At 71.0% G+C, this 113,956-nt stretch carries 102 protein-coding genes and 1 pseudogene (1 of these 103 running past the window's edge); 60 read left to right on the top strand and 43 right to left on the bottom strand.

The features are described 5' to 3' along the window. Positions 1–80: 80 nt before the first annotated feature. The 6 genes from ACN26Z_RS11765 to ACN26Z_RS11740 all read right to left on the bottom strand — a co-directional run bounded on the left by ACN26Z_RS11765 (position 81) and on the right by ACN26Z_RS11740 (position 3,872). Entirely contained in the window at positions 81–353 is a 273-nt protein-coding gene (locus tag ACN26Z_RS11765) for a DUF4235 domain-containing protein (protein WP_093404563.1), read from the bottom strand. After that, the gene (locus ACN26Z_RS11760; RefSeq protein ID WP_093404565.1) at positions 350–661 is read right to left on the bottom strand and encodes a DUF3618 domain-containing protein; all 312 of its coding nucleotides are present in this window, start codon (positions 659–661) and stop codon (positions 350–352) included. The genes ACN26Z_RS11765 and ACN26Z_RS11760 overlap by 4 nt, the downstream gene beginning before the upstream one ends. Next, entirely contained in the window at positions 658–1,110 is a 453-nt protein-coding gene (locus tag ACN26Z_RS11755) for a phage holin family protein (RefSeq protein WP_210935192.1), read from the bottom strand. The genes ACN26Z_RS11760 and ACN26Z_RS11755 overlap by 4 nt, the downstream gene beginning before the upstream one ends. A gap of 147 nt (positions 1,111–1,257) precedes the next feature. Further along, positions 1,258–2,472 carry a mechanosensitive ion channel family protein gene (locus ACN26Z_RS11750; RefSeq protein WP_093404570.1) on the bottom strand — a complete coding sequence of 405 codons (1,215 nt, stop codon included), beginning with the start codon at positions 2,470–2,472 and terminating at the stop codon, positions 1,258–1,260. Positions 2,473–2,610: 138 nt separating this feature from the next. Continuing rightward, on the bottom strand, positions 2,611–3,432 hold the full coding sequence (locus ACN26Z_RS11745; protein WP_093404573.1) for a DUF1206 domain-containing protein: 822 nt from the start codon (positions 3,430–3,432) through the stop codon (positions 2,611–2,613). Positions 3,433–3,491: 59 nt separating this feature from the next. Next, positions 3,492–3,872, bottom strand: a complete 381-nt coding sequence (locus ACN26Z_RS11740; protein ID WP_093404575.1) for a hypothetical protein — start codon at positions 3,870–3,872, stop codon at positions 3,492–3,494. Between the two features lie 72 nt (positions 3,873–3,944). Here ACN26Z_RS11740 and ACN26Z_RS11735 point away from each other — a divergent pair, with 72 nt between their 5' ends. Continuing rightward, positions 3,945–4,226, top strand: a complete 282-nt coding sequence (locus ACN26Z_RS11735) for a GNAT family N-acetyltransferase (RefSeq protein WP_282240554.1) — start codon at positions 3,945–3,947, stop codon at positions 4,224–4,226. On the opposite strand, the gene ACN26Z_RS11730 is transcribed toward ACN26Z_RS11735, so the two are convergent. Then, positions 4,210–5,730 (bottom strand): glycoside hydrolase family 3 protein, encoded by a 1,521-nt coding sequence (locus tag ACN26Z_RS11730; protein WP_421461163.1) that lies wholly within the window; start codon positions 5,728–5,730, stop codon positions 4,210–4,212. The genes ACN26Z_RS11735 and ACN26Z_RS11730 overlap by 17 nt on opposite strands. Before the next feature lie 213 nt (positions 5,731–5,943). On the opposite strand from ACN26Z_RS11730, the gene ACN26Z_RS11725 reads away from it, so the two are divergent. The 4 genes from ACN26Z_RS11725 to ACN26Z_RS11710 all read left to right on the top strand — a co-directional run bounded on the left by ACN26Z_RS11725 (position 5,944) and on the right by ACN26Z_RS11710 (position 9,400). Beyond that, on the top strand, positions 5,944–6,066 hold the full coding sequence (locus tag ACN26Z_RS11725) for a hypothetical protein (RefSeq protein WP_275415498.1): 123 nt from the start codon (positions 5,944–5,946) through the stop codon (positions 6,064–6,066). 76 nt (positions 6,067–6,142) lie between these two features. Continuing rightward, positions 6,143–7,093 (top strand): TIGR03557 family F420-dependent LLM class oxidoreductase, encoded by a 951-nt coding sequence (locus tag ACN26Z_RS11720; RefSeq protein WP_421461160.1) that lies wholly within the window; start codon positions 6,143–6,145, stop codon positions 7,091–7,093. A gap of 47 nt (positions 7,094–7,140) precedes the next feature. Next, positions 7,141–8,772, top strand: a complete 1,632-nt coding sequence (locus ACN26Z_RS11715) for a RecQ family ATP-dependent DNA helicase (protein ID WP_421461158.1) — start codon at positions 7,141–7,143, stop codon at positions 8,770–8,772. A 124-nt stretch (positions 8,773–8,896) separates the two neighbouring features. After that, entirely contained in the window at positions 8,897–9,400 is a 504-nt protein-coding gene (locus ACN26Z_RS11710; protein WP_093404837.1) for a hypothetical protein, read from the top strand. 93 nt (positions 9,401–9,493) lie between these two features. Here ACN26Z_RS11710 and ACN26Z_RS11705 read toward each other — a convergent pair whose 3' ends face one another. Next, entirely contained in the window at positions 9,494–10,258 is a 765-nt protein-coding gene (locus tag ACN26Z_RS11705) for an ABC transporter permease (protein ID WP_232511244.1), read from the bottom strand. Continuing rightward, complete coding sequence (locus ACN26Z_RS11700; protein ID WP_093404842.1) at positions 10,251–11,216, bottom strand: ATP-binding cassette domain-containing protein; 966 nt, start codon at positions 11,214–11,216, stop codon at positions 10,251–10,253. Before ACN26Z_RS11700 ends, ACN26Z_RS11705 begins: the two co-directional genes overlap by 8 nt. Positions 11,217–11,309: 93 nt before the next feature. Between ACN26Z_RS11700 and ACN26Z_RS11695 the strand changes: the two genes are divergently transcribed. After that, on the top strand, positions 11,310–12,065 hold the full coding sequence (locus ACN26Z_RS11695) for a TetR/AcrR family transcriptional regulator (protein ID WP_093404588.1): 756 nt from the start codon (positions 11,310–11,312) through the stop codon (positions 12,063–12,065). Positions 12,066–12,071: 6 nt separating this feature from the next. On the opposite strand, the gene ACN26Z_RS11690 is transcribed toward ACN26Z_RS11695, so the two are convergent. Genes ACN26Z_RS11690 through ACN26Z_RS11655 form a run of 8 tightly spaced genes read right to left on the bottom strand, consistent with a single transcriptional unit; the run spans position 12,072 to position 20,734 of the window. Then, entirely contained in the window at positions 12,072–13,055 is a 984-nt protein-coding gene (locus tag ACN26Z_RS11690; RefSeq protein ID WP_093404591.1) for a DNA topoisomerase IB, read from the bottom strand. Then, the gene (locus tag ACN26Z_RS11685) at positions 13,039–13,992 is read right to left on the bottom strand and encodes a glycosyltransferase family 9 protein (RefSeq protein ID WP_421461155.1); all 954 of its coding nucleotides are present in this window, start codon (positions 13,990–13,992) and stop codon (positions 13,039–13,041) included. Before ACN26Z_RS11685 ends, ACN26Z_RS11690 begins: the two co-directional genes overlap by 17 nt. Then, a complete protein-coding gene (locus ACN26Z_RS11680) occupies positions 13,989–14,684 on the bottom strand; it encodes an SDR family oxidoreductase (RefSeq protein ID WP_421461152.1) in 696 nt (231 codons plus the stop codon). The genes ACN26Z_RS11685 and ACN26Z_RS11680 overlap by 4 nt, the downstream gene beginning before the upstream one ends. 55 nt (positions 14,685–14,739) lie before the next feature. After that, on the bottom strand, positions 14,740–16,170 hold the full coding sequence (locus ACN26Z_RS11675; RefSeq protein ID WP_396886617.1) for a PfkB family carbohydrate kinase: 1,431 nt from the start codon (positions 16,168–16,170) through the stop codon (positions 14,740–14,742). A gap of 10 nt (positions 16,171–16,180) precedes the next feature. After that, positions 16,181–16,834 (bottom strand): D-sedoheptulose-7-phosphate isomerase, encoded by a 654-nt coding sequence (locus tag ACN26Z_RS11670; protein WP_093404602.1) that lies wholly within the window; start codon positions 16,832–16,834, stop codon positions 16,181–16,183. After that, a complete protein-coding gene (locus ACN26Z_RS11665; protein ID WP_093404604.1) occupies positions 16,834–18,051 on the bottom strand; it encodes a glycosyltransferase in 1,218 nt (405 codons plus the stop codon). Before ACN26Z_RS11665 ends, ACN26Z_RS11670 begins: the two co-directional genes overlap by 1 nt. Beyond that, positions 18,042–19,013, bottom strand: coding sequence for a glycosyltransferase (locus ACN26Z_RS11660; RefSeq protein ID WP_396886616.1), 972 nt, complete (start codon positions 19,011–19,013; stop codon positions 18,042–18,044). Before ACN26Z_RS11660 ends, ACN26Z_RS11665 begins: the two co-directional genes overlap by 10 nt. After that, positions 19,010–20,734: an HAD-IIIA family hydrolase gene (locus tag ACN26Z_RS11655; protein ID WP_396886683.1), complete on the bottom strand. Its 1,725-nt coding sequence runs from the start codon at positions 20,732–20,734 to the stop codon at positions 19,010–19,012. Before ACN26Z_RS11655 ends, ACN26Z_RS11660 begins: the two co-directional genes overlap by 4 nt. A gap of 378 nt (positions 20,735–21,112) precedes the next feature. Here ACN26Z_RS11655 and ACN26Z_RS11650 point away from each other — a divergent pair, with 378 nt between their 5' ends. Continuing rightward, a complete protein-coding gene (locus ACN26Z_RS11650; protein ID WP_093404612.1) occupies positions 21,113–21,880 on the top strand; it encodes a polyprenol monophosphomannose synthase in 768 nt (255 codons plus the stop codon). Between the two features lie 16 nt (positions 21,881–21,896). Here ACN26Z_RS11650 and ACN26Z_RS11645 read toward each other — a convergent pair whose 3' ends face one another. Then, complete coding sequence (locus tag ACN26Z_RS11645) at positions 21,897–23,510, bottom strand: phytoene desaturase family protein (protein ID WP_396886615.1); 1,614 nt, start codon at positions 23,508–23,510, stop codon at positions 21,897–21,899. Between the two features lie 69 nt (positions 23,511–23,579). Here ACN26Z_RS11645 and ACN26Z_RS11640 point away from each other — a divergent pair, with 69 nt between their 5' ends. Next, a complete protein-coding gene (locus ACN26Z_RS11640) occupies positions 23,580–25,013 on the top strand; it encodes an aldehyde dehydrogenase family protein (protein ID WP_093404845.1) in 1,434 nt (477 codons plus the stop codon). A 117-nt stretch (positions 25,014–25,130) separates the two neighbouring features. Here ACN26Z_RS11640 and ACN26Z_RS11635 read toward each other — a convergent pair whose 3' ends face one another. Further along, entirely contained in the window at positions 25,131–25,532 is a 402-nt protein-coding gene (locus ACN26Z_RS11635; RefSeq protein ID WP_093404617.1) for a ChaB family protein, read from the bottom strand. A gap of 140 nt (positions 25,533–25,672) precedes the next feature. On the opposite strand from ACN26Z_RS11635, the gene ACN26Z_RS11630 reads away from it, so the two are divergent. The 5 genes from ACN26Z_RS11630 (at position 25,673) to ACN26Z_RS11610 (ending at position 28,403) form a co-directional block, all read left to right on the top strand. Then, positions 25,673–26,650, top strand: a complete 978-nt coding sequence (locus ACN26Z_RS11630; protein WP_093404620.1) for a YihY/virulence factor BrkB family protein — start codon at positions 25,673–25,675, stop codon at positions 26,648–26,650. A 45-nt stretch (positions 26,651–26,695) separates the two neighbouring features. Next, on the top strand, positions 26,696–27,112 hold the full coding sequence (locus tag ACN26Z_RS11625; RefSeq protein WP_093404622.1) for a DUF2795 domain-containing protein: 417 nt from the start codon (positions 26,696–26,698) through the stop codon (positions 27,110–27,112). A 48-nt stretch (positions 27,113–27,160) separates the two neighbouring features. Next, positions 27,161–27,622 carry an SRPBCC family protein gene (locus tag ACN26Z_RS11620; protein WP_093404847.1) on the top strand — a complete coding sequence of 154 codons (462 nt, stop codon included), beginning with the start codon at positions 27,161–27,163 and terminating at the stop codon, positions 27,620–27,622. A gap of 140 nt (positions 27,623–27,762) precedes the next feature. Beyond that, entirely contained in the window at positions 27,763–28,020 is a 258-nt protein-coding gene (locus ACN26Z_RS11615; protein WP_093404850.1) for a hypothetical protein, read from the top strand. A 170-nt stretch (positions 28,021–28,190) separates the two neighbouring features. Further along, the gene (locus tag ACN26Z_RS11610; RefSeq protein WP_093404625.1) at positions 28,191–28,403 is read left to right on the top strand and encodes a hypothetical protein; all 213 of its coding nucleotides are present in this window, start codon (positions 28,191–28,193) and stop codon (positions 28,401–28,403) included. 50 nt (positions 28,404–28,453) lie between these two features. On the opposite strand, the gene ACN26Z_RS11605 is transcribed toward ACN26Z_RS11610, so the two are convergent. Next, the gene (locus tag ACN26Z_RS11605) at positions 28,454–28,900 is read right to left on the bottom strand and encodes a hypothetical protein (protein WP_093404852.1); all 447 of its coding nucleotides are present in this window, start codon (positions 28,898–28,900) and stop codon (positions 28,454–28,456) included. A gap of 159 nt (positions 28,901–29,059) precedes the next feature. On the opposite strand from ACN26Z_RS11605, the gene ACN26Z_RS11600 reads away from it, so the two are divergent. Continuing rightward, positions 29,060–29,434 (top strand): DUF6401 family natural product biosynthesis protein, encoded by a 375-nt coding sequence (locus ACN26Z_RS11600; protein ID WP_093404627.1) that lies wholly within the window; start codon positions 29,060–29,062, stop codon positions 29,432–29,434. A gap of 69 nt (positions 29,435–29,503) precedes the next feature. On the opposite strand, the gene ACN26Z_RS11595 is transcribed toward ACN26Z_RS11600, so the two are convergent. After that, positions 29,504–30,364 (bottom strand): mechanosensitive ion channel family protein, encoded by an 861-nt coding sequence (locus ACN26Z_RS11595; protein ID WP_093404629.1) that lies wholly within the window; start codon positions 30,362–30,364, stop codon positions 29,504–29,506. 188 nt (positions 30,365–30,552) lie between these two features. Here ACN26Z_RS11595 and ACN26Z_RS11590 point away from each other — a divergent pair, with 188 nt between their 5' ends. Together ACN26Z_RS11590 and ACN26Z_RS11585 are read left to right on the top strand one after the other, a co-directional pair. Continuing rightward, positions 30,553–32,679, top strand: coding sequence for an ATP-binding SpoIIE family protein phosphatase (locus ACN26Z_RS11590; RefSeq protein WP_093404632.1), 2,127 nt, complete (start codon positions 30,553–30,555; stop codon positions 32,677–32,679). Between the two features lie 129 nt (positions 32,680–32,808). Beyond that, positions 32,809–34,089 carry a cation:proton antiporter gene (locus ACN26Z_RS11585; RefSeq protein ID WP_093404634.1) on the top strand — a complete coding sequence of 427 codons (1,281 nt, stop codon included), beginning with the start codon at positions 32,809–32,811 and terminating at the stop codon, positions 34,087–34,089. 35 nt (positions 34,090–34,124) lie between these two features. Here the strand turns inward: ACN26Z_RS11585 and ACN26Z_RS11580 are convergent, their stop codons facing one another. Beyond that, positions 34,125–35,087 carry an NAD(P)/FAD-dependent oxidoreductase gene (locus tag ACN26Z_RS11580; protein ID WP_282239226.1) on the bottom strand — a complete coding sequence of 321 codons (963 nt, stop codon included), beginning with the start codon at positions 35,085–35,087 and terminating at the stop codon, positions 34,125–34,127. 162 nt (positions 35,088–35,249) lie between these two features. Between ACN26Z_RS11580 and ACN26Z_RS11575 the strand changes: the two genes are divergently transcribed. Together ACN26Z_RS11575 and ACN26Z_RS11570 are read left to right on the top strand one after the other, a co-directional pair. Then, positions 35,250–36,632 (top strand): glycoside hydrolase family 6 protein, encoded by a 1,383-nt coding sequence (locus ACN26Z_RS11575; RefSeq protein WP_093404640.1) that lies wholly within the window; start codon positions 35,250–35,252, stop codon positions 36,630–36,632. A 180-nt stretch (positions 36,633–36,812) separates the two neighbouring features. Then, a complete protein-coding gene (locus tag ACN26Z_RS11570) occupies positions 36,813–37,400 on the top strand; it encodes a general stress protein (protein WP_093404642.1) in 588 nt (195 codons plus the stop codon). A gap of 52 nt (positions 37,401–37,452) precedes the next feature. Here the strand turns inward: ACN26Z_RS11570 and ACN26Z_RS11565 are convergent, their stop codons facing one another. Beyond that, positions 37,453–37,974 carry a GNAT family N-acetyltransferase gene (locus ACN26Z_RS11565; protein WP_282239229.1) on the bottom strand — a complete coding sequence of 174 codons (522 nt, stop codon included), beginning with the start codon at positions 37,972–37,974 and terminating at the stop codon, positions 37,453–37,455. A gap of 173 nt (positions 37,975–38,147) precedes the next feature. Here ACN26Z_RS11565 and ACN26Z_RS11560 point away from each other — a divergent pair, with 173 nt between their 5' ends. Both ACN26Z_RS11560 and ACN26Z_RS11555 read left to right on the top strand, forming a co-directional pair. Next, entirely contained in the window at positions 38,148–38,642 is a 495-nt protein-coding gene (locus tag ACN26Z_RS11560; RefSeq protein WP_282239230.1) for a MarR family winged helix-turn-helix transcriptional regulator, read from the top strand. A gap of 10 nt (positions 38,643–38,652) precedes the next feature. After that, positions 38,653–39,639: a pirin family protein gene (locus tag ACN26Z_RS11555; protein ID WP_093404650.1), complete on the top strand. Its 987-nt coding sequence runs from the start codon at positions 38,653–38,655 to the stop codon at positions 39,637–39,639. 50 nt (positions 39,640–39,689) lie between these two features. On the opposite strand, the gene ACN26Z_RS11550 is transcribed toward ACN26Z_RS11555, so the two are convergent. Further along, entirely contained in the window at positions 39,690–39,818 is a 129-nt protein-coding gene (locus tag ACN26Z_RS11550) for a hypothetical protein (RefSeq protein ID WP_275415497.1), read from the bottom strand. 122 nt (positions 39,819–39,940) lie between these two features. Between ACN26Z_RS11550 and ACN26Z_RS11545 the strand changes: the two genes are divergently transcribed. Beyond that, positions 39,941–41,530 carry a phospholipase D family protein gene (locus ACN26Z_RS11545; protein WP_421464625.1) on the top strand — a complete coding sequence of 530 codons (1,590 nt, stop codon included), beginning with the start codon at positions 39,941–39,943 and terminating at the stop codon, positions 41,528–41,530. Here ACN26Z_RS11545 and ACN26Z_RS11540 read toward each other — a convergent pair. Further along, positions 41,479–42,213: an acetoacetate decarboxylase family protein gene (locus ACN26Z_RS11540; RefSeq protein WP_093404655.1), complete on the bottom strand. Its 735-nt coding sequence runs from the start codon at positions 42,211–42,213 to the stop codon at positions 41,479–41,481. The genes ACN26Z_RS11545 and ACN26Z_RS11540 overlap by 52 nt on opposite strands. Positions 42,214–42,605: 392 nt before the next feature. Between ACN26Z_RS11540 and ACN26Z_RS11535 the strand changes: the two genes are divergently transcribed. Then, positions 42,606–43,466 carry a SigB/SigF/SigG family RNA polymerase sigma factor gene (locus tag ACN26Z_RS11535; RefSeq protein ID WP_421461140.1) on the top strand — a complete coding sequence of 287 codons (861 nt, stop codon included), beginning with the start codon at positions 42,606–42,608 and terminating at the stop codon, positions 43,464–43,466. 56 nt (positions 43,467–43,522) lie between these two features. Here ACN26Z_RS11535 and ACN26Z_RS11530 read toward each other — a convergent pair whose 3' ends face one another. From ACN26Z_RS11530 to ACN26Z_RS11520, 3 genes are read right to left on the bottom strand one after another with little or no spacing between them, the layout of a single operon-like run. After that, complete coding sequence (locus ACN26Z_RS11530) at positions 43,523–44,116, bottom strand: GNAT family N-acetyltransferase (RefSeq protein ID WP_396886604.1); 594 nt, start codon at positions 44,114–44,116, stop codon at positions 43,523–43,525. Then, positions 44,113–45,636, bottom strand: a complete 1,524-nt coding sequence (locus ACN26Z_RS11525) for an APC family permease (RefSeq protein ID WP_421461138.1) — start codon at positions 45,634–45,636, stop codon at positions 44,113–44,115. The genes ACN26Z_RS11530 and ACN26Z_RS11525 overlap by 4 nt, the downstream gene beginning before the upstream one ends. A gap of 36 nt (positions 45,637–45,672) precedes the next feature. Continuing rightward, entirely contained in the window at positions 45,673–46,299 is a 627-nt protein-coding gene (locus ACN26Z_RS11520; protein ID WP_093404662.1) for a GOLPH3/VPS74 family protein, read from the bottom strand. Between the two features lie 141 nt (positions 46,300–46,440). Here ACN26Z_RS11520 and ACN26Z_RS11515 point away from each other — a divergent pair, with 141 nt between their 5' ends. The 3 genes from ACN26Z_RS11515 (at position 46,441) to hrpB (ending at position 50,524) form a co-directional block, all read left to right on the top strand. Further along, positions 46,441–47,283 carry a helix-turn-helix domain-containing protein gene (locus tag ACN26Z_RS11515; RefSeq protein WP_421461136.1) on the top strand — a complete coding sequence of 281 codons (843 nt, stop codon included), beginning with the start codon at positions 46,441–46,443 and terminating at the stop codon, positions 47,281–47,283. 43 nt (positions 47,284–47,326) lie between these two features. Then, a complete protein-coding gene (locus ACN26Z_RS11510) occupies positions 47,327–47,518 on the top strand; it encodes a DUF397 domain-containing protein (protein WP_396886601.1) in 192 nt (63 codons plus the stop codon). 480 nt (positions 47,519–47,998) lie between these two features. Beyond that, positions 47,999–50,524: an ATP-dependent helicase HrpB gene (hrpB, locus tag ACN26Z_RS11505; protein WP_421464623.1), complete on the top strand. Its 2,526-nt coding sequence runs from the start codon at positions 47,999–48,001 to the stop codon at positions 50,522–50,524. A 4-nt stretch (positions 50,525–50,528) separates the two neighbouring features. On the opposite strand, the gene ACN26Z_RS11500 is transcribed toward hrpB, so the two are convergent. Continuing rightward, positions 50,529–51,257 carry a PP2C family protein-serine/threonine phosphatase gene (locus ACN26Z_RS11500; RefSeq protein ID WP_093404671.1) on the bottom strand — a complete coding sequence of 243 codons (729 nt, stop codon included), beginning with the start codon at positions 51,255–51,257 and terminating at the stop codon, positions 50,529–50,531. 219 nt (positions 51,258–51,476) lie between these two features. Between ACN26Z_RS11500 and ACN26Z_RS11495 the strand changes: the two genes are divergently transcribed. Further along, positions 51,477–54,086, top strand: a complete 2,610-nt coding sequence (locus tag ACN26Z_RS11495; protein ID WP_282239236.1) for a glycoside hydrolase family 9 protein — start codon at positions 51,477–51,479, stop codon at positions 54,084–54,086. A gap of 150 nt (positions 54,087–54,236) precedes the next feature. On the opposite strand, the gene ACN26Z_RS11490 is transcribed toward ACN26Z_RS11495, so the two are convergent. From ACN26Z_RS11490 to ACN26Z_RS11480, 3 genes are read right to left on the bottom strand one after another with little or no spacing between them, the layout of a single operon-like run. Next, positions 54,237–55,196 (bottom strand): TIGR03885 family FMN-dependent LLM class oxidoreductase, encoded by a 960-nt coding sequence (locus ACN26Z_RS11490; protein WP_282239237.1) that lies wholly within the window; start codon positions 55,194–55,196, stop codon positions 54,237–54,239. Between the two features lie 42 nt (positions 55,197–55,238). Then, entirely contained in the window at positions 55,239–56,651 is a 1,413-nt protein-coding gene (locus ACN26Z_RS11485) for an NADP-dependent succinic semialdehyde dehydrogenase (RefSeq protein WP_421461133.1), read from the bottom strand. A 14-nt stretch (positions 56,652–56,665) separates the two neighbouring features. After that, entirely contained in the window at positions 56,666–56,929 is a 264-nt protein-coding gene (locus ACN26Z_RS11480; RefSeq protein ID WP_210935265.1) for a DUF6343 family protein, read from the bottom strand. Between the two features lie 124 nt (positions 56,930–57,053). Here ACN26Z_RS11480 and ACN26Z_RS11475 point away from each other — a divergent pair, with 124 nt between their 5' ends. Beyond that, the gene (locus ACN26Z_RS11475; protein WP_093404678.1) at positions 57,054–57,650 is read left to right on the top strand and encodes an antibiotic biosynthesis monooxygenase; all 597 of its coding nucleotides are present in this window, start codon (positions 57,054–57,056) and stop codon (positions 57,648–57,650) included. Between the two features lie 138 nt (positions 57,651–57,788). After that, positions 57,789–58,640, top strand: a complete 852-nt coding sequence (locus tag ACN26Z_RS11470; protein ID WP_282239239.1) for a GDSL-type esterase/lipase family protein — start codon at positions 57,789–57,791, stop codon at positions 58,638–58,640. Here ACN26Z_RS11470 and ACN26Z_RS11465 read toward each other — a convergent pair. Then, positions 58,628–59,392, bottom strand: coding sequence for a hypothetical protein (locus ACN26Z_RS11465; RefSeq protein WP_421461130.1), 765 nt, complete (start codon positions 59,390–59,392; stop codon positions 58,628–58,630). The two genes, ACN26Z_RS11470 and ACN26Z_RS11465, sit on opposite strands and share 13 nt — an antisense overlap. Before the next feature lie 193 nt (positions 59,393–59,585). Here ACN26Z_RS11465 and ACN26Z_RS11460 point away from each other — a divergent pair, with 193 nt between their 5' ends. The 3 genes from ACN26Z_RS11460 to ACN26Z_RS11450 all read left to right on the top strand — a co-directional run bounded on the left by ACN26Z_RS11460 (position 59,586) and on the right by ACN26Z_RS11450 (position 61,890). Further along, positions 59,586–60,509, top strand: a complete 924-nt coding sequence (locus tag ACN26Z_RS11460; protein ID WP_093404686.1) for a proteasome assembly chaperone family protein — start codon at positions 59,586–59,588, stop codon at positions 60,507–60,509. Between the two features lie 102 nt (positions 60,510–60,611). Then, the gene (locus ACN26Z_RS11455) at positions 60,612–61,409 is read left to right on the top strand and encodes an exodeoxyribonuclease III (RefSeq protein ID WP_421461127.1); all 798 of its coding nucleotides are present in this window, start codon (positions 60,612–60,614) and stop codon (positions 61,407–61,409) included. A gap of 169 nt (positions 61,410–61,578) precedes the next feature. After that, positions 61,579–61,890, top strand: coding sequence for an antibiotic biosynthesis monooxygenase family protein (locus tag ACN26Z_RS11450; RefSeq protein ID WP_204012123.1), 312 nt, complete (start codon positions 61,579–61,581; stop codon positions 61,888–61,890). 43 nt (positions 61,891–61,933) lie between these two features. Here ACN26Z_RS11450 and ACN26Z_RS11445 read toward each other — a convergent pair whose 3' ends face one another. After that, positions 61,934–62,542, bottom strand: a complete 609-nt coding sequence (locus tag ACN26Z_RS11445; protein ID WP_421464621.1) for a class F sortase — start codon at positions 62,540–62,542, stop codon at positions 61,934–61,936. 393 nt (positions 62,543–62,935) lie between these two features. Continuing rightward, positions 62,936–63,553, bottom strand: a complete 618-nt coding sequence (locus ACN26Z_RS11440; protein ID WP_421464619.1) for a hypothetical protein — start codon at positions 63,551–63,553, stop codon at positions 62,936–62,938. Positions 63,554–63,771: 218 nt separating this feature from the next. Between ACN26Z_RS11440 and trmB the strand changes: the two genes are divergently transcribed. The 4 genes from trmB to ACN26Z_RS11420 all read left to right on the top strand — a co-directional run bounded on the left by trmB (position 63,772) and on the right by ACN26Z_RS11420 (position 69,047). After that, the gene (trmB, locus tag ACN26Z_RS11435; protein ID WP_282240560.1) at positions 63,772–64,398 is read left to right on the top strand and encodes a tRNA (guanosine(46)-N7)-methyltransferase TrmB; all 627 of its coding nucleotides are present in this window, start codon (positions 63,772–63,774) and stop codon (positions 64,396–64,398) included. Between the two features lie 72 nt (positions 64,399–64,470). After that, entirely contained in the window at positions 64,471–66,975 is a 2,505-nt protein-coding gene (locus tag ACN26Z_RS11430) for a DEAD/DEAH box helicase (protein ID WP_282239248.1), read from the top strand. A gap of 113 nt (positions 66,976–67,088) precedes the next feature. Further along, a complete protein-coding gene (locus ACN26Z_RS11425) occupies positions 67,089–67,739 on the top strand; it encodes a hypothetical protein (protein WP_421461124.1) in 651 nt (216 codons plus the stop codon). Between the two features lie 414 nt (positions 67,740–68,153). Then, on the top strand, positions 68,154–69,047 hold the full coding sequence (locus tag ACN26Z_RS11420) for an endonuclease domain-containing protein (RefSeq protein WP_421461122.1): 894 nt from the start codon (positions 68,154–68,156) through the stop codon (positions 69,045–69,047). A gap of 220 nt (positions 69,048–69,267) precedes the next feature. Here the strand turns inward: ACN26Z_RS11420 and ACN26Z_RS11415 are convergent, their stop codons facing one another. Then, a complete protein-coding gene (locus tag ACN26Z_RS11415; RefSeq protein WP_421461121.1) occupies positions 69,268–69,648 on the bottom strand; it encodes a cytidine deaminase in 381 nt (126 codons plus the stop codon). A 136-nt stretch (positions 69,649–69,784) separates the two neighbouring features. Here ACN26Z_RS11415 and hrpA point away from each other — a divergent pair, with 136 nt between their 5' ends. Further along, positions 69,785–73,843 carry an ATP-dependent RNA helicase HrpA gene (gene hrpA / locus ACN26Z_RS11410; RefSeq protein ID WP_421461120.1) on the top strand — a complete coding sequence of 1,353 codons (4,059 nt, stop codon included), beginning with the start codon at positions 69,785–69,787 and terminating at the stop codon, positions 73,841–73,843. A gap of 157 nt (positions 73,844–74,000) precedes the next feature. On the opposite strand, the gene ACN26Z_RS11405 is transcribed toward hrpA, so the two are convergent. After that, a complete protein-coding gene (locus tag ACN26Z_RS11405; RefSeq protein ID WP_421461117.1) occupies positions 74,001–74,933 on the bottom strand; it encodes a LysR family transcriptional regulator in 933 nt (310 codons plus the stop codon). Positions 74,934–75,010: 77 nt separating this feature from the next. Between ACN26Z_RS11405 and ACN26Z_RS11400 the strand changes: the two genes are divergently transcribed. From ACN26Z_RS11400 to ACN26Z_RS11375, 6 genes are all read left to right on the top strand, one after another. Then, positions 75,011–75,703 carry a succinate dehydrogenase cytochrome b subunit gene (locus ACN26Z_RS11400; protein ID WP_275415496.1) on the top strand — a complete coding sequence of 231 codons (693 nt, stop codon included), beginning with the start codon at positions 75,011–75,013 and terminating at the stop codon, positions 75,701–75,703. A gap of 2 nt (positions 75,704–75,705) precedes the next feature. Next, on the top strand, positions 75,706–77,643 hold the full coding sequence (locus tag ACN26Z_RS11395; protein WP_421461114.1) for a fumarate reductase/succinate dehydrogenase flavoprotein subunit: 1,938 nt from the start codon (positions 75,706–75,708) through the stop codon (positions 77,641–77,643). Beyond that, positions 77,640–78,401 (top strand): succinate dehydrogenase/fumarate reductase iron-sulfur subunit, encoded by a 762-nt coding sequence (locus ACN26Z_RS11390; RefSeq protein WP_421461112.1) that lies wholly within the window; start codon positions 77,640–77,642, stop codon positions 78,399–78,401. The genes ACN26Z_RS11395 and ACN26Z_RS11390 overlap by 4 nt, the downstream gene beginning before the upstream one ends. A gap of 167 nt (positions 78,402–78,568) precedes the next feature. Continuing rightward, on the top strand, positions 78,569–79,750 hold the full coding sequence (locus tag ACN26Z_RS11385; RefSeq protein ID WP_421461110.1) for a zinc-dependent alcohol dehydrogenase: 1,182 nt from the start codon (positions 78,569–78,571) through the stop codon (positions 79,748–79,750). 93 nt (positions 79,751–79,843) lie between these two features. Continuing rightward, positions 79,844–80,851 carry a serine hydrolase gene (locus tag ACN26Z_RS11380; RefSeq protein ID WP_421461107.1) on the top strand — a complete coding sequence of 336 codons (1,008 nt, stop codon included), beginning with the start codon at positions 79,844–79,846 and terminating at the stop codon, positions 80,849–80,851. Between the two features lie 51 nt (positions 80,852–80,902). Next, positions 80,903–82,054: an MBL fold metallo-hydrolase gene (locus ACN26Z_RS11375; protein ID WP_421461105.1), complete on the top strand. Its 1,152-nt coding sequence runs from the start codon at positions 80,903–80,905 to the stop codon at positions 82,052–82,054. 35 nt (positions 82,055–82,089) lie between these two features. On the opposite strand, the gene ACN26Z_RS11370 is transcribed toward ACN26Z_RS11375, so the two are convergent. Then, positions 82,090–83,601, bottom strand: coding sequence for a deoxyguanosinetriphosphate triphosphohydrolase family protein (locus ACN26Z_RS11370; RefSeq protein WP_421461102.1), 1,512 nt, complete (start codon positions 83,599–83,601; stop codon positions 82,090–82,092). Between ACN26Z_RS11370 and ACN26Z_RS11365 the strand changes: the two are divergent. The 14 genes and pseudogenes from ACN26Z_RS11365 (at position 83,600) to ACN26Z_RS11300 (ending at position 102,947) form a co-directional block, all read left to right on the top strand. Then, positions 83,600–86,063 (top strand): annotated as a pseudogene (locus tag ACN26Z_RS11365) (Tex family protein). The gene ACN26Z_RS11370 and the pseudogene ACN26Z_RS11365 sit on opposite strands and share 2 nt — an antisense overlap. A gap of 101 nt (positions 86,064–86,164) precedes the next feature. Further along, complete coding sequence (locus tag ACN26Z_RS11360) at positions 86,165–86,596, top strand: hypothetical protein (RefSeq protein ID WP_282239261.1); 432 nt, start codon at positions 86,165–86,167, stop codon at positions 86,594–86,596. Between the two features lie 241 nt (positions 86,597–86,837). Continuing rightward, on the top strand, positions 86,838–87,926 hold the full coding sequence (locus ACN26Z_RS11355; protein ID WP_348774978.1) for a DegT/DnrJ/EryC1/StrS family aminotransferase: 1,089 nt from the start codon (positions 86,838–86,840) through the stop codon (positions 87,924–87,926). Between the two features lie 31 nt (positions 87,927–87,957). Further along, positions 87,958–89,037 carry a lipid II:glycine glycyltransferase FemX gene (locus ACN26Z_RS11350; RefSeq protein ID WP_282239263.1) on the top strand — a complete coding sequence of 360 codons (1,080 nt, stop codon included), beginning with the start codon at positions 87,958–87,960 and terminating at the stop codon, positions 89,035–89,037. A gap of 74 nt (positions 89,038–89,111) precedes the next feature. Further along, positions 89,112–89,747, top strand: a complete 636-nt coding sequence (locus ACN26Z_RS11345) for a sugar transferase (protein ID WP_421461098.1) — start codon at positions 89,112–89,114, stop codon at positions 89,745–89,747. Beyond that, entirely contained in the window at positions 89,732–90,511 is a 780-nt protein-coding gene (locus ACN26Z_RS11340) for a GNAT family N-acetyltransferase (protein ID WP_282239265.1), read from the top strand. The genes ACN26Z_RS11345 and ACN26Z_RS11340 overlap by 16 nt, the downstream gene beginning before the upstream one ends. Before the next feature lie 137 nt (positions 90,512–90,648). Continuing rightward, positions 90,649–91,851, top strand: coding sequence for a lipopolysaccharide biosynthesis protein (locus tag ACN26Z_RS11335; protein WP_282239266.1), 1,203 nt, complete (start codon positions 90,649–90,651; stop codon positions 91,849–91,851). A gap of 98 nt (positions 91,852–91,949) precedes the next feature. Further along, entirely contained in the window at positions 91,950–93,152 is a 1,203-nt protein-coding gene (locus tag ACN26Z_RS11330) for an O-antigen ligase family protein (protein WP_282239267.1), read from the top strand. Between the two features lie 226 nt (positions 93,153–93,378). Next, positions 93,379–94,620, top strand: a complete 1,242-nt coding sequence (locus ACN26Z_RS11325) for a glycosyltransferase family 4 protein (protein ID WP_421461095.1) — start codon at positions 93,379–93,381, stop codon at positions 94,618–94,620. A gap of 4 nt (positions 94,621–94,624) precedes the next feature. Beyond that, positions 94,625–95,767 (top strand): non-hydrolyzing UDP-N-acetylglucosamine 2-epimerase, encoded by a 1,143-nt coding sequence (gene wecB / locus ACN26Z_RS11320; protein ID WP_421461093.1) that lies wholly within the window; start codon positions 94,625–94,627, stop codon positions 95,765–95,767. Between the two features lie 223 nt (positions 95,768–95,990). After that, a complete protein-coding gene (locus ACN26Z_RS11315; RefSeq protein WP_282240561.1) occupies positions 95,991–97,856 on the top strand; it encodes a nucleoside-diphosphate sugar epimerase/dehydratase in 1,866 nt (621 codons plus the stop codon). Between the two features lie 299 nt (positions 97,857–98,155). Beyond that, positions 98,156–101,269 (top strand): M14 family zinc carboxypeptidase, encoded by a 3,114-nt coding sequence (locus ACN26Z_RS11310; RefSeq protein WP_421461091.1) that lies wholly within the window; start codon positions 98,156–98,158, stop codon positions 101,267–101,269. 94 nt (positions 101,270–101,363) lie between these two features. Next, entirely contained in the window at positions 101,364–102,293 is a 930-nt protein-coding gene (locus ACN26Z_RS11305) for an NAD(+)/NADH kinase (RefSeq protein ID WP_421461089.1), read from the top strand. A 150-nt stretch (positions 102,294–102,443) separates the two neighbouring features. Next, entirely contained in the window at positions 102,444–102,947 is a 504-nt protein-coding gene (locus ACN26Z_RS11300) for a hypothetical protein (RefSeq protein ID WP_282239272.1), read from the top strand. 131 nt (positions 102,948–103,078) lie between these two features. On the opposite strand, the gene pgm is transcribed toward ACN26Z_RS11300, so the two are convergent. Both pgm and glgC read right to left on the bottom strand, forming a co-directional pair. Next, a complete protein-coding gene (pgm, locus tag ACN26Z_RS11295) occupies positions 103,079–104,725 on the bottom strand; it encodes a phosphoglucomutase (alpha-D-glucose-1,6-bisphosphate-dependent) (protein WP_421461087.1) in 1,647 nt (548 codons plus the stop codon). Next, positions 104,722–105,954 (bottom strand): glucose-1-phosphate adenylyltransferase, encoded by a 1,233-nt coding sequence (glgC, locus tag ACN26Z_RS11290; protein ID WP_421461084.1) that lies wholly within the window; start codon positions 105,952–105,954, stop codon positions 104,722–104,724. The genes pgm and glgC overlap by 4 nt, the downstream gene beginning before the upstream one ends. A gap of 95 nt (positions 105,955–106,049) precedes the next feature. Between glgC and glgA the strand changes: the two genes are divergently transcribed. After that, entirely contained in the window at positions 106,050–107,249 is a 1,200-nt protein-coding gene (gene glgA, locus ACN26Z_RS11285; protein WP_421461081.1) for a glycogen synthase, read from the top strand. 5 nt (positions 107,250–107,254) lie between these two features. Here the strand turns inward: glgA and ACN26Z_RS11280 are convergent, their stop codons facing one another. Further along, positions 107,255–107,710 carry a type II toxin-antitoxin system VapC family toxin gene (locus ACN26Z_RS11280; protein WP_421461078.1) on the bottom strand — a complete coding sequence of 152 codons (456 nt, stop codon included), beginning with the start codon at positions 107,708–107,710 and terminating at the stop codon, positions 107,255–107,257. Then, on the bottom strand, positions 107,700–107,939 hold the full coding sequence (locus ACN26Z_RS11275) for an AbrB/MazE/SpoVT family DNA-binding domain-containing protein (protein ID WP_281561905.1): 240 nt from the start codon (positions 107,937–107,939) through the stop codon (positions 107,700–107,702). The genes ACN26Z_RS11280 and ACN26Z_RS11275 overlap by 11 nt, the downstream gene beginning before the upstream one ends. A gap of 240 nt (positions 107,940–108,179) precedes the next feature. Here ACN26Z_RS11275 and ACN26Z_RS11270 point away from each other — a divergent pair, with 240 nt between their 5' ends. The 3 genes from ACN26Z_RS11270 (at position 108,180) to ACN26Z_RS11260 (ending at position 113,406) form a co-directional block, all read left to right on the top strand. Continuing rightward, positions 108,180–110,318, top strand: a complete 2,139-nt coding sequence (locus ACN26Z_RS11270) for an alpha-1,4-glucan--maltose-1-phosphate maltosyltransferase (protein WP_421461075.1) — start codon at positions 108,180–108,182, stop codon at positions 110,316–110,318. Continuing rightward, positions 110,306–112,408: a 1,4-alpha-glucan branching protein GlgB gene (gene glgB / locus ACN26Z_RS11265; protein WP_421461073.1), complete on the top strand. Its 2,103-nt coding sequence runs from the start codon at positions 110,306–110,308 to the stop codon at positions 112,406–112,408. Before ACN26Z_RS11270 ends, glgB begins: the two co-directional genes overlap by 13 nt. A gap of 461 nt (positions 112,409–112,869) precedes the next feature. Then, positions 112,870–113,406, top strand: coding sequence for a hypothetical protein (locus ACN26Z_RS11260; protein WP_421461070.1), 537 nt, complete (start codon positions 112,870–112,872; stop codon positions 113,404–113,406). Positions 113,407–113,460: 54 nt separating this feature from the next. Here the strand turns inward: ACN26Z_RS11260 and ACN26Z_RS11255 are convergent, their stop codons facing one another. Then, positions 113,461–113,956, bottom strand: the 3' portion of a protein-coding gene (locus tag ACN26Z_RS11255; RefSeq protein ID WP_282239278.1) for an App1 family protein. It continues 545 nt past the right edge of the window; the window shows 496 of its 1,041 coding nt (coding positions 546–1,041); its start codon lies beyond the right edge, outside the window — the gene reads right to left on this strand; it ends in the stop codon at positions 113,461–113,463.

The following is a 113,956-nucleotide window of genomic DNA, read 5'->3' as shown; positions in this document are numbered from 1 at the left end:
ATCCGTCGTGGGCGGAGGCGGTGGGATAAGGCGAAAGGCCCCCTCACCGGCAACTGGTGAGAGGGCCTTGGCATGGACGTTCAGTCCGGCCAGCTACCGGTGATCCGGCGGACGCCGACCGCACCACCTCGGTCGACGGCCGCCCGGACGACCGAGAAAATGGCTCCCTGCAAGGCAGCCGCCGCCAGGATCTCCCCCCAGCGGCGGTCCTCGTCGGTCGGGTTGGGCGCCTCACCGTCACCGGCGGTCATCTTCCACACCTGGCGGAAGACCGCGCCCGCGATCGCACCGGCGGCGAAGCCCATCAGCACGCCCACCGGCTTGTAGGCGGCCCTGCCGATTCCCTTGCTCACGCACGCCTCCCTCTAATGATCATCAACACCACGGCGGTGGCGACCGCACCGGCCGCGAGCGCGATGAACGGAGCGGGCCCCTGCCGACCCGGTCCCTGCTGGTGGAGACCGGCCTGGGCGCGTACCCGGGCGACGGTCACCGCAGCCTGCTCACGTACCCGCTCGCGTGCCTGGTCCGCCGAGGACTTCAGTCGCTTCTTGACGTCGGCCTTGGCGGCCAGCGCCTCCATCGTCTCGCCCAACTCGACGCGGGTGCGCCGGATCTCCTCCCGCAGCGCCTCCGTGTCACCCGTACCGTTGCCTGTCATGCCCGTCCCCTGTCCTTCACCGCAGCGCTGACCACGTCGACGTCGGCTCGCAGGCTGCGCACGGTCGCCTCGGGCACCGGCGGGACCGCGCGACTGACCCGGCGCTTGCCGATCAGCGCGAGCACTCCGGCGACCAGGAACAGGGCCACCGCCACGATCAGGGCGGCTGCCCACGCCGGCAGCACCAGGGCCAGCAGGAGGATCGCGGCGGTCACCAGTGCCCCCAGACCGAAGAAGGCGAGGGCGCCACCGCCTGCGAACAGCCCGGCACCGATGCCGGCCTGCTTACCCTTCTCGGTCAGCTCGGCGCGGGCCAGTGCGAGTTCGTCCCGAACCAGGCGCGAGACCTGCTCGGTCGCCCGCTGGACCAGTTCGGCGGTGGACGGCTCCGTCCCGTTGTGGGACATGCGCCCGTTGTGGGACGTACGGGCATTCGCCACGTCAGCCATGCTGTCCCCCTCTCGTCATCACCGCGCTGTATGCCCGGAGTCGCCGCTCGTCAATCCTGTTCCCGAAAAAGGGGGCAGAAGCGTCGGGCAGCACGTCCCCGCCGAACGCCGCGCCAAACCTCCACATCCGAGTGGATAACGAGGTGGTCAGCGGCGAGGTTCGGCGGGCTCCCGAGGTTCGGCGGGCTCGTCCGGGCCGACGAAGGCCTCGTTGCGGGCGTGGCCGTCGTCGCTGCCACCGAAGAGCCGGGCGTCGTCGGGCATCTCGGCCTCGGCCTGTCGCCGCGTCGCGTGGCGCGGCTGGATCCACTGCCACGCCAGGTCGCTCGCGCCGTCGCCGACCTCCGTACGCAGTCGGGGCATCGCGGTGGGACGGTGATCGCGTACCCACGCCACCAGCTGCTCCCGCACGAGGCAGCGCAGGTCCCACAGCGCGCCCGCGTTGGCGGCACTCACCAGCGCGCGAACCTTGATCGTCCCGCCGGTCGCGTCGGTGACCTGGAGGACACAGACCCGGCCGTCCCACAGTTCGGTGCTCTCGACCAGCCGGCGTAGCTCCTCGCGCATGGCCTGCACCGGGATCGACCAGTCGACCTCGAACTCGGCGGTGCCAAGGACCTTCGCCTCGGTACGGGTCCAGTTCTGGAACGGCTTGCTGGTGAAGTAGGAGGTGGGCAGGATCAACCGCCGGTCGTCCCAGATCTGCACCACCACGTAGCTGAGGGTCAACTCCTCGATCCGACCCCACTCCCCCTCGATCACCACCACGTCGTCGAGGCGTACCGCGTCGCTGAAGGCGAGTTGCAGGCCGGCGAAGACGTTGCCCAGCAGGCTCTGCGCGGCCAGGGCGGCGACGACACCGACCACACCGGCGCTGGTCAACACACCGGCACCGATCCCCCGCACGGCGGGGAAGGTCATCAGCATCACGCCGAGGGTGATGACGACGATCACCACGATGGTCACCCGACGCAGCATCACCACCTGGGTGCGTACCCGCCGGGCGTGCCGGTTGTCCGGCACGTCCACCCGGAACCGGGCGAGCGCGGTGTCCTCTACCACCACCAGCAGCGAGGCGACCAGCCAGGCCGCGGTGGCGATGACGGCGAGCACCAGCAGGTGCAGCAGTGCCTGACGCCAGCCGGTGCCGATCGCGTACCCGGTGCTGAACCGGACGGCGAACTGCACGGCGAGCACCGTGGCGGCGACCTGGAACGAGCGGTGCGCGTGCTGGGTCAACTCGGTCAGCAGCAGTGACTTGCGGCCCCAGCGACGGGTGAGGCGGTGCACCACCTCGACCACGGCAAGAGCGATCGCCGCCGCGGCGAGCGCGGCGACGACCGTCACGAGGTAGCTGTGCACGTGTTGCTTCTCCTTCCGGCCCGACGACGATCCCCGGTGGTGGTGTCCGGCGTGCGGGCAATCAAGATCCGGCAAAGGGGCAATGGTGCCCTGGATTGCCGGCCCCGGCCACCGCGGGGGTGGCCGGGGAGGAGAAGGTCATACCTTGCGGTAGCGGGACTGGAGGAAGCAGTAGACGCCGAAGGCGGCGATACCCAGCGCGATGAGGATGAGCAGGATGGTGCCGAACGACTGGTCACGCAGGGTCCGAAGCGCGGCGTCCAGACCGCGGGCCTTCTCCGGGTCGTAGTTCACCGCGGCCAGTATGACCAGCAGGCCGGTGACGGCGAAGGCGACACCCCGGGAGGCATAGCCGGCCATGCCGAGCCGACGGGCGAGCTGCCGGGTCTTGGCGTTCATCTCGCCGGTCTTCAACCGCTTCATGAACTTCTTCTTGAGGCCGTAGATCGTCATGCCGACACCAATGCCCGCGAGGACGAGGCCGGCGAGGCCGACCAACCACCGACCGCCGGTGGACTCCATCATCCGGGCGGTCAGGTCCTCCTGCTGGGAGGCGCTGTCGGAGTTGGCGTTGGAGAAGACCCGCCAGGCGGTCCAGGCCAGCCAGAGGTAGATGACGGTGCGGGCGGCGGAGATGATCCGCTCCTTGAGCCGGTCGTTACCCCGCTCGGTGTGGTGCCCGACGGCCGCCTCCAGGGCCTGCCAGATCGCCATGGCGAGCATGCCCACGGCGATGGCGATGACCAGGAACTGACCCATGGGTTGCGCGGCGAGGGTACGCAGCGCGCCGGACTGGTCGCCGTCGTCGGACGAATTGCCGAACGCGATCTGCAGCGCCAGCCAGCCGAACAGCAGGTGCACGATCCCGTAGCCGATGAAACCGGCCCGGGCGAGGAGTTCCAGCCACCGGCTGTCGGCCGTACGGGCGGCGGTGGCTTCGGCGTTCCGGGTAAGAGGCATGGCGCCTCAATCTCCGAACGCGAAGATTTCCAAACGTGCTGGCCGCCGCCCGGACGCCATCAGCCGCCGTTACGGGCGATGCGGACCTTCACCTCGCTGTCGGTGACGCTGTCCAGGGTGACCGCGAGACCACCGACGTCGGCCGCCTGCTGGCCGACCGTCAGGGAGAGCTGCTCGCCGCCCACCTCGATGGTGACCACGTCGTCCTGTGCCTCGACCAGACGGGCCTCGACGCCGAGGATGTTGGCCCGGGCGTCCACGCCCCGGTCGAAGGTCACCGTGCAGGCGTCCAGCCCGCAGTCGGTGCTGGCGCCCTCGGAGCTGCACCCGGCCAGCAGGGCCGCGCCGAGCGCGAGACCGGCCAGCAGGCCGGCGAGTCGGGTGGGGGTGCCACGGCGGGGGGTGAGCGGGGGCTTGCCGGCGGGGGATCGGTTCGTCACGCCGTCAAGCGTACGAGACCCCGGCGAACCGACCAGCCGGTCCGACCGGCGATGGACAATGCAGGGGTGAGCATGCTGGTCGAGGACAATCCCGCCAAACACCGCTACGAGATCCTGGTCGACGACGCGCTCGCCGGCTTCACCGCGTACCTGCCCCGCGAACAGGTGCTGATCTTCACGCACACCGAGGTCGACTCGGCCTTTCAGAACATGGGCGTCGGTTCGGCGTTGATGCGGGGCACCCTGGACCAGGTCCGCGCGCAGGGGCAGCGGGTGGTGCCCCGCTGCCCGTTCATGGCCGCCTTCATCGAACGCCACCCGGAGTACGCCGACCTGGTCACCAGCCCGGACTGACGGCGCCGCCGGCGAGCAACTCGGCCGCGGCCCGACCGGCCGCCCGGGTGGCGCCGTGGGTGGCGACGTGCACCGCGCCGGTGACCAGCGCGGGCACCCCGAGTTCGACGACCACCGCGTCGGGGCGGACGGCCAACGCCCGGTCGACCGCGTCCCGCATCCAGGCGTGCCGGTGCAGGTCGCGCACCACCAGCACCAGCGGCCGGCCGGTGGCGTCGGCGGCCAGGTCGGCCGGCACCGAGTTCTCGACGTACCGGACGCTCGTGGTGCCCGGCACGAGAGCGGCCAGCGGCGCCGCCACCCCCCAGGGGGTCTCCGACCCGATCGCGATGTTGTGCGGCGGCTGAAACTCGACCACGTGCGACGGGCCGGTCAGCGGCAACGAGGTGGCCGAGGCCCCGCACCTGGTGATCCGGACGGCCAGCCGGGCCGCCGCCAGCCCGACCGTCGAGCCGGCCGTGGCGACCGGCGTCCCGGAACGGCCGGCACGCGCCGCCACCGTCCAGGCAGCGAGTTGGCCGACCCGCTTGGCCGCCTCGGCCAGCCGCTCCTCGGGCAGCTCACCGGCGACCACCGCGTCGACGATCGCGTCGCGCAGGTGCCGGGCCGTCTCCTCGTCGGCGTGCTCGCCGCCCACACAGATCGCGTCCGCCCCGGCGGCCAGGGCACGCACCGCCGCACCGGCGAAACCGTAGCGGTCGGCCACCGCGCCCATCTCCACCGCGTCGGTCACCACGACTCCGTCGAAGCCCATCTCCTCGCGCAGCAGGCCACCCAGGATGCGGTCGCTCAGCGTCGCCGGCAGGTCGGCATCCAGGGCGGGCACCAGCAGGTGCCCGGTCATCACGGCCTGGACGCCCGCCGCCACGGCAGCCCGGAACGGGGCCAGTTCCACCGCGTGCAGCCGGGCCCGGTCGGCGTCGATGCGAGGCAGGTCGTGATGGGAGTCGACGCGGGTGTCACCGTGGCCGGGAAAGTGCTTCGCGCAGGCGGCGACGCCACCGGACTGCAGGCCGCGTACCCAGGCGGTGGTGTGCCGGGCGACAAGCGACGGATCCGCGCCGAACGAGCGGACACCGATCACCGGGTTGTCCGGGTTGGAGTTGACGTCGACGTCCGGCGCGTAGTTCAGGGTGATCCCGGCGGCGGCCAGTTCCACGCCGAGGTCGCGGGCCACCTGCTCGGTCAGCGCCGGGTCGTCCACCGCGCCGAGCGCCAGGTTGCCCGGGCGGGAGCTGCCCCGGCCGGACTCGATCCGGGTCACGTCACCCGCTTCCTCGTCGATGGCGACGATCACGTCCGGCCGTTCCGCGCGCAGCGCCGCGGTCAGCTCGGCGACCTGCCCGGGATCGACGACGTTACGGCTGAACAGCACCACCGAGCCGAGCCCGTCGCCGAGCCAGCGGCAGATCCAGGTAGGTGGGACGGTGCCGACGAAACCGGGTTGCAGGACCGCGGCCGCCAGGGCCGCCAGGTTTGCGTTGCGCTCAACTCGATCGCTCATGACGGCACTCCGCTTCGCTGCGTGCCGCCATGAGGCACCACCGCGCTGAATTGATGATTCGCTCGCTGCCGCTCGCTCATTCGGCGCTGTACCCCCGCGTGTTCCGCCGTGGACTCCCGCCGGCCGGCGGTGCAGACATGGTCACACCGCGCCACTCAATAGTCAATAAACCTTACAGTTGCCTTGGGAGCGCTACACCGCGACAGTGCGGGTATGGACCCCGTGCTACTGGCCGACGCGACGAGCCCGGCCGACGTCCCCGGCGTACGCCTGCTCGGCCTGGTGGTCGGCGGCCTGCTGCTGCTCCTCGCCATCCGCGCGATGTTCCGCCGCTGACCGCCCGTCAGGTGTGACCGGCGGCGGCCCGGGTACCGCCTGCCCCACAGGCATCAGCGGGGCCGAAGGGGCGAAAATGAAGATCGGATACTTCCTGTCCACCGAGGAGTACGCGCCGGCCGAACTGCTCGACCAGGCCCGGGCCGCCGAGCGGGCCGGCTTCGAGGCGCTGTGGATCTCCGATCACTACCACCCCTGGATCGACGCCCAGGGGCAGAGCCCCTTCGTCTGGTCGATGCTCGGCGCGCTGAGCCAGGTCTGCCGGCTGCCGGTCACCACCGCCGTCACCTGCCCGACCGTACGCATCCACCCGGCGGTGCTCGCCCAGGCCGCGGCGACCAGCGCGGTGCTGCACTCCGGCCGGTTCGTCCTCGGGGTGGGCTCCGGGGAGGCACTCAACGAGCACATCCTCGGCGACCACTGGCCGCAGGCCGGCGTCCGGCTGGAGATGCTGGAGGAGGCGGTCGAGGTGATGCGCAAGCTGTGGCGCGGCGGCTTCGTCAACCACCACGGCCGGCACTACCAGGTGGAGCACGCCCGGATCTACACGCTGCCCGAGACTCCCCCGCCGATCTACGTGTCCGCGTTCGGTCCGAAGGCGGTGGACCTGGCCGCGCGGATCGGCGACGGGTTCGTCAACACCATGCCCGACGCCGACCTGGTGCGCCGGTTCCGGGACAACGGCGGCGGCGACAAGCCCTGCCAGGCAGGTTTCAAGGCCGCGTACGCGTCGACGGTCGAGGAGGGTATGCGGCTGGCGTACGAGCGCTGGCCGACCGAGGCGATCCCCGGTGAGCTGCTTCAGGTCCTGCCCTCGCCCCGGCACTTCGAGCAGGCCGCCACGCTCGTGGATCCGGAGGCGATGCGCGACGCGTTCGTCTGCGGCAACGACGCCGACGCCCACCTGGCGAAGATCGACGCGTACGCGAAGGCGGGTTTCGACGAGCTCTACGTCGCCAACACCGGGCCGAACTGGCCGGGGCTGCTCGACCTGTACCAGCGCGAGGTACTTCCCCGGGCACGCTGATCAACTCGGGTTTCGGCGCGGAGGCTCCCGGGTACCTGCGGCCTTCGATGAAGCTGACCACGCACTCGATGTCGTTGCGCCGCGCCGCGCGCAGTCTGTTCGGTTGGACCGCCCTGCGGCCCAACCAGTTGGCCGCGATGCGGGCCGTGATGCGCCGCCGCGACGCCCTGGTGGTGCTGCCCACCGGCGCCGGCAAGTCGGCGATCTACCAGATCCCGGCCAGCCTGATCCCCGGCCCGACCGTGGTGATCTCACCACTGCTGGCACTCCAGCAGGACCAGATCGCCGCGCTCAACGAGCGGCAGCGCTCGGAACTGCGAGCGGTCCGGATCAGCTCGGACGAGACCGCGGCCCAGCAGGCCGAGGCGATCGCCGAGATCCGCGACGGGCGGGCCGAGTTTCTCTTCATCACTCCGGAGCAGTTGGCCAACCCCGATCGGCTGGCCGAGGTCCGGGACCTCAAGCCGGCGCTGGTAGCGATCGACGAGGCGCACTGCATCTCCGCCTGGGGCCACGACTTCCGCCCGGACTACCTGGCCCTCGGGCAGCTCATCGAGGGCATCGGCCGGCCACCGGTGGTCGCGCTGACCGCCACCGCCTCCCCACCGGTACGCGACGACATCGTCGACCGGCTGCGGCTGCGCAAGCCCGAGATCGTGGTGTCCGGGCTGGACCGTCCCAACCTCTTCTTCGAGGTGGCGCACTGCCCCACCGAGGACTACCGGTGGCGGCGGCTGATCGCCCTGCTGCGCGACGACAAGCGGCCCGGCATCATCTATGTGCCCACCCGTCGCGCCGCCGAGGAACTGTCCGCCCGGCTGACCGACGCGGGCTATCCCGCGCAGTACTACCACGGCGGGATGCCGGCCAACGCCCGTGCCCGGCTGCACGAGGCGTTCCTCGCCGACCAGGTGCCGATCATGGTGGCTACCTCGGCGTTCGGCATGGGCATCGACAAGCCGAACATCGCCTGGGTGGTGCACATGGCGCTGCCCGACTCGCCGGACAGCTACTTCCAGGAGATCGGTCGGGCCGGTCGCGACGGCGAGCCGGCCCGGGTCCTGTTGCTCTGGCAGGCCGAGGACGTCGGGCTGCAGCGTTTCTTCAGCGGTGGCCTGCCGGACGCCACCGAGCTGCGCGATCTGGCCGCGTTGCTGCGCAAGGAACCGACCACCCGCAAGGAGCTGCGCGAGGTGACGGGGCTCGGTCCGCGCAAGCTCGGGCAGTACCTCGCCCTGCTCGAACAGGTCGGTGCCGCCCAGCAGGCGGCGGGACAGCGCATCGGCGCACCCCGTTACGCCCCCACTCCGGTCGACGCGGCGGCGGCCGCGGTGGCCGAGGCGGAACGGCAGCAGAGCCTGACCCGTTCGCGTACCGACATGATGCGCGCCTTCGCCGAGACCAGCGCCTGCCGGGGACAGACGTTGCTTGCCTACTTCGGCGAGCAGATGACCGAGATCTGCGGGCACTGCGACAACTGCCACGCCGGCACCAGCGTGCCCGACGACGGCTCGGTGGGCCCGTTCCCGGTACACAGCCAGGTGCGGCACGCCGAGTGGGGCTCCGGCCTGGTGCTCAGCTACGAGGAGGATCGGATGACGGTCCTGTTCGACGAGGTCGGGTACAAGACGTTGTCGGTGAGCGTGGTGTCCGAACAGGGTCTGCTCACCCTGGACTAACCTGATCCGGCCGCTGCCGGTGGCCGGGGCTGTCGGGCCCGGCCGGGTCGGGCGGAAAGACCAGACCGGCCGCCACCGGCGGTACGGCTGACGAGACGTGAACGACGAGCGGGAGGGGCGGGTCGTGATCGAAGAGCCGGCGTACACCGGTTTCGGTTTCTCCGACGAGGAGTGGGGGCTGCTGGTCGGCCTGCCACAGTCGGTGCTCACCGCGGCGAGCGCCGCCGAGTCCGACGGCACCAAGGCGACGATGGCCGAGGGGGCCGCCGGTCTGGAGACCATCTCCGGCGGGCGGGAGTCGGCCAGTCCGCTGGTGGCCGCCGTGGCCGGCGAGATCGTCACCCGGGTCGGCGACCCGGAGGCCGGCGAGGAACTGCCGGTCATCGAGCCACCGGACCCGCGCGGCTACGCCGAGGACGTGCTGGGCCGGGCCAAGGAGGCGTCGGCGCTGCTGGCGGCCAAGGTGGACGAGGGCGAGGCGGGCGCGTACCGGCACTGGCTGGTGGAGATCGCCGAGCAGGTCGTCGGCGCGGCCAGCACCGGCGGCGTGCTCGGCCTCGGCGGCACCGAGGTCAGCCCCTCCGAGCGCCGCTTCCGCGACCGCCTGGCCCAGGTCCTCAACGACTGAACCCGGGGCAGCTCAACGGGATGCGGCATCTCGGGCCTTCCCCGGTTCGGGTAACCCCGAGATGCCGCATCCCGCGACCGCCGGCAGTGCGGGTCAGGCCACCCGGCGGGGGAACAGTAGGGCGGAGAGGAGCATGGCGAGGGCTAGCAGGCCGAGGCACCAGGCCGCCGCCTGGGTCGGTGCCGTACCGACCGGGGTGTCCAGCAGGAGGCCGCGCAGCGACTCGATGACCGGGGTGACCGGTTGGTGCTCGGCGAAGCCACGCAGCCAACTGGGCATGGTCTCGACCGGTACGAAGGCGCTGCTCGGATAGGGCAGGAACATCACCAGGAAGGTGTAGCCGTTGGCCGCCTCCGGGGTCCGGGCCAACAGGCCGAACGCCGCCGAGAGCCACGACACCGCCAGCAGGAACAGCAGCAGCACCCCGGCGGCGGCCAGCCAGCGCAGCGGCGCGACGGCCGGCCGGAACCCGATGGCCACAGCCACCCCCAGCACCAGCACCGTGGAGACCGCGTTGCGGGCCACGCTCGCCACCACGTGCCCGGCGAGGATGGAGGTGGCGCCCACGTCCATCGTGCGGAGCCGCTCGATCATGCCGTTGGTCAGGTCGGTGGTGACACTGACCGCCGTGCCGGCCGCCCCGAAGCCGGCACAGAGCAGCAGCACCCCGGGCACCACATAGGTCACGTACGCCGAACCGGTCTCGATCGCCCCGCCGAAGAGGTAGACGAAGAGCAGCATCAGGATCACCGGCAGCAGCAGCGAGGTGAGCAGCGCGTCGATGTTGCGCCGGGACAGCCGGACGCAGCGGCCGATCATCACGGCGGCGTGCATCGGCCGGACGGTCAGCTCAGACACGGGCCACCTCCCGCTCGGGGCTCGCCGGACGGCCGGTGAGCGTGAAGAAGACGTCATCGAGGGTCGCCTCCCGGACGGTGAACCGGACCACCCCGTGCCGGTCCGGATCGACCTCGTCGAGCAGGCCACGTACCTGGGGTGCGGTGCCGTCGGTGGCCACGGACAACGCCAGCCGGGCCGGATCGCGGTGGGTCACCCGGTCACCCAACCGCCGCGCCGCGGCGGCAAGGCCGGCGGCGTCACGCCAGGTCAGCTCCAAGCGTTGGGCACCGAACCGGCGTTTGAGGTCGAGCGCCGTCCCCTCGGCGACGAGCCCACCGTCGTGCAGCACCATGATCCGGTCAGCGAGCCGGTCGGCCTCCTCCAGGTACTGCGTGGTGAGCAACACCGTCACCCCGGCACCGGCCAGCTCGCCGATCACCTCCCACAGCCCCTGCCGGCTACGCGGGTCGAGGCCGGTGGTGGGCTCGTCCAGGAAGATCACCGACGGGGCGCCGACCAGACTGGCCGCCAGGTCGAGGCGGCGCCGCATCCCGCCGGAGTAGGTCACCACCCGCCGCCCGGCGGCGTCGGCCAGGTCGAAGCGGTCCAGCAGCGCCGCGGCGCGGGCGCGGGCCGCCGGTGCCCGCAGCCCGGCGAGCCGGGCCAGCATGGTCAGGTTCTCCACGCCGGTCTGCCCGTCGTCGAGTGCCGCGTGCTGGCCGGCGAGGCTGATCGCCCGGCGCACCCGGCGCCGCTGACGCACCACGTCGTGGCCGGCCACCCGGGCGGTACCCGAATCCGGCCGGGTCAGCGTCGCCAGGATCCGCACCGTGGTGGTCTTGCCGGCCCCGTTCTGCCCCAGCAGGGCGTGCACTCCGCCGGTGGGCACCCGCAGGGTCAGCCCGTCGAGCACGACGTGGTCCCCGAAGGACTTGCGCAGATCGACCAGCTCGACCGCCGGCGGTCCATTCGCCATGATCACCCTCCCTAATCTGCGTATGGCATACGCTTATCTGCGTGGACCATACGCAAAAGATATGCTGGCGGTCAACGCCGGCCTGGAGGTGGAGTGAACGGAGACGTTGAGCTGCCCGAGAACGTCGCGCTCGCCTGGGGGCTGCGCGACCGCCCGAGCCGTGGTCCGAAACGCAGCCTCAGCCTCGACCAGGTGGTTGCCGCCGGGATCCAGATCGCCCAGGCCGAAGGGCTGACGGCGGTGTCGATGAGCCGGGTGGCAAGCGAACTCGGCGTGGCGACGATGTCGCTGTACCGGTACGTGCCGACCAAACACGATCTGCTCGACCTCATGGTGGACACCGCGTTCGGCCCGCCGCCGCACCCCCGTGGCGCTGATGAAGGCTGGCGGCCGGCCCTGGCCCGATGGGGTGAGGGCAACGTCGCCGCACTGCGCCGCCAGCCCTGGATGCGGCACGTGCCGATCAGCGGTCCACCGATCAACCCCAACCAGGTGCGCTGGTTGGAGTACGGGCTCGTCGCACTGCGCGGCACCGGGCTACGCGCCAGTGAGCGGATCTCCACGATCATGCTGGTCAGCGGGTACGCCCGCAGCTGGGCCACGCTCACCGCCGACATCGTCGAGGCCGCCGCCCGGACCGGGCAGACGCCGGAGCAGGTGGGCCTGCGCTACTGGCAGCACCTCGCCGTGCTCACCGCGCCCGGCCCGTACCCGGCGATCCACGAGCTGCTGGGCGAGGGCGAAGAGTACGACGACGACGTCGACCTCGAATGGCGGTTCGGACTGGACCGGATCCTCGACGGGGTGGCGGCGATGATCGATGCCCGCGCTGCCGCCTCGTCGCAATGACGGCGGTCAGCACCGCGCCAGCAGGGTCAGCACCGCCCGCTCGGCCTGCTCCGGCGAGGTCCCCTCGGTCACCGGAGCGACCACACCGTCGTGGAACAGATCCACCACCCTCGGGTCCACGTACGAGGCGCGGGCCACCGTCGGAGTGTTGCCGAGCAGCTCCGCCACCTGTCGCATCACCGCCGCCACCGCCCGACGTCGAGCGGTGACCGACCGGGCGGAGGTCACCGCGGCCAGCTCCGTCGCCGCCCGTACCGTCGCGTGCCAGGTGCGGAAATCCTTCGCGGTCATCTCGCCGCCGCTGGCCTCGCGGAGGTAGTCGTTGACCTCGTCGGCCCGTACGTCCCGCCACTGCCGGCCGTCCCAGTAACCGAACAGCCGGTCGGCCGCCCGTCTGCGCCGGCGCAGATCGGTGAGCACCCGGCACAACTGCGGGTCGGAGATCAGCCGTACCTGCTCGATGCCCCCCTTGGCCGGGAACTCGAACAGCACACAACCCCGGCGCAGCCGGGCGTGTTCGGGGCGCAGGGTCGCCACCCCGAACGTCGGATCTTCGCCCGCCGCGTACTGGTCGCTGCCGACCCGGAAAGTGCCCATGTCGAGCAGCCGGGTCACCGTCGCCAGCACCCGCTCGCGGCGCAGCCCCCGTACCGCCAGATCGTGGCCGACCCGCTCGCGCAGCAGCGGCAGCCGGCCGGCCACCTCCAACACGTGGTCGAACTTCGCCTCGTCCTGCCGCTGTCGCCACAGCGGGTGGTAGAGGTACTGCCTACGTCCGGCCGCGTCGATACCGATGGCCTGGATGTGCCCGTTCGGGTACGGCGAGATCCACACGTCCCGCCAGGCCGGTGGAATGACCAGGGCACGCAGCCGGGTCAACTCGTCGGGATCGCGTACCGGCTCGCCGCGCGGGTCCAGGAACGACCAGCCGCTGCCCCGTCGGCGTCGCCGGTACCCCGGCCGACCCGGATCGCTACGCCGCAACCGCACGGTCCACCCGCACCGCCCGCTCCACCTCGTCGACGGCGGCCAGCACCTCGTCCACACCGAGGGCGACCATCGTGGGATGGTCACCTACCCCGTCCCACGCCGGCCATGCCCGCGCGCCGGCCCAGAGCGCCAGGTGCCGTCGGCGCTCCGGCGGTGGCCCCCAACGGGTCGGCGAAACCGGGCCGAACAGCACCACCGACGGGGTGCGGTAGCCGGTGGCCAGGTGCGCCACCCCGGTGTCCCCGCTGACCACCAGGCGCGCCCCGGCGACCAGAGCGGCGAGTTGGGCCAGGTCCGTGCGGCCGGCCAGCACCGCAGCGGCAGGCAACCCGGCCCGGTACGCGATGTCAGCCACCACGGCCCGCTCCGCGGCGCTGCCGGTCAACACCACCCGGTGCCCCCGTCCGGTCAGCTCCCGGGCCAGGGTCGCGTACCGGCCGGCCGGCCAACGCTTGGCCGGCTCCTTCGAACCGGGGTGCAGCACCGTGACCTCGCCGGTCGCTCCGCTCGACGGCGGGCGGCGCAGGTCCAGGTCGGCCGGGTCGGCCGGAATCCCGTACCCCCACAGCAGCCGGCACCAGCGCGACACCTCGTGCTCGTCGTCGTCCCACTCCGGCCCGTCGGCGTGAGACGCCTCGGCGTTGGCGAAGGCGAACATCCGGTCAGGTCGGACGGCGGCCAGCAGCCGGTGCGACCGTGGGCCCCGGCCGTGCAGGTTGACCGCCACCTCCACCCGCCCGGCGGGCTGGCCCAGCCGGTCCAGGCCGGCGGTGGGCAGCAGCCGGTCCACCCCGCCGACCAGCTCGACAAGCGGCCCCAGCCAGGCCGGCGCGGCGAGCACCAACTGCTGGTCCGGGTAGGCCACGCGCAACGCCCGCAACGCCGGGACCGCCGTGGCGAGATCACCGACGCCGAGGGCGCGCAGCGCCAGGATCACGGGTACGACGTCTCCTGGTCGGCGCAGACGACCATCTCGCGGATCGCGCAGCCGGCCGGCTGGGACAGGGCGAACATGATCGCGGCGGCGGTGTCGGCCGGATCGTTGAGGATCGCGTCCGCTCCCGGCCGGTACTGCGGGTCGCGCTCGTCGAAGAAGGCCGTCCGCATCCCACCCGGGATGAGCAGCGTGACACCGACCGTGCCGGCCAGTTCGGCGGCGAGCGCCCGGGTGAAGCCGACCACCCCGAACTTCGCCGCGCAGTACGCCGTCGCGTCGCTTACCGCCTTGATGCCGAGGGTGGAGGCCACCGTCACGACGGTGCCCCGGGACTCGGTAAGGAACGGCAGCGCGGCCCGGATCACCGCGGCGGTCGCCAGCAGGTCGACGGCGACGATCCGGTCCCAGGTCTCGCCGGGCACGTCGGCGAGCCGACCGGGTACGTCGATGCCGGCGGCGGTGACCACCGCATCCAGCCCGCCCACGCGTTCGGCCAACTCGCGGGTGGCCGCCTCGGCGCGGCGGGTGTCGGCCAGGTCGCACTCCGCCCAGGGCACCCCGTCGGCCGGCGCCTGCCGGTCCAGCACCAGCGGCCGACCACCGGAGGCAGCCACCGCCGCCACCACGGCCGCGCCCAGTCCGCTGGAGCCGCCGGTGACCAGCACCGTCCGCCCGGTGGCCGGCGCGCTCACCGGACAAACCTCGTTCGCGACTGCGGGGCTCGCAACACCGGCTCACTCCTCACGCTCACCGGACGACCTCCGTCCGGGTGACCGTCGCGGCGATCATCTCGGTGGTGGAGCGCCCGTCCAGGTAGGGCACCACCACCGTGTGACCGCCCCACCGGCGCAGGATCTCCGCCTCCGGCAGGCCGTCGCCGTCTCCGCCGCCGGTGGCGTAGTCCCCGCCCTTGACCCAGATGTCCGGGCGCAGCCAGGACAGCGCCGCTTCCGGTGTCGGCTCGTCGAAGATCATGACCGCGTCGACACAGCTCAGCGCGGCCAGCAGGCGACTTCGGTCGTCCTGGCGCATCACCGGCCGGTCCGGCCCCTTGAGCCCGGCGACGCTGGCATCGGAGTTGAGGCACACGATCAGGCAGTCGCCGAGCTGCCGGGCGGCCTGCAACGTCGCCACGTGGCCGGCGTGCAGCAGGTCGAAACAGCCACCGGTGGCGACGACCGTGCCGCCGGCGGCGCGGACCCGGGCGACCGCGGCGGCGGAGGCGGCCACCCCGACCCGGTCGCCGGCCACCGCGGCGTGCACCGCCTGCGGGGCGCGCCGCACCGGCGCCGGCAACGCCGTGGCCACCCCACCGTCCGCCACGTACGCCGATGCCTCCGCCACCGCCTCCTGCACCGCCTCGGAGACCAGCGCGCCACGGGCCAGGGCGAGACAGGCGGCGACGGCGAACCGGTCGCCCGCGCCGCAGGTGTCCCCCTCGGCGGCGACCGGGGCGGGCACCATCAGCGGGGTCGACCCGGCGTGGCTGAGCAGCGCGCCGTCGGCACCGAGGGTCACCGCGACCGCCCCCGCCCGCCACCGCTGCCGCAGCCGCTGCGCACCCTCGGCGGCGGTGGCCAGCCGGGTGGCGCCGACCGGCGCCTCCATCAGCTCCCGCACCTCCGCCTCGTTCGGGGTGACCAGGTTCGCCCCGGGTACCGCGGCGGGCCCGCGAGGGTGCGGATCCCACACCAGCGGGGCGCGGATCGAGGCCAGGGCCGCGCGCAGCGCCGGCTGCCGTGCCACCGCGCGGCCGTAGTCGCTGACCAGCACCACCGATGCCCGGTCCAGAACGCGCAGCACCGCCTCGCCCGGCTCGCCCAACTCCCCCACCCCGCCGCCCCGGTCATGGCGCAGCAGCACCCGGCCCCCGGACCGCAACCGGATCTTCTCCGGGGTCGCGCCGGCCAGTCGCAGCGGATACACCTGCACCCCGGCGGCGGCGAGCAGCACGCTCAGCCGGGCCCCACCGGCGTCGTCGGCCAACGCGGTCACCAGCACCACCTCGGCACCCTGTGCGGCGGCGAAGACGGCGGAGAGCCCGGCGCCGCCGGGCCGGTCCACGTGCGCGATCTCGTCGAGCACGGGCACCGGCGAGTCCGGACAGAGCCGGTTGACCACACCCTCGACGTCCCGGTCGAGCAGGGTGTCGCCGACCACCACCACGGGTCCCGTCACGCTTGCCTCCTCACGCCTGCACCGGCCGGACGGCGCCGCCGTCCAGCACCACCTCGACACCGGCCCGCACCGCGCCGGCCGCTGGCGCCGTCGGTGCCAGCTGATCCGCCATCGCCTGCTCGACGTACTCGCAGAGCAGGTGGCTGGAGACCAGATGCAGTTCCTGGACCACCTGGGTGTCCGGCGAGTCCACGGCGAGCACCTCGTGACACGCCTCGGCGAGCGGGTTCGGCGCCGGCCCGGTGAACGCCCAGCAGCGCAGCCCCGCCTCCCGACCGGCCCGGGCAGCGGCGAGCAGGTTGCCGCTGCCGCCGCTGGTGGACAGCAACAGCAGCACGTCGTCAGGTCGGCCGTGTGCGCGGACCTGACGGGCGAACACCTCCTCGTAGCCGTAGTCGTTGCCGATCGCGGTCAACGCCGACGTCTCGGCGTGCAGCGCGATGGCGGACAGCGGCTGACGGTCGTCGCGGAGCTTGCCGACCAGCTCGGCGGTCAGGTGTTGCGCCTCGGCGGCGCTGCCACCGTTGCCGGCGACGAGCAGCCGACCGCCGTCGGTGAGCCGCCGGGCCAGCGTCGCGCCCCACCTGTCGAGCAGCGGCTCGCAGCGCCGGAACGGCGGCAGCGCCGCGGTCAGGTGGGCCAGGTGCGCGTCGAGCAGACTCATCAGGCCACCACCCGGGTCGGTCGATGCACCGCTGCCACCTCGTCGTAGACCTCGGCGAGGCGCTGTGCGGTGACCGCCCACGAGTAGTGCCGGCGGGCTCGGGCCCGGGCCGCGCCCGCGTACGCGAACCGGCGGATCCGGTCGTCGAGCAGCGCCCGCAGCGTCTCTCCCAGCGCCCGCGGATCCCGCGCCGGCACCAGATCGCCGGTGACGCCGTCGACCACCGTGTCCCGCAGGCCGCCGACGGCGGTGGCCACCACCGGCACGCCGCACGCCATCGCCTCCAGCGGGGTCAGCCCGAACGGCTCGTACCAGGGCGCGGCGACCAGGATGTCCGCCGATCGGTACCAGCGGCCCATCTCCTCCCGGGGCACCGCACCCACCAGCCGGACCCGGTCGGCGACGCCGCAACTGCCGGCGAGGGCCCGCAGCCGCCGGGCGTACGGGTCGGTCTCCAGCAGGCCGGCGGGTGGCCCACCGACCACCACGCACTCGGCCTCGGGCACGTGCGCCATCGCCCGTACCACCGTCTGGAAGCCCTTGCGTTCCACCAACCGACCCACGGTGAGGATCCGGGCCCGCCCGGGCTCTCGCTCGGCGGCCGGCCCCAGCGGGGCGAAGGTGGCGAGGTTGACACCGGACGGGACGACGGTCATCGCCGACCGGGGCACCCCCATCCGGACCAGCTCACCGACCTCGTCGCGGCACTGCGCGATCACCCGGTCGACCGAACGGCCCAGTTGGCGCTCGTAGCCGATCCGCCGGGCCGGGCTGGTGTCCTGCACCCCCTGGTAGCGACGCTTCACCGTGCCGAGCGCGTGGTACGTCTGCACCACCGGCACCCCGGTCTGCCGGCCGGCCTCCAGCGCGGCGAGCCCACTCATCCAGAAGTGCGCGTGGATCACCTCGGGGGCCCAGTCCCCGCCCCGCCACCTGTCGATCAGCCAGGCGCCGAACGGGCGCATGTGCGGCAGCAGGGCGTCCTTCGCCACCGGCTCGGCCGGTCCGGCCGGCACGTGCACCACGTCGTAGCCGTCCGGACTGCGTACGGTCACCGGTAGGTCCACCGCGTCGCGGCGGGTGTAGACCCGCACGTCGTGCCCGGCGGCGGCGAGCGCGGCGGAGAGTTCCGCGACGTGCGTGTTCTGGCCACCGGCGTCCTCGCCGCCCAGGATGGCGAGCGGGCTGGCGTGCTCCGAGATCATCGCTATCCGCATACTTCCTCCTCCAGCAGCCGGTCCCAGTCGGTGAGGAAACGGTCGAGGCCGTAACGTTCACGAGCGGCGGCACGGGCCTCGGCGCCGGCCTCGCGCGCCCGCTGTGGTTCGGCGACGAAGCGGCCGGCGGCCGCCAGCAGGGTGTCGACCCGGGTGGAGAGGGCGTTGGCACCCGTTGGCACCGCCATCGCCGCCTCGGTGGTGGCCAGCGCCACCACCGGCATGCCCATCGTCATCGCCTCGATCAGGCTCAGCCCCAGCGACGTCCACCGGCACAGGTGCAGGTACGCCCGGCGGCGCGCCAACTCGGCGTGCATCCGGTGCTGCGGCACGTCGTCGTGGCTGGTCAACCGGTCGGCCGGCAGACCGAGGTGCTCGGCCAGCCCGGCGACCTTCATGCCGAAGACGTCCAGCGGGGCGATCTCGGCGAACCGGGGCAGCAGGTCGGTGCCGGTCACCCGCCAGCGGCGTACCGGCTCATTGATCACGACGGCCAGCCGGTCCAGTTCGCCGGTCCAGGCCGCCGTCGGCGCCACGATGCCGTGGTCGACGACCGTGGTGCGGGTGGTGCCGGTGTCCCAGAACAGCTCGTTGAACGCGGTCACGTGGGCGACGAGCAGGTCGTCCCGGTCGGCCATCGGGTGGCGGCTGTTGGGGACCTGGCCGTCCTTCGGAGTGTTGTGCTCCACGTAGACGGCCGGCAGGTCCCGGCCGGGCCGGCGACCGAGCCACTGCTCGGCCAGGTCGATCTCCTCGGGGCGTTGCAGGATCACCACGTCGACGTCCGCGGTGCGCAGTTGCTCCGGGCTCACCTCGGCGGCGCTCTCCGGCCAGGTGTACGTCCGGGCGCGGCCCAGCCCGTACGGTCCCCGGTCCGGGGTGGCCGGGATCAGGTAGCGGTGCTTGCCGTGCACGAACGAGGTGGTCCAGGAACCGTGCACGTGCCAGAGCAGGATGTTCATCGGCCGCCCCCACCGCCGACGGTGGCTACCTCGGGCGCCGCCCGGGGCCCGGCCGGTCCGGCGGACACCCGGTCCGGCGCCACACCGAGCAGGCGCAGCGCGTCGAGCACGGCACCCGGTTCGATGTCGCTGAGGCAGGGATGCCCGGGTACCGGACACCGTGCGGCCCGGGTGTCGCGGCAGGCGGCGGTGGCGTCACCGAGGCGTACCGTCGGCACCCGCCACGGCCCCCACTGTCCGAAGGGGACGGTGGGGGCGAAGAGGCTGACCACCGGCACGCCGTACGCGGCCGCCAGGTGCGCCGGTCCGGTGTTGCCGACCACCACCGCGCCGGCCCCGGCCACGATCCCGGCCAACTCGGCCAGGCCGGTGCGGCCACCGAGGTCCCGACCGTGCCGTCCGGCAACCCGCGCGGTGAGGTCCCGCTCGGGTGGACCGCCGGTGACCACCACCCGGTACCCGGCGGCGCTCAGCGCGTCGGCGATCCGTTCGGCCAACTCGGGCGGGCAGCCCCGGGCCGGCGCCGCCGACCCGGGATGCAGCACCACGTAACCCGGTTCGCCGGCCTCTGGTCGCGGCGGGACCGGTCGCAGTCGCAGGTGCGGTTCGTCGCCCTCGCCGAGCAGGTAACCGGCGGCGGCGGCCAGGGAGAGGGCCCGCTCGGCCTCCGGCACGCCGACCGGCACCCGATGCCGCACGTCCAGCAGGCTGCCCGGGTAGTCGTCGCTGATCGCCGCGATCCGGGCGACCCCGGCCATCCGCAACAGCAGCGCCAAGGGCAACGGCGACTGATGGAACGAGGTGAAGATGACCGCCTCGTCGGCGGCGACCGCCGCCATCCGGCTGACCAGGGTGGCCATCTCCTGCGGATCCACCGGCGCGGGAGCCGGGTCGATCCAGGGCAACCGGTGCTCGATCACCTCGTCGACGCCGGGCAGCAGGTCGGCGGCGGCCCGCCCCCGGGGCCCGCAGAGCAGCACCACCCGCTCGGCTCCGGCGGCGACCGCCCGGATGCCCGGTCCGGTCACCAGCACGTCCCCCGCCGAGTCCGACCGCACCACCAGCACGGTGCGACCGCCACCGGGGCGTCCCGCGCCGGCTCGCCGGACACCTGTGGCACCGGACCGGTGCTGCGGGCCCGACGTCGGCTCCGCCGGGCTCAGTGCCGCCTGGCGTCGAAGGATCTCGGTAACGGCCGTGGCCAGGTCGGCGGCCACCCACGGGGCCGCCGCCACTTCCTCGGTGCGGGTCACCGGCGTCGGGACCAGGATGCCGGCCGCACCGGCGGCCAGGGCCGCCGTCACGTCGCGGCCGATGTCACCGATCAGGGCGCAGCGGGCAGGTACGGTGCCCAACGCTCGGGCCGCGGCGTGCACCAGGCCCGGTCTCGGCTTGCGACACGCGCAGCCGTCCCCGTCGTCATGGGGACACACGTGCCAGGAGTCGAACGGGCCGAGCAGGGCCTCGATCCGGCGGTGCACCCGGTGCAACTCGCCCTCGGTGAACAGCCCCCGAGCCAACCCGGACTGGTTCGTCACCACGGCGAGCTTCAGTCCGGCCGCCCGCAGCCGGTCCAACGCCGCGCGGGCGCCCGGCATCGGGCGCACCTTGTCCGGATCCGAGTTGTACGGCACGTCCTCGACCAGGGTGCCGTCGCGGTCCAGCAGGACCGCGTCGAACAGGACCGGGCGGGACACGGTCCGGCCGGCTTCGGCCAGCAACCCTGCTGACCTGCGCTGATCCGGCTCCCCATGGTCCTTTCGCACGGGCGGCGGGTTCCCTGCGCCCCGATGAGTAAACGTCACCCGCGACGCGGCCGAGGACACCGCGCACCGGCGGCACCCGCACGGCCGCCCGCGGTTGGCCTTACCCGCGGTCCCCGAGAAGCTAACCCGGCCGCCTCGTTAGCCGAGGCCACGGGCGGGATACCGGGGGGCGGTGGCGGTGGTGGAGAGCCCTGGACCGGCTCTCCGACATCGCCCGCCGGCAGAAGGAACCGGACTGATCGCGGGGCACGGCGTCGGGGAGCCATTTCACCCCGGAAGGGACAAGTGGCTACGCTCACGGGTGACCCTGTCCGCAGACCGAGGATGTCCCCCATGATCGAACCCGTCCAGTTGCCCTCGCCGTGGCGGGACGTGCGCCTGACCGTCGTGGTCCCGACCTACAACGAGGCCGGCAACCTGCCGGTGCTGGTCGAGCGTCTCCTCACGCTGCCACTGCCCGGCCTGAAGGTGCTGGTCGCCGACGACAACTCCCCCGACGGCACCGGTGAGGTCGCGGACAAGCTCGCCATAGAGCATCCGGAACGCGTGCAGGTCGTGCACCGGCCGGGCAAGGAGGGTCTGGGCCGGGCGTACGTGGACGGGATCGGCCGGGCCCTCGACGGCGGCGCCGAGTACGTGGCCCAGATGGACGCCGACCTGTCCCACCCGCCGGAGGCGTTGCCGGGGATGCTCGGCGCGCTGCTGTCCACTCAGGCCGGTGTGGTCATCGGGTCACGTTACGTGCCCGGCGGCGAGCTGGACGAGAACTGGCCGCTGTACCGGCGGGCACTCAGTGGCTGGGCGAACCTGTACGTGCACACGCTGCTGCGGGTACGGATCCGCGACCTCACCGCCGGTTTCAAGATCTGGCGGGCCGACGCGCTGCGCGACATCGGGCTGGAGCGGGTGCAGTCCAACGGCTACAGCTTCCAGGTCGAGATGCACTACCTGGCCACCAAGCTGGGGCACACCATCCTGGAGGTGCCGATCCGGTTCGAGGAGCGACGCGACGGCGCCTCGAAGATGACCACCGCCACCAAGATCGAAAGCGCGCTGATGCCGTTCAAGCTCCGTACCCGGCACCGCAACATCGAGCCCTGACCTGTCGGTTCGGCGGTCACGCGTAGACGGCCCGGTGCGCGGTGGCGATCGCCCGTTGGTACCACCCACCGGTGAGCGCCCGGTCGCGAGCCAGGGCGGCCCGGGCGGCGTTCGCGCCGGGCGCGCCGTGCACCCCGCCGCCGGGGTGTGCCGACGAACTGGCCAGGAATAGCCGGTCCACCGGAGTGTCGGCGCGGCCGAGTCCGGGTACCGGCCGCAGGAACAGTTGCTGGTACGGGGCGGCGGTGCCGCCGCCCAGCGCGCCGCCGACCAGGCTCGGGTTGGCCTCCTCCAGCTCGGCCGGGCCGGCCACGTGCCGGCCCACCACCAGGCTGCGGAAGCCGGGGGCGGCGGCTTCCAGCACCGTCTCCATCCGCTCGACGTGCGCGACGATGTCGTCGGCCCGCCAGTGCCGACGGAACGGCAGGTGGGTGTACGACCAGAGCGACTCGGTGCCCGGCGGCGAGTGACTCGGATCCGCCACCGACATCTGCCCCACCAGCAGGAACGGATCCGGTGGCAGCTCGCCCCGGGCCAGCGTCGCGGCATAGCCGGTCAGCCCGTTGAGATCCGCACCCAGGTGCACGGTGCCGACGGTGGACAGGCGGCGGTTCGTCCAGGGCATCGAGGCGGACAGCGCCCAGTCCACCTTCAGCGTGGACCCGTCCCAGCGGAAGTGTTCCAGGTCGGCCACCAGCCGCGGGGGCAGCACGGCTGGGCCGACCAGATCCAGGTACAGCGCGGGCGCGGGCACGTCGGCGAGCACCGCCCGACGGGCCCGCCAGTTGGTGCCGCCGACGGTGCGTACGCCCATCGCCCGACCCCGGGCGACCAGGATCCGGTCCACCCGGGCACCGTAGAGGATCCGGCCACCTCGCTCGGTCAACCGGGCCACAAGCGCGTCGGTGATCTTCTGCGCGCCGCCTTCCGGGACCGGCCAGCCGACCTGCTGGCCGAGCATGGCGAGCAGCCAGCCGTAGACGCCGGAGCCGGCCTCCTCGGTGGACAGGTCGGTGTGCAGGGCGCAACCGGCCAGCAGTGCCGGCCCGCCGGCACCGCTGAAGAGTTCCGCACCGAGCCGGCTCGCCGGCAGCACCAGGCGCCGGGCCAGCCGCAGCGAGCCGCTGATCCGCAGCCGGCGCAGCAGGTCGAGGCCGCCGCGTACCGGCGGGAACGGAGTGGTGATCAGCTCGATCATCGGGTCGGCGACCTGCTGCCACTGCTCGTACGCGCTCAGCCAACGCTCGCCGTCACCGGGAGCGAAGGTCTCCAGTGACGCCGCCGTGACGCCGGGGTCGCGGTTGAGCACGGCGGCCCGGTCGTCGGGAAACAGGTGGGCCAGCACGTCGGGGGCGTGCCGCCAGGCGAGCCCGTACCGGGTCAGGTCGAGCCCGCGCAGCACCGGCGAGGCGTAACCGAGCGGGTAGAAAGAGCTGAAAAGGTCGCTCAGGTAGCCGGGCGCGGTCACCTCGGCGGAGCGGACCGCTCCACCGGGCACCCCGGTGGCCTCCAGCACCAGCACGTCCCAACCCGCGTCAGCCAACAGGTTGGCGGCGACCAGGCCGTTGTGTCCGGCACCGACGACGACAGCGTCGGCCCGCTCGGCACCGAGGGAACCCGACGACATCATCCGAGGACGCTACCCCGAGTCGTTGCGGCGAAACGTTTGCCGGGGCCGGGCCCGGGCATGCAGCGCGCCATGTACACGGTCACGCAGCTCATCGGTGGGGTCTGGGGTGCCGGCGGGGAGGCCGGCGAGTTGACGGTGCACGATCCGGCCGACGGCCGGCCGGTGACCAGCGCCCCGGTCGCCACGACCGACGAGGTCGACAAAGCGGTGGCGGCGGCGCGCGGAGTGGCGTCCGAGTGGGCGGCGACGGCCCCGTCGGAGCGGGCCGCGGCACTGCACCGGATCGCCGACGCGGTCGCCGACGTCGCCGACGAGCTGGCGCAGGCGACCACCGCGGAGATGGGCAAGCCGCTCGCCGACGCCCGGGGCGGCGTCGACGCGGGCATCGCCACCCTGCGGCAGTACGCGGAACTCGCGCCCGCCCGGGGCGGCCGTACCCTGCACGGCGATCCCGCCGCGATCGATTTCATGACGCCGCAGCCGCGTGGCGTGGTGGCTGCCATCACGCCGTGGAACGACCCGGTCGCCGTGTCGTGCGGGCTGCTCGGCGCGGCTCTGGTCACCGGAAACGTGGTGCTGCACAAGCCCAGCGAGCGCACCCCGGCGACCGGGTGGCTGCTGGCCCGCGCCTTCGACACCGCCCTGCCGGCGGGGGTGCTGTCGCTGCTCAGCGGGGGTCCGACGACCGGCGCGGCGTTGGCCGCCGCCGAGGTGGACATGGTGGCCCACGTGGGGTCCAGCGCCACCGGCCGGGCGATCGCCGAAGCCGCGGCCAGCACCGGTGCCAAGGTGCTGCTGGAGAACGGGGGCAGCGACCCACTGATCGTCGACGCCGACGTCGACCCGAACTGGGCCGCCGGGGAGGCCGCCCTGGGCGCCTTCGCCAACGCGGGCCAGATCTGCGTCGCGGTGGAACGGATCTACGCCCACCGCGACGTGGCCGAGGACTTCGTGGCCGCGCTGGTCGAGCGGGCCGCCGCACTGCGCGTCGGACCGGGGCGGGATCCGGACACCCAGCTCGGTCCACTGGTCGACCGCCGCCATCGCGATCAGGTCCACGGGCAGGTGATCGCGGCGGTGGCCGACGGCGCCCGGCTGCGTATCGGCGGCACCCTGCCGGAGGGGCCGGGCGCCTTCTATCCGGCCACCGTGGTCGACCGCTGCCGGCACGACCTGGCGTTGATCCGGGAGGAGACGTTCGGCCCGGTCGCCGCCGTGGTGGTGGTCGACTCGTTCTCCGAGGCGCTGCGGTGCGCGGCCGACTCACCGTACGGGCTGGCGGCGACCGTGCTGACCGGGTCGATGAGCCACGCCCAGCGGGCCTGGCGGGAGCTTCCGGTGGGCACCGTGAAGGTGAACGCGGTCTTCGGCGGCGCGCCGGCCGGTGCCGCGCACCCGCGCCGGGGCAGCGGTCAGGGCTTCGGCTACGGGCCGGAACTGCTCGACGAGTTCACCGCCACCAAGGCGGTACACATCCAGGCCCCCGGCGGCGGCCACTGGTGAACCGGCGCACCGGACGGGCGTGCCGCAGGGCCCGGTCCGACGCGTACGCCGGCCGGGCCCTGCCGACGAACGGCGGGCTCAGCCCGCCGCGGCCGTCGCGGGTCGGCGAACGTCGGTTCAGCCGCCGCGGGCCTTGCGGGTCTGGCGATCGTTGGCCTTCTGAATGGCCTTGACCAGTTCCGGCTTGGTCATGCTCGACCGTCCCGGCACGTCCAGTTCGCGAGCCACCCCCATGAGGTGTTCCTTGGAGGCGTTCGCGTCCACCCCACCGGCGGTCGGCGCCCGCCGGGTCGGGCCACCGCCGGCGGCCTGCTGGTCGCTGGGGCCCTTGCGGCCCTTCGGCTCCCAGTGGTCGCCGACCTTCTCGAACTCGTGCTTGACGGCGGCGAACGCGGTGCGGTGCGCCCGCTCGCCCTCGCCGTAGGTCTCGACCGCGGAATCGTGTGTCTTCTCCCAGGTACGCTGGGCCTTCTCCGGGGAGCGCCGCAGCGTGCTGGGCAGTACCTCGCGCCCGGGCATCTCGAACCTCCTCCGTGTGCGAGCGATTCGGATTGGCGTACCCCGGCGACGTCGCGGCAAACGTCGGCGGCGTTTGCCGCCGGAGCGGGCCGGGTACCGGCCGGACCAGCCACGGTGCCCACAGTGCCCAGGGAGCGGTCATGACGACGACGAACCCCGACGCCCCGTCGACCGATCCGCCGGTGCCACGGCTACCGGGGATCCGCCAGCTCCGCTGGCAGACCTGGCGTGGCGTGCTGGTCCGGGCCGGACGCAACTACCTACGGGACAACTGCACGGACTGGGCCGCCGCGCTCACCTACTACGGGGTGCTGGCGCTGTTCCCCTCCACCGTCGTGGTGGTGGCCCTGGTCGGTCTGGTCTCCGACGGGGAGCGCACCGTCGACACCGTGCTCGACCTGGCCCGCGACGTGGGCGCCGGCTCGGTGGTGGCGAACGAGAGCTTCGTCGGCGTGGTCCGCGAGGTGGTGGACCAGAACAGCTCCGCCGGGGTGTTGCTCAGCTTCGGTCTGCTCGGTGCGCTCTGGTCGGCCTCGAACTTCATCGCCTCGTTCACCCGGGCCTCGAACGCCATCTACGGCGTCGTCGAGGGGCGGCCGGTGTGGAAGTTGCGCCCGTTGCAGATCGGACTGGCTGCCCTGTCGCTGGTGCTGCTCGCCATCGTGGCCGCCGGTCTGATCGTCAGCGGCCCGGTCGCCGACGCGATCGGTGACCTGGTGGGGGCCGGCGGCGCGGCCCGCACCGCGTGGGCGGTGGCCAAGTGGCCGGCGCTCGCGTTGATCGCGATGCTGTTGATGTCCCTGCTGTTCTGGGTCGCGCCGAACGTGCGTCAGCCACGTTTCCGCTGGCTCACCCTGGGCGGAACGGTGGCCCTGAGCACCTGGGCGCTCGGCTCCTTCGGCTTCGGGTTGTACGTGGCGAACTTCAACTCGTACGACACGACGTACGGCAGCCTCGGGGCGGTGATCGCGTTCCTGGTCTGGCTCTACCTGTCCAATTCCGCGCTGATGCTCGGCGTACAGATCAACGCCGAACTCCAGCGGGGACGGCGGCTCCAGTCGGGCCGGGAGGACGCGGAGGAGTCGGCGTTGCCACCACGGTCGCCGGCCGGTGCGTGACCGCTTACCGGTTTACCACCCGTCCCCTCGGGTAGCGCAGAAGACATGGATCGCGGCAGCAGCAAGCACTCACCGAGGGTCGACGAGCAGATGAGCCAGGAGGTCAGCGGCCTCGTGCAGGGGCCGGGGACCGGCGGCTCGCGGGTCGACGAGTTCCGCGTCCCGGAGCCCGCGGGAGAGGACCAGCCGGAGCCGACCACGGCACCGGCCGGCGACCTGCGCAGCGGCGCTCCCCAGGGCATGACCTCCGAGGACGTCGAGGCCCGCAGCCGGTTGGGGCGGTTCATCACGATGACCGCGCTGCCCGGGGACCGGGCCGCACTGCTCGCCAACGCACGGGCGAACGAGGCCCCCGACGACGTACTGGCCGCGTTGGAACGCCTGCCCGAGAGCACCCGGTACCAGACGGTGTCCGAGGTGTGGGCGGCGCTCGGCCACACCAACGAGACGACGCGCTGGTAGGTGGACCGACCGGTCCGCAAGCCTCACCAAGTGCAGGGAAGGATGCTGATGAGTGGCGTAACGGAGCATGTCGATGTGGCCGTCCCGGTTCGGACGGCGTACGACCAGTGGACCCAGTTCGAGGAGTTTCCGCAGTTCATGGAGGGCGTGCAGGAGATCCGCCAGCTCTCCGACACGATGACCCACTGGACCGTCGAGATCGCCGGAGTGAAGCGGGAGTTCGACGCTGAAATCACCGAGCAGCTGCCCGACGAGCGGGTGGCGTGGCGGTCGACCGGCGGCACCCAGCATGCCGGGGTGGTCACCTTCCACCGGCTGGACGAGAACAGCAGCCGGGTCAGCCTCCAGTTGGAGTTCGATCCGCACGGTGTCATCGAACAGGCCGGCGACAAGCTCGGCGTGGTCGACCGCCGGGCAAAGGGTGACCTGCAACGGTTCAAGACGTTCATCGAGCGGCGCGGTCAGGAGACCGGTGCGTGGCGTGGGCAGGTCGAACGTCCGCAGCCCTGATTCCGCCATTAGACCTTCGACGGCCGCCGGGTACCTCCGGCGGCCGTCGACGTGTGCACCGGATGCTTCCCTGGCTGCCGGACGACCACGCCGCGTCGGACGCGCCGTTTGCGACGACGGGGCGGGGGTACCGCGATGGCATGACCGACGACAGGGCATGGCGCGACGAGGAACGACTGCCGCTGGAGGAACTGGACCGGGCCGTCGCCCGGTCCACGCTCGACGGGCAGGCCGACGACGTGACCGGCAACGACGCCGGGGAGGAAGCCGCCTTCGGGCACGGCCCCGAGGCGGCCGACCGGGGCGGCGAGGCGCCCGGCACGGGCCGTGAGCCCACCGACCCGGACCGCGCCTACCGCCCCTCCACCACCGGGCGTACCGGCCCGGACACCCTCTGACACCGAATCCGGGTACGTTCCGGATCCGCGGCGACGATCCGCGACGTACCCGGAGCGTCGCGACCGGCAGCGGAGACGCCTCGGCCGAACGGCCGGAGAATTCGGACAGCTCAGGCAGAATCGGCCGTTCGGCTGACGGCAATGGCCGCGTCGCGCGCAAGACTTTCGGAATGCATCAGGGCTCCGGCTTCCTCTCCACGCGTCAGCGCCGCCTGGCATGGCTCGGCTTTCTCCTCGCCGCAGTGCAGGCACCCGTCTCCGCCAGGCTGGTCGACGACAGCTCGTGGCTGTTCAGCCTCTGCGTCGCGCTGATGGTGGCGACCGTGATCATCGCCGACGATGCCGCGCGGCGCCGTCCGGCGGACGCGCCTTCCTCCGAGTAGGGCTCCCCGACGTCACCGGCCGGGCGGGGGCGCCTCGGCCGGGCCGAGGTTCATGGTTCGCCGGCCGGGCGCGCCTCGTGGCCCGGACGCCCGGGCGTGCGGCGGCGCTCCTTCATCTCCGCCTCGTAGAGGTGCCGTCGGCCACCGACCAGTTGGTCGCGGGCCGACCGGTCCAGGTCGCGGAACACCGCGTGGTAGCCGTCGTCGAAGTCCTCGACGATCTGGAACGTCCACCTACCGGCGATGACGTTGCGGCCCACCAGTTCGTCGGCGATCCGGTCGGCGATGCCGGGGTGCCCGGCATCGCGGAACATCCGTACCGCGTCGTCGAGCATCAGATCGGCGTGCCCGACGAGCTGGTGCAGCGAGTAGAGATGCCCCCGGGCGCGTTCCACGCACTCCAGCGCCTCGCTGAGCTTGCCGAGGGCAGCCACCGTGTCGTCGCTCACTCCGGCCGGACGCCGGTGTTGCTCGTCGGGACCGTCGGTGGTGTCCATCCGTACCTCCTGGTGCCGGTCGTGCCGCGGGGTCCGCTTCCCCACCGTCCGCCGCGCCCGACTCGATCCCCTCGGGCACCTGCCGGCCACCGCCGTGGACACCGGGACCGTCCGAGCGGCCGAGGTCGCGGCGCTGCGGGTTGGCTACATTCGTTCCCCATGCGCGTGCCGTCGAACCGGGTCGTCTCCCCCACCGCCGTCGACTGGGCCCGGTCCAGCCTGGTCACGCTCGCCAACGCCGTGGGGCTGGACGGGCTCGCCGCCGCCTCAGCCCTGCCCGGGCTGCTCGCCGCCGTCGACCAGCACGCCGCCGCGGTGCGTGACAGCCTGCGCGGGGACCGACGACCGTTGACCGCAGCGGCCCTCGCCGGTTACGCCGACGGTGTGCGGGTCGCCGCCGAGGAGTACGGCTGGCATCCGGCCGATGCCCCGGTCGACTGGGCGGAGGCGGACTGGGTGATGCTGCGCCTGCTCGCGGTCTGTGCGCTGACGGCCGCGCTGGACACGCCGGCCCCGCAGCCGCCACCGCTGTGAGGTGAGCCGGGCGCCCGCCGTGCGGCGGACACCCGGCTCAGCGCGACCGGCAGTGCGACCGAGCCACCGTCACGGACGGAACTGCTGGGTCTCGTCGCCGGCGTTGCCGGACTGGTAGGTACCCCGTCCCCCGGCCATCGAGGACTCCGATCCCCGTGCCGCCGGCTGGCCGGCGCCAGTCCGGTCGGCCATCTGCCGCTGCATGTCACCACGACCGGCCTCGGCACCCTGCCGCTGCTCCCGGATCGCCCGTGACTCCTCGGCCGCTCGGGTGAGCCAGCCTTCCCAGCGGTTCTGCATCGGTCGCACCAGACCACCACCGACGCCGATGATCAGGATGCCGGCCACCGTGGCGAGCACCGCGATCAGCACGGGCTGGGTGACGGTGGTGGCGATGCCCACCTGGTTGAGCGCCGCGATGACACCCAGGGCGATGATGAAGATCGCCGTCACGTCCGCCAGGAAGCGGCCGTACGACAGCCCGCCGAGCGCCCCGGTGACGATGTCCCGGACCGCGTTGGCGATCGCGGCGGCCACCACCACGATGACGATCGCGACGAACGCCCGGGGCAGCCACGCCACCACGCCCGCGATCAGGTCGCTGATCGCGTTCGGCCCCCAGACGCCGAAGGCGAACTGAAGGGTGAACAGCAGCACCGCGTAGTACGCGAGCCTCGCCAGGATGTCACTGGCGTCGTACCGCGTCCGCTCCAGCGCACGCTTGATACCGCCCCGTTCGACCGCCCGGTCGAACCCCACCCGTTCCAGGGCCGCGTCCACGATCTTGAGCACGGCTCTGGCGATGAGCCATCCGACCACGAGAATCGCGATGAACGCGATGGCCCGGGGCACGAACAGCAGCACCGACCTCCACATGTCGGCCACGGCGTCACCGATGTCGACCTGCCTGGCCGCGAGGGTTTCCGGCATGATGTCCCTCCTGTCGCATGGATTGCCCGGCGCGCTTACCCCTTCCCCCGGCCAGCACGCCGCTACGGTCGCCCCCTTTTTCTGGACAGACCGCACCGGAACGGCTCTGACCTGCTCTGATGTCCCAGGCCGGCGCGCCCGACCGATGATCGGGAACGCGGGTCGAGCGGGCGGACTAGGCTGCGTTCATGCCAGGAACGGTCGGGCGAGTACCCACGCCATCAGGCCCGCTGCCGGGCACGGCGGTGCCGGGCACGGCGACCGTCGTCGGCCACCCCCGATGGGGTGCCACGGCGCTCGGCCCGTACGAGTCGTGGGATCCCGCCGTCCGGGCGACCGTCGAGGTGGTGCTCGCCTCTCCGGCGCCGATGGCCCTGCACCTCGGCGCGGAGTTGCTGCTGCTGTACAACGACGCGTACGCCGATCTGATCGGCGACCGGCACCCGGACGCCATGGGCCGTCCCCCCACCGAGGTCTTCGCCGAGGTCTGGCAGCGCCCCGGTGTCGGTGACGTCGTCGAGCAGACCTACCGCACCGGAGTAGCCGTCCTGGACCGGGAGATCCCGCTCCCGCTGCACGCCGCAGTCGCCCTCGACCAGCCCGTCTACACCCGCGCCTGTTCGCCGGTGCGGGACAGCCACGGCCGGGTCGTCGGCGTGCTGTCCGTGGTGGCCGAGACCAGCCCGGCCACCCGCCAGTTGCAGGGCCTCAGCGATTTCGCCGCGGCGCTCGCCGGCACGCTCACCCTGGACGACGTGGCCCGGGTCGCGTTGCGCTACGCGATCACCTCGTTCGACGCCGACCGGGTCTCCTTCGCGGTGGACGACGGGGGCGGCGGCGCCGGGTGGCGGATGGTCCGGCGGGTCCGTGGCGAGTTGGTCGACGAGGCGGACGAACGCCTTCCCCCGCTGTGGCGGCGCGGCCCGGCCGGCTGGTCGGCGCCGGCGGTGGTCAGTGCCCGCACGGGTCAGGCCAGCTTCATCGACGACGGCCAGCCGCTGTACGAGATCGCGGCGGACCGGCACGACCAGAAGATCCGGGCCCTGGCGGCGGTACCGCTGCGGGCGTCCGTGGTGCGGGGAGCGCTGACGGTCGGCTACCGCTCGGCGCATCCGTGGTCGGCGGCGGAGCGGGCACTGCTGGCAGCCTCGGCCGAGCTGATCGGGCAGGCCACCGAGCGGGCACGCCGCTTCGAGACCCAGCACGGCACCGCCCAACTGCTGCAACGCAGCATGCTGCCGGAGAACCTGCCGGTCCTGCCCCGCCTGCGGATCGCCGCGCGGTACGACCCGGGAGTCGACGGCAACGCCGCGGGCGGGGACTTCTACGACGCGTTCGTGCTGCCCACCGGCGACCTGGGTGTGGTCCTCGGCGACGTGGCCGGCCACGACGTGCAGGCCGCCGCCCGGATGGGCCAGGTACGCGCCGCACTCCGCGCGCTGGCGCTCAACGACCCCCGCCCGGATCAGGTGCTCGCCGGGCTCGATCGGCTGGTAGGCAGCCTCGGCACCGAGGCCGGCACGTACGAGTTGTTCGTCACCGTGGCGTTCGGCGTCATCGACGTCGGCCGGGAGGAACTGACCCTGGCCAGCGCCGGTCATCCGGCGCCGCTGGTGCGTCGCTGTGGGCCGACGGGTGAGCCGACGGCCGAGTACGTCGACGTGCCCTCCGGTGCCCCGTTGGGGATCGGCTACCGGGCGGCGACGCGTACCGTCGCGTTCTCGCCCGGCGACACGCTGCTGCTGTTCAGCGACGGCGTGGTGGAACGACGCCGGCACGGGTTGTCGGACGGCCTGGAGCGACTGGCGGAGTCGGTGGCCGGGGCGCCGAGCGGCGACCCGAGATCGTTGTGCGCGGTGGCCTCCGCGGCCGTGCCCGGCGCGACCGAGGACGACGTGGCGGTGCTCGCCGTCGAGTACGCGGTGCGGCCGAGCCGGTCGGCGCGGATGGAGGTACCCGCCGAGCCGACCGCGCCGAGCCGGGTACGGCACTGGATGACCGCCCAGCTCACCGAGTGGGAGGTCGCGGAGTCGGTGATCGGCGCGGCGGTGCTGTGCACCAGCGAGCTGACCACCAACGCGTTGCTGCACGCGGGCACGGCGGCCCGGGTGGAGGTCGATCTCAGCCCGGAGCGCCTGCTCGTGTCGGTGGCCGACTCGGGCTCCCGGGGCACGGTGACCCGGGCCCGCACGGAGACGCTGAGCAGCCGGGGACGCGGGTTGGGCCTGATCGAGGAGTTGAGCGACGCCTGGGGCACCGACCCCACCGTGCGTGGCTCGACGGTCTGGTTCGAGATCCTGCTCCCATCCGCCTGAGCAGCCGGCCGACGATCCGGGGTACGGCTGGCACCGGTACCGGAAATTCTCCCGGATTACCGCAACCTCCGCCGGGGCACGTAGTGCGCCACCTGTCCGCCTGCTGCGGACGTGGTGAGAGGCGGTCCGGTGGAGACGGTAGACGTTGCGTTCGCGGTGCTCGGTGTGGCGGCCCTGCTCGCCGGCATCCTGCCTCGGCTGGTGGAGCGGCGACCGCTGTCGATGCCGCTGGCCTTCCTAGGTCTCGGGATGCTTGTCTACTCGCTGCCCACCAACCTGCCCGTGCCGGACCCCCTGACCCATCGGGATCTGGCCACCCACCTGACCGAGATCTGCGTGATCGTCGCCTTGATGGGCGCCGGCCTGAAGATCGATCGACCGTTGAGTTGGAGACGCTGGTCGTCGACGTGGCGGCTGCTGGCCGTGGCCATGCCGTTGTGCATCGCCGCCGTCGCCCTGCTGGGGTGGTGGTGGGCGGGCCTGGTGCCGGCCAGCGCGCTGCTGCTCGCCGCGTCGCTCGCGCCGACCGACCCGGTCCTCGCCTCCGACGTCCAGGTCGGCGAGCCCACCGACGAGTCGGACTCGGAGGACGAGGTTCGTTTCGCGCTCACCTCAGAGGCAGGGCTGAACGACGGCCTGGCGTTCCCGTTCGTCTACGCGGCGGTCGCGATCGCGGGCGCCGGCCTCGCGCCCGGTGACTGGCTGGCCCGCTGGCTCACCGTCGACCTGCTCTACAAGGTCGGCGCCGGGCTGGCCGGCGGACTACTGATCGGTTGGCTGCTCGGCAAGCTCTTCTTCCGGGCGCCCAGCGAGCTGCGGTTGGCCCGGCACGCGGAGGGATTCCTGGCGCTGGCCGCCACCTTCCTGGCGTACGGGCTGGTCGAGGTGGCCGGCGGCTACGGCTTCCTGGCGGTCTTCGTGGCCGCCCGCGCGATCCGGGCGGCGGAGCGCAACCACAAGTACCACGCGGTGCTGCACGACTTCGCCGAGCAGGTGGAACGGCTGCTCACGGTGCTGATGTTGCTGCTGCTGGGCGGCGCGGTGATCAGCGGGCTGCTGGCCGCGCTGACCTGGCCCGCCGCATTTGTCGGTCTGGCCCTGGTGTTCGTGGTCCGGCCGCTGGCCGGTTGGCTGGCGCTGCGCGGCGCACCGGGGCGGCCGGCGGAGCACTGGGTGATCGCCGCCTTCGGCATCCGGGGCATCGGCTCGTTCTACTACCTGGCCTACGCCACCACGAAGGCGGACTTCCCGCAGGCGGAACTCGTCTGGGCCACCGTCGCCCTGGTGGTGATCGTCTCCGTGGTGGTGCATGGGGTCGCGGCGACACCTGTCATGCGGTTGCTTGACGCATCCGGTGGGCGCACCCGGACGGAGACCTCAGCGGCCCCCTCCGCACCTGTCGCCGCCTGAGCGCCCCATCGGCCGGCGCGTCGGCCGCTGGCCGATCAGGCCAGCCGGCGGGCCAGGGCCCGGCCGAGGTCGCGGCCGGAGCGCCAGGCGGTCTGCACCCGGGGTGCGCCGAACGCGTCCCCGGCCAGCCCGATGCCGTCGTCGTCGAGGTGGAAACCGGTGTCCGGGCCGCCACCGCCGGTCGGCTTGGCGTACGTCCACCGGTGCACGTGCACGTGTTCCGCCCGGTCGGGCAGGGCGAGCAGGTCGCGTACGGCCGCCTCGATCTCCGGCGCGGCTGCGGTCGGCTGGGCCAGGTGCCCGGCCGCGAACTCCTCGGTGGTGTGCGCGACCAGGACCGCCGCACCGTCGCCGCGCCGGTCGCCGTCGTCGCAGACCAGGTTGAGCAGTGGATGGTCGTTGACGAACGCGCCCCGGAAGTCGCTCCACCGCCGCGTCGGAAACCGCAGCATCGCCGCCAGGGCCGGCGACCAACGCTGCCGTGCCACGGCCTCGGTGGCCGCCGCGAGTCCCGGGTCGAGCAGCCACGCGGCCTGTGGCCCGGGCATCGCCAGCACCACCGCCGCACACTCTTCGCCGTTCACTGTCGGTCCCGGCCCGACACCGAGCACCAGCCGGTTGACCGTCACGGGCAGGTCCCGAGCGAGGTGTTCCACAAGCGAGCGCAGCCCGCGCGATGCCGCCCAGCGCATCGGCCCGGGCACCTCACGGCGGCCGTCGCCGTCGTACGCGACGAAGGTGTCGGTCCACTCCCGGGCCAGCCCGGCCGCCTGCCAGCCCTGCACCACCTCGGCGAACTCGGGATCACTGACGGTGAAGTAGGCCGCACCGAGGTCGGCGGGGCGGCCGTCGAAACGCCGGCTGGCCATCCGGCCGCCGGCCACCCGTCCCCGCTCCCGGATCTGGACCGGCACGCCCGCGTCGCGCAGTTCCCGGGCGCAGGCCACGCCGGCGATCCCGGCACCGATCACCACCACGCCCGATCGCTCACCGTCCATCCCATGATCGTAGGGCGGCCGGCCGCTGCGGCCCGACGCCACGGGTCGGTGGTCCGCCGAATTGTTCCGGAAACTCTTCACAAGCCTGCAATCGGCCCGTACCTTGACGGACATGTGGGAGCGCTTCCACGCACTTTCTTCGATGGGTACGAGGAGCAGACCATGAGAACCCGAAGCACATTCGCTCTGGTCGGCGTCGTGGCGACGGCACTGACCGTGGCCGGCAGCGTCGGCGTGGGCGCGCTGCGCCCCGCGCCCGCCGCGGCCGCCGAATCCGCCTTCTACGTCGACCCGCAGACCAGCGCCGCCCGCTGGGTGGCGGCCAACCCGAACGACTCGAAGGCCGCCGTGATCCGGGACCGGATCGCCAGCGTCCCGCAACCCCGCTGGTACACCACCACCAACACCTCGACCGTACGCGGCGAGGTGGACTCCTTCGTCGGCGCCGCAGCCGCCGCCGGCAAGATCCCGATCCTGGTGGTCTACAACATCCCCAACCGTGACTGCAGCAACCACAGCGCGGGCGGCGCCCCGAGCCACTCCGCCTACCGGCAGTGGGTGGACCAGGTCGCCGCGGGTCTCGGTGGGCGTCCGGCCACCATCATCCTGGAGCCCGACGTGCTCCCGATCATGACCAGCTGCATGAACGAGAGCCAGCAGGCCGAGGTGCGGGCCTCGATGGCGTACGCCGGCAAGGCGCTCAAGCGGGGTTCGTCGGCGGCGAAGGTCTACTACGACATCGGCCACGGCGGCTGGCTCGCCGCCGGTGAGGCCGCTGCCCGGCTGAACGCCGCCGACATCGCCAACAGCGCCGACGGCATCTCGGTGAACGTGTCGAACTACCGCCGTACCGCCGACGAGGTCTCGTATGCCAAGCAGATCATCGCGGCCACCGGCAACTCCCGGCTGAAGGCGGTCATCGACACCAGTCGCAACGGCAACGGCCCGGCCGGCTCCGAGTGGTGCGACCCGCCGGGGCGGGCGATCGGGACTCCGAGCACCACCAACACCGGCGACTCCGCCATCGACGCGTTCCTCTGGGTGAAGCTGCCCGGCGAGGCGGACGGCTGCATCGCGGCGGCGGGTCAGTTCGTGCCGCAGCGGGCGTACGACCTGGCTATCGCGGCCGGCCCGGTGCCGACCACCGCCCCGCCGACCACCGCCCCGCCCACCACCGCCCCGCCCACCACGGCCCCGCCCACCACGGCCCCGCCGACCACCAACCCGCCCGGCGGTGGCTGCTCGGTGACGTTCACCCCGAACACGTGGACCGGTGGCTTCACCGCCGAGATCCGGGTGACCAACCGCGGCGCGGCGCTGAACGGCTGGAACCTCACCTTCAACGTCGCCTCCGGAGTGCGGCTGAGCAACGGCTGGAACGGTGACTGGAGCCAGTCCGGCAACCAGATCACGGTCCGCAACGCCGCCTGGAACGGCAGCCTGCCCAGCGGCGGCACGCTCAGCGTCGGTTTCCAGGGCACCTACACCGGCAGCAGCCTGTCCACGCCGAGCGGTTACAGCCTGAACGGCACCGCCTGCGCCTGATCCCCTGACCCGTCCCGGGGCCCCCGACCACCGCCCTACCGGTGGTGGCCGGGGGCCCGCCCTTTTCCGGAGCATGTCCCGATGCTGCCCGCGTCGGCGCAGGCCAACGAGCCGGAGGCCACCCGGGCGTTACCGCCCCGCCGACGCGGGAAGGCGACCCGTTGACGAAGGAGGAGACCCATGACCACACAGTCGAACCCCTCGGCCTGGCAGCCGGGTGTGACCGGCGGCGGCACCCTCCCGTCGGGCCCCGGCGGTCGTCCCGCCGCACCCAGTGGCGACGGCCACGGACCACCAACCGGGCCGCCGACCGTGACGATCGGCGCCTTTCCGGACTATCCGGCCGCCCAGCGGGTGGTGGACCATCTCGCCGACAACCGGTTCCCGGTGGAACGAACCGCCATCGTCGGCACCGACCTAGCCCTGGTGGAGACCGTGCTGGGCCGGCTGACCACCGCCCGCGCGGCACTGGTCGGAGCCGGTACGGGGGCCTGGTTCGGTCTGTTCATCGGCCTGCTGTTCGGCATCTTCACCGTCGGGAACTGGGTGGCGGTGATCCTCGCCGGCCTCGTCATCGGTGCGATCTGGGGTGCCGTCTTCGGTGCCGTGGCACATGCGATGACGGGCGGGCAGCGTGACTTCACCTCCGCCAGTTCCCTGCGGGCCAACCAGTACGCGGTCACCGTGGAGGCCGATGTGGCCGACCAGGCCCGTCAGCTGCTCGGCCGGCTGAACCTGGGTGGACGCGCGGCGCAGCCGGCGGGCTGACCCCGTCCGAAACCGCCGCCCGGGCGGCCCCGCCGTGGGTGGGGCCGCCCGGTCAGTCGGTGGACAGGCGGGCGTGCAGGTGCTCGTCGTAGCGGCGGCCGTCGCCGTAGCGGTGCGACTGCCGCAGCGTGCCCTCGGCCAGAAAACCGGCCCGTTCGGCGACCCGGCAGGACGCGACATTGGCCACCGCGTGACACAGCTCGATGCGCTCCAGCCCGAGGTCGGCGAAGGCCCACCCGCTGAGCCGCACGACCGCCGCGGTGGCGACCCCGCGACCGCGAGCAGCGGCGACGGTCCAGTAACCGATCGAGGCGTCGCCGGCATGAATGCGGTGCAGCGACACCGATCCGAGCAGAATCTCCGGGTCGACCGGGTCGGCCGCCGCCAACGACACGTGGCCACCGCCGGACCAGTCGGCCCGCCACCGTAGCCAGCGCAGCGCGGCGTCGAGGTCGAGCTGGTCGCCCTGCGGGTTCCACTGCGCGATCGCCGGATCACGCCAGGCATCCAGAACGGCGGGTGCGTCCGCGTCCCGCCAGGGACGCAGCAGCAGGCCGGGAGCGGTCAGTTCCACGGCCGCAGAGTCTCACACCACCCGTGCCGAGTACGCACCGGACATCTCTCGGCGATCTGTCGGCCACACTTCTTCAAAGCTTCACCACCACCGGCGAACAGTGCCGGCCGCGCCCCTAACCACCATGACATCCAACTCTTGTTCAAATTTTGACTAAGTGCTAACGTGGCGGCGTGACCGAGAGTCTGGACCGCGATCGCCTGGCCGCCTGGCGGACCTACATCGAGGCCAGCCAGCGGTTGTTCACCCGGCTGGAGGACGACCTGCGCGCCGCCAGCGGGCTCAGCTTCGCCGACTACCACGTGCTGGTGCTGCTCTCCGAGGTGCCCGGGCAACGACTGCGGATGGGTGAGCTGGCCGACCGTCTGGTCTTCTCACCCAGCCGGCTGACCTATCAGGTTTCCTCCATGCAACGGCGGGGCCTGGTCGCCCGACAGCCCTGCCCGCAGGACGGGCGGGGCAGCGAGGCGGTGCTGACCGCCGCCGGGCTGCTGGCGCTGCGGGAGGCCGCACCGCACCACCTGAAGTCCGTGCGTACCCATCTGATTGACGACCTCGACGACGCCGAGGTCGCCGCCCTGACCAGGATTTTCAGCCGGCTCGGCCGGCGGCTGCGAGGCGCCGACGACAGTGACGCCACCCTCGCCACCGCCCCCGGCGACAACTGAAGGAGCCCCGATGCCCGCCATCACCGTCGACAACGTTCTCGTCCTGCCCCGGCTGCCCCGGCTCGACGAATCCACCGAGTTCCGGCCGGTCCGCCGGCTCACCACCGCGCCCAGCGGCTTCGAGGGCGAAGGGTTCCCGGTGCGCAAGGCGTTCGCCGGGGTGCCGATGAGCGAACTGGACCCGTTCATCATGCTCGACCAGATGGGCGAGGTGGACTACGCACCGGGCGAGCCGAAGGGCACCTCCTGGCATCCGCACCGGGGCTTCGAGACCGTCACCTACATCATCGACGGGATCTTCGACCACCAGGACAGCCACGGCGGCGGCGGCACGATCACCAACGGCGACACCCAGTGGATGACCGCCGGCAGCGGCCTGCTGCACATCGAGGCCCCACCGGAGCACCTGGTGGTCAGCGGCGGGCTGTTCCACGGCACCCAGCTGTGGGTCAACCTGCCCAGTGCGGCCAAGATGAGCCCACCGAAGTACCAGGACATCCGGGGCAACCAGGCCGCGCTGCTCACCACCCCGGACGGCGGGGCGCTGATCCGGGTGATCGCCGGTGAGATCGCCGGCCACCGGGGGCCCGGCTCCACGTACACCCCGATCACCGTCACCCACGTGACGGTCGAGCCCGGGGCGCAGGTGGACCTGCCCTGGCGGCCGGACTTCAACGCGCTGGTGTACGTGCTCGGCGGGCGCGGCACGGTGGGCGCCAACGGCCGCGGCGTACGCACCGGACAGCTGGCCGTGCACGGGCCGGGCGACGCGTTGCGGTTCAAGGCGAACGCCCGCCAGGACAGCCGCAACCAGACCCTGGACCTCTACATCATGGGCGGCCAGCCTATCCGGGAGCCGGTGGCGCACTACGGGCCGTTCGTGATGAACACCCGCGATGAGCTGATCCAGGCGTTCGAGGACTTCCAGGCCGGGCGGCTCGGAGTGGTCCCGGCGGAGCGGCTGCCGCACACCGAGGGGCAGGGCGAGCGTCCCTGATCGACCGCTGGACGTAGGGCGGCTCCGGTCACCGGGGCCGCCCGCCCGGCTCAGGAGACGGCGAAGATGCCGGCCACACCGAGCAGGACCATCACCAGTACGGTCAACAGCGCCCCCCGCTCACTCTCCACCGCCTGCTCGCGGTGCTCGGTCGCGGAGTTCGTCGGCTCGCCGGACATGCTTCGGCTCCTCGCTGCTCGGGGTGCGGGTCGGTCGCCTACCGCCAGCAGCCCACCAGCGTGCGAGCCCGACCACGGGTTCGTATGGTGAGGACGTGAACGACCTCTCTGAGGGCGGGAGCGTGCCGCTACAGGACTGGTTCCTCACCGCACCGGAACGCGCCAACCCGGTCTCTGAGTTACCCGTCTGGACCAGTGGAAACCTCGCCGAGCCGCTGATTCACGGTGCCGCGTACTTCGACCGGCTGGTCACCGAGGTCGAGGGGCTGGGCGCCGGCGACCACCTCTTCTTCGCCGACTGGCGGGGCGACCCGGACGAGCGTCTCCGTCCGGACGGGCCGACCATCGCCCAGCTGTTCGCCCGCGCCGCTCAGCGCGGTGTGGTGGTCAAGGGTCTGATCTGGCGGTCGCACCTCGACGTGCTGTCCTACAGCCACCAGGAGAACCGCAACCTCAGCGAGGCGATTTCGGCCGCCGGCGGCGAGGTGCTGCTCGACCAGCGGGTCCGGCGAGGTGGATCACACCATCAGAAGCTTGTGGTGCTGCGCCGTCCGGCCGCCCCCGAGCAGGACATCGCCTTTGTCGGCGGCATCGACCTGTGCCACAGCCGCCGCGACGACGACGCGCACCACGGTGACCCGCAGGCGGTACGGATGGCCGCCGCCTACGGTGACCATCCGCCCTGGCACGACGTGCAGCTCGCGCTGCGCGGGCCGGTGGTGGGCGCGCTGGACACCACGTTCCGCGAACGCTGGACCGACCCGATGCCGCTGGACTCGGAGAACCCCCTGGCCTATCTGCGCGACCGGCTCCGCGGCGCGGACCTCACCGCCGGGCCGCTGCCGGAGCAGCCGGCCGACCCGCCGGCCTGCGGGCCGCACCACGTCCAGGTGTTGCGCACCTACCCCGCGGTCCGACCCCGGTACGCGTTCGCCCCGGACGGCGAACGCACGGTGGCCCGGGGCTACACCAAGGCGGTACGCCGCGCCCGTCGGCTGATCTACCTGGAGGACCAGTACCTCTGGTCCACCGAGGTCGCCGAACTCTTCGCCGGAGCGCTGCGCGACAATCCGGAGTTGCATCTGGTCGCCGTGGTGCCACGCCATCCCGACGTGGACGGGCGGCTGGCCCTGCCGCCGAACACGGTCGGTCGCGAGCAGGCGTTGGCCCTCTGCGAGCAGACCGCGGCGGGGCGGGTGCACGTCTTCGACGTGGAGAACCACGCCGGCACCCCGGTCTACGTACACGCCAAGGTGTGCGTGGTCGACGACGTGTGGGCCTGCGTCGGCAGCGACAACTTCAACCGGCGGTCCTGGACCCACGACAGCGAACTCTCCTGCGCGGTGCTGGACGACACCGCGGACGCACGCCACCCGCACGATCCGGCCGGTCAGGGTGACGGAGCCCGGCATTTCGCCCGGGACCTCCGGCTACGCCTGCTCCGCGAGCATCTGGACCGCGATCCGGCCGGCGGCGACGACGCGGACCTGATCGACCCGGACGACGCGGTCACCGCGATCACCGCCGCCGCCGAGGCGTTGCAACGCTGGTACGACGGCGGCCAGGTGGGCCCTCGCCCACCTGGCCGGCTGCGACCGCACCGTGCCCGACGCCTGCCCTGGTGGACCCGGGCCTGGGCGCTGCCCGCGTACCGTCTGGTCTACGACCCCGACGGCAGACCGCTGCGGGCCCGCCGGTCCGGCACCTGGTAGCTCGGCTCCAGCTCGCCGAGCACCGTCAGCCCACCGGGGTACGCGAACGAGGAGCGCGGCGAGTAGTAGCCCCAGGCGATGGTGAGCGGGTTCTCCGGGCGCAACGCGTACACCGGGTGGTCCGGATCGAGGAACTCGACCGATTCGATCTCGAACGCGGTGGACGGTTCGGCGACCACCGGATAGATGCTGCTGACCAGTTGACCGTGCAACTCGGTCAGGTAGCGGTGGTGTCCGTTGTGCATGGCGTGGCCGGTGTCGCCGACGCGTACCTGGGCCCGGATCACCGGCACGCCCTCGATGTCCGTCCCGGTGACGATCGTGCCGCCCCGCTCGGTGATGCTGGTGCGGCCGGGTACGGCCGGGGCACCCCGGGCCAGGGCGTACCCGCGTACCCGCTCGCTGGAGGTGACGTAGTGGGTCCACCAACCGCCCGGGGTCACCCCGTCCGGGGCGTCCATCCCGACGAGCGTGACGCCGAGGTAGGTCAGGGAGTAGGGACCGAAGCCGGAGGTCTGGCTCTCGTCGTCCACCACGTACTGGTTCATGAAGACCTCGCGGTCCGGGTGGGGCCGCAGCCCCTCGGGGACCAGCGCCGCCACCGCGTCCGGGTCCGCCGGCAACCAGCTGAAGTACAGCGTCCGGCTGTTCACGACGAGGTGGGGAACGGCAGGATCGAGCACGGCACCTCCGGATCAGGGATGTACCCCGCGACGCTAAGCCCGGTCCCGTTCACGGGACAACGACGGATTGGTGACACTCCGCTTGCCAGCTGCGGCGACCGTCGTCCGTTCGACGCCCCGGAGGCCCCATCCGGACGGGCGGTGATGTACGGACGGTCATCTACCACTAGCCCGATCGGCCGTTCATGCAGGGTCTCCGCGACGATCTGACCGCGCCCGACAGGTTGACCTTGACCCTTTCGCGGCCTTCATGCCTAGAAATAACTTAAGTACATCGTCCTTTCGGCTAGATTTCCAGGAGACGATCGGGCTAAGGTGACTCCCGAACGTACTAACAGAACTAACCAAAGCGTCACGTCTATATCCGCGGACGAGGTGCAGGGAGGACCACCATGACCGCGTCAACGATCACTGAATCGGCGACCACCCCGGCAACCCCGACCACCCCGGCAACCCCGACCACCCCGGCAACCCCGGCCCCGAAGCTCGACCCGCGGGCGCTCACCGACAGCGCCGCCGAGCTGCTGAACGCCATGGCGGCGCTGCCGGCCGGACATCCCTCCCGGGCCGCGCTGCGTGACCGGGCGATCGAGGCCTGGCTGCCGCTCGCCAACCACCTCGCCCACCGCTACAGCGGTCGCGGCGAGCCCACCGACGACCTGGCGCAGACCGCCGCCGTCGGCCTCATCAAGGCCATCGACAAGTTCGACCCGTCCCGTGGGGTCGACTTCGCCGGGTACGCGATCCCCACCATCATCGGCGAGCTGAAGCGGCACTTCCGCGACCGGACGTGGGACATCCGCGTGCCTCGCCGCTTGCAGGAGCTGCGGCTGGCCATCTCCGACGCCAACAGCTCCCTGCTGCAGTCCCTGGGCCGCTCCCCGACCGTGGCCGACATCGCCGCTCACCTCAAGCTCACCGAGGAAGAGGTGCTGGAGGGCCTGGAGGGCGCCCGCGCGTACAACGCGGTGTCGCTGTCCACCCCGACCGGTGACGGCGATCGCGCGACCGAGCTGGGCGACATGCTCGGCGGTGAGGACAGCGAGTTCGAGCTGGCCGAGCTGCGGGTGGCACTGGGCCCGGCGCTGGCCACGCTGGACGAGCGCGAGCAGAAGATCCTCACGCTGCGGTTCTACGGCAACCTGACGCAGTCGCAGATCGCGGAGCAGATCGGCGTGTCCCAGATGCACGTTTCGCGGCTGCTGGCCCGGGCCCTGACGAAGCTGCGGGGTCAGCTCGACGGCACGTACTAAGAGGGGTGGCGGTGGTGGCCGGGTCCGATGGACCCGGCCACCACCGTCTTCGCACCTCAGCCGGCGACCGGCTCCCGCCACATCGGCCAGAACGGCGTGCCGTCGGGCAGCCGGAACGGCTCGGCGACCCGGTAGCCGTGCCGCGCGTACAGGTCGCGGCTGGTCTCGCTACTCGCCTCCAGGTACGCCGGCATGCCGTTGGCGTCCAGCCAGGCGTGGTGGTGGCGCAGCAGCGCACTGCCGACGCCCTGGCCCTGGCGGTCCGGACGTACGGCCAGCAGTGCCAGGTGGTGATGATCGTCGTGCGGATGGTTGGCGGCGAACAGCTCGTCCAGGTGCACGAAGTTAGGGGTCCACTCCCCGCACGCCGAGGCCAGCCGGGTGTCGTAGTCCTCCGGCGGCGGCAGCGGTTCACCGACGGACGGCAGCCAGACCGCCACGCCGGCCCGGTCCTCGGTGCCGAACACCAGTCCGTGCCGAGTGGCGTGGTCGACGATGATCTCGAAGTTTCCGGCCAGCACCGACTCCCGCTTGGCCTCGTCCGGCACCAGCCAGCGAGGCTGGTCCAGCACCATGAATGCCTCGGCGATCCGCGCGGCGACCCAACGGGCGTCGTCCTCGCCGAGCCGGCCGATCTCCGGCGGGTTCACCGCCGCACCTCCGCCGTGGGCGTCGGCTCGGCCACCGGCGCGGCGGTCACGACGGCCGCCGCGCTCTCCGCGCCCAGGCCGATCCGGGCGTACGTGTCGGGACGCCGCCGCCGTAGCGACAGGCCCCACAGTCCGCCCAGCAGCGCCGCCACCGGGTAGGCCAGCGGGATCGCCCAGCGCAGCGGCGAATCCGGCTCGACCCCGAGCAGGTTGGCGAAGTTCTGCACCGCCAGCACGATGATCGCGATCAGCGCGATCACGGCGATGCCCGGCGCGACCAACCGCCGCCACAGCGTCTCCTGCACCTCGCCGCGGGCGAAGTACGCGATGATCGCGACCGCGGTGGTAGCGATCAGCAGCAGCACGCCGAACCCGCCGCTGGTGCCCAGCCAGAAGAACAGTTGCAGGACCGGGTCCCAGCCGTTGACCGCGTACAGGATGATCACCAGCAGACCGAACGCGCTCTGCGCGAGCGAGGCGGCGCGGGGTGCGCCGGTGGTCGGTGAGGTACGGCCGAACACCGCGGGCAGCACCCGCTCCCGGCCCAGCGCGAAGGTGTAGCGCGCGGTGGTGTTGTGGAACGAGATCATGGCGGCCAGTACCGAGGTCAGGAAGAGTGCCTGCCCGATGGTCAGGACGGTGTCACCCAGGTGCGCCCCGGCCAGGTTGAAGATCAGCTCGACGCTCTGGGTGCCCGCCTCCTCGACGATCCGGTCCGGTCCGACCGCCACCGTCATGCTCCATGAGGAGAGCGCGTAGACCACCGCGATGATCGCCACGGACAGGTAGGTGGCCATCGGCACCGTACGCTTCGGGTCCTTGCTCTCCTCGCTGAAGACCACAGCTGCCTCGAAGCCGACGAAACCGAGGATCGCCAGTACGAGCACCGCGCCGAGTCCCGGCACGAAGAAGTTCTCCGGCGAAAACGCGGCGAAGCTCACGTCGCCGCCGGCCGGGTTGCCCAGCTGGCCGAGATCGAACACCACGATGATGGCGATCTCGGCGCAGAGCAGCGCCGCCAGCACCATGCCGTTGATGTCCACTCGGAGCAGGCCGAGCATCGCCACCAGCGCCCACGCCACCAGCGCCACGATCCACCACTGCGGGGTGATCCCGAACAGCCGGTCCAGCACCGGTGCCGCCGCCGCGCCGATGGTCCCGTAGAGCCCGACCTGGAGGGCGTTGTAGGCGATCAGCGCCACCCAGGCCGTACCCACTCCGGCCGGGCGTCCCAGCCCACGTGCCACGTATGCGTAGAAGGCCCCGGCGTTGGCCATCCGACGGGCCATCGCCACGTAGCCGACGGAGAACACGGCGAGCACCACGGCCACCGCCAGGAAGGCCAGCGGAATGCCGAGCACGCCGATGACGCCGTAGCCGGTGGTGACCACGCCGGCGACCACGGTCAGCGGTGCCGCCGCGGAGAGAACGAAGAAAATCACTGAGGGGACGCCGAGCCGGCCACGGGCCAGCGCCTCGGAGACGTTGCTAGGTCGTTCGGTTGTCGCTGTCGAGGACATGAACTGCTCCGGTCTGAGGGGAAGGGGTGTTCCGGGTCAGGGAGCGCCGCGCAGCACCGCCGCACCGACGGCGGCTTCGGTGTGCGCCACGAGTTCCTTCAGCGGGTCGGGCAGTGCCGGGATGATCAGGTTGAGTCGGTGGTGGGCCCGCGGACCGGCGCTCCACAGCACCTCCCGGGTCAGCCCTGCGGCGGCGACCAATCCGAGCAGCGTCGCGTCGGGCACGCTTGGCGGCTCGGCACGCTCCAGCAGCGCACGCAGCCGGGTCGCGGGCCAGGCCACCACGTTGAGGTCGATCGGCTGGTAGGTGACGGTGGTCCGCAACAGCCGCCGGCTCTCCTGCCGGCGCAGGACGCCGGCCCGGGACAGCCGCTCGCCCACCGAGGTCACCGACGTCTGCGCGAGAAAACTGAGCCAGGTACGCACCGACTGGTGCTGAGCCTCGCCGATCAACTGGTCCAGCACGGTGTGCGCCAACGCGTCGGCTGGCGGCCGGCGGTCGATCACGCTGACCTGACCGGCGACGACCGTGATGTGTCCATAGAGGATCAGCTCGCCGAGGAGACCCCCGGCCAGCCCGAGGCCGGTCGCCGCCGGGTGCAGCTTCGCCTTGCCCCGGGTGTCGTTGTGCGCGATCAGAAAGAACTCGTCGGCGGTGAGCACACGTCCTCCCGAGCCGGCCGTCCACAGTGATCGCTAACCGGAAAAGGATGCACCGAGCGCAACTGCAACGCAACTCCCGTTTTAGCCAGTTGCACTCCGTGGTGAAGCGACCTGCGCCTTTTCCCGTGACAGACTCGGAGGGTGACCGCAAGCCCCACCGTTCGACGCCGCCGCATCGCCCGGGAACTACGCCAGCTACGTGAGCGCGCCGGGATGACCCTGGATGTCGCCGCCCGACAGTTGGACATGTCCAAGAGCAACCTGTCCCGCATCGAGAACGCCCAGATCGGCATCAAGCCGCGCGACGTCCGGGCCGCGCTCGCGCTGTACCAGGTCACCGGCAACGACGCCGAGGCGCTCATCGATATCGCCCGGGGCGCACAGCAACGCGGCTGGTGGCAGCACTACAGCGACGTCCTCCCGGAATGGTTCGAGTTCTACGTGGGGCTGGAGGCTGAGGCCGCCACCCTGCGCACCTACGAGGCCGAGGCGGTGCCCGGCCTGTTGCAGACCGAGGCGTACGCCCGCGAGGTGTACCGGCTGACCGCCGGCGAGGACGATCTGGACCGCAAGGTGGCCGCCCGGTTGCGCCGGCAGGACGTGCTGCGCGGCGACGCGCCGGTGGAGTTGTCGGTGGTGCTGAACGAGGCAGTACTGCTACGCCCTGTCAGCGATCGCACCGTCATGGCGGGCCAGATGAGCCACCTGGAAACCCTCGCCCAACTACCTAACGTAACGGTCCAGGTACTTCCGTTCGAGGCCGGTGGACATCCGGCCATGAACTCGCCGTACGTGATCCTCACGTTCGCCGACGCGGCCGACGCGGCCGTTGTCTACCTGGAAAATCTCTCCACGGGGCTGGCACTGGAGGAGGGGGCACAGGTGCGCTCGTATAGCCTTGTGCACGAGAGGCTGTGCAGTCTGGCACTCGATCCAGCGGCGTCCCTGATCCGCCTGAAGGAAGCTTCTCGTTACTTTACGTGACCGCTGCACCGCGGTCACCCTCGGTATCGACGAAGGGATCGCGATGACCGCGCTCGACCTGTCCCGGGCGGAGTGGCGCACCAGCACGCGCAGTGTGGGCAACGGCAACTGCGTCGAGGTGGCCACCATCGACGGTGGGGTCGCGGTTCGGGACAGCAAGGATCGTCGTGGCCCCGTGCTGACCTTCCCACCGTCGGCGTGGAACGCCTTCGTCGCCAGCGTCCACACTCGCTGACCCCACCACCGCCCGCCGGGCTCGCACACCCCCACCCCTTGAGCGAAGCGGCGGCCAGAGAAGCCAACCGTCACAATCTGTCAGCTAGATGCGGCGTTCTCGCAGATCACCCTCCGCAACCGCGCCACTCACCCACCCACCTCTCACCCTTCGCCCTTTGCTCTGCTTCAACCCACGCACCCCCCGACCGAGCTGCCATAACGTCCGAGCTAACTAATCGCACAACAGGCCGACCGCGCACGGAAGGTAACCGTTGCGTGGGTTGAAGCAGAGCAAAGGGGCGGAAGACCCTGTGCGGGGGCTGAGGGAAGCGGCTACGCGTTGTGACGGGCATGCCCAGGGCGACGGGCACCGACGCAGATGCCCTCGACAAGTCAAGGCACCGACGAGGACAGCACCAGGCAGGCGCGGTCCGACGCACCCACACGGAGCGGTCCCGATGGCCCGCATGCGGGCGCGGGGGCGGTGCGAGACTGGGCCGTGCTCTCCGACGTGTCTATCGACCTGCCGGTGCGGGCGGTGCTGCCGGCGCTGGTGGCGGCGCTGGGCTCGGCCGGCAGCGCGGTCCTGGTCGCCCCGCCGGGTACCGGTAAGACCAGCCTCGCCCCGCTCGCCGTGGCCGACGCGGTGGGCGGGCGGGTGATCGTCGCCCAGCCTCGCCGGGTGGCCGCCCGTGCTGCGGCCCGCCGAATGGCGGCGCTGCTCGGGGAGCCGGTCGGTGGTCGGGTCGGTTATGCGGTGCGGGGTGAACGACGGGCCGGACCGCGTACCCGGATCGAGGTGGTCACCACCGGCCTGCTGGTCCGTCGGATGCATCACGACCCGGAGTTGGCCGGCGTCGATGCGGTGCTGCTCGACGAGATCCACGAGCGCCAGCTCGACGCGGACCTGGCGCTCGCCTTCAGCGTCGAGGCCCGGGCGACCCTGCGGCCGGAGCTGTGGCTGCTGGCCATGTCGGCGACCCCGGAGGCGGACCGCTTCGCTGCCCTGCTCGGCGGCACCGTGCCGGCACCGGTGGTTCGGGCCTCATCGGCGCTGCATCCGGTGACTCGCATCTGGGCACCACCGCCCCGGCCACTGGCGCCACCCGGTGCGGGCCCGGTGGACCGGGCTCTGCTCGACCACGTCGCGGCCACCGTACGCCGGGCTCTCGTCGAGCAGGAGGGCGACCTGCTGGTCTTCCTGCCCGGCGTGGGCGAGATCGCCGCCGTCGCCGGTCGGTTGGGCGAGGTGCAGGACAGCGTCGATGTGCTCCGCCTGCACGGCCGTCAGAGCGGCGCCGAGCAGGACGCCGCACTGCGGCCGGGAGACCGGCGACGGGTGGTGCTGGCCACGGCGGTGGCGGAGAGCAGTTTGACCGTGCCGGGCGTACGCACGGTGGTGGACGCGGGCCTGTCCCGGGTGGCCCGACTGGACCTGGCCCGAGGGCTGGGTGCGCTGGTCACCGTGCCGGTGTCCCGGGCGGCGGCGACCCAGCGGGCCGGCCGGGCCGGGCGGGAGGCACCCGGCCAGGTGTACCGCTGCTGGTCGGCGGGGGTGCACGAGCGGTTGCCGGCGCAGCCGGAGCCGGAGATCGCCACCGCCGATCTGACCGGATTCGCCCTCGAACTCGCCGCCTGGGGCGCTCCCGGCGGGACCGGGCTGGCGCTGCCCGACCCGCCTCCATCGGCGGCGATGACGGTGGCGTCCGAGACGCTTACCGCCCTCGGTGCGATCGATGCGAACGGGCGGATCACCGAGCGGGGCCGGGCCGTGGTCGCCGTCGGAGCGCATCCCCGGCTGGCTCGGGCGCTGCTCGACGGGGCCGACCGGGTCGGCGCCGATCGTGCCGCGCAGGTGGTGGCGCTGCTCGCCGAGTCGACCGTGGCCGGTTCCGGCGATGATCTCGGTGCCGTCTGGCGTCGGTTGCGCGCCGGCACCGATCCGGCCGCCACCGCCCGCTGGCGTGCCGAGGTACGCCGGCTGCGCGCCGCCCTGCCACCGGGCGCGTCCGGGCGGCAACAGCGACCAGACCAGTCGAGGTGGTTGCCCGACGAGCTTGCCGCCGGGCTGCTGGTCGGGTTGGCGTACCCGGAACGGTTGGCCCGGGTACGGCGGCCGGGTGGTTCGGCGTACCTGATGAGTGGCGGCACCGCGGCGGAGCTGGCGCCCGGGTCGGGGCTGGTGGGCGTCGACTGGCTGGCCGTCGCGGTGGCCGACCGCGTTCCCGGCGCACCGGCCGCCCGGATCCGGCTCGCCGCCGTCCTCGATGAGGTCACCGCCCGTGAGGCGGCCGGCTCGCTGCTGCGGACCGAGCGGGAGATCGGCTGGTCGGGTGGAGACGTGGTGGCCAGGGAGGTGCTTCGACTGGGTGCCATCGAACTGGTCGACCGCCCGCTGGCCCGACCCGACCGGGATGCGGTGGCCGGTGCGCTGCTGACCGGACTGCGCGAGACCGGGCTCGACGTGCTGACCTGGACGCCGGCGGCCAGCGCCCTGCGTCAGCGGCTGGCGTTCTGCCGGTACGCGCTCGGCGACGACTGGCCCGACGTCTCCGACGAGGCGTTGCTGGCCGGCGCACCGCACTGGCTCGGGCCGGAGCTTGCCGGTGCCCGACGCCGGGCCGATCTGGCTCGGGTCGACGTGACAGGTGCGCTACGCCGGCTGCTGCCCTGGCCGCTGGCCGGACGGCTGGACGAGTTGGCACCGGAGCGGATCGCGGTGCCGAGCGGTTCGCGGATCCGGGTCGACTACGCCGATCCGGCAGCGCCGGTTCTCGCGGTCCGGCTTCAGGAGACGTTCGGTTGGCCCGAGGCGCCCAGAGTCGGTGACGGTCGGGTGCCGGTGCTGCTGCACCTGCTCTCCCCTGCCGGCCGACCGGTGGCGGTCACCGCCGACCTCGCCTCCTTCTGGCGCTCCGGCTACCGCCAGGTCCGCGCCGAACTGCGCGGGCGCTATCCGCGCCACCCCTGGCCGGAGGATCCGACCACGGCCACGCCGACCCGACGGGCCGGGCGGCGTTCCTGAGCGCTCACGGCTCGTCGAGCACGTCGGCGATGACGACCGTGATGTTGTCCGGGCCACCGGCCTGCAACGCCAGGTCGATGAGGTGGCGCGCGCAGGCGTCCCGCTCCGGCTGGCCGGCCAGCACCTCGGCCAGGGTGTCGGCGCGTACGACGTTTGACAGTCCGTCGCTGCACAGCAGCCAGCGGTCACCGGCCCGGGGCACCATTGTCGCGTACGTCGGGGAGACCTCGTCGCCCTGCAACGCCTGGGTCACCACCGCCCGGCGGGGATGGCTACCGGCCTGGTCCGGCGTGATCAGCCCCTGGTCGACGAGCATCTGCACGAAGGTGTCGTCCCGGGTGATCTGCTTGAGTACGCCGTCGCGGAACAGGTAGGCCCGGGAGTCACCCACGTGGGCCAGCGCCAGGCAGCTGCCGGTACGCGCGAACAGCAGCGCGGTCAGCGTGGTGCCCATGCCCTGCCGCTGGGGATCCTCGGCGACCGCCTGACGGATCCGTTCGGTGGCCAGCTGGATGCCGTTCTGCAACGCGGCGACCAGCACGTCCTCCGGCGTCTCCACATCGAGCGGCGCGACCGCTCCGATGGCGATGGCGCTGGCCAGGTCACCGGCCGCCATGCCGCCCATGCCGTCGGCGACGGCGACCAGCCAGGTGCCGGAGTGCAACGCGTCCTGGTTTCCGCTGCGGATCAGCCCACGGTCGCTCGTCCCGGCGGAACGCAGCTTCAGGGTCATGGCACGCAGCCTGCCAGGAGTAGGGCTCGGTTGTCTCTAGGAGATCAGGACCGCCCGGCGTGGCGCGGTGAATCTCACTGAGGGTGAATGTGAATTCTCATCGGATGCGATCGATTGACATGTCCTGCGCGTCCTGGAAACATGCCCGATACCTGGGAGCGCTCCCAGCTTTCGCCCCCACCTCACCCATTCCGTCCCGCTCGTCGGAAGGACTCCCCCGTGACGCCATCCCGACGTCGTCTCGCGGTGCTCGCCGCGGCGACCGCCGTGGCGCTGGTCGGCGTTAGCGCCGGCACCGCGTTCGCAGATCCACCTGCCGACGCACCCGAACAGATCCGCAACGGTGACTTCAGCGACGGCTCGTCGCCCTGGTTCTCATACGGCACCAACACCCTCGGCGTAGTCGATGGCCAGCTCTGCGCCACCGTGGCCGGTGGCCTGGCCAACCCCTGGGACGCCGGCATCGGCCACGACGCGCTTCCGTTGATCGCCGGTGCCGAGTACACCCTCGGCTTCGACGTCACCGCCACGCCTGGTGGCTCGGTCGCCGCCGTGCTGCAACTCGGCAGCGAGCCCTACACCGGCTACTACTCGGTCACCGCCGCCGCGACCCCGACCCAGCAGCGCGTCGAGCGCACCTTCGTCGCTCCGAACGACGACGATCGCGCCCAGCTGATCTTCCAGGTCGGCGGCAGCGCCGAGGCGCAGACCGTCTGCCTGGACAATGTCTCGCTGCGCGGCGGCAACCCGCCCGAGCCGTACGTGCCGGACACCGGCCCCCGGGTGCGGGTGAACCAGGTCGGTTACCTGCCCGGCGGGCCGAAGAACGCCACGGTGGTCACCGAGGCCACCGAGGCGCTGCCCTGGGAACTGCGTTCCGCCTCCGGCGCCGTGCTGGCCAGCGGCACCACCACTCCCCGCGGGGTCGACGAGGCGTCGGCACAGAACGTGCACTCGCTGGACTTCTCGTCGTACCGCACCCCGGGACAGGGGCTGACGCTGGCGGTGGACGGCGAGGTCAGCCACCCGTTCGACATCTCCGGCACGCTCTACGACCAGTTGCGGTCGGACGCCCTGCAGTTCTTCTACATCCAGCGCAGCGGTATCGAAATCGACGGTGACCTGGTCGGCGAGGAGTACGCCCGCCCCGCCGGTCACCTCGACGTCGCCCCGAACCAGGGCGACACCGACGTGCCCTGTGTCGCCAACTCCTGCGACTACCGGCTCGACGTACGCGGCGGTTGGTACGACGCGGGCGACCATGGCAAGTACGTGGTCAACGGCGGCATCGCCACCTACCAGCTGCTGAGCGCCTTCGAGCGGACCAAGAACGCCGCCACGGCCGGCTTCGGCGCCGACCTCGGCGACGGGACGCTGCGGCTGCCCGAGCGGGACAACGGGGTGCCGGACATCCTCGACGAGGCCCGCTGGGAGCTGGAGTTCCTGCTGCGGATGCAGGTTCCGGCCGGCAAGCCACTGGCCGGGATGGCCCACCACAAGATCCACGACCGGAACTGGACCGGCCTGCCGATGCAGCCCGAGGACGACCCGGAGCCGCGCGAGCTGCACCCGCCGTCCACCGCCGCCACCCTGAACCTGGCCGCCACGGCAGCCCAGTGCGCCCGACTGTTCGCCCCGTACGACAAGGAGTTCGCGCAGCGCTGCGACAGCGCGGCGAAGACCGCGTACGCGGCGGCCAAGGCCAACCCGGCCCGGTACGCCCCCGCCACCGGCAACGGCGGTGGCCCGTACGACGACACAAACGTCACCGACGAGTTCTACTGGGCGGCCGCCGAGCTGTACCTGACCACCGGCGAGAGCGCCTACCTGACCGATCTGACCGCCTCGCCGCACCACACCGGTGACGTCTTCGACCCCCGGGGCTTCGGCTGGCAGAGCGTGGCCGCGCTGGGTCGCCTCGACCTGGCCACCGTGCCGAACGGGCTGCCGGCCGCCGAGCAGACCCGAATCCGCGAGTCGGTCATCGACGCCGCTGACGGTTACCTCGCCGAGATCGGCCGGCAGGCGTACGGGTTGCCCATGCCCGGTGACCCGAACAGCTACTTCTGGGGCGGTAACGGCGCCATCATCAACAACGCGGTCGTGCTGGCCACCGCGTTCGACCTGACCGGGGCGGCGAAGTACCGCGACGGCGCGGTGCAGACGATGGACTACATCCTCGGCCGCAACGCGCTGAACATCTCGTACGTGACCGGGTGGGGCGAGCACGCGGCGGAGAACCAGCACAGCCGGATCTTCGGCTTCCAGCTCGACCCGAGCATGCCGAAGCCGCCGGCCGGTTCGATCGCCGGTGGTCCGAACGCCGCGCTCCAGGACCCGTTCGTGGAGCAGCTGCTCGAAGGCTGCGCACCGATGTTCTGCTTCGTCGACGACATCGCCTCGTACTCCACGAACGAGGTGGCGATCAACTGGAACTCGGCGCTGGCCTGGATCTCCTCGTTCCTGGCGGACCAGGGCGATTCCGCTGCGGTGCCGGCGCCCACCTGCACGGTGTCGTACACCAACTACGGCTCGTGGCAGGGCGGCACCGGCTTCACCGCCCAGGTGAACATCCGCAACACCGGCACCGCCGCGGTGAACGGCTGGACCGCCCGGTTCGCCTTCACCGGTGACGCCAAGGTGCGCGAGGCGTGGATGGCCAAGGTGACGCAGTCCGGGGCCACGGTGACCGCGAAGAGCGAGTCGTACAACTCGCGGATCAACCCGGGTGCGTCGGTGATGTTCGGCTTCAACGCCACCACCGGCGGCGGCGCGAACCCGGCGCCCAACCTGGTCACGGTCAACGGCGCGCCCTGCACCGTGTCCTGATCCCCGGGTGGGGTGCCGTCGGCGACCGGCACCCCACCCGGCCCCCACCCCGATGAAGTGATCAAGAAGTTCTGGTCCGGATCCGTGACGGATCCGGACCAGAACTTCTTGATCGTCGGGCATTGTGGCGGGCTGTGGCTGGGCGGGTGGTCAGGGGCGGAGTTTGGGGAGGACCTGGTCGGCGAAGGTGTCGAGGAAGGGGCGTTGGTCCTGGCCGACGTGGTGGAGGGCGATCTGGTCGAAGCCGAGTGCCACGTACTCCTCCAGCCAGCCCACGTGCCGACCCAGGTCGGCGGAGATGTTGACCACCTCGGCGAGCCGGCTCATCGGCACCTCGGCCGAGACCACGTCGAAGTGTTCCGGCGTGGTCAGGTCCCAGCAGACCGGCGGCGCGAACACGTTGCTGCGCCACTGGTCGTAGGCGACCGCCTCGGCCTCGGCCTGGGCGGGCGCCCAGCTCAGGTGCACCTGGAGGTGCACAGGTCCACGACCTCCGGCCTCCCGGTAGGCGTCGATCATGCGGCGCAGGTGGTCGGTCGGCGCGTTCACCGTGATGAGGCCGTCCGCCCACTCGGCACACCAGCGGGCGGTGGCGACACTGACGGCGGCCCCGACCAGCGCCGGTGGCTGCTCCGGGCGGCTCCACAGCTTCGCCCGGTCGACCCGGACCAGGCCGTCGTGACTGACCTCCTCGCCGGCCAGCAGGGCGCGGATGACGTCCACGCACTCGCGCAGCCGCGCGTTGCGTACGTCCTTGCGCGGCCACGCGTCGCCGGTGATGTGCTCGTTTGCGGCCTCCCCGGAGCCCAGAGCCGCCCAGAACCGACCCGGGTACATGGCGGCGAGCGTGCCGATCGCCTGCGCGATGATCGCCGGGTGGTAGCGCTGCCCGGGCGCGTTGACCACCCCGAATGACAGGCCGGTGGCCTGCAACGCCGACCCGAGCCAGGACCAGGCGAATCCGGAGTGGCCCTGGCGTTCGCTCCAGGGGGCGAAGTGGTCGGAGCACATGGCGGCGTCGAAGCCGACCTGCTCGGCGTGGATCACCGCCGCCAGCAGTTCGCGCGGGTGGATCTGCTCGTGGGAAGCGTGGAACGCGATCGCCGTCATGCCGCGCTTCACTACCCACCCGGGGGCAGGAGTAAGCAGCAGCTACTCGGAGTGGCTGCCGGCGCCGGCAGTGGCGGCGCCCTCCCCCACCCAGACCGTCTTGACATTGCAGAACTCGTGCATGCCCTGGGCGGAGAGTTCCCGGCCGTAGCCGGAGTTCTTCACCCCGCCGAAGGGCAGTTCGGGGTAGGACGTCGTCATCCCGTTGATGAAGACGGCCCCGGCCTCCAGGTCGGTGGCGAACCGCTGCTGCTCCTGCGGGTCGCGGGTCCAGGCGTTCGAGCCGAGCCCGAAGCTGGTGCCGTTGGCCAACTCGATCGCCTCGTCGTACGACGAGGCCCGGTACAACCCGGCGACCGGCCCGAACACCTCCTCCGCCCACATCCGCATACCCGGGTTCAGATCTGTCACCACCGTCGGCGGGTAGAACCAGCCCTCCCCGCTCGGCTTCTCCCCGCCACAGAGCACCGTGGCTCCTTTGTCGACCGCGTCCCGTACCTGCGCGTCGACCTCGTCGCGCCCCCGCTCGGAGGCCAGCGGGCCGACGTCGGTGCCGCCGTCCATCGGGTCGCCCACCCGCAGCGCCGACATGCGGTGCGCGAACGCCTCGGCGAAGGCGTCGTAGACGTCGGTGTGCACGATGAAACGCTTGGCCGCGATGCAGGACTGGCCGTTGTTCTGGCAGCGGGCGGTGGTGGCAACCTGCGCCGCCAGTTCCACGTCGGCGGAGGGCATCACCACGAACGGGTCGCTGCCACCCAGCTCCAGCACCGTCTTCTTCAGCTCCCGGCCGGCGATCTGCGCGATCGACCGGCCGGCGACCTCACTGCCGGTCAGCGTGGCGGCGCGGACCCGGGGATCGCTCAGAATCCGGTCCACCGCGTCGGAGCCGACCAGCAGGGTGGTGAACGCGCCCTCCGGGAAGCCGGCCCGGCGGAACAGGTCCTCCAGCAGCAGCGCGGTCTGCGGCACGTTGGAGGCGTGCTTGAGCAGGCCGGTGTTGCCGGCCATCAGGGCCGGCGCGGCGAAGCGCATGACCTGCCAGAGGGGGAAGTTCCATGGCATCACCGCCAGCACCGGACCGATCGGCTGGTAACGGACGAACGCCCGGGTCGCCGAGACCGCCTCGGCGTCGGCCGGCTCGTCGGCGAGGAACTCGGCCGCCCGGTCGGCGTAGAAGCGGCAGGCGGTGGCGCACTTGGTGACCTCGGCCTTGGCGGCGGCGAGCGTCTTGCCCATCTCGATGGTCATCAGGCGGGCGATCTCGTTCCGCTCCGCCTCCAGCAGGTCGGCCGCCGCGGTCAGCCACCGCCCGCGCTGCTCGATCGTGGTGTCGCGCAACTGCCGGTACGCCAGGTCGGTCCGTTCGATCGCGCCGTCGATCTGCTCGTCGGACATCGCCTCGTACGTCTTGAGCACCTGGCCGTTTACCGGATTGGTGGTGGCGATGGTCATCAGGGCTTCTCCCGTCACTCGAAGAGCGAGTGCCGCGCGCCGGGCTCCTCCCGGCGGCGGGCGGCGCGACGACGTTGAATGATGATCAGGTCAACCACGGCAACCACCGCGAAGACGGCGCAGACGACCCCCAACCAGGCCACGTCGGCACGGAACGCCAACACCGCGAAAACGGTCATGGTGACGAGCCCGAAGCTGGCCAGCGCCAGTCGCAGATTCAGTGCGCTGTACGCGTGACCGACCGTGCCACGGGCACGCCGAGGCTGTGATCTCGTCATCACCTCCACCTACCCCGCGCCGCCAGCGCTAACCGTCGCCCGCACCCGCTTTCCGACCGTGCGTTGCGTTACACCGGCCCCACGTGACCCGGCCGATCCGGGCATCGGCGGGGAACATGGACCCATGACCGTGAGCCATGCCGAGCCGGTGACCGTCGCCGTCGCCCGACGCGCCGACCCCGCCCGTACCGACGAGATGGTGGCGTGGATGCGGGCGGGCACCGCGCTGGCCGAGGCGTTCCCGGGCTTCCTGGGCGCGGGTTGGGTACGCCGCGCCCCAGGATCGGGCGACTGGCACATGCTCTACCGGTTCGCCGACCCGGACACCCTGCGACGTTGGGAGGAATCGCCGCAGCGACACTGGTGGCTGACGTCGGCGCAGGGCATCGTCGAGCACACCCACGTCGAGCGGCGGACCGGCATCGAGGGCTGGTTCGACCCGCCGCACGCGGCCGCCGTCGAGCCGCTGGACGCGGAACCGACAGTGCCGCCGTCGCCGCCGCGCTGGAAGCAGGCGGTGACGATCTGGCTTGCGTTCTTCCCGCTCAGCCTGACCGCCACGCTGCTCACCGGCGAGTTCCTGCCGGGGCTGCCGACCGCGGCGCGGGTGCTGCTCATGACGCTCACCCTGACCCCGCTGATGACCTACCTGGTGCTGCCCCGGATCACCCGGGCGCTGCACTGGTGGCTGCACGGCCAGCGGGCACCCTGGCACAGGTAGACGACCGTCAACCCCATACCACGCGAGCCTGGGACACGACAGGGCACTGCCGCATCCCCGACAGCAGCGCGCGATCAACCCGGCCTACGCGCGTAGAGTCACCGTGCTGTCGCTCTGCGCTGTGAGGCTGGGGAAGTCATGCCTGGACGCTGGACCACCGCCGCCGTCTGCCTGCTCGCGCTCGTCGCGTTGGCCTGCGAGGCGGGTGGGGACGCGGCGCCGCGACCGTCGGGCGGCACGGCCCAGCCCGGCTCCCCCCGGGTCGTCGCCGCCCTCGGTGACTCGATCACCACCGGCTTCGGGTCCTGCCTGGTCCTCACCTCGTGCGAGCGCAACTCCTGGTCGACGGGGGACGGACTGCGGGTCGACAGCCACTACCGCCGGCTGCTCGACCGGAACCCCAACCTGCGCGGCAAGGCCCACAACCGCGCCCGGGCGGGAGCCCGGGCCGCCGCGCTGGCCGGCCAGGCCGAGGCGGCGGTACGCGATCGCGCCGACTACGTCACCGTGCTGGTCGGCGCCAACGACGCCTGTCGCGGCACGATCGACGCGATGACCCCGGTGGCCGACTTCCGGGCCGAGATCGACCGAGGGCTGCGGGTGCTGCGCGAGGGGCGGCCGAAGGCTCGTGTCCTGGTCGTCAGCATTCCGAACCTGTACCGGCTCTGGGAGGTCGGCCACGATGAACCCCGGGCGGTACGTGCCTGGCGGCGGGGCATATGTCCGGCGCTGCTGGCCGAGGCGACGTCGACCGCACCGGCAGATCGGAGCCGCCGCGCGGCGTTCCGGGAACGGATCAGTGCATACAACGGTCAGCTGAAGGCGGCCTGCCGGGCGTACGGCTCCCGATGCCGCTATGACGGCGGCGCCGCGCACCGGATCCGCTTCGACCTGGACCTGGTGAACGCGCTTGACTACTTCCACCCCAACGCCGCCGGTCAGTCCCGCCTCGCCGAAGTGACCTGGCGTTCCTCCGGCTACGCCGACTGATCGCCGTTCTCCTCCGAATGACGGGGCAGCGGGATCCGAGCCTCGCCGTGTTGACGGTAGAGCGCCCGGGCACGCTCGGCCAGCTTCTTGGTCGCCGACGAGTTCGCCCAGGTGCCAAGGATGATCGCCGCTCCGGGGACCACCTTGGCGAAGAGCCGTTTCGCCGCGCGTACCCCGGCCATCTGCGCGAGGCGCACCCCGAGGTGCAGCATCACCCGGCCGAGCGGTGCCTGCCCGCCACCGCCGAACAGCGCGCCCGCCCGTTCCCGTCCAGCCGCCACGCCCAGCGCCACGCGGGCGCTCGCGGCGACCTTGTGCACCTTCTGCAGCACCAGCAGGTCGGTGGCACGGTCGGAATGCGTCGGGTCGGCACCGTACGCGGCGGCGACGTGCAGGACCATGCGGGCCTGGGTCCAGGCCAGCACGCCGACGTCGATCACCGCACCGGGCAGTCCGGCCGCGCCCGAGACGGCCCCGGAGAGCCGAGCCTGGTTGACGAACCGGCGTACCGCCTGCTCCGCCAGGGCCTCGGCGCCGATGCCGGGCTGCGCGGCCCGGATCCGCTGCACCCACTGCGCGGCCTCCGGACCGAGCCGGCGCACCGCCTCGAGCGCGAGGTGCTCCGGAGCGTACTGCGGATCCTGGCGCATCCGGTCCCACAGCGTGGCCGGCGGCGCCTCGACGACCCGACTGCCGGACGGCGGCGGAGCCGGGGTGACGGGTTGGCCCTCGGCGGGCACGGGATCGCTCATCACCTCTCCTTTCGGTGGCGACCATCCATGTGTACCCCGCCGGGGCAACGGCGTACCGTCGGCCGATCGCACGGCGACCCCGGGCCGGGCGGACCGGCCCGACAGGAATGCACGAGGATGGCAGGTACGTTCTGGCGATCGGGGCACCGCGAGTCCGGTGGCCCCGTTACGCACATGCAGGGAGGCCGCACCGGTGCTCGACCCACACGAGCTCTACGAACTCACCGACGATCTGCCCGACCTCGGTCAGCCGGTCCTGATCCAGGCGCTCACCGGTTTCGTCGACGCAGGTAACGCGAGCCGGCTCGCCCGCGAACAGCTGCTCACATCGCTGGAGTCCCGCCCGATCGCCCGGTTCGACCTGGATCAACTCTTCGACTACCGCTCCCGCCGACCGGTGATGACCTTCGTCGAGGACCACTGGGAGAGCTACGACGACCCGGAGTTGGAGCTGCACCTGCTCCACGACGACGACGAGACCCCGTTCCTGCTGCTCACCGGCCCGGAGCCGGACCTTCAGTGGGAACGGTTCACCGCCGCCGTCGCCGGGCTCGCCGCCCGACTGGACGTACGGCTCACCGTCGGGCTCAACGCGATCCCGATGGCGGTGCCGCACACCCGGCCGACCGGCGTGACCGCGCACGCCACCCGGCGTGACCTGATCTCCGGTTACGAACCGTGGCTGCAACGGGTGCAGGTCCCCGGCAGCGTCGGTCACCTGCTGGAGTTCCGCCTCGGCGAGGCGGGCCGCGACGCGCTGGGCTTCGCCGCGCACGTGCCGCACTACGTGGCGCAAGCCGAGTACCCGGCCGCCGCCGAGGTGCTGCTGGCGTCGGTGTCCCGCAGCACCGGGCTGCTGCTGCCCCGGGACGGGCTGCGCTCGGCCGCCGAGGTGGTGCGGGTGGAGATCGACCGGCAGGTCGCGCAGAGCGACGAGGCCACCAGCCTGGTCCAGGCGCTTGAGGAGCAGTACGACGCGTACGCCCGGGGGCGGGGTGAGAAGAACCTGCTCGCCACGGAGAACGGCCCCCTGCCCACGGCCGAGGAACTCGGTGCCGAGTTGGAGCGTTTCCTCGCCGAGCAGACCCGCCCGAACAACGATACCCCGGGGAGTTGACCGGGGGTCTTCGGGCTGACGCGGGCGGCACGCCGACGACCTCGGCGCGTGTCGGCCGGCGGTGGCCGAGCGGGCCCAGCGGAGATGGGGCAGGCTGGCATCATGCGCCTGGCGACGTGGAACGTGAACTCGGTGAAGGCCCGGCTGCCCCGGCTGCTCGACTGGCTGGCCGGCACCGCGCCGGACGTGGTCTGTCTCCAGGAGACCAAGTGTTCCGACGGCGCCTTCCCGGCGACCGAGGTGGGTGAGCTGGGGTACACGGTGGCCAGCCACAGCGACGGCCGCTGGAACGGGGTCGCCATCCTGTCCCGGGTCGGTCTGGCCGACGTCACAGTCGGGTTCCCCGGCGAGCCCGGCTTTCCCGAGCCGGAGGCCCGGGCGATCTCGGCCACCTGCGGCGGGCTGCGGGTCTGGTCGGTGTACGTGCCGAACGGCCGCACGCCCGACGACCCGCACTACGCGTACAAGCTGGCCTGGCTGGCCGCGCTGCGGGACGCGCTGGACACCGAACTGACGAACCGCGCGCCGCTGGCCGTCTGCGGCGACTTCAACGTGGCCCCCACCGACGACGACGTCTGGGATCCGGCGCTGTTCGTCAACTCCACCCACGTCACCCCGCCCGAACGGGCCGCCCTGGCGGCGCTGCGCGATCTCGGCCTCACCGACGTGGTGCCCACCCCGATGAAGGGCCCGCACCCGTTCACCTACTGGGACTACCGGGCCGGCATGTTCCACCAGAACAAGGGCATGCGCATCGACCTGGTGTACGCCTCGGCCCCACTGGCCCGCGTCGTCCGGTCGGCGTACGTGGACCGGGAGGCCCGCAAGGGCAAGGGCCCCTCCGACCACGCCCCCGTCGTGGTCGACGCCGACCTCACCCCCACCGTCGAGTCCTTCTGAGCGCCACGTCGCGCCGACCCGGACCGGCGCGGCTGCCCCCGCCCACCCCGATGCCGACCCAGCGGCACGAGATGCCGCAAGTCGGCCTCTCCCGCTGCCCGGAAAGCCCACTTCCCGCAACCGCGCCCGCACCGCGCCCGTGGCCGGCGGCGCCGGCTAGGGTGAGGCCATGGCAGTTGTGAAGATCAACGCGATCGACGTTCCGCCCGGTGGCGGCGAGGAGTTGGAGAAGCGGTTCGCCGCCCGGGCCCGCGCGGTGGAGAACTCCCCCGGTTTCCTCGGCTTCGAACTGCTGCGCCCGGTGGCCGGCGAGAACCGCTACTTCGTCTACACCCGGTGGGAGACCGAGCAGGCGTACCAGGACTGGGCCGCCGGCCCCGCCCGGGCCGCCCACGCCACCCCGCCCGGGGCGGAGCGGAGGCCACCCGTCGCCTCCGGTGCCACCCTCCTGGAGTTCGAGGTCGTGCAACAGGTTCCCTGACGACGTTTCTCGTCGCCGGGCCGGAGCAGTGGCGGCGGGTACGTCAGGAGGGACGGGTGGTGGTGAGGGTGGCGAAGGCGATGACGTTGTCGGCGTAGCCGGTGCCACCGCCGAGCCACTCGCCGCCGCAGGTGATCAGCCGCAGGCCGGGCGGGCCCTCGTGACCGTAGACCCGGTCGGCGGGCAGCCGGTCCTTAGGAAAGTGTTCCACCGAGTTGACGGTGAACACGGCCACCGAGTCGTCCTCGCGGGCCACCTCGACGGTGTCACCCACCTTCAGCTTGCCCAGGTCGTAGAAGACCGACGGGCCGCTCCTGGTGTCCACGTGCCCGACGATGACCGCCGGCCCCGGGTCGCCCGGCACCGGCCCACGGTCGTACCACCCGGTTTCCTCGTGCCGGCTCAGCGGCGGCACGGCGATCGAGCCGTCCGGTGCGTCGCCGACCGGCTGCACCGGTGCCGAGACGTCGATCGACGGGATGGACAGGCTCACCGGCCGCGCGGCGGTACGCCCGGCGGGTACCGCCGATACTCCGCCGGAGCCGCGTTCATCGCCGGTGGTGGTCCAGTCGAGCGGTCCGCCGACGGTGTGCCCGAGCCCGGCCCCGGTGGCGAACACGCCGGCCAGCACGAGCAGCACCGCGAGCGGCAGTGACCACGGGCTGCGCCCGGAGCGCGTCGTGCGGGCGGATCCGCTGGCGCTGCGCGGTGCCCGGCGTCGATCGGTGAACGGTGCCGCGGCGCGAGCGCGCCGGGAGCCGAGGTCCGGCACCGCAGCCCAGCCGTGCGGGCGCGGCGTGGAACCGGGGCCCGCCGCACCGTCGCCGTTACCGGGTACGGAGCCGGAACCCGAGCGGTCGCCGTGGCGCGGTGGCGGGCTGGCCGCGGGTACGAACAGGTCGGGGCGGTAGGTGGGGCGGGGCGGACTACCGGCGGGGCGGGGCGGCACTCCGGCGGTGCGCGGGGTGGCCCGGCCGGAGTCGGTGCGTGCCGGGGTACCTGTCAAGTTGGTGGGGCGGGGTGTGCGGGCGGTGGTCATGGCGGCTCACCGTCGGCTACCGCGACGGCGGGTCGCGCTGACCCAGAGGACCATGCCGGTGACGGTCAACGCCAGACCGCCGGGGAGCAGCAAATTGGCGGTGAGGTTGCCGGCACCACCGCCGAAGCCGGTCGCCGGCCCCCGACTGGGTTTCATGTGGCGTACGACCTGGATCATGGTGGACGCGGTCTCGCCACCCCGGCACTCCAGCTTGACCCGGTAGTTGCCGGGGAGCACCCGCTCCTTGACCATCGCCGTGCCGGTCAGCAGCCCGCGCTGCGGCTGCACGGCGACCCGGCCGAACGCGTCCGAGACGACGATGGCGCCTACCGAGTTGTCGTGGCAGCTGGCCCGGAGCCCGACCAGATGGCCCGGTTCCACCATGCTCGGCGAGACCTCCACGAACACGGTCGGGCCCGGCTGCGGCGCACCCGCAGGCGCACCGGGTTGCCCACCGCCGGGTTGCCCGGCGACGAACGGCGCGACGGCGGCCCGCGCGGGTGCGGCCACGGCCGGCGTCGCCGCCAGCAGCGGAGTGGCCAGGGTGAGCGCGAGCAGCGGAGCGAAGGCTGCGACGGTACGCGGCGAAGCAGCGGACAGCGCCTGCCTGGCTGCTGACACGATGCCCCCTCCCGGTGCGCCGGTGCGGTCGCCGGGCACTGCCGGACACCCGGTCCTGCCTTCCACCGATGATGGTCTCACCACCGGGCGTACATCACATCCGGTCTTGCGTGGTGCTCGCGTAGGCTCGGTTGGTGGTGACCTCCACCGACCCGACTCCCGCCGTCGCCGCGCCGCACCTGGCGCGGGCGATCCGTACCTACCACCCGCGGCGCGGCCGGATGAGCGGCCGGCAGGTGACGGCGTTGGACCAGCTCTGGCCGCGGTACGGGCTGCGCGTCGCCGACGCCGACCCGTTCGACCCTGTCGGCCTGTTCGGCCGCCGGGCCCCACTGGTGGTCGAGATCGGTTCCGGCATGGGCGATGCGACCGCCGAGATGGCCGCCGCCGACCCGGATCGAGATTATCTGGCGGTCGAGGTGCACACCCCGGGAATCGCGAACCTGCTGGACCTGATTCACCTTCGGGACCTGGGCAATGTCCGGATCGTCGAGGGCGACGCGATGGAGTTGCTCGATCTGCTGCCGCCCAGTTCGCTGGACGCGGTGCACGTCTTCTTTCCGGACCCGTGGCCGAAGTCCCGCCACCACAAGCGGCGGCTGATCCAGCCGACCCATGTGGCGCGGTTGCGTTCCCGGTTGGCGGTCGGCGGCACGCTGCACTGCGCCACCGACTGGGCTGAGTACGCCGAGGCGATGCGGGCGACGCTGGACGCCGACCCGGGTCTGGTCAACGCCTACGACGGGTACGCTCCCCGGCCCGCGTACCGGCCGGTGACCCGGTTCGAGCGGCGGGCGCTGCGGGCCGGCCGCCCGGTCGCCGACCTGATCTACCGCCGCCACGGGTAGGCCCGACGGCGGGCGAGCGCCGGCTGCCCCGGTTGGCGCACAAGCAATTCATCCAGGCACCATGGACCGGCCATGACACTCACCGCCGCGCTGCCGAAGACCGCCGACCCCGACACCCTCTACGACGCGTTCGCCAGTTGGGCGTCCGAGCGCGGCCTGGACCTCTACCCCCACCAGGAGGAGGCGGTCATCGAGATCGTCTCCGGGGCCAACGTGATCATGAATACCCCGACCGGCTCGGGTAAGAGCCTGGTCGCCATCGCGGCGCACTTCGCCGCCCTGGCCGACGACCGGACGACCTTCTACACCGCGCCGATCAAGGCGCTGGTGTCGGAGAAGTTCTTCGCGTTGTGCGAGGTGTTCGGCGCCGAGAACGTCGGCATGCTCACCGGCGACGCCAGCGTCAACGCCGACGCCCCGATCATCTGCTGCACCGCGGAGATCCTGGCCAACCTGGCGCTGCGCGAGGGCGCCCGGGCCGACGTCGGCCAGGTGGTCATGGACGAGTTCCACTTCTACGCCGAACCGGACCGGGGCTGGGCCTGGCAGGTACCGCTGATCGAGCTGCCGCAGGCCCAGTTCGTGCTGATGTCGGCGACGCTCGGCGACACCACCCGGTTCGTCGACGACCTGACCCGGCGTACCGGCCGGGCGACAGCCGTCGTCCGCTCGGCCGAGCGGCCGGTCCCGCTGCTCTTCTCGTACGCGATGACACCGCTGCACGAGACCCTCGAAGAGTTGCTGGAGACCAAGCAGGCTCCGGTGTACGTGGTGCACTTCACCCAGGCCGCCGCCCTGGAACGCGCCCAGGCGCTGATGAGCGTAAACGTCTGCACCCGGGCCGAGAAGGACATGATCGCGGCGGCGATCGGCGGGTTCCGGTTCACCTCCGGCTTCGGCAAGACGCTGTCCCGGCTGGTCCGGCACGGCATCGGCGTGCACCACGCCGGGATGCTGCCCAAGTACCGCCGGCTGGTGGAGACCCTCGCCCAGGCCGGGCTGCTCAAGGTCATCTGCGGTACGGACACCCTCGGCGTCGGGATCAACGTGCCGATCCGCACGGTGCTGTTCACCGGCCTGTCCAAGTACGACGGGGTACGCACCCGGCTGCTGAAGGCCCGCGAGTTCCATCAGATCGCCGGTCGGGCCGGCCGGGCCGGCTTCGACACCATCGGCCGGGTCGTGGTGCAGGCACCCGAACACGTCATCGAGAACGAGAAGGCTCTCGCCAAGGCGGGCGACGACCCGAAGAAGCGACGCAAGGTGGTGCGCAAGAAGCCGCCGGAGGGCTCCATCGGCTGGGGCAAGCCCACCTTCGACCGCCTGGTGGAGGCCGAACCGGAACCGCTCACCTCCAGCTTCCAGGTCAGCCACTCGATGCTGCTCAACGTCATCGGCCGCCCCGGCGACGCGTTCGTGGCCATGCGGCACCTGCTCACCGACAACCACGAGGACGCGGCGGCCCAGCGCCGGCACATCCGCCGGGCCATCGCCATCTACCGGGCGCTGCGGGCCGGCGGGGTGGTCGAGGAGCTGCCCGAGCCGGACGAGACCGGGCGCCGGGTCCGGCTCACCGTCGACCTGCAACTCGACTTCGCGCTCAACCAGCCCCTGTCCCCGCTCGCGCTGGCCACCATCGAGCTGCTGGACAGCGAGTCCCCGTCGTACGCCCTGGATGTGCTGTCGGTGATCGAGTCGATCCTCGACGACCCGCGCCAGGTGCTCTCCGCGCAGCAGTTCAAGGCTCGCGGCGAGGCGGTCGCCGCGATGAAGGCCGAGGGCATCGAGTACGAGGCCCGGCTCGAACTGCTCGACGAGGTGACCTGGCCGAAGCCGCTCGCCGAGCTGCTGGAGAACGCCTACGAGATGTACCGGCGGGGGCACCCCTGGGTGGCCGACCACCAGCTCTCCCCCAAGTCCGTGGTCCGGGACATGTACGAGCGGGCGATGACCTTCACCGAGTACGTGCAGTTCTACGGGTTGTCCCGCTCGGAGGGGCTGGTGCTGCGCTACCTGGCCGACGCGTACAAGACGCTGCGGCAGACAGTGCCCGAGGAGGCCAAGACCGAGGAACTGGTCGACCTGATCGAGTGGCTGGGTGAGCTGGTCCGCCAGGTCGACTCCAGCCTCATCGACGAGTGGGAACGGCTGCGCAACCCGACCGACCTGCCCGAGGTGGCCGCTGCCCTGGACGACCGCCCGGCGGCGGTGACCCGCAACCCGCGGGCGTTCCGGGTGCTGGTGCGCAACGCCCTGTTCCGGCGGGTCGAGCTGGCCGCGCTGCGGCACTGGGACGCGCTCGGCGAGTTGGACGCCGACTCCGGCTGGCCCGCCGACGCCTGGGCCGACGCGCTGGAGCCCTACTTCGAGTCGTACGACGGCATCGGAACCGGCCCGGACGCCCGCGGCCCGGCGCTGCTCATGATCGAACAGGGTCGGGAGCGCTGGACGGTGCGGCAGATCCTGGACGACCCGGAGGGCGACCACGACTGGGGCATCAGCGCCGAGGTCGACCTGGCCGCCTCCGACGAGGCGGGTGCCGCCGTCGTGCGGATCACCGACGTCGGCCAGCTCTGAAATTTTTCCTACGGGGGCCGTCCGGGATGCCCGGGCGGCCCCTTTCGTGCCCTGGGCGATGTCAGGGTCGTCGATTAGAATGTATGTACTAATCGAGTTCCTGACCTGGGAGGATGCTCGTGACCGCGACCGTCTCCGCCCCCCTCACGCCGTACGCAACCCTCCTCGGTTTCACCCGGTACGTCGACCGCACCGGTCCGACCAAGGCCAGCTTCGTCGGCGGCCTGCGCCGGCAGCGGGCGAGCCGTTCCGGGTTCAACCCACACGGCCAGTTCGTCAAGGCGCTCAAGGCCGACATCGCCTTCCACACCGGCGGCACCCACCTGGCGCAGGTGGTCGACGTGGTCAAGCCCCGCTGGCGCCCGCTCTACCAGTCGCTCGTGCCCGGCGCGACGGCCTGGCTGCACTCGCTCGGCGAGCCCGCCGGGGTCGACCTGGCCCAGACCCGCGACGCGCTGGCCATGCTCGGCGACCTCCCGATCAAGATCAACCCCCACTTCGGCATCCGGTACGCAGACGGCCGCGCCGAGGCGGTGCGCCTGCACTTCGACGAGGCCCCGCCCAGCGAGGAGGCGACCCTGGCGGCACTGCACCTGACCGCCCGTCACATGGACGCCGTGCTCCCGCACGCCGAGCCGGTCCTGGTCGACGTGCGCCGGGGCATCACCCACCGGATGCCCGACAACGCCAGGCCCAACGAGATCGAAAGCTGGCTCGCCGGCGAGGCAGCCGCCTTCCGCGCCATCTGGTCCGCCGCCGCCTGACCCACCCGCCCCCGCGCCGCCCCGCCCCCGCGCCGCCCGGCCCCACGCTGCCCCGTGCCGCGCCGTCCCACGCCGTCCCGCGCCGCCCCGCCCCCGCGCCGCCCGGCCCCACGCTGCCCCGTGCCGCGCCGTCCCACGCCGTCCCGCGCCGCGCCGTCCCGCGCTGCCCCGTGCCGTGCCGTGCCGTGCCGTGCCGTGCCGTGCCGTGCCGTGCCGTAAAAATATGAGCAACTTCGGGGGAAGTGTCGCATCGACGCACCCGGAAGCAGCACTTTTCCCGAAGTTGCTTGAGCAGTAGCGCCCCGGCAGGGCGGCAGGCGGCGCGGCGAGGCGGGGCGGGTGGGGCGGCGACGGGGCGGCGGGGTTATCCACAGGGGCGGCGGGCGGTGCTTGCGGTCGTCCATGGTGGACGGCATGACCAAATCTGCTCGGCGTCCGCCGCAACTGCGTGGACGCCTCTTCCGTGGTTCCCGCGCTGTGGCCCGAGGGCTACTGACCCGGGGTGAGCTACGCAGCCGGGCGTGGCGACCGGTCTTCCGGGACGTGTACGCCGACGCACAGCTCACGATCTCGCACCGCACCCGGTGCCTGGCCGCAGCGCGGTGGATGCTGCCACCCGGGGCGGTGATCGCCGGTCGGAGCGCCGCTGCACTGTTCGGTGCCGGGTTCATCGGGGATGCCGAACCGCTCGACATCCTTGTGCCGACAGGGCTCCGGTTCGGGCCGGTTGCCGGTCTCGTCGTGCACACCGGCGAAATCGCCGAGGCCGACGTGGTGTCGCACGCCGGCATGCCGGTCACCACGCCGCTGCGCACCTGCTGGGATTTGGCCCAGTGGCTGAATCCGGAGGAGGCCGTGGTCGTGGTGGACAGGCTGCTCGGTCAACGACTGGTGCGCGCCGATCAGCTGCGGGAAATGGTGGACCGCCGTCGCGGTGCCCGAGGCTGGAGACGCATGCTTCGGGTGGCACAGCTGGCCGACCCGGGCGCGGAGTCGGCTCAGGAGTCGCGGCTTCGGGTGCGGATCGTGCTGGCCGGTGTTCGCCGGCCGGTCACCCAGTTCGTGGTGGAGCGCGACGGCAGGTTCATCGCCCGGGTCGACCTCGCCTGGCCGGAACTCAAGATCGCGGTCGAGTACGACGGACTCTGGCACGACGATCCGCAGCAACTCCATCGCGACCGGCAACGCCTGAACCGTCTGCTCGGCGAGGGCTGGATCGTCTTGCACGTGACCGCACAACGGCTCCGCGAGGACTTCGACGGCTTCCTCGCCGAACTCCGCCAGGCAGTACGCACCCGCACCCGCTAACCCTGAGGTAAACCTACTTCCTCCTGACCAGGGCCGCTTCGCGCAGCGGAGCGGAGCGGAGCGGCTGGGACTAACCCCACCTACAAGACCCTCCGCGCAGGGGCCGCCACGCAAAGCGTCACCCGCGCAGTTTCGGGGATGGTGCTGCCTGCGATTGCGTCGAAACGACATCTTCCCCGAAACTGCACGCCTTGTGGATCACGGCGGCGAGCCGGGCAGGCTAGCGGGGGGTGGGTGGGGTCAGGTCGGTGACGGGCACGACGTTCGGGTCCTCGGGGTTGCCGACGATGACGCGTAAGGCCGGATAACGGTCGGCCAGGAGCTGGCGACAGGCATCGCAGGGGGTGACGAGGGAGCGGCCGCGGTCGCCGACGGTGACGATCGTCTCCAGCTCTGCCACGCCCTGGGTGGCGGCGGTGCCGAGCGCGACCGTCTCGGGGCACGCCCCTCCCGTGGCATGCACCACGTTGACTGCGGAGATCACCCGACCATCGGCGGTACGGGCCGCCGTGGCGAGGGTGTGGGTGGCGCTGCGGCAACGCAGCTTCGCCACCGCGCTGGCAGCCTGCACCAGCGCCCGATCGGTGTCACGCATCGTCATCGCCGTCCCCGTGTGTCCCGCTCCCAGCCCGGCGCCCAACGATAGACCGGCCGGAGCAGCCGGCCCGAGCAGGCCGGGCACGGCGCGGGTAACCAGGAGGCGGACGGGCAACCGGCTGCCTATCCTTGGCCACGACATGCAGAATCCAGCCTCACCCGCCGCGACCGATCCCGTTCGGGAGTTGCAGCGTCGCCTCTCCCCGCTGATGTTCCGCGACCAGCGTCAGCTGCGCCGTCGACTCGACGGGCTGCGGAAGCTACGCGACCCGCAGCGACGCGAGTCGGTGCTTGCGGAGATCGTCGCCGAGACGGCTGCGGCGGAAAGTCGGCTGGAGCGGCGGAAAGCCGCGGTGCCGAAGATCACCTACCCGTCGAGCCTGCCGGTCAGCGAGCGCAAGGATGACATCGCCGCGGCGATCCGCGACCACCAGGTGGTGATCGTGGCGGGCGAGACCGGCTCGGGCAAGACCACCCAGTTGCCGAAGATCTGCCTGGAGCTGGGGCGTGGCATCGGCGGCCTGATCGGGCACACCCAGCCCCGGCGGCTGGCGGCGCGTACGGTGGCCGACCGGATCGCCGAGGAGTTGGGGACCGAGCTCGGGGACGTGGTCGGCTACAAGGTGCGCTTCACCGATCAGGTGGGCGAGAACAGCCTGGTCAAGCTGATGACCGACGGCATCCTGCTGGCCGAGTTGCAGACCGACCGGATGCTGCGCCAGTACGACACGTTGATCATCGACGAGGCGCACGAGCGCAGCCTCAACATCGACTTCATTCTCGGGTACCTCCGGCAGCTCCTGCCGCGCCGTCCCGACCTCAAGGTGATCATCACCTCGGCGACCATCGAGACCGACAGGTTCGCGCGGCATTTCGCCGGGCCACCGACCGTCGAGCATCCCGACGGCGAGCCGGCGCCGGTGGTGGAGGTCTCGGGCCGGACCTACCCGGTGGAGGTGCGCTACCGGCCGCTTGTCGAGGTCGCCGACGGCGACGAGGAGGAAGCCGACGAGGAGAACGTCCGCGACCAGATCCAGGCGATCGGCGACGCGGTCGAGGAACTGGCCGCTGAAGGGCCGGGCGACATCCTGGTCTTCCTCAGCGGTGAGCGGGAGATCCGGGACACCGCCGAGGCGCTGGGCAAGCTGGTGCAGAACAAGCGGTCCCTGCTCGGCACCGAGATCCTGCCGCTGTACGCCCGACTCAGCGTCGCCGAGCAGCACCGGGTCTTCGCCCCGCACTCCGGCCGCCGGGTGGTGCTGGCCACGAACGTGGCGGAGACCTCGCTCACCGTGCCGGGCATCAAGTACGTGGTGGATCCCGGCACCGCCCGGATCTCCCGCTACTCGCAGCGGCTGAAGGTGCAGCGGCTGCCGATCGAGCCGATCTCCCAGGCCAGCGCCAACCAGCGCAAGGGCCGCTGCGGGCGTACCTCGGACGGCATCTGCATCCGGCTCTACGACGAGCCGGACTTCGACTCCCGGCCCGAGTTCACCGACCCGGAGATCCTGCGGACCAACCTGGCCTCGGTCATCCTCCAGATGACCGCCATCGGGCTGGGCGACATCGCCGCGTTCCCGTTCATCGACCCGCCGGACCGCCGCAACATCACCGACGGCGTGAACCTGTTGCACGAGTTGGGCGCGATCGACCCGACCGAGACCGAGCCGAGCCGACGGCTCACGTCCCTGGGCCGGCGGCTGGCCCAGTTGCCGGTCGACCCCCGGCTGGCCCGGATGGTGCTGGAGGGCGAACGCAACGGCTGCGCCACCGAGGTGATGGTGATCGCCGCGGCCCTGTCGATTCAGGATCCGCGCGAACGTCCGGCGGAGAAGCAGGCCCAGGCCGACCAGGCACACGCCCGGTTCGCCGACGCCGAGTCCGACTTCGTCGCGTACCTCAACCTGTGGCGGTACCTGCGGGAGCAGCAGCGGGCGCTCTCCTCAAGCGCGTTCCGGCGGATGTGTCGGGCCGAGTACCTCAACTACCTGCGGGTACGGGAGTGGCAGGACATCGTCAGCCAGTTGCGCCAGGTGCTGCGTACCCCTGACGACCGGAACCGGGGACGGGGCCGGCGGGGCGGCGCGGACGGCGCGCCCGACGGCGGTGGGCGACGCCAGGTCGGCGCGGACCTGCCGGAGGAAATCGACACACCGAAGGTGCACCAGTCGCTGCTGCCCGGCCTGCTGTCGCACGTCGGTCTCAAGGACGCCCAGAAGCACGAGTACCTGGGCGCGCGCGGGGCGAAGTTCGCCCTGTTCCCGGGCTCGGCGTTGTTCCGCAAGCCACCTCGCTGGGTGATGGCCGCCGAGCTGGTGGAGACCTCCCGGCTGTGGGGGCGGGTGAACGGGCGGATCGAGCCGGAGTGGGTCGAGCCGCTCGCCCAGCACCTGGTCAAGCGCAGCTACAGCGAGCCGCACTGGGAGAAGAAACAGGCGGCGGTGATGGCGTACGAGAAGGTCACCCTCTTCGGCGTCCCGCTGGTCACCTCCCGGAAGGTCAACTTCGGCCGGATCGACCCGACGTTGAGCCGGGAGCTGTTCATCCGGCACGCGCTTGTCGAGGGCGACTGGTCCACCCACCACCAGTTCTGGCGGGACAACCAGCGGCTGCTGACCGAGATCGAGGAGTTGGAGAATCGGGCCCGGCGACGCGACATCCTGGTCGACGACGAGACGATCTTCCAGTTCTACGACGAGCGCATCCCGGCCGACGTGGTCTCCGGGCGGCACTTCGACAGCTGGTGGAAGAAGACCCGCCGGGAGCGGCCCGAGCTGCTCACCTTCACCCGGGAGCTGCTTGTCAACGCGGGCCGGGGCGGGCTCGACGAGGCCGACTACCCCGACGAGTGGCGGGCCGACGGGGTGGCGTTGCCGCTGACGTACACGTTCGACCCGGGTACGGCGACCGACGGCGTGACTGTGGACATTCCGCTGCCGTTGCTCAACCAGGTGCCCGCCGAGAGCTTCGACTGGCAGGTGCCGGGGCTGCGTGAGGAACTGGTCGTGGCGCTGATCCGGTCGCTGCCGAAGCCGGTACGGCGCAACTTCGTGCCGGTCCCCGACTACGCCCGCGCCGCGCTGGCCGCGATCACACCCGGCGAGGAACCGCTGCTGGACGCGCTGACCCGACAGTTGCGGCGGATGACCGGGGTGACCGTGCCGAGGGATGCCTGGGACCTGGGCAGGCTGCCGCCGCACCTGCGGGTCACCTTCCGGGTGCTCGGCGACGACGACAAACCGGTAGCCGAGGGCAAGGACCTGCCGGCCCTGCAACGCCAGCTCAAGGCGGAGGTACGCCAGGTGGTGGCCGCCGCCGCGCCGGAGGTGGCCCGATCAGGGCTGACCGGCTGGGAGATCGGCACGCTGCCGCGCACCATCGAGCAGGTACGGGCCGGCTACGCGGTGACCGCCTACCCGGCGCTTGTGGACGAGGGCGCCACGGTCGGCGTGAAGGTGTTCGACTCCCCGGCCGAGCAGGAGGCCACTCACTGGGCCGGCACCCGTCGGCTGCTGCGGCTGACCGTGCCGTCCCCGGCGAAGTTCCTCCAGGGCCGGTTGACCAACGAGGCGAAGCTGGCGTTGTCCCGCAACCCGCACGGCGGGGTGCAGGCGTTGATCGAGGACGCGGCCGGCGCGGCGATCGACAAGCTGATCGCCGACGCGGGCGGACCGGCCTGGGACGAGGCGGGTTTCGCCGCGCTGCGCGAGAAGGTCCGGGCAGAGCTGGTGGACACGGTGGTGGCGGTGATGGACCGGGTCCGGGCGGTGCTCGCCGCCGCGTACGCGGTGCAGCAGCGCCTCGGCGCGACGCGGAACCTGGCCGTGGTGGCCGCCCTGGCCGACGTCCGCAACCAGCTCACCGGCCTGGTGCACGCCGGCTTCATCACCGAGGCCGGGTACGCCCGACTGCCCGACCTGCTGCGCTACCTGACCGCGATCGAGCGGCGGCTGGACCGGCTGCCCGGCAACCCGGCGCGCGACAAACAGCAGCAGGACCGCGTCGCGGTGGTGCAGCGCGAGTACGACGAGCTGCTCGCCGCCCTGCCCCCAGCGCGGCGCTCATCTCAGGCGGTGCGCCAGATCCGCTGGATGATCGAGGAGCTGCGGGTGAGCATCTTCGCCCAGGCCCTCGGCACCCCCTACCCCGTCTCCGAGCAACGCATCTACCGCGCCATGGACGACGCCGAAACCCCCTGACCCCGCCCCCGCCCCCGCCCCCGCCCCCGCCCCCGCCCCCGCCCCCGCGATCTTGCAGTTCTGGTCGCCGATACGCCCCCTTTGGCATGCTTTGTCGCGACGGAAAGTGCAAGATCGCCGAGCAGGGCGGGGTGAGCAGGGGCGGGGCGAGCGGGGGTCAGGGTAGGGGTTCGACGCCGGGTGGGAGTTGGGCGGTGGCGGTGGCGGTGTGCACGTAGTCGAGCAGGATGCGGCGTAGTTCGCGGCCGGCGTGGGTGGGCACGGCGTCCCGGCGGCGAGCCACCGCGATGGTCCGGCGTACGCCCGGAGGAGCGAGCCGGGTGACGCGGACGCCGGCCCGGCGGGCCACCACCATGCCGGGGACCACGGCGATGCCCAGCCCGGCCTCGACGAAGCTGAGCACGGCGTCCATCTCCCCGCCGTCGACCGACAGGGTCGGTTCGAAGCCGGCGTCCCGGCACGCCTGGAGGGTGGCGTCGCGCAGGTCGTAGCCCTCGCGGAACATCACCATCGGCTGGTCGCGCAGGTCGGTGATGCGCAGGTCGGCGCCGGGCGTGGCGGTGGGCACCGGGTCGACCGAGGCGACCACCAGGCTCTCGGTGAGGATCGGGTCGGCCCGTAGGCCGGGATCGATGCCCTGGGCGGGCATGATGATCAGCGCGAGGTCGAGGTCGCCCCGGAGCAGGTCACGGACGAGGTCCTGCGAGCCGCCCTCCTCCATCCGCAGGTCGACGGTCGGGTGGGCGTCGCGGAACCGGCGGAGCACCGGCGGGGCGAGGGAGGTGGCGAGGCTGGGGGTGGCGCCGAGGCGTACCCGGCCACGCCGCAGGCCGACCAGTTCCTGCACCTCCCGGGTGGCGGTCTCGACGTCGGCCAGGATCCGCTTGGCCAACGGCAGCAGCACCTCCCCCGCCGCGGTCAGGGTTATGTTGCCCCTTACCCGCTCGAACAGGGGTGCGCCGAGGGTGTCCTCCAGCGCGTGAATTTGCTTACTCAATGAGGGCTGGGTGATGCCCACGAGGTCGGCCGCCTGGGTGAAATGTCGTACTTCGGCCACCGCGACGAAGTACTTCAGCTGATGGAGCTGCATCTACATAGCTTATGGCTATCAAGACTGCGGTGTCGATGCATTGGACGACTGATCGAAGTCCTCCTAGCGTCGGTCGAGTGGTAGTCACGACGAGAACCCGGTCGCCCATCCGCTCCAATGTCGGCCTCAAGGCCGTCATGGCGGTGACGGGCATCCTGCTGGTGCTGTTCCTCATCGCCCACATGCTGGGCAACCTGAAGATCTTCTCGGGCGCGTCCTCGTTTGACCACTACGCGCACTGGCTGCGTGAACTCGGCGTCCCGCTGCTGCCCAGCGCCGGGTTCCTGTGGATCCAACGGGTCGGCCTGCTGGCGGCGGTGCTGCTGCACATCTGGGCCGCCACGGTCCTGGCGTTGCGCGCCCGCGCCGCCCGCCCGGTGCGCTACGCCCACCGCAAGAAGGTCCGGGGCAGCTACGCGGCCCGGACCATGCGCTGGGGCGGCGTGATCATCCTGCTCTTCGTGGTCTACCACATCCTCGACCTGACCACCGGCACGCTGAACCCGGTCGGCGACCCGTCCCGGCCGTACGCGAACGTGGTCGCCGACTTCGCCCCGGAGCGCTGGTACGTCACCGCCTTCTACACGCTGGCGATCGTCGCGCTCGGCTTCCACCTGCGGCACGGCGTGTTCAGCGCGCTGCGCAGCCTGGGCCAGCAGACCCCGCGCGGCGAGCAGCGGGCCAGGGCGGTGGCGCTGGTATTCGCCGTCGCGCTCTGCGCCGGCTACCTCGTGGTCCCGTTCGCCGTACTCACCGGATTGGTGTCCTGACCATGGATCTGTTCACCGAGGGCGACCCGATCGCCGACAGCAGGGCCCCCGACGGGCCGATCGAGACCCGCTGGGAACGTCGCCGCTTCGAGGCGAAGCTGGTCAACCCGGCCAACCGCCGCAAGATGACCGTGATCGTGGTCGGCACCGGCCTGGCCGGCGGCTCCGCAGCGGCCACGCTCGCCGAGCAGGGCTACCGGGTCAAGTCGTACTGCTACCAGGACAGCCCCCGCCGGGCGCACTCGATCGCCGCGCAAGGCGGCATCAACGCCGCCAAGAACTACCGCAACGACGGCGACTCGGTGCACCGGCTCTTCTACGACACGGTCAAGGGCGGTGACTTCCGCTCCCGCGAGTCGAATGTGCACCGGCTGGCCGAGGTTTCGGTCAACATCATCGACCAGTGCGTCGCCCAGGGAGTGCCCTTCGCCCGCGAGTACGGCGGTCTGCTCGACACCCGTTCGTTCGGCGGCGCACAGGTGCAGCGCACCTTCTACGCCCGGGGCCAGACGGGCCAGCAGTTGCTGCTCGGCGCGTACCAGGCGTTGGAGCGACAGATCGGCCTGGGCAACGTGGAGATGTACGCCCGGCACGAGATGCTGGAGCTGATCGTCGTCGACGGCAAGGCCCGGGGCATCGTGGTCCGAGACATGGTCACCGGCGAGATCACCACGGAGTTCGCCGACGCCGTGGTGCTCGCCTCCGGCGGCTACGGCAACGTCTTCTACCTCTCCACGAACGCCAAGGGCTGCAACGTCACGGCCACCTGGCGGGCGCACCGCAAGGGCGCGTACTTCGCCAACCCCTGCTACACCCAGATCCACCCGACCTGCATCCCGGTCTCCGGCGACCACCAGTCGAAGCTGACCCTGATGAGCGAGTCGCTGCGCAACGACGGCCGGGTGTGGGTGCCGAAGGCCAAGGGCGACGACCGCGCCCCCCGCGACATCCCCGAGGACGAGCGCGACTACTACCTGGAGCGCATCTACCCGTCCTTCGGCAACCTGGTGCCCCGCGACATCGCCTCCCGGGCCGCGAAGAACGTCTGCGACGAGGGCCGGGGCGTGGGCCCGACGAAGCTCGGCGTCTACCTCGACTTCGCCGACGCCATCGACCGGCTCGGCCGCCAGGCCATCGAGGCCAAGTACGGCAACCTCTTCGAGATGTACGAGCGGATCACCGGCGAGGACCCGTACGAGGTGCCGATGCGGATCTACCCCGCGGTGCACTACACGATGGGCGGGCTGTGGGTCGACTACGACCTCCAGTCGACCATCCCCGGCCTGTTCGTCATCGGTGAGGCGAACTTCTCCGACCACGGCGCGAACCGGCTCGGCGCCTCGGCGCTGATGCAGGGCCTGGCCGACGGGTACTTCGTGCTGCCCAACACGGTCGCCAACTATCTGGCCGCCGGCCCGTTCGAGAAGGTCGACGCGACTCACCCGGCGGCGGTCGAGGCCCGTCGCGACGTGGAGGACCGCATCCAGCGGCTGCTCGCGATCGACGGTGACCGGACGGTGGACTCGTTCCACCGCGAGCTGGGCCAGATCATGTGGGAGCACTGCGGCATGGAGCGCTCCGAGGCCGGGCTGCGCAAGGCCATCGACGAGATCCGCGCCCTGCGGGACCAGTTCTGGCAGCGGGTCCGGGTGCCGGGCAACGGCGAGGGATTGAACCAGTCGCTGGAGAAGGCCGGCCGGGTGGCCGACTTCTTCGAGCTGGCGGAGCTGATGTGCATCGACGCCCTGCACCGGGAGGAGTCCTGCGGCGGCCACTTCCGCGCCGAGCACCAGACCCCCGAGGGCGAGGCGCAGCGCGACGACGACCGGTTCGCGTACGTGGCGGCCTGGGAGTTCACCGCCACGGGTGAGCCGTCGGTGTTGCACAAGGAAGACCTGAACTTCGAATACGTCCACCCCACGCAGCGGAGCTACAAGTGAACCTGACCCTGCGCATCTGGCGCCAGTCCGGCCCCCAGGACAAGGGTCGGATGGTGAAGTACCAGGTCGACGACGTCTCCCCGGACATGTCGTTCCTGGAGATGCTCGACGTGCTCAACGAGCGGCTCATCCTCTCCGGCGAGGAGCCGGTCGCCTTCGACCACGACTGCCGTGAGGGCATCTGCGGCATGTGCGGTCTGATGATCAACGGGGACGCGCACGGTCCGCAGCGCGGCACCACCGCCTGCCAGCTGCACATGCGGCAGTTCAAAGACGGCGACACCATCGACATCGAGCCGTGGCGGGCCCGGGCCTTCCCGGTCATCAAGGACCTGGTGGTCAACCGCAACGCCTTTGACAAGATCATCGCCGCTGGCGGGTACGTCACCGCGCCCACCGGCAGCGCGCCGGAGGCGCACTCCGTACCGGTGGCCAAGGCCGACGCCGACTCCGCCTTCGAGTCCGCCGCCTGCATCGGCTGCGGCGCCTGCGTGGCGGCCTGCCCGAACGGCTCCGGGATGCTGTTCACCGCCGCCAAGGTCACCCAGCTCTCGCTGCTCCCCCAGGGCCAGCCGGAGCGCCACACCCGGGTGATCGGCATGGTCGACGCGCACGACGAGGCCGGCTTCGGCGGCTGCACCAACGCCGGCGAGTGCACGGTGGTCTGCCCGAAGGGCATCCCGCTGACCACCATCGGCCGCCTCAACCGCGACTACCTGGCCGCCACCACCCGCCACGCCGACACCCCCGGCACCTGACCGCCCCGACCGGACTTCCCCCGTTGACCATGAGGTTGGCGGCAGTCGTTGATCTTCAAACTGCCGCCAACCTCATGATCAACCCCCGCGGGTGGGGGTAGGTCGGTTGAAGGGCGTTGTCGCGGGTAGCAGGTGAGCTACGGGGACGGCGGCGACGAGGGGGCGGCATGCGGGCACTTACCTGGCAGGGCAAGCGGGACGTACGGGTCGAGGAGGTGCCCGACCCGGGGATCGAGGATCCGACCGACGCGATCGTGCGGATCACCTCCACCGCCATCTGCGGCTCCGACCTGCACCTGTACGAAGTCCTCGGGCCCTACCTCAAGCCGGGCGACATCCTCGGCCACGAACCGATAGGCATCGTCGAGGAGGTCGGGCCCGGGGTGACCCGGCTCAAGCCCGGCGACCGGGTGGTGGTGCCGTTCAACATCTCCTGCGGATCCTGCTGGATGTGCCAGCGGCAGCTCTACGCTCAGTGCGAGACCACCCAGGTCACCGCCGAGGGCAAGGGTGCCGCGCTGTTCGGCTACACCTCCCTCTACGGTGCGGTGCCCGGCGGGCAGGCCCAGTTCCTTCGCGTCCCGTTCGCCGAGTTCGGCCCGATCAAGGTGCCGGACGAGGGTCCGGACGAGCGGTGGCTCTACCTCTCCGACATCCTGCCGACCGCCTGGCAGGCGGTGAAGTACGCCGACACCCCGCGCGGCGGCACCCTCGCGGTCTTCGGCCTGGGGCCGGTGGGCCAGTTCTGCGCCCGCATCGGCCGCCACCTCGGCGCGGACCGGGTGATCGGCCTCGACGTGGTGCCCGAGCGGCTGGAGATGGCCCGCCGGCACGGCGTGGAGGTGCTGGACATCTCCCAGCTCGACGACGTGCCCGGCACATTGATCGATCTGGTGGACGGACGCGGGCCGGACGCCGTGATCGACGCGGTCGGAATGGAGTCGCACGGCGCACCGCTGGGCAAGATGGCTCAGGCCGCCGCCGGGCTGCTTCCGGACAAGCTCGCCCAGCCGATGATCGACAAGGTGGCGGTGGACCGGCTGGTCGCGCTCAAGGCCGCGCTCAAGGGCGTCCGGCGCGGGGGCACCGTCTCCATCTCCGGGGTGTACGGCGGCGAGGTCGACCCGTTGCCGCTGATGGAGATGTTCGACCGGGGCATCCAGGTGCGGATGGGTCAGTGCCACGTGCGGCGCTGGACCGACGAGATCATCCCGCTGCTCACCGACGACGACCCGCTCGGCGTGGCCGACCTGCGTACCCACCGGCTGCCACTGGAGCAGGCGCCGCAGGCGTACGAGATGTTCCAGAAGAAGCAGGACGGCTGCATGAAGGTCGTTCTCGCCCCGTGAGCCCATCGACGGGATCACCTACGTCGATCCTTCGGCCTAGGGTGTGTCGTGGACACACCAGGGGACCGATGGGAGAGACGAGTGACCATCCGGATGGACCGCAGGACCGCGCTCGGCCTGGGCACCGTGGCGACGGCCGGCACCGTGCTCGGCACCGGAGTGCCCGCCGCCGCTGACCCCGCCGAGGAGGCGGGCACAGCAGGCGGGCCGCGCGACCGGGAACGGCTCGCCGCCCGCATCGCCACCGTCTTCCAGCGGGAGAGCACCCGGGCCGGCGGCAACTGGCAGGCGTACGTCAGTCTGGCCGGCCCGGACGGGCCGTTGGTCGCCGTCAACGAGTCGGCGGACCTGCGGATCGAGGCGTACAGCGTCAACAAGATCGCCGTGGCGGTCGCGGTGCTGGACAAGGTCGATCGGGGCCTGCTCACCCTCGACCACCAGGTGGAGGTGACCGAGGCGATCGTGGTGACCGGCGGGGACGGCATCTTCAGCCTGGACGGCGCCTACCCCAGCCTGGTCACCGTCGGCCACGTCCTGGCGAACCTGCTGACCGTCTCCGACGACACCGCGGTACGGCTCTGCGGGCTGGTCTGCCCGGCCGCCGAGATCAACCAGATCCTGGTCGCCAAGGGCTTCCCGAACACCCAGGTGCAGCCGGTGGCCAACCCGAACCGCTTCTACCTGGGCACCAGCACCCCACGGGAGACGCACGACCTGCTGCGGGCACTTGTCGCCGGCACCCTGCTCTCCCCCGCCTCGACCGATCGCGTACTGCGGCTGCTGCGCTCGCCGGTGGCCTTCACCGACGGGGTACGTCGTGAGATGTCCTCCGCCGAACGGGCCCGCGTCGCCACCAAGGCCGGCTGGTTCGTCGACGCCCGACACGAAGCCGGAGTGATCTTCGACACTGCCGGCGCGCCACTTGTCACGTACGCCCTCTTCGCCGACGGGCAGGCCGGCGCGGACGACTTCGGCGCCACCCACCCCGCCGTGCAGGCACGGGCCCGGTGGGGCCGGCGGGTCATGGACCTGAGCGCCGGTTTCGGCGGCACCGGCACCACCCACCGCAAGCACACGTACCGCCCCAGCAACGGCGGCTGAACCCGGCCGGTGACGGCTAACGTGGGCCTTGGGATCAACCGAGGGGGGACCATGCGGGCGCCGAACAAGCCGAGTGGACGGACGACCGGTCGGCGGATCACCGGGTCGGTGGCGGGCCTGGCCGCGTTGGCCGGGCTCGCCGGAGCGGCCTGGGCCGCGCGGAACGTGCCGGCGGCGATCGGCGGCCGGCTGGCCGGCGCCCGCGCCGAACGGGCGGCCAGGTCACCGCAGTTCCGCGACGGCGTCTTCCACAACCGGACGGACACCCGCACGATGGTGCCCGTCTCCGACCGCAACCTGTTCCGGGAACTCCTCTTCGGCAAGCAGAAGCGTCGGCCGGGCGCACCCGTGCCGCTGCTGCGACCGGCCGCCGAGACCGGGATCGACCCGGCGCGCGAGCTGAACATCGTCTGGTACGGCCACGCCTCCACCCTGATCGAGATCGAGGGCAAGCGGGTGCTGCTGGACCCGGTGTGGAGCGACAGGTGCTCCCCGTCGACGGCGGTCGGCCCGCGTCGACTGCACGAACCCCCGGTACGCCTCGACGAACTGCCCCGAATCGACGCGATCCTGATCTCGCACGACCACTACGACCATCTCGACATGGGCACGGTGCGGGAACTGACCGCCCGGCAGTCGGCGCCGTTCCTGGTGCCGCTCGGGGTCGGCGCCCACCTCGACCGCTGGGGCGTCCCGCCGGAGCGGATCATCGAGCTGGACTGGTCGCAGACCCACCGGGTGGCCGAGTTGGAGATCACCTGCACCGCCGCCCAGCACTTCTCCGGCCGGGGCCTGCGCCGCAACGGCACGCTGTGGAGTTCCTGGGTGGTGGCCGGCCAGCAGCGCCGGGTCTACTACACCGGAGACTCCGGCTACTTCGGCGGGTACGCCGAGATCGGCGCCGCGCACGGGCCGTTCGACGTGACGCTCATGCAGATCGGCGCGTACGACCGGGCCTGGCCGGGCATCCACATGTTCCCGGAGGAGGCGGTCGCCGCCCACCTGGACCTGCGCGGTGGACTGTTCCTGCCGGTGCACTGGGGCACGTTCAACCTCGCCCTGCACGACTGGTCCGAGCCGGTGGACCGGCTCTGGGCCGAGGCGAAGGCCCGCGACGTGCGGCTGGCCGTGCCGCGCCCCGGCGAGCGCGTGGTGGTCGACGACCCGCCGCCGGTCGACGGCTGGTGGCAGGCCATCGCCTGAGCCACCCCTGCCCTGACGGGCCCGAGCCGACCGCCTCACAGCACGAAGGCGTCGGTCCAGAGGGCGCCGGAGCGGCCGGAGAGCGCGTCCAGCATCGCCACCGCCTGGCCGTCGGTGAGCTGGGCGACGAAATCCACGATGGCCCGGCCGCGCGCCTTGCCGATCCGGTCGGTGGTGCGCGGGTGCAGCTCCGCCTCGGCCAGCTCCACCAGGTCGTGCAACCGCCGGGGCAGCCGGGACTCCTCCTCCGGATCCAGCAGCCACTCCCGCAGGGCGTCGACCAGGGTGTCGAGCAGCCGGGCCTGCCCCCGCTGGTGCAGAGCCAGGTCGGGACGGGCCAGCACGAACCGGTGGTGCACGAACTTGAGCACCTGCACCTCGTGCCACTGGGCCGGGGCCAGCAGCACGTGCCCGGAGCGTACGGCGGGCTGCTCGACGACGGTGATCGCGTCCACGAAACGGGTGGTCCAGCGGGCGGAGAAGCGGGCCACGTACTGTTCCGCCTCGATCGAACCGTCGAACGGCAACGCGAGCAGCCCCTCGACCAGTTCCTCCCGGACGTGCTCGACGGCGGCGGCGAACGCCTCGTCGTCGGCGATCCAGGCGTCCTTGTGGTGCAGTTGGCGACGCAGCCGCTCGATCGACGAGCCGGGCCGGCGGGCCGAGGTGGCCAACGCGGAATCGGTGATCGCCCGCAGATGACCGCCCTCGCGCTGCCACGCCATCAGCTCGGCGGCCACCGCACCCTGCTGGAGCACCCCGACCCGGTAGAAGTCCTCCACGTCGTGGATGGCATACGCGATGTCGTCGGCGGTGTCCATCACCGACGCCTCGACGGTCTGCTGCCAGTCGGCGATCCGCCCGGCGAAAGGTGCCCGCGCCTGCCGCAGGTCGTCCAGTTCCGTGCGATACGCCCCGAACTTCAGCGAGCCGCTGTTTGGGTCGTCGGGCGGCGGGGTCGCGCCGCGCGGCGGCGGATCCATCGTCCGGGGGTGCGGGTCGGGATGGTCCAGCCGGGTCCACGGGTACTTCAGCATCGCCGCCCGCACCGCGGCGGTCAGGTCCAGGCCGGTGGTCGCCGCACCCCGGATCTCGGTCGAGGTGACGATCCGGTACGACTGGGCGTTGCCCTCGAACCCGTCGGTCAGGCCGAGCCGGTGCCGGGCCAGCCGGTCCAGCACCCGCTCCCCCAGGTGCCCGAAGGGCGGATGCCCGAGGTCGTGGGCGAGCGCGGCGGCCTCCACCACGTCCGGATCACAGCCGCCGAGCTTCTCCACCAGGTCACGTTGGTGGTCGTCGGCGGTGAGCCGCTCGGCGATCGCCCGGGCCACCTGGGCGACCTTCAGGCTGTGGGTGAGCCGGTTGTGCACCAGCAGCCCGGACCCGCCCGGGCTGACCACCTGGGTGACGCCGCCGAGCCGGGTGAAGAACGGCGAGCCGACGATGCGGTCCCGGTCGGCCCGGAACGGGCTGGTGGCGAGGTCGCCGAGGGCCCGCGCGCTGCCGCCGAAGAGTCGGCGCGCCCGGGGGTCCGCAGGTGGTTCCATGATCGCCACGGTAGCCCGGCAGAATGCACCACGGAACCCACACCCGAAGGCGGAGCGACAACGTGACCCTCTCTGTTCATCAGCGGATCGCCGAGGAACTCGGCGTCGCCGAGCGCCAGGTACGCGCGGCCGTGGAGCTGCTCGACGGTGGTGCCACCGTGCCGTTCATCGCGCGGTACCGGAAGGAGGCCACCGGCCTGCTTGACGACACCCAGCTGCGCACCCTGGAGGAGCGTCTGCGCTACCTGCGCGAGCTGGACGAGCGGCGCGCGGCGGTGCTGGAGTCCATCCGCTCCCAGGGCAAACTCGACGAGGCCCTGGAAGCGCAGATCATGGCGGCCGACTCGAAGTCCCGCCTGGAGGACATCTACCTGCCCTACAAGCCGAAGCGGCGGACCCGGGCGCAGATAGCCCGCGAGGCCGGGCTGGAGCCCCTGGCCGACACGCTGCTCGGCGACCCCACCCAGGATCCGCGCGCGACCGCCGCCGGCTTCGTCGACGCGGACAAGGGGGTGGCGGACGCCGCCGCCGCGCTGGACGGGGCGCGGGCCATCCTGATCGAGCGGTTCGCCGAGGACGCCGACCTGATCGGCACGCTGCGCGAGCAGATGTGGTCGCGGGGCCGGCTGGTGTCCCGGGTACGCGAGGGACAGGAGAGCGCCGGAGCGAAGTTCGCCGACTACTTCGACTTCGCCGAGCCGTACCCGAAGCTGCCCTCGCACCGCATCCTGGCCATGTTCCGGGGCGAGAAGGAGGGCGTACTCGACCTGACCATGGACCCGGAGGCCGAGGGCGACGCCGACGCGGCGGTGACCGGGCCGACCCGCTACGAGGCCGCCATCGCCGGCCGGTTCGGGGTCAGCGACGCCGGGCGGCCCGCCGACCGCTGGCTCGCCGACACGGTCCGCTGGGCCTGGCGTACCCGCATCCTCATCCACCTCGGCGCGGACCTGCGGATGCGGCTCTGGCAGGCGGCCGAGGAGGAGGCCGTCCGGGTCTTCGCCACGAACCTGCGGGATCTGCTGCTGGCCGCGCCGGCCGGCGCCCGGCCCACCATGGGGCTGGACCCGGGCCTGCGTACCGGCGTGAAGGTGGCGGTGGTGGACGCCACTGGCAAGGTGGTCGCCACCGACACGATCTACCCGCACGAGCCGCGCCGGCAGTGGGACGCCTCCCTGCACACCCTGGCCACGCTCGCCGCGGCGCACGGGGTCGAACTGGTCGCCATCGGCAACGGCACCGCCAGCCGGGAGACCGACAAGCTGGCCGGTGACCTGATCAAGCGGCACCCGGAGTTGAAGCTGACAAAGGTGGTGGTCTCCGAGGCCGGCGCGTCGGTCTACTCCGCCTCCGCGTACGCCGCGCAGGAGCTGCCCGGCCTGGACGTGTCGTTGCGCGGCGCGGTCTCCATCGCCCGCCGGCTGCAGGACCCGCTCGCCGAGCTGGTGAAGATCGACCCGCGTTCCATCGGGGTCGGGCAGTACCAGCACGACCTGTCCGAGGTGAAGCTCTCCCGGTCGCTGGACGCGGTGGTGGAGGACTGCGTGAACGGCGTCGGCGTGGACGTGAACACCGCCTCCGCGCCGCTGCTGACCCGGGTCTCCGGCATCGGCGCCGGGCTGGCCGAGAACATCGTGCTGCACCGGGACGCCAACGGCCCGTTCCGCACCCGGGCCGAGCTGAAGAAGGTGGCCCGGCTCGGCCCGAAGGCGTTCGAGCAGTGCGCCGGCTTCCTGCGCATCCCCGGCGGCGACGACCCGCTGGACTCCTCGAGCGTGCACCCCGAGGCGTACCCGGTGGTACGCCGGATCCTCGCCTCGACCGGTCAGGACCTGCGCTCGATCATCGGCAAGAGCGCCATCCTGCGGGGGCTGCGCGCCACCGACTTCGTCGACGACACGTTCGGCCTGCCCACCGTCACCGACATCCTCGCCGAGTTGGAGAAGCCGGGCCGCGACCCACGGCCGGAGTTCAAGACGGCGACCTTCGTCGAGGGTGTGGAGAAGATCAGTGACCTGACGCCGGGGATGGTGCTGGAGGGCGTGGTCACCAACGTCGCCGCGTTCGGCGCGTTCGTCGACGTCGGGGTGCACCAGGACGGCCTGGTGCACGTGTCGGCGATGTCCCGCACCTTCGTGAAGGATCCCCGCGACGTGGTCAAGTCCGGCGACGTGGTGAAGGTCAAGGTGCTGGACGTCGACGTGCCGCGCAAGCGCATCTCGCTGACCCTACGGCTGGAGGACGATGCCTCTACCGCGAGCCGCCCCCAGGGCGACAGAGTTCGCCGGGACCGGGGAGGACCGCGGGCCGGCCAGGGCGGCGGACCGCAGGGTCGGCAGGGCGATATGCAACGCGGTGAGCGGGGCTCGCGGAGCGGCCCGCGCCAGGGGCGCGGTGCCGGAACGCCGATGCCGACCAACGACGCCATGGCGGAGGCCTTGCGCCGCGCCGGACTGGCCTAACCGTTTCGCGATGCCGAGCTGACGCCTTCGCGGACACACCAGCGTCGGCTCGGCAGCGTCCCAAGGCAACCGGGTCCTCAGTCCGGCGTATCGTGGCCGTCGTGGCCGACGATCCTGGTGAGTGGCGGGAGCACCAGCGTCGGGCTGTCCGAGCACATGCCGAGGCTGATGCCCGCCAGCGGGCTACCGAGCAGGCCGCAGCGGCCGAGTTGGTGGCGTGGTTCGCCGCAGAGGCGACCCGACGGGGGCTACGCACGACCAGACTTGTCGCCCGCTCCTACGACGGAAGTGCCCGCTATCGCACCCGACTCACCGGTTGGTACGTGGACCGGTCTCGGATCCGTGCGGTCGACCCGCAGGGACATTTTTATCTGTTGACCGTGCCGGCGAGCCTGCGTGCCCGTTTCTTCGGTGCCGCTGCGGAGCCAGCCGCAGCACCGCTCATCATTGGGCGCGGTGGCCGCGACGGCGAGTCGATGCCTTTGCGTGACATGCTCACCAGACGTCTCGACGCCGGCGACGACTGGGGCTAGCCGAACCTCGCACGTCGCCGAGCTACGCACGATAAGCACATAAACCGGGCCACATAATGCGAGAACCTGTTCTCGTTGCACAAGGGCAACACCGACGGCCAGCTACGTCGTTGACCTCCTCGGAAGCAACCGCGACAAGCGGGACGGACGGGGGCGGGCGATGGCGGTATACGAGGACACCGGTCGACGACCGGAAGGTGCGAAGGAGCGCATCCTGCTCTCACCCCCGGACGTCGGCCCGTTGGAGGAGTCGTACCTCCTCAACGCATTACGGTCGGGCTGGGTGGCACCTGTCGGCCCAGAACTTGAAGCCTTCGAACGCGAAGTCGCCGCACGGGTGCGTCGAAAGCACGCCGTCGCGCTCACGTCCGGCACGGCCGGGCTGCATCTTGCCCTGTCGGCCCTCGGCACGGGGCCGGGCGATGTCGTGGTGGTGCCTACGTTGACCTTCATCGCCACCGCTAACGCGGTCGCCTACACCGGAGCCGAGCCGGCCTTCGTTGACTGTGAGCCCGAGTCGGGCAACCTGGACCCGGACCTGCTCGAACGAGCACTGCGTGAACTTCGACGCGCCAACCGGCGAGTTGCCGCAGTGCTGCCCGTGGACATGTTCGGATCCTGTGCCGACTACGGGCGCATCCTGCCCATCTGCGAGGCATCGGCGGTACCGGTCGTGGAGGACGCCGCAGAGGCCCTCGGTGCGGTCCGGAACGGCCGGCCAGCAGCCTCCTTTGGACGGGCGGCTGTGCTGTCGTTCAACGGCAACAAGATCATCACCACCTCTGGTGGAGGAATGCTGGTCTCGGACGATGCCGATCTTGTCGCCCGGTGCCGTTACCTGTCCACTCAGGCCCGTCAGCCGGTACCCCACTACGAGCACACCGACATCGGCTACAACTACCGGCTGAGTAACCTGCTGGCTGCCCTGGGTCGGGCACAGCTACGTCGCCTGGACGGGATGCTCGCCAGGCGCCGAGCCCACCGCGAGCGTTATGCGAAGATCTTTGCCGCCGTACCGGGTGTCCGGATACTCGCCGACATTGACACAGGCGCCAACTGCTGGCTCACCAGCATCGTGGTCGATCATGCAGCAGCTGGGTGGCGCGCTGTCGATCTTGCCCGGTTCCTAGACGCGTTCGGTATCGAAACCCGGCCGATCTGGAAGCCCATGCACCTGCAACCGGTCTTCGCCGGAGCCCGCAGCGTCCTCTCCGGGGCCGCAGAGCGACTTTTCGCAGATGGACTCACCCTACCCAGTGGCTCTGCCATGACTGACCGCCACGCCGGCCGGGTTGCCGCTGCGATCGAGGAGTTCCTCGACCGCCGATGACCGTACCTCTTGTTGATCAAATGGTGCAGGAATGAAGCTGGAAATTTGGAACGCCCGTCACCCACGCGATACGGCCAGGTGGGAGAAGGTTCACGCAGCCTGGCCGGACCGAGAGGTGTGCGCCCACCCCGGCTATGTGCGGTTGTTCGCCCGAGAGCAGGACGAACCCCTAGCGGCGTACGCACGGACCCGCGACGGCTTCATTCTCTACCCGTTCCTGCTGCGACCCGTGGACGCAACGCATCTCCGGGACGATCCGCTGTCTCACGACATCACGAGTCCTTACGGCGGTAGCGGAGGAGCCTTCCAACAGAACGTCGACGAGGTTGAGGCGAAGGCGTTCTGGATTTCTTTCGACAAGTACTGCCACTCTCGCCGGGTAGTGAGCGAGTTTTGTCGGCTTCACATCTATCCCGAACAGATCCTCCCGCATCCCGGGAACGTCCAACCGCGGCTGACTAATGTGGTGCGCAACCTCGACACACCACCGGAACAGATGTGGATGGAGTTCGAACACAAGGTCCGAAAGAATGTGAATAAGGCTCGGCGTAACGGCGTCGTCGTCGAGGTCGACGAAACGGGTGACCGGCTCAACGACTTTCTGCGCATCTATGAGACAACGATGCGACGCCGAGGCGCAGGGGAACTCTACCACTTTCCGCGAGACTTCTTCGAGACACTGCTGCGAGACCTGCCCGGTCAGGCAATCTTCTTCCATGCACAGCACCAGGGTCGAGTTATCTCGACCGAACTCGTCCTAATTTCCAGTCGCAACATGTACTCATTCCTTGGCGGCACCGACGAGGAAGCGTTCGACCTACGCCCGAACGACCTGCTCAAGTACGAGATTTTCCGGTGGGGCCATCACCATGGCCAGCGGCGCTTCCTCCTTGGTGGCGGGTACGCCCCGGACGACGGCATCTTCCGCTACAAGAAGTCTTTCGCGCCTCAGAATCTGCTGACGTTCTCAACCGGGTCCCGGGTGCTGGACCAGTCGCGGTATGACGCGTTGACTCAGGCGCACATTGCCGAAGCCCGACGGCGAGACCCGGGCTGGAGTCCACAACCCGATTTCTTCCCCGAGTATCGGCAACCTCTTCCGCAAACATGAAACGCGCCACGAAGGACTGAACGTCCTGGTAAAACTCATAGGCAGACCTATGGAGCGATTGCCGAGGGAAGCTTGTGTCAAAATCTGTGCAACGCCGAGTAAAGCGGGTACTGGACGTCGTGACCGCCCTAGTCGTCCTCACGCTGGCAGCGCCAGTGATCGCAGTCGCCTCTCTTCTCATTCAGATCCAGCTGGGCGCCCCGGTCTTCTTTGTCCAAGAGCGCTGCGGCTGGCGGAAAAAACCATTCAAGATCATGAAGCTACGCACCATGTCTGACGAACGGGACGCAGACGGCAACCTCCTGCCCGACTCGATCCGCTGCCGTGGAATTGGCCGCGTACTGCGTCGGCTTAGCATCGACGAGCTGCCCCAATTGGTGAATGTCATCAAAGGCGATCTAAGCCTCGTGGGTCCACGACCGCTACTAACCCGTTACAACGCCTGGTACACCGAGCGCGAGCGGCGGCGCTTTGAAGTCCGGCCCGGAATAACCGGACTGGCGCAGATCAGCGGACGTAACGGCCTTCCGTGGAACGAGCGCCTTGCACTCGACGTGCGGTACGTCGACGAGTGGAGCCTCTGGTTGGACCTACGCATCCTCGTCGCAACCATCGGGAAGGTTTCCCGTGCCAACGGCGTCGCCCTAGATCCCGGTGCGGAGATGCTTGACCTGGACAAGGAACGGCAGCTCACATGTACGCCCTCCTGACCACGCCCGAAGTCGAGACTCTCGACGGCAACGATCCCGCACTCGGCGAGGCGGTGGACCTGTTGGGCGCCTCCGTTCCCCAAGCGTGTGCCGGACTGGTCGCCTACCACGCTGCCGGTTACCGATCGTACCTAGCCGCAGCGGTAACACCTCCGATCGCCTCGCGCTCGCTGATCCTGCGCGCCATACGCGGTCCTCGGGGCCTACGGGCTATCGCTGACTGGCGGATTCTGCCAGGACAACTGTTCCTCAACGGAGTGGCGGTACGCGAAGATGAGCGCGGACAGGGCCTGGGCACACGGCTGTTGAGCGACGGGCGGAAGTTGGCTGAGCGGCTACTCTGCCGAAGACTCGCGCTTGACGTATCGCTGGATAATCCTGCCGCACACCGCCTCTATCTCTCCCACGGTTTTACCGAACTGTCTCGTTCCCGATGGCGCGACGTTTACCCGAGTGAACACTCGCCGGCCGCCCTCAGATTGATCAACTGGCCGTTCTACGTCGCGCACCGGAATCTGTACGGCTTTGGGGATCTTGCGGTTCGCGCAGGAATCCGCGACATGAACCTTCGGATCGTCGGCACGGCGACCCGGGTACCGGCCGTTGCCGATGCTGATGCCCTCGCGGCCGCCGTCACCCGGCTTCTACCCGTCAAGGACTACTATCTGACGGAAAGCGCAGAAGACAGGAACGCCGCAGACGGTCGACCGATACGAGCCGAGTTTCTGAGGATGTCCAGCGAGCTGCCGGAATCGACCCGATGAGGGTGTCTCAATCGCAGGCGTCGCTCTCCGGCGGAGGTGCCCGGCATACCTTCCGAATGCGCAGACCAGCACGACAATCGCCGCTGGCGACAGCCGGGTTCCTCGTTGTTGCCCAAGTGATTGTTGGGGCAGCCAGCTTGATCATCAACGTGATGGCCGCACGTGCGCTGGGGCCGGCCGGCCGCGGCAACCTGGCACTGCTGCTTCAGGTCACCTATCTGGCCAACATGCTCGCGATTGCAGGTATCGATCGGTCCTACCCAGCGACAGTCGCATCCGGACGACAAGTGCAGGACACCTCCGCCGACACGCTACGTCTCGTCGCGCCTTCAGCAGCAGTTGTATTCCTTATTGCTGGACCGCTCGTCTACTACGTCGGTGGGAGCGAGCCGGCCGGCGCCGTACTAGCCGTCGCCGGCTTCACGGTGAGTGCATGCGCGCTGGTCGTGACGGCGTCCCTTCGGACTGGGGCGGTGGCGGCCGGGGTCGTCCGGCCTTATGTCACCGCCACCATCACCGGCCAGGTGGCCCTCGTTTTAACGGCGATGATTCTCACGGTCGGCAGCGTGGACTCACCGAACGTCTGGCTGCTGGGATATGGGTTGGCAGTCGGAATCGGTCCCGTGCTTGCCTTTGTGACATTGCGCAACCAGCGCGATGGACCGGCGACGCCACACAGCCTCGTCCCTGCCCGCCGCCTTGGCCTACGGCTTATGCCCGCAGCCGTCGCCAGCATGGTGATGCTTCGTGCGGACAGATTGATGTTGCCTTGGCTGGGCACCTACGAACAACTAGGCATCTACATCGTTATCGCCACGGTCGCCGAGTTCGCGATCTGGCCCGTGCAGAGCTGGGTGGATGCCCAATTGCCACGCTGGCACCAGCGCTTCCTCTCCGGCGAGCTGCGCCGCACCGGGCCGGTGCTGACTGCGGCGGCTTACGGTGCGACCGCCGGTTTGGTTCTGCTGCTACTAGGTCACTTCCTGGTGGTGCCGATCTTCGGCACCGAATACCGGGACTCCGTGGGGCTGCTCGCACCGCTAGCCGTTGGTGCCGCCTTCTACAGCGTCAGCCGCGTCGCAATTGGTCTCGGCGTCGCCAGCGGTCGCGCCCGAGCGGCACTCGCCGCCGACATACCGGCGATGGTGGTAGCGCTCAGCTGCTACCTCGTTCTAATTCCCAGGTATGGCGCAATGGGGGCCGCTGTCGGCTCTGCGGCTGCATACGGCGTCGGTGCTGTCCTGGCACTGCTGGCTCATGGTGGCCGTCCTGCCAAGGCCGCCGCCTTGACCGTCGCCGATCGAATTGCTCGCCCATCCGACCTTCGGAGTATGCCTTGACTCAGCGGATTCACCCCGAGCCACCGGGGATGACGCCTTTGCGCGTAGATCGAACCGGCTCTGGTTCCACTCGCCGTCCTGGCGCACTGCGCGTTTCTGTGCTGCTGCTGACCGCCCTGTTCGTCGTCGCACTCGCTGGCAGGTTCTCGCCTGGCCGCCTCGATCTGCCGACGTACGGCCTAACGGACCTACGTGTACCCGGCTTGACGCTGCTGGGTTTCGGGGCACTCGTCCAGTATGCCGGCGCATCGGCACGAGGCATTCGTCTGCACTGGCCCCGCATGGTCACATTTTTCTGCTTCCTTATAGGACTTCAGTTGATTACTGGACTGTGGGCACCGCCGGAGGCTCGCGTCGGCAAGTTGACCTGGGACCTCGTCGCGATGTTGGTCCTCGTCCTGGCAGCCACGATCCTCGCCGCAGCCGAGCCGGCCCGCGCGGCTCGCGTCTTCCTCGCCCTGATGCTGATTGCTGGAATCGTCTACGCCGTAGCGGGTCTGATAGCCGGCCCGCAGACGCAGGGCAGGTACTCCGCTTTCGGCGGCGGACCCAACGTATTCGTGCGTGTGACCTGCCTAGGTATCATCGCCGCGATAGCACTAGCTGTCGTCCACCGCCGATGGCTCTTGCTCATACCACTCCCACTGCTGGCGGCTGCAGCCATGCTGTCCGGCTCACGAGGCGGTCTCGTGTCGCTCGTCGGCGCCGCGCTGGCCTTCTTCCTACTCTTTTTGCGCCGACGCCGCGTCGTGACATTGATCGCCACCGCCGTTGTCGCTTCGCTGGTGGCTTGGGCCGTATGGAGATTCCTCGGAGACGCGGTTGCGGCCCTCGCGGAGTGGCGGTACTCCATGAGCGGGATTCAGCAAGGGGACTTCTCCTCGCGGCCGATGCTGATGTCGTGGGCATGGTCGTTCTTCCTCGATCACCCGATCCTCGGAGGCGGCCTCGACAGCTACTATGCCAATTTCGGATTTGTCTACCCCCATAACTACATGCTCGCCTTGGCCGCCGAGAGCGGCATCGGAGCGCTGGCACTATTTGCACTGGCCCTGTTCTGGTTCTGGCGCGAAGGCACACCGTGGAGGGCGGTCTCTAAGGAACAGATCGGTTGCGCGGTGGCTGCGATCTACATCGGGGTGGCAAGCAACTTCTCCGGCGACTACTACGACACCCGATTCTTCTGGATCCTCGCCGTCATTGCCGTACTGAGACCGCCACGAGCCCCACGGGCACCGAGAGAAGCGCTCGCCGTCAACTACTGGAATCGGCAATCTGCACGCGACTTCTCACTTCACTGAGACGCACGGCCGGAACCACGTCATCACATGACCCCGCCAGTCCAGTACTCCGCGAGTAAAAGGTCTGCATTGTCGTCAATGAAACCGGCTGAAAGCGTACCGTTGGGAACCGCTCGGAGATTCAGGCACGGCCGCCCTCACCGGCGGATAGAACTACCGCGACTATCTCATGGAAACGACCGTGACCGTCGTTCTGACAGGCGCTGCGAGAAAAGGAGTACGACAGATGACACGCCCTGATGCACGATTTGTAATGATCATCAACCATTACGCCAAACCGGTAACTGCCGGCGGGGGGACTCGCCACGCGGAACTGTTCAGCAGACTGAAAGGATGGCGACACGTCATCGTAGCTGCGGATTTCGATCACGCATCCAAGCAGCGTTTCCTGGTTGACGACGCGTCGTTTATACAGGTACGCGCCTCGGCATACCAAGCTAATGATCATCGCCGGGTGATGAACTGGCTGACTTACTCCCTCAGGGCCCTCCTTACCGCCCTACGCGGTCCTCGACCCGACGTGGTGTACGCTTCGTCACCACACATCCTGGCGCCGGTTGCCGGATGGTTGTCCGCCCGGATACGTCGGACGGCCTTCGTGCTGGAGGTTCGCGATCTTTGGCCTCAATCGATTGTGGACACGCGCCATCTGCGCACCGGTTCACTGACGCACCGGCTCCTGACTGCACTCGAACGGTGGTTGTACCGGCGCGCCGACCGCATCGTAATTGTGACCGCTGCGTGGCGCTCGTACTTTCAGGATCTGGGCATCGAGACAGAGAAACTGGAATGGGTCAGTAACAGCGCGGAACCAGCGGACTTCGACGTCCGTCCCGACTTGGCCCCTCTGCGGGAACGGTGTGAAACACGGGGCCGCCTGCTCGTCTACGCCGGCGCCCATGGCCCCGCCAATGGACTGGACATGCTGCTCGACGCGGCGACCGCCATACCAGAACACACATTCCTGCTCATCGGCGACGGCATGGAAAAGGTTCGGCTGAAGGACCGGGTTCACCGCGAGAGTATTGACAACGTACGTTTCCTCGACCCTATGTCAAAGCAGGAGCTGGCCGGTGTCCTCGGTAGTGCTGATATCGGGATCCACGTGTTGGCCGATGCGCCCGTGTTCCAGCTCGGCGTCAGCCCGAACAAGCTCTACGACTACATGGCCGCAGGACTGCCTGTTGTGACCAACTGCATGGGCGAACCCCATGACGTCGTCGTTGAATCCGGTGCCGGAGTTGCCGTCGCACCCGGCGAACTAGCGAGCGGGATCAGCAAGTTGGTCGGACTGGACGACGACTCGCTGTGGACACTTGGCCAGCGGGGTCGGCGATACATTCAGGAGAACCGCTCCCGCACCGTGATGTCCGCGCGTCTGCAGCGCGTCTTGGACGAGACGGTTGCGGTTCGGCAGGTAGCCAGCGCACCGGTTCCGAGACTGGCCGAGACTCTGCGGGAGAGGTGATCGGATGCCGACGGTCATGCTGGTCGCCGGAACCCGACCGAACTTTATGAAGATCAAGCCGGTGCTCGACGCCCTGGTGCGGCGTTCAGCGCGTGTGGAATTGGTGCATGCGGGCCAGCACTACGACCACGCAATGAGCGACGTGTTCTTCGACGATCTGGGGTTGCGTCCCCCCGACTGGCACCTCGGCAGCGGTTCCGGGAGTGTGGCAGAGCAGACAGCGCGGATAATGTCCGGCTTCGAACCGGTGCTCGCCGACGTCTCGCCAGACGCTGTGGTCGTCGTGGGCGACGTCACCGCGACGCTTGCCTGCGCTCTGGTGACCGCACACGCCGGCCCTGTCCTGGCCCACGTGGAGGCGGGCCTTCGCAGTCGGGACTGGACCATGCCGGAGGAGGTCAACCGCGTCGTGGTGGACCGGCTAAGCGATCTGCTCTTCGCCCCGTCATCCGACGCGGTCGACAACCTTCGGCAGGAGGGCTACCACCCCCACCAGATTCACCTCACCGGAAACGTCATGGTTGACACGTTGCTCGCCAACCTTGCCCGAGCCAGAGAGTCGGACGTACTGGCGCGGCACGGGTTGACGGCGGGCGAGTTCGGCCTGGTCACCCTTCACCGGCCCGCCAATGTCGACGATCCGGCTACCCTCGGTGCCCTGATGGCGGCGATGGGAGAGGTCGCCAGCATGCTTCCGCTAGTGATGACCGTCCACCCGAGGACGGCCCAGCGACTCGCATCCTCCGGTACCCCAGCGGGGCTTCGGCTGCTACCTCCGGCCGGATACCTGGACTTTCTCGGCCTACAGGCTGCCGCACGGATGGTCTTGACCGACTCGGGCGGCGTCCAAGAGGAGACGACCGTGCTTGGCGTTCCATGCTTGACCCTGAGAGAGAACACCGAGCGGCCGATCACCATCGAACAGGGCACGAACGTGCTTGTCGGCCGGGATCCCCAACGCATTGTCACGGTTGCCAAGGAAGTCATGCATGCTCCGCCTCCGGGACGCTGTCCATCACTGTGGGATGGGCGAGCAGCCGATCGGATCGCTGACGTGCTGCTGGAGCATCTTCGGACGGGGAATCGACCGCGTCCGACAGAACTGACTGTCACTGCACCAACGCGAGCAGCTCGCCGCCGGGTCTGAGCTGCGGACCGCATCCGCCCGCAGCCGAAGCGAATCCCTTTCGAAGGAAAGGTGAACCTTTCCCGGAGTGCGAAATCCGAACCCGGACACTGTGTCAAAAATACGAAACCTGGAATCCGATCCCTTTTGTTCCGCTATGCAGTTAGGGGACATACGTGGCCCTGACCAGCCGTAGGTCACTTGCGGCCACGAACAGGACAGGGAGTCGTACATGCCGCCGGAAATGCAGCGCGCCTCACGAACGGAATCGGCGACCAGAAGCCGGGCAGAGGTGAATCGTCGTCGCACCGTCACCTTCCTGGTGACTGACGCCCTCGCGTGGGTCGGGGGATTCGTGGTCGCTGGCTGGGCGAGGTATGAGCAGAGCCTCACCGCCGAACAGGCGACCAGTGCGATATTGCTCGGCGCCGGTGCCGCCGTGCTACATGTCGGCCTCAGCGCGATGCGCCGGATCTACTCCGGCCGCCAGCCCCTCGGCAGCGTCGAGGAGGTCCGTGGGCTCGCCGGTACCACCGCCACCACGGCGACGATCGCCTTGGTCGCCCTGCTCGCGATCGGTGAGCGTCCAGTGCCCGCCAGCACGCCGGTTGTCGGCGGTGCCCTCGCCCTGTTGATGATGCTCAGCTTCCGTCTCCTGCATCGGCACCGGCGGGACCGTGCCATGCGCCCGGACGCACGTTCCGCGACCCCGGTGTTGCTCTTCGGCCTCGGGGAAGCGGGACAGGGGCTCGTACGCGCGATGCTCGGCGATCCCAAGGGCCGCTACCTGCCCGTCGGTGCGATCGACGACGACCCGAGCAAGCAGGACCTGCGCATCGCCGGCATCCCGGTACTGGGCGGCCGAGGCGACATTGCGAAGGCCATCCACCGTACTGGTGCGACTGCGCTGATCTTCTCCGTGGTGAACGCCGACGCCGCGCTGATCCGTGAGATCCGCGAGGCAACCCTCCGAACCGGTGCCGCATTCAAGATCCTTCCACCCGTTCGGGAGTTGGTGGACCACCGGATCACAGTCAGGGATGTGCGGGATGTGCAGATCGGTGACCTGCTCGGTCGACGCCAGGTCGTCGGCGACCTGACCACGGACGACAACGCGCTGACCGGCCGACGCGTCCTGGTCACCGGTGCGGGTGGTTCAATCGGCTCCGAGTTGTGCCGGCAGATCCTGCGGGCCAACCCCGGTGAGCTGATGATGCTGGACCGCGACGAGTCAGCCTTGCACAGCCTTCAGATGTCGCTCACCGGCCGGGCGCTGCTGGACGGCCCCGAACTCATTCTCGCCGACCTGCGCGACGATGAAGGGATCCGGAGCATCATGCGGGAGCGCCGCCCCGAGATCGTCTTTCACGCCGCGGCGCTGAAGCATCTGACGCTGCTGGAACGACACCCGGGAGAGGCCGTCAAGACCAACGTCTGGGGCACTCTTACCGTGCTCGACGCCTGCCGGGATGTGGCACGCTTCGTCAACATCTCGACCGACAAGGCCGCCGATCCGATCAGCGTACTCGGTTACTCGAAGCGCATCACCGAGATGCTGACCGCGCATGCCGCAGCAACCCACCCGGGCACCTTCCTCAGCGTCCGGTTCGGCAACGTGCTGAGCAGTCGGGGCTCGGTGGTGACCGCCTTTCAGCGGCAGATCGAGGCAGGGCAGCCGCTGACCGTGACCCACCCCGACGTGACCCGGTATCTGATGACCGTGCAGGAGGCGGTCCACCTGGTCCTCCAGGCAGCAAACATCGGCCGGGACGGCGAAGCCCTGGTGCTGGACATGGGCGAGCCCGTACGCATCGACGACATCGCGCGTCGGATGGTCGAACAGGCGGCCAGCCCTGTCGAGATCGTCTACACCGGACTGCGGCCCGGCGAGAAGTTGCACGAGGACCTGCTGGGCAGCGGCGAGTCCGATCACCGGCCGCTGCATCCGCTGATCTCGCACGTCAACGTGCCCGTCCTGGACCCGCTCGAGGTCAGCGGACTGGATCCCTTCGACGAGCCCGCCAAGGTCATTGACCAGCTCGCCCGACTTTGCGGCATTCTTCCAGGCGCGGCACTCAATCAGAAGGCAGGCATACCGCTCGCCCGCTGACCACAGCCGCACCGCCAGGCCGCTCGCGTCGCCACTGCCCGGCAGGCGGCCAGGGGTGATCGCCGAGACCCCATTCGACCGTGATCTGCTGTTCCGCCGCTTCGAGCACGTGCTGCTTGAAGCGGCGGGCGGCGGGCGTTCGTCGTCTACACCGCAACCATGGGCCACGTCGCTGCGGACAGCTATACGCCAGGCAGCGCTCCGGCCGTCTCTCGACATCAACATGATCGATCTATTGACACCTTTCGCACACCCGGCGAGGCTCGCGCCCAGTAGTCCTTTCATCCCAAGGGGGCACGATGAGGCGCACACCGCTGGCCATCGCCGGCGTGTTCACTCTGGTCGGTGCGCTGGTGCTGACCGCACCGGCGAGCGCACGGCCGCCGTCCGATCCGGGCGGTCGCGACGGCCGAGACGGTTTGGAGGTGTACGTCGGCACGGTCGATCCCGCGCAGTTGCACCAGTTGCGGGAGGCTGGTGTCGACCTCGGGCACGGCGCGACGCCCGACCAGGCCGGCAAGACGGAGATCGAGACGGTGCTCAGCCGGGGGCAGGCCGATCGGCTGGCCCGCAAGGGCGTCGATCTGGAGGTCAAGAAGGTCCGCGGCAAGGATGCCTCGCAGGTGCTGCGGGAGCAGAGCGCGGCGGGCTGGCGGGCCTTCCGGTCGTACAGCGAGCCCGGCGGCATCCGCGACGAGATCACCGCGACGGCGGCCCGTTATCCGAAGCTGACCAAGGTGCAGAGCATCGGCCGGTCCGCCCAGGGTAAGCCGATCCTCGCGATCAAGGTGACCAGGGACGCGAAGAAGATCAAGGACGGCAAACGGCCGGCGGTGCTGTACGGCGGCACCCAGCACGCCCGGGAGTGGATCACGCCGGAAATGACCCGTCGGCTGATGCACCACGTGCTGACCGGGTACGGCTCGGATCGGGAGATCACCCGGTTGGTGGACACCACCGAGCTGTGGTTCATCCCGGTGCTCAACCCGGACGGCTACGACCACACCTTCACACCCGGCAACCGGCTGTGGCGCAAGAACCTGCGCGACAACAACGGCGACGGCCAGATCACCGGGGCCGACGGCGTCGACCTGAACCGTAACTTCAGTTACAAGTGGGGCTACGACAACGAGGGGTCTTCGCCGGACCCGACCAGTGACACCTACCGGGGGCCGGGTCCGAACTCGGAGCCGGAGACGAAGGCGCTGGACGCGTTGTTCAAGCGGCTCAGGTTCGAGTTCTTCGTCAACTACCACTCCGCCGCGCAGTTGCTGCTGTACGGCGTCGGTTGGCAGGTGGCCACACCCACCCCGGACGACGTGATCTACGAGACGCTTGTTGGCGACGACGCCAATCCCGCGGTGCCCGGCTACGACCCGGACATCTCCGCCGAGCTTTACACCACGAACGGCGACACGGACAGCCACGCGACGGTGCGCTACGGCACGCTGGGCTTCACCCCGGAGATGTCCACCTGCCAGGCGGCGGCCGAGTCGGACCCGGACGACCAGTGGCTGCCGGAGGACTGCGTCAGCAGCTTCATCTTCCCCGACGACGAGAAGTTGATCGCCGCCGAGGTGGCCAAGAACATTCCGTTCGCGCTGTCGGTGGCGAAGTCGGCCCACCAGCCGGACGACCCGGTCTCAGTGGTCGGCCGCAGCACCCCGGACTTCGTGGTGGACGCCTTCGACGTGTCGTACGGTCGGACCCAGCAGGTCGCCGCGATCACCCGGCGCTCGTTGAAGAACGTCAAGCTGAACTGGTCGATCAACGGGGGCCGGACGAAGTCCACCCGGGTCCGCGAGTGGCGCGGCGGTGAACGCTACGGCGACACCCACAACGACTACTTCGCCGAGCTGCGCGGCAAGGTCACCGGTGCCCGACCCGGTGACCGGGTGCGGGTCTGGTTCACCGCTACCAGACCGGGCCGGGGCAAGGTCAGCAGCGAGCGCTTCAGCTACCGGGTGCACGACGACATCGGTGGGGACGTGCTGGTGCTGGCCGTGGAGGACGTCACCGGTGTCAGCCCCGCCCAGGACACCACCACCGCGAAGTACGCCGACGAGATCGCCGCGTCGCTGAAGGCGGCCGGGCGCAGCAGCGACGTGTACGACTTCGACGCGATGGGGCGTGCCGCCCCGCATCACCTGGGTGTGCTGTCGCACTACGACGCGGTGGTCTGGGAGACCGGCGACGACATCATCCTGCGCGAGCCGGGTCAGGTGCCGGGCACGGTGGCGAAGGCGGCGGTGGACACCGAGCTGTCCGTCCGGGACTACCTCAACGAGGGCGGCAAGCTGCTGGTCAGCGGCAAGTACGCGCTCTACGCCCAGGCGGCCAACGGTTCCTACGGCTACCTGCCGGACGCCCCGCCGGAGTGCACCGACGCCGCCGATCCGAGCTGCCTGCCGCTGCTCAACGACTTCCAGCAGTACTGGCTGGGAGCGTACAACTACGTAAGTGACGGCGGCACCTCGCCCGACGGGCAGCCGTACCCGGTCCGGGGTGACGACGGGGCGTTCGCCGGCTTCACCGGAACGCTCAACGCCGACGGCTCGGCCGGCAACCAGGATCACACCGCCTCGTTCCTGACCACGTCGAGTTTCCTGCCGCCGGCACAGTTCCCGCAGTTCACCAGCTCCGCCCCGGTGGGTTGGGGACGCCCGGGCGGGGCGCCGTTCGATCCGCGTACCGGCGAGTGGTATCTGTTCAGCGGGCAGTCCGACGAGTCGTACAAGCGGCTGACCCGGACGGTGGACCTGACCGGGGCGAGCAGCGCTGAGCTGCGCTTCTACACCTCGTTCGATATCGAGACGAACTGGGACTTCATGTTCGTCGAGGCGCGGGCGGTCGGCACCGACGACTGGACCACGCTGCCGGACGCCGGGGGCCTGACCACCCAGGAGACCGGCGACAGCTGCGCCTCCGGCTGGGTGGCTCAACTGCACCCGTTCCTCGCCCACTACCAGGGCGCGGACTGTTCGCCGACCGGCAGCACCGGACAGTGGCACGCGGCGACCGGCACCTCCAACGGCTGGAAGGAGTTCGTGGCCGACCTGTCCGGGTACGCGGGCGGGCAGGTGGAGGTCTCCATCAGCTATGCCAGCGACTGGGCCACCCAGGGTCTCGGTCTGTTCATCGACGACACCCGGGTCGTGGTGGACGGAACCACCGTCGCCGAGACGTCGTTCGAGACGGACCTCGGTGGCTGGACGGTGGCCGGTCCGCCGGAGGGGTCCGCTTCGGCTGCCATCGACTGGTCGCGCAGCCAGCAGGCGTTCGAGGAAGGTTCGACGGTGGTCACCCGGGACACCGTCTACCTGGGCTTCGGGCTGGAGGGGTTGGCGCCGGCGGCCCGCGACGAGTTGGTCGCCCGGTCGCTGAACCATCTGACGGGCCGACCGCGCCGGTAGCGGCGGTCCAGGGCGCGCCGGCGGTCGGGACACCGCCGGCGTGCCTTGCCGCGTACCGGCATGAAAGGCGCTCCGACTGTGGTGAGCTGTGGGTATGGACCGCATCCGGCTCGGGCTGGTGCTGCACCCCACCCGGGACGTGTCCCCGGTGGTGGACACCATCGCCGCCTGGGCCGCGCGGCACCAGGTGGCCCTGACGGTACGCGAGCAGGACCGGCAGCGGGTGCCCGAGTCCGTCCGCCCGGTACCGGAGGACCACCTCCCCGCCGAGGCGGACGTGCTGGTCAGCATCGGCGGGGACGGCACGATGCTGGGGGCGCTGCGGGCGGCCGTACCCGATCCCAAGCCGGTGCTCGGCGTACACCTGGGCAAGTTGGGGTTTCTGGTGGAGGTGGAGCCGCCGGAGCTGCCGGCGGCGCTGGACCGGCTGCTGGCTGGTGAGTACACCGTCGAGTCGCACAGCTGCCTGGCCTGCGACGTGTGCGGCGACGACGTGGTCGCGTTCAACGACATCGCGCTGATCCGCCACCCCGGGCAGGGTTTCGTCAGCGCGACCCTGGCGGTGAACGGGCAGCAGTACGGCTACTACCGCTGTGACGCGCTGGTCGTGAGCACCCCCAGTGGGTCGACCGCCTACAGTTACGCCGCCGGCGGGCCGCTGATCTCTCCCGCGACGCGTGCCGTGGTGGTCACCCCCAGCGCGCCGATGTCCGGCATCTCCCGATCGGTGGTGCTCTCCCCCGACGAACGGGTCCGGCTGGAACTGCGGCCCGGGTCCGCCCCGGTCGCGATCGAGGTGGACGGCCAGGTCATCCGGGACGGGTCGACCTCCGGTGCGGTGGACATCGGCTACCGCACCGACGCGGGCCTGGTGGTCCGCCTCGACCCGGCCCGGTACCAGGAACGCAGCCAGCTCAAGCTGAGCCTGCTCGACCTGCCGCTGCTGCCCGAGCAGCTCCGCGAACTGCTCCCCGAGAACCTGCGTCGTCAGCTGGGCCGCCGCGAGATGCCACCGCCGCGTTGATCCGGCGCCGCGGCGGCTGACTTTCCACCCTTACATCGATAGACTTCGCTTAATCCGCAACCGGTGTCGGTGGCCGTCCCAATCGGGCCCCCCTGTCGCGACCTTCCCGCCCGACCCACCACCGCGCCGGATCAGTCTGGAAGGAGGCACATGATCCGCGCACTCCTGCGGGCGGCGACCACCGTCCTCGCCGCCGCGCTTCTCGCCACCACCGTCATGGCCGGCAGCGCAGCCGCCAGCCCGATCTCCCAGCGTTTCTCCGTCCCCTCCGGAGACACCTGCACCTATGGCTACACCGAAGGCGTCCTGGAGTGGCGTTCCGCCGCGCCCACCAAGGCCGTGCGGCTGACCGGCGTCGTCGTTGACCGGCCCAGCGCCAACGAGCCGATCTTCTGCCGCGACGACCGTCGCTACACAATTGCCAGCTACGTCGCGTACGCGGGCGAACGTCCGATCGACCGAGCAGCGCAGCGGGTGGACAACGGAGTGCTGCGGTTCGACTTCGTTCTCGACTCCGACGCCTGGGCGGTGGGCATCGACCGCGTGGTGATCCAGGTCTGCCGGACGTCGCTCGACAGGCCCAGCACCGTGCCGGACTACTGCGGTCGGGAGTACACCTTCCGCCCCACGTCGATCGGCCCCAACGGCTCGTGACGGGGTAGCCGGGTGTGGTCACCCACGGTCACCACACCCGGCACCGCGGCTTGGGCACCGCCCGACCCGGCGGGAGCGGTGGCCGACCGGGCGGCGAGGGCCGGTCGCTCGCCCGCGTTTCCGCGACGGCTTCAGGCGCTGCCGAGGACGTCGGTGACCAGGGCCTGGGCCTCCTGTTGGAGACGGGCCAGGTGGTCGGGGCCCTGGAAGGACTCGGCGTAGATCTTGTAGACGTCCTCGGTGCCGGACGGGCGGGCGGCGAACCAGCCCGACTCGGTGGTCACCTTCAGGCCGCCGATCGGGGCCCCGTTGCCGGGGGCGGTGGTCAGCGTGGCGGTGATCGGTTCGCCGGCCAGTTCGGTGGCGCGTACCTGCTCCGGGGAGAGCTTGCCGAGCACGGCCTTCTGCTCCCGGGTGGCGGGCGCGTCGATGCGGGCGTACGCGGGTGCGCCGAACCGGTCGGCCAACTCGGCCCAGTGCTCGCTCGGGGTCCGCCCGGTGCTGCCGATGATCTCGGCGGCGAGCAGGCAGAGCAGGATGCCGTCCTTGTCGGTGGTCCAGGTGCCGCCGTCGCGGCGCAGGAAGGACGCGCCGGCGCTCTCCTCGCCACCGAAGCCGACCGCGCCGTCGAGCAGGCCGGGCACGAACCACTTGAAACCGACCGGCACCTCCAGCAGTGGTCGGCCGAGGTCGGCGGCGACCCGGTCGATCATGGATGAGGAGACCAGGGTCTTGCCGACCGCCGCGTCCGGGCCCCAGTTCTCGCGGCTACGGAACAGGTGGGCGATGGCGACGGCGAGGTAGTGGTTGGGGTTCATCAATCCGGCGTCCGGGGTGACGATGCCGTGCCGGTCGGCGTCGGCGTCGTTGCCGGTGGCCACCTGGTACTCGGCGCGCCTGGCGATCAGCGAGGCCATCGCGTTCGGCGACGAGCAGTCCATCCGGATCTTGCCGTCACCGTCGAGGGTCATGAACCGCCAGGTCGGGTCGACGGTCGGGTTGACCACTGTCAGGTCGAGCCGGTGCCGGTCGGCGATCTCGCCCCAGTAGTCGACGCTGGCGCCGCCGAGCGGGTCGGCGCCGATGCGGACCCCGGCGGCGCGGATCGCGTCCAGGTCGAGCACCGCCGGCAGGTCGTCGACGTACGCGGCGAGGAAGTCGTACGTGTCGGTGGTGTCGGCGGCGCGGGCCCGCGCGTACGGGATGCGGCGCACCTCCTTGAGCCCGGCGGCGAGGATCGCGTTCGCGCGGTCCTGGATCCACTTCGTGACGTCGGAGTCGGCGGGCCCGCCGTGGGTGGGGTTGTACTTGAAGCCGCCGTCGTCCGGCGGGTTGTGCGACGGGGTGATGACGATGCCGTCGGCGAGGCCGGCGGTGCGGCCCCGGTTGTGGGTGAGGATGGCGTGCGACACGGCCGGGGTGGGGGTGTAACCGTCCCGGCTGTCCAGCAGCACGGTGACGTCGTTTGCGGCGAGCACCTCCAGGGCGTCGACGGCCGCCGGGGTGGACAGCGCGTGGGTGTCCCGGCCGAGGAAGAGCGGGCCGTCGACGCCCTGCTCACGGCGGTAGTCGCAGAGCGCCTGGGTGACGGCGAGGATGTGGTCGGAGTTGAAGGCGTTGCGCAGGCTCGACCCGCGGTGCCCCGAGGTGCCGAAGGAGACCTGCTGCGCCGGGTCGGCCGGGTCGGGATGCTCGGCGTAGTAGGCGGTCACCAGCCGTGGTACGTCGACCAGGTCGGCGGGCTCGGCGGGCTGGCCGGCACGGGGATGAGCACTCACGGTTCTACCTTCTGTCCTTTGCCGATGACCACGATGCCGTTGTCGGAGACCGTGTAACGCTGCCGGTCGCGTTCCAGGTCCACGCCGATCTCGGCGCCCTCGGGCACGTAGACGTTCTTGTCGAGGATGGCCCGCCGGACCACCGCGTGCCTGCCGATCTCGACACCTTCCATGAGTACGCAGCCGTCCACGTGGGCCCAGGAGTGGACCTTCACCTTGGGCGAGACGATCGAGTTCTCCACCAGGGAGCCGGAGATCACCGCGCCGGGCGAGACCATCGAGGCGACCGCCCGGCCGACGCGTTCCCCCCACTGGTGCACGAACTTGGCCGGCGGGAACGGCGGCTGCTCGGTGTAGATCGGCCAGTCGAAGTTGTAGAGGTTGAACACCGGGTGGACGTTGATCAGATCCATGTGGGCGTCGTAGAACGAGTCGAGGGTTCCGACGTCGCGCCAGTAGCCGCGGTCCCGGTCGGTGCTGCCGGGCACCTCGTTGTCGCGGAAGTCGTAGACGTTCGCCTCGCCGCGTTCGACGAGCATCGGGATGATGCTGCCGCCCATGTCGTGCTTGCTGGTTTTGTCGTCGGCGTCGCGTTCGACAGCGTCGATGAGCGCCCGGGTGGTGAAGACGTAGTTGCCCATCGAGGCGTAGATCTCGTCGGGCGCGTCGGGCAGGCCGACCGCGTCGGTGGGCTTCTCCCGGAAGGCCCGGATCCGTCGACCGTCCTCGCCGACCTCGATGACACCGAACTGGTCGGCCGTCGACAGCGGCTGCCGGATGCCGGCGACGGTCACCCCGGCGCCGGAGGCGATGTGGTCTTCCACCATCTGCCGGGGGTCCATCCGGTAGATGTGGTCGGCGCCGAAGACGATCACGTAGTCGGGCTGCTCGTCGTAGATCAGGTTGAAGCTCTGGTAGATCGCGTCGGCCGAGCCGGCGAACCACCAGGGGCCACGACGCTGCTGCGCGGGCACCGGCGTGACGTAGTTGCCGAGCAGCGTCGACATCCGCCAGGTCTTGGTGATGTGTCGGTCGAGGGAGTGGGATTTGTACTGGGTCAACACGACGATCTTCAGATAGCCGGCGTTGGCCAGGTTGGAGAGGACGAAGTCGACCATGCGGTACATCCCGCCGAACGGGACGGCCGGCTTGGCCCGGTCCGTGGTCAACGGCATCAGGCGCTTGCCCTCTCCGCCGGCCAGGACGATCGCGAGCACCTTGGCAGCCATGAACAGACGCTATCCATACCGGTGCCGGTTCACCACTCGTACGGGACAGTTCCGCGGCCGGGTGCGACGCCGGATTCTGCACTAGGGTGCCGGGCATGACGGACTCCGCACGGCTGCGCGTGGACCTGCTGACCCGGGAGTACCCGCCGGAGGTCTACGGCGGCGCCGGGGTGCACGTCGAGTACCTGGCCCGGGAGCTGCGCCGGATCACCGACGTGCGGGTGCACTGCTTCGGTGCGCCGCGTACCGAGCCGGGGGTTCGCGCGTACGCCGAACCGGCGGCCCTGGCCGGCGCGAACGCCGCGCTGCGCACGATGGGCGTGGATCTGGAGATGGCCGCCGGATGTGCCGGCACTGACGTGGTGCACAGCCACACCTGGTACGCGAACCTGGCCGGGCACACCGCGAAGCTGCTGTACGGGGTGTCGCACGTGGCGACCGCGCACAGCCTGGAACCGCTGCGACCGTGGAAGGCCGAGCAGCTCGGCGGCGGCTACGCGCTCTCCTCGTGGTGTGAGCGCACGGCGTACGAGGCGGCCGACGCGATCGTGGCGGTCAGCGCGGGGATGCGCCGGGACGTGCTGGCCGCGTACCCGTCGGTGGATCCGGACCGGGTGCACGTGATCTACAACGGCATCGACACCGCGCAGTACGCCCCGGATCCGGGCACCGACGTGTTGGCGCGACTCGGCATCGACCCGGCCCTGCCCAGCGTGGTCTACGTCGGGCGGATCACCCGGCAGAAGGGCCTGCCACACCTGCTGCGCGCCGTCCGCGAGCTGCCGGCGGACACCCAGCTGGTGCTGCTGGCCGGCGCGCCGGACACGCCGGAGATCGCCGCCGAGGTGGAGGGCCTGGTCGCCGAGCTGCGGGCGAGCCGCTCCGGGGTGGTCTGGGTGGCGGAGATGCTGCCCAAGTCCGAGGTCATCCAGGTGCTCACCCACGCCACCATCTTCGTCTGCCCGTCGGTGTACGAGCCGATGGGCATCGTCAACCTGGAGGCGATGGCCTGCGAGACGGCGGTGGTGGCCACCGCCACCGGCGGCATCCCCGAGGTGGTCGCCGACGGCGAGACCGGACTGCTGGTCCCGATCGACCAGGCCGGTCTCGACGGCACGCCCGTCGACCCGGCGCGTTTCGAGGCCGACCTGGCGGCCCGCCTGAACGAACTGCTGGCCGACCCGGAACGGGCCGCCGCACTGGGCCGGGCCGGCCGCCGCCGCGCCGTCGAACACTTCTCCTGGGACGCCGTGGCCGCCCGCACCCTAGACCTCTACCGCTCCCTGCTGAAGTAGCGCGATCAACCGGCCGGGCTGATCAACTTTAGCTTCGGGAAGTACGTCCGGTACCGGGCCCCGTCGCGGGTGAGCAGACGGTATCCGCACACGGCCGCGTGGGCCCCGATGTAGAAGTCGGCTATCGGCGACCTCTTGGTGCCGCCCTGCGCGCGGTAACTCGCGTACGCCTTACCCGCGAGGAAACCAGCCGCATACGGGAGTTCCTCCCGAAGGAAGTCACCGGCCGGCAGCGCCTCGTCGAGGTCCTCGATGCGTTCGAAGCGGACCGACACCTCGGCGTACACAATGGGGTTGATCACCAGGGCCCCGTTGTCCCGCGCCTCGGCCAGTGACTCGCTGGACCAGTTCGCCCACCGGGCGTCGTTGGCGAGGATGTCGAGCAGCACGTTCGTGTCGACAAGGGTCGTGGCCGAGTCAACGGGCCGGTGGGCGACGGCGCGGAGTCGATCAGTCCCCACGCAGCAACTCCATGAGGTCGTCGGTGGACATGCCGGCGGTCTGCTTCGTGCCACCGCGCCCGCGCATGTGTCGCACCAGGCGCTGCCCTCGACTCTCCGCGCCGCTCACCCGGACGATCCTGAGCGCACCGCCGTCCTCGATCACGTCGACCTCGTCGCCCTCGTGCAGGCCGTACCGGGCGCGCAGCGCAGCCGGGATGGTGACCTGCCCCTTGCTGTTGAGCCTCATGGCGCCTCCGCGTATCACGTAATACGAACGATACGTGTCAGCAGCCGGATACGCCCTCAGAACTTCGGACGCAAGACGACCGACCCAGGATGCCGTGGCGACGAGCAACTACGGGGATGGTGCTGCGTCGATCGGCGTGGAGGCAGCAGCATCCCCGAAAGTGCAGGGTTCAGTGGATCAACGACGGAGGCAACCGCGGTCAGCCGAGCGCGAGGGGATCTCGGGCAGTAGGTTGGGGCGGTGAGCGGACGGTTCCCGATCGAAGACGTCTCCCCCGTCGTCTCCTGCGGTCGCTACCCGGCCCGTGCGGTGGTCGGCGAGGTGGTGCCGGTGTCGGCGCGCGCCTACCGCGAGGGGCACGACGCGCTCGGCTGCAACGTGGTGTGGCTCGGCCCGGACGGGGTGGCCCGCCCGTTCACCCGGATGCGTCCGGGTGAACCCGGCCAGGACCGGTGGCACGCCAGCATCGTGCCGGACGCGGTGGGCGAGTGGATGTTCACCGTGGAGGCGTTCAGCGACCCCTACCTGACCTGGCACAACGCGGTCACCAAGAAGATCGCCGCCGGCCAGGGGCCGGCTGAGCTGGCAAATGACCTGGCCGAGGGCGTACGCGTGCTCACCGCGGCCACCAAGCTGGTGCCCAAGGCCGAGCGGGCCCGGCTCAAGAAGGCCGCGCAGGCCCTGGGTGACGCCAAGCGGCAGTTGCCGCAGCGGGTCGGTCCGGCGCTGGAGCTGGCCGACCTGCTCTGGGCGCACCCGGTCCGCGAGCTGGTCACCACCGGCGAGGAGTACCGCCTCTGGGTGGACCGCGAGCGGGCCCTCTTCTCCGCCTGGTACGAGTTCTTCCCCCGCTCCGAGGGGGCGATCCCGGCGACCGTCGATGCGCCGGCCCGTTCCGGCACCTTCGCCACCGCCACCGAGCGGCTGCCGGGCGTGGCAGCGATGGGCTTCGACGTGCTCTACCTGCCGCCGATCCACCCGATCGGTCGGGTCAACCGCAAGGGCCCGAACAACAGCCTGCTCGCCGGACCGGACGACGTGGGTTCGCCGTGGGCGATCGGCGCGGCCGAGGGCGGGCACGACGCCATCCACCCCGATCTGGGTACGCCTGAGGATTTCCGCGACTTCGTCGCCGCCGCCGCCGATCACGGCCTGGAGGTGGCGATGGACCTGGCGTTGCAGTGCGCCCCGGATCACCCGTGGGTGACCGAGCACCCGGAGTGGTTCACCACCCGGGCCGACGGCAGCATCGCGTACGCGGAGAACCCGCCGAAGAAGTACCAGGACATCTACCCGCTGAACTTCGACAACGATCCGGAGGGCATCCGCGCCGAGGTGCTGCGGGTGGTGCGGCACTGGGTCGGCGAGGGCGTGAAGATCTTCCGGGTGGACAATCCGCACACCAAGCCCGTCGACTTCTGGCACTGGCTGATCTGGGAGGTCAAGCGGGTCGACCCGGACGTGCTCTTCCTCGCCGAGGCGTTCACCCGGCCGGCGATGATGCACGGGCTGGCCAAGGTCGGCTTCACCCAGTCGTACACGTACTTCACCTGGCGGACCTCGGCCGCCGAGATGCGCGAGTACTGCACGGAGCTGGTGGCGGCGGCCGACTACATGCGGCCGAACTTCTGGCCCAACACGCCTGACATCCTGCACGCCTCCTTGCAGCACGGCGGACCGCCGATGTTCAAGATCCGTGCGGTGCTGGCCGCGCTGCTCTCCCCCTCCTGGGGCATGTACGCCGGCTACGAGCTGTTCGAGCACGTGGCGCGCCCGGGGGCGGAGGAGTACCTCGACAACGAGAAGTACGAGCTGCGGCCCCGGGACTGGGCCGGCGCCGAGGCGCGGGGCCGCTCGCTGGCACCGTTCATCACCACCCTGAACCGGGTACGCCGGCAGAACCCGGCCCTGCGCCGGCTGCGCAACCTGGTCTTCCACGACATCGACAACCCGGCCCTGCTGTGCTGGTCCAAGCACGATCCGGAAACCGGCAACACGGTGCTGGTGATCTGCTCGTTCGACTCGCACACCGTGCAGTGGGGCAACACCACCCTGGACATGCCGGCGCTGGGTCTGGACTGGCACGACCGGTTCACGGTGCACGACGAGCTGACCGGTGCCCGCTACGACTGGGGGCAGCGCAACGCGGTCCGGCTCGACCCGTACCTGCAACCCGCGCACGTGCTCACCCTGCGCCCGGTCGCTGCGGCGTCGCCTTTGACCGGGCCGGGCGCGTCCGGGCCGGCCGACGCCGGATCACCGGGTCAGGGCGGCACCGAGCCGGTCACCTTGACCGTTGAGAACGTACCGGCCGACCTGTCGGGCGGCACCGCACCTACCGCTCCCGCCCAGAAGGACGACACCCGATGGACCAGCTGATCTCCGGGGAGATCCACGACCCGCACGCCGTGCTCGGCGCGCACCCGGCCGGCGGGCGTACGGTGATCCGCACCCTGCGTCGGGGCGCGGGCGACGTGAGCGTGCTGGTCGGCGAGGAGCGGCACCCGATGAAGCGGGTGCACGACGTCGGCGTCTTCGAGGCCGACGTGCCTGGCGAGGTGCTCGACTACCGGCTCGACGTCGACGGGGTGCGCAACGACGACCCGTACCGTTTCCCGCCGACCCTCGGCGAGCTGGACCTGCACCTGATCGCCGAGGGCCGGCACGAGCGGCTGTGGGAGGCACTCGGTGCCCGGGTGCTCGACGGCGGGGTGGCGTTCGCGGTGTGGGCGCCGAACGCCCGCGGCGTGCGGCTGGTCGGCGACCTCACCGGCTGGGCGCCGGATGACGGTTGGCCGATGCGCTCGCTCGGCTCGACCGGGGTGTGGGAGATCTTCGTCCCCGGGGCCACCGCCGGCAGCCGGTACAAGTACCGGGTGCTGGGCGCGGACGGGTACTGGCGGGACAAGGCCGACCCGCTCGCGGCGTACGCGGAGGTGCCGCCGGCCACCGCGTCGGTGGTGCACCTGTCGACGTTCGAGTGGTCGGACGCCCAGTGGCTGGACCGGCGGTCGCGGCGGCAGCCGCACCAGGAGCCGATGAGCGTGTACGAGGTGCACCTGGGCTCGTGGCGGCCCGGCCTGGGTTACCGGGAGCTGGCCGAGCAGTTGGTCGCGTACGTGGTGGAGCTGGGCTTCACCCACGTGGAGTTCCTGCCGGTGATGGAGCACCCGTTCGGCGGCTCGTGGGGCTACCAGGTGACCGGCTACTTCGCGCCGACGGCCCGGTTCGGCGACCCCGACGACTTCCGGTACCTGGTGGACCGGCTGCACGCCGCCGGGATCGGGGTGATCCTGGACTGGGTGCCGGCGCACTTCCCGAAGGACGAGTGGGCCCTGGCCCGTTTCGACGGCACGCCGCTCTACGAGCATCCCGATCCGCGCCGGGGTGAGCATCCCGACTGGGGCACCTACGTCTTCGACTTCGGTCGCCGGGAGGTGCGCAACTTCCTGGTCGCCAACGCGCTGTACTGGCTGGACGAGTTCCACGTCGACGGGCTGCGGGTGGACGCGGTCGCCTCGATGCTCTACCTGGACTACTCCCGCTCTGACGGGCAGTGGGCACCGAACGTGCACGGCGGCCGGGAGAACCTGGAAGCCATCGCGTTCATGCAGGAGGTCAACGCGACGGTCTACAAGCACCACGCCGGGGTGCTGATGATCGCCGAGGAGTCCACCGCCTGGCCGGGGGTGACCCGGGCGACGAGCGACGGCGGGCTCGGTTTCGGGTTCAAGTGGAACATGGGCTGGATGCACGACACCCTGCTCTACACCTCGAAGGACCCGATCTACCGGCAGCACCACCACCATCAGCTCACCTTCTCCCTGGCGTACGCCTGGAGCGAGAACTACACGCTGCCGATCAGCCACGACGAGGTGGTGCACGGCAAGGGCTCGCTGGCGAGCAAGATGCCCGGCGACACCTGGCAGCGGCTGGCGAACGTCCGCGCGCTGCTGGCGTACATGTGGGCGCACCCGGGCAAGCAGTTGTTGTTCATGGGCTGCGAGCTGGCCGACGACCGGGAGTGGAGCGAGGAACGCGGACTCGACTGGTACCTGCTGCATGATCCGGCGCGGGCCGGCGTGCAGCGCCTGGTGGGCGACCTGAACCGGGTGTACCGGGACACCCCGGCGCTGTGGGCGCAGGACACCTCCCCCGCCGGTTTCCGCTGGCTCGCCGGTGACGACGTCGCCAACAACACCATCTCGTTCGTCCGGATCGCGCCCGACGGGGCCACCCTGGTCTGTGTGGCCAACTTCTCCGCGCTGCCGCTTGAGGACTACCGGATCGGGTTGCCGGCCGCCGGCGCCTGGGCGGAGGTGCTCAACACCGACGCCCACCACTACGGCGGCTCGGGGGTGGGCAACCTCGGCACGGTGCACGCCGAGAACGTCCCCTGGCACGGCCAGCCCGCCTCGGTGGCGCTCCGCGTGCCGCCGCTGGGCGCCCTCTGGCTCCGCCCCGCCTGACACGCCCACTGCTCGCCCAGTGCCACGAGCGCGCCGGGGCGAACGGGCTCGCCGGCGCCTCGTCCCCTTATAGAAGCTTGTCAACGCTTCCGGCAACAGTAGCGCGGCGGCTGCGGCGACCACCAGCAAGAGGGCGACGGGGCGTAGACGGTGCTGACGTTCGCACCGGTCGCCTGGGCGGCCTTGGATGCGAGACCTTGGACAGTTTCCGTTCGGCGCGAACGGAAACTGTCCAAGATCTGGACCGGATACCGTAGCCCGCGCCGGGTTACCCGTTCAGGGCGGGCACGAGGCGTCCTCGAAGCCGTGGTGTCACCCGGCATGTTCATGTCTGAGTGACATCGCGCTTACTGGGCATAGAACAATCCGCCGGATCGGCACGTAGATCATCCGGACGGTGAACTTCGCCCGCCCCCGCGCCCGTACTCCCGGTTCCAGGTGGACGACGAGGCGGAGGATCAATGGCGAGCAGCAGGGGTACGGCCCGGGACCGGGGCGGCGAACCCTCGCCGGGGCAGCGGAGGGTCGCGGGGTTCGCGGCGGTCGGGGTGACCCTGGCGGTGGCCTTCGCGGTGGCCACCGGGACCAGTCAGGCCAGTGAGAACTGCGACGGACTGGACGCCGCCGTGGGCAACAATCTCGCGTTCATCGCCGACCAGTTGGTGTTCCCCGACGAGTTGACGGAGGCCCGGATCGCCAACCGGCAGGCGGTCATCGACCAGTTGGAGCAACGGCGCGCGGCGGCGGGCTGTACCGGCGAGGTCGAGGTGCCCGACGCGGACCCGAACGCGGCACTCAACGGCGGCGCGGCGGAGAACTGCGCCGGCCTCGACGGCGCGGTCCGCAACAACCTCGCCTTCATCGACGGCCAACGGCGCAACCCGGATGCCCTCTCGGAGGCCCGGATCGCCAACCGGCAGGCGGTCATCGACCTGCTCGAAGACCGGCGGACTCTGGCCGGCTGCACCGGCGACGTCGCGCTCACGCCGGGCGGCTGACCTCGACGTACGCGGCGCGCGGGCCGACCCCGCGCGCCGCGCAGCAGGCCCAGCTCAGACCAGGCCCGCGTCGCGCAGCAGGGTCCACAGGCCGGCGCCGTCGGGGGCGGAGAGCCACTTCTGCCCCACCGGCCCCTCGGTGGGGTGGTCGTGCGGGACGGGCAGGCTGCCGGCGAGGACCGCCTGGGCGGGCGACAACCGGCGGATCGCCACCCCGGCGACGTTGTCCGGGTGAGCGGCGGCGAACTCGCGGTAGATCTCCTGGTCGTGCTGACCGTCGTCACCGACGAGCAACCAGCGCACGTCGGGGAACTCCTTGGCCAGCCGGGCCAGGGTGGCGCGCTTGTGCTCCCGGCCGCTGCGGAACCAGCGGTCGTGCGTCGGCCCCCAGTCGGTGAGCAGCAGCGCCCCGGCCGGGTAGAGGTGCCGGGACAGGAACCGGGTCAACGTCGGGGCGACGTTCCACGCGCCGGTGGACAGGTAGAACACCGGCGCGCCGGGGTGGGCGGTGACCAGCCGCTCGTAGAGCACCGCCATGCCGGGCACCGCG

Origin of the sequence: Verrucosispora sp. WMMD703 (assembly GCF_049178935.1) — a bacterium.
GTDB classification, from domain to species: domain Bacteria; phylum Actinomycetota; class Actinomycetes; order Mycobacteriales; family Micromonosporaceae; genus Micromonospora; species Micromonospora sediminimaris.
This window is presented reverse-complemented; position numbering and strand designations above follow the sequence as displayed.

Bases quoted from the DNA above. Each gene is read 5' to 3' on its own strand.
- ACN26Z_RS11760 (WP_093404565.1), bottom strand. From the start codon at position 661: ATGACAGGCAACGGTACGGGTGACACGGAGGCGCTGCGGGAGGAGATC.
- ACN26Z_RS11755 (WP_210935192.1), bottom strand. From the start codon at position 1,110: ATGGCTGACGTGGCGAATGCCCGTACGTCCCACAACGGGCGCATGTCC.
- ACN26Z_RS11745 (WP_093404573.1), bottom strand. From the start codon at position 3,432: ATGCCTCTTACCCGGAACGCCGAAGCCACCGCCGCCCGTACGGCCGAC.
- ACN26Z_RS11735 (WP_282240554.1), top strand. From the start codon at position 3,945: ATGCTGGTCGAGGACAATCCCGCCAAACACCGCTACGAGATCCTGGTC.
- ACN26Z_RS11730 (WP_421461163.1), bottom strand. From the start codon at position 5,730: ATGAGCGATCGAGTTGAGCGCAACGCAAACCTGGCGGCCCTGGCGGCC.
- ACN26Z_RS11725 (WP_275415498.1), top strand. From the start codon at position 5,944: ATGGACCCCGTGCTACTGGCCGACGCGACGAGCCCGGCCGACGTCCCC.
- ACN26Z_RS11720 (WP_421461160.1), top strand. From the start codon at position 6,143: ATGAAGATCGGATACTTCCTGTCCACCGAGGAGTACGCGCCGGCCGAA.
- ACN26Z_RS11715 (WP_421461158.1), top strand. From the start codon at position 7,141: ATGAAGCTGACCACGCACTCGATGTCGTTGCGCCGCGCCGCGCGCAGT.
- ACN26Z_RS11700 (WP_093404842.1), bottom strand. From the start codon at position 11,216: ATGGCGAATGGACCGCCGGCGGTCGAGCTGGTCGATCTGCGCAAGTCC.
- ACN26Z_RS11670 (WP_093404602.1), bottom strand. From the start codon at position 16,834: ATGAGTCTGCTCGACGCGCACCTGGCCCACCTGACCGCGGCGCTGCCG.
- ACN26Z_RS11665 (WP_093404604.1), bottom strand. From the start codon at position 18,051: ATGCGGATAGCGATGATCTCGGAGCACGCCAGCCCGCTCGCCATCCTG.
- ACN26Z_RS11660 (WP_396886616.1), bottom strand. From the start codon at position 19,013: ATGAACATCCTGCTCTGGCACGTGCACGGTTCCTGGACCACCTCGTTC.
- ACN26Z_RS11650 (WP_093404612.1), top strand. From the start codon at position 21,113: ATGATCGAACCCGTCCAGTTGCCCTCGCCGTGGCGGGACGTGCGCCTG.
- ACN26Z_RS11645 (WP_396886615.1), bottom strand. From the start codon at position 23,510: ATGATGTCGTCGGGTTCCCTCGGTGCCGAGCGGGCCGACGCTGTCGTC.
- ACN26Z_RS11640 (WP_093404845.1), top strand. From the start codon at position 23,580: ATGTACACGGTCACGCAGCTCATCGGTGGGGTCTGGGGTGCCGGCGGG.
- ACN26Z_RS11635 (WP_093404617.1), bottom strand. From the start codon at position 25,532: ATGCCCGGGCGCGAGGTACTGCCCAGCACGCTGCGGCGCTCCCCGGAG.
- ACN26Z_RS11630 (WP_093404620.1), top strand. From the start codon at position 25,673: ATGACGACGACGAACCCCGACGCCCCGTCGACCGATCCGCCGGTGCCA.
- ACN26Z_RS11625 (WP_093404622.1), top strand. From the start codon at position 26,696: ATGGATCGCGGCAGCAGCAAGCACTCACCGAGGGTCGACGAGCAGATG.
- ACN26Z_RS11620 (WP_093404847.1), top strand. From the start codon at position 27,161: ATGAGTGGCGTAACGGAGCATGTCGATGTGGCCGTCCCGGTTCGGACG.
- ACN26Z_RS11615 (WP_093404850.1), top strand. From the start codon at position 27,763: ATGACCGACGACAGGGCATGGCGCGACGAGGAACGACTGCCGCTGGAG.
- ACN26Z_RS11610 (WP_093404625.1), top strand. From the start codon at position 28,191: ATGCATCAGGGCTCCGGCTTCCTCTCCACGCGTCAGCGCCGCCTGGCA.
- ACN26Z_RS11605 (WP_093404852.1), bottom strand. From the start codon at position 28,900: ATGGACACCACCGACGGTCCCGACGAGCAACACCGGCGTCCGGCCGGA.
- ACN26Z_RS11600 (WP_093404627.1), top strand. From the start codon at position 29,060: ATGCGCGTGCCGTCGAACCGGGTCGTCTCCCCCACCGCCGTCGACTGG.
- ACN26Z_RS11595 (WP_093404629.1), bottom strand. From the start codon at position 30,364: ATGCCGGAAACCCTCGCGGCCAGGCAGGTCGACATCGGTGACGCCGTG.
- ACN26Z_RS11590 (WP_093404632.1), top strand. From the start codon at position 30,553: ATGCCAGGAACGGTCGGGCGAGTACCCACGCCATCAGGCCCGCTGCCG.
- ACN26Z_RS11580 (WP_282239226.1), bottom strand. From the start codon at position 35,087: ATGGACGGTGAGCGATCGGGCGTGGTGGTGATCGGTGCCGGGATCGCC.
- ACN26Z_RS11575 (WP_093404640.1), top strand. From the start codon at position 35,250: ATGAGAACCCGAAGCACATTCGCTCTGGTCGGCGTCGTGGCGACGGCA.
- ACN26Z_RS11570 (WP_093404642.1), top strand. From the start codon at position 36,813: ATGACCACACAGTCGAACCCCTCGGCCTGGCAGCCGGGTGTGACCGGC.
- ACN26Z_RS11555 (WP_093404650.1), top strand. From the start codon at position 38,653: ATGCCCGCCATCACCGTCGACAACGTTCTCGTCCTGCCCCGGCTGCCC.
- ACN26Z_RS11550 (WP_275415497.1), bottom strand. From the start codon at position 39,818: ATGTCCGGCGAGCCGACGAACTCCGCGACCGAGCACCGCGAGCAGGCG.
- ACN26Z_RS11535 (WP_421461140.1), top strand. From the start codon at position 42,606: ATGACCGCGTCAACGATCACTGAATCGGCGACCACCCCGGCAACCCCG.
- ACN26Z_RS11525 (WP_421461138.1), bottom strand. From the start codon at position 45,636: ATGTCCTCGACAGCGACAACCGAACGACCTAGCAACGTCTCCGAGGCG.
- ACN26Z_RS11510 (WP_396886601.1), top strand. From the start codon at position 47,327: ATGACCGCGCTCGACCTGTCCCGGGCGGAGTGGCGCACCAGCACGCGC.
- ACN26Z_RS11500 (WP_093404671.1), bottom strand. From the start codon at position 51,257: ATGACCCTGAAGCTGCGTTCCGCCGGGACGAGCGACCGTGGGCTGATC.
- ACN26Z_RS11490 (WP_282239237.1), bottom strand. From the start codon at position 55,196: ATGACGGCGATCGCGTTCCACGCTTCCCACGAGCAGATCCACCCGCGC.
- ACN26Z_RS11485 (WP_421461133.1), bottom strand. From the start codon at position 56,651: ATGACCATCGCCACCACCAATCCGGTAAACGGCCAGGTGCTCAAGACG.
- ACN26Z_RS11480 (WP_210935265.1), bottom strand. From the start codon at position 56,929: ATGACGAGATCACAGCCTCGGCGTGCCCGTGGCACGGTCGGTCACGCG.
- ACN26Z_RS11475 (WP_093404678.1), top strand. From the start codon at position 57,054: ATGACCGTGAGCCATGCCGAGCCGGTGACCGTCGCCGTCGCCCGACGC.
- ACN26Z_RS11470 (WP_282239239.1), top strand. From the start codon at position 57,789: ATGCCTGGACGCTGGACCACCGCCGCCGTCTGCCTGCTCGCGCTCGTC.
- ACN26Z_RS11465 (WP_421461130.1), bottom strand. From the start codon at position 59,392: ATGAGCGATCCCGTGCCCGCCGAGGGCCAACCCGTCACCCCGGCTCCG.
- ACN26Z_RS11455 (WP_421461127.1), top strand. From the start codon at position 60,612: ATGCGCCTGGCGACGTGGAACGTGAACTCGGTGAAGGCCCGGCTGCCC.
- ACN26Z_RS11450 (WP_204012123.1), top strand. From the start codon at position 61,579: ATGGCAGTTGTGAAGATCAACGCGATCGACGTTCCGCCCGGTGGCGGC.
- trmB (WP_282240560.1), top strand. From the start codon at position 63,772: ATGAGCGGCCGGCAGGTGACGGCGTTGGACCAGCTCTGGCCGCGGTAC.
- ACN26Z_RS11430 (WP_282239248.1), top strand. From the start codon at position 64,471: ATGACACTCACCGCCGCGCTGCCGAAGACCGCCGACCCCGACACCCTC.
- ACN26Z_RS11425 (WP_421461124.1), top strand. From the start codon at position 67,089: ATGCTCGTGACCGCGACCGTCTCCGCCCCCCTCACGCCGTACGCAACC.
- ACN26Z_RS11420 (WP_421461122.1), top strand. From the start codon at position 68,154: ATGACCAAATCTGCTCGGCGTCCGCCGCAACTGCGTGGACGCCTCTTC.
- ACN26Z_RS11415 (WP_421461121.1), bottom strand. From the start codon at position 69,648: ATGACGATGCGTGACACCGATCGGGCGCTGGTGCAGGCTGCCAGCGCG.
- hrpA (WP_421461120.1), top strand. From the start codon at position 69,785: ATGCAGAATCCAGCCTCACCCGCCGCGACCGATCCCGTTCGGGAGTTG.
- ACN26Z_RS11405 (WP_421461117.1), bottom strand. From the start codon at position 74,933: ATGCAGCTCCATCAGCTGAAGTACTTCGTCGCGGTGGCCGAAGTACGA.
- ACN26Z_RS11395 (WP_421461114.1), top strand. From the start codon at position 75,706: ATGGATCTGTTCACCGAGGGCGACCCGATCGCCGACAGCAGGGCCCCC.
- ACN26Z_RS11385 (WP_421461110.1), top strand. From the start codon at position 78,569: ATGCGGGCACTTACCTGGCAGGGCAAGCGGGACGTACGGGTCGAGGAG.
- ACN26Z_RS11380 (WP_421461107.1), top strand. From the start codon at position 79,844: ATGGACCGCAGGACCGCGCTCGGCCTGGGCACCGTGGCGACGGCCGGC.
- ACN26Z_RS11375 (WP_421461105.1), top strand. From the start codon at position 80,903: ATGCGGGCGCCGAACAAGCCGAGTGGACGGACGACCGGTCGGCGGATC.
- ACN26Z_RS11370 (WP_421461102.1), bottom strand. From the start codon at position 83,601: ATGGAACCACCTGCGGACCCCCGGGCGCGCCGACTCTTCGGCGGCAGC.
- ACN26Z_RS11350 (WP_282239263.1), top strand. From the start codon at position 87,958: ATGAAGCTGGAAATTTGGAACGCCCGTCACCCACGCGATACGGCCAGG.
- ACN26Z_RS11340 (WP_282239265.1), top strand. From the start codon at position 89,732: ATGTACGCCCTCCTGACCACGCCCGAAGTCGAGACTCTCGACGGCAAC.
- ACN26Z_RS11325 (WP_421461095.1), top strand. From the start codon at position 93,379: ATGACACGCCCTGATGCACGATTTGTAATGATCATCAACCATTACGCC.
- wecB (WP_421461093.1), top strand. From the start codon at position 94,625: ATGCCGACGGTCATGCTGGTCGCCGGAACCCGACCGAACTTTATGAAG.
- ACN26Z_RS11315 (WP_282240561.1), top strand. From the start codon at position 95,991: ATGCAGCGCGCCTCACGAACGGAATCGGCGACCAGAAGCCGGGCAGAG.
- ACN26Z_RS11310 (WP_421461091.1), top strand. From the start codon at position 98,156: ATGAGGCGCACACCGCTGGCCATCGCCGGCGTGTTCACTCTGGTCGGT.
- ACN26Z_RS11305 (WP_421461089.1), top strand. From the start codon at position 101,364: ATGGACCGCATCCGGCTCGGGCTGGTGCTGCACCCCACCCGGGACGTG.
- ACN26Z_RS11300 (WP_282239272.1), top strand. From the start codon at position 102,444: ATGATCCGCGCACTCCTGCGGGCGGCGACCACCGTCCTCGCCGCCGCG.
- glgC (WP_421461084.1), bottom strand. From the start codon at position 105,954: ATGGCTGCCAAGGTGCTCGCGATCGTCCTGGCCGGCGGAGAGGGCAAG.
- glgA (WP_421461081.1), top strand. From the start codon at position 106,050: ATGACGGACTCCGCACGGCTGCGCGTGGACCTGCTGACCCGGGAGTAC.
- ACN26Z_RS11275 (WP_281561905.1), bottom strand. From the start codon at position 107,939: ATGAGGCTCAACAGCAAGGGGCAGGTCACCATCCCGGCTGCGCTGCGC.
- glgB (WP_421461073.1), top strand. From the start codon at position 110,306: ATGGACCAGCTGATCTCCGGGGAGATCCACGACCCGCACGCCGTGCTC.
- ACN26Z_RS11260 (WP_421461070.1), top strand. From the start codon at position 112,870: ATGGCGAGCAGCAGGGGTACGGCCCGGGACCGGGGCGGCGAACCCTCG.